The sequence below is a fragment of the Xenorhabdus vietnamensis genome (assembly GCF_002127535.1).
GTDB lineage: Bacteria > Pseudomonadota > Gammaproteobacteria > Enterobacterales > Enterobacteriaceae > Xenorhabdus > Xenorhabdus vietnamensis.
Genome location: NZ_MUBJ01000001.1, coordinates 57,672 through 173,014 on the forward strand (window position 1 = coordinate 57,672; position 115,343 = coordinate 173,014).

A 115,343-nucleotide genomic window follows, 5' to 3' on the forward strand; every position below is an offset into this window, starting at 1 on the left:
ATTTCCATGATATGACGATGGAAGAACGTGTCGCACTGACATTGGCGATGCGTGATTCTGGCACGGTTTTAGATTGGAAAAAATTGAATTTACCTGGCCCGGTTGTCGATAAACACTCGACGGGCGGTGTGGGGGACGTCACTTCCCTGATGCTTGGCCCAATGGTGGCGGCTTGCGGGGGATATGTACCGATGATATCGGGGCGTGGTTTAGGGCATACCGGAGGTACACTTGATAAATTGGAGTCTATTCCCGGTTTTGACATTTTCCCTGATGAGCATCGTTTCCGTGACATTATCCGCGATGTGGGCGTTGCCATTATTGGACAGACTAGTTCACTGGCACCTGCGGATAAACGTTTTTATGCGACGCGTGATATTACGGCAACAGTTGACTCTATCCCTTTGATTACAGCTTCTATCTTGGGTAAAAAACTGGCTGAAGGGCTGGATGCTTTAGTCATGGATGTGAAAGTGGGTTCCGGGGCATTTATGCCGACCTATGAGCAATCGGAACGGCTGGCTGAATCTATTGTTGAAGTCGCTAATGGTGCGGGGTGCAAAACCACAGCATTATTGACAGATATGAATCAAGTCTTGGCATCCAGCGCAGGTAATGCGTTGGAAGTGCGTGAAGCTGTCCAATTTTTGACGGGGGAATACCGTAATCCTCGGTTATTTGAAGTCACTATGGCGTTGTCTGCTGAAATGCTGGTTTCGGGCAATTTGGCCCTTGATCGTGATGATGCATACCATAAGTTACAAGCAGCATTGGATAGTGGCAAAGCAGTGGAAACATTTAGTCGCATGGTGGCCGCACAAAAAGGGCCAACCGATTTTGTCGAAAATTACGACCACTATCTACCGACCGCGGAATACGTCAAGCCAGTATTAGCCGGCCAGATGTTAGAAGGTCAGACGTTAGAAGGTCAAACTAGCATCGTTGCCGAAATGGATACCCGAGCTTTGGGAATGTCCGTTGTTACATTGGGTGGAGGGCGCCGTAAAGCGACTGATCCTATTAATTACAGTGTGGGGCTGAGTGATATCGTTGCACTGGGTACAAAAGTGAATGCGGATACACCGTTGGCAATGATTCATGCCAATAGTGAACATGCTTGGCATGAAGCCGCAGAAGCAGTTCGTAAGGCCTTTGTTTTTAAGGAAACAGTTTTTAAGGAAACAGTTCTTAAGGAACCCGGAAAACAAGCCACCACACCTATGGTTTATCGTCATATTCGTGGATAAATCAGACAAGAATTGAAATCGATTTTAATAGCTGGCAGTTTCCGCATTGATAGCGAGAATTGACGCAGGAGAAAATTATGAAACGTACATTCATCATGGTATTGGATTCCTTTGGTATCGGTGCAAGTGCTGATGCTGAAAAATTTGGTGACAAGGGATCTAACACTTTGGGGCACATTGCAGAACAATGCGCTCGTGGTGAGGCTGATATCGGCCGTAAAGGGCCACTGCATTTGCCAAACCTGAGTCGTCTGGGATTGGGCAAGGCAACGGAAGAGTCTTGTGGAACTTTCCCAATTGGTTTGGATAAGGATGCCGAAATTATTGGCGCTTATGGTTACGCGAGTGAACTTTCTTCTGGTAAAGATACGCCATCAGGCCATTGGGAAATTGCAGGTGTTCCGGTTCTGTTCGACTGGGGTTATTTCCATGACGAAGAAAACAGTTTCCCACAGGAACTTCTGGATAGACTGGTTGAGCGCGCTAACCTATCGGGTTATCTGGGGAATTGCCACTCTTCCGGTACAGTGATTCTGGATAAACTGGGTGAAGAACATATGAAAACCGGTAAGCCGATTTTCTATACTTCTGCGGATTCGGTTTTCCAGATCGCTTGCCATGAAGAGACATTTGGTCTGGATCGCCTGTATGAGCTGTGTGAAATTGCTCGTGAAGAATTGAATATTGGTGAATATAACATTGGCCGCGTGATTGCCCGTCCATTTGTGGGTGATAAAGTCGGGAATTTCCAGCGTACAGGCAACCGTCATGACTTGGCCGTTGAGCCACCAGCTCCAACTGTCCTGAAAAAATTGGTTGATGAGAAGCAAGGTGAAGTGGTTTCCATCGGTAAGATTGCAGATATCTATGCGAATGTAGGTATCACCAAGAAGATCAAGGCGACGGGAATTGATGCCCTGTTTGATGCTTCACTGATTGAAATGGAGCAGGCGGGAGATAACACCATCGTATTTACCAATTTTGTTGATTTTGACTCTTCTTATGGTCACCGCCGTGATGTTGCTGGTTATGCAGCAGCATTGGAGTTATTTGACCGTCGCTTGCCAGAAATGCTGAAATTGGTTAAAGAAGATGACATTCTGCTCTTCACTGCTGACCATGGTTGTGATCCAACTTGGGCGGGCTCTGATCACACTCGTGAACATATCCCAGTTCTGGTTTACGGACCTAAAGTTAAACCCGGTTCATTAGGGCATCGTGAAACGTTTGCCGACATTGGTCAGACAATCGCGCAATACTTCAATCTGACACCAATGGATTACGGTAAATCAATGTTTTAATTTTTTGTGGGGACCGATGGGGCTCCACATTTTCATCTATTTTGATACGTAATAAAAACAAGGAAATAAATATATGGCCACCCCACATATTAATGCTGAGATGGGCGATTTTGCTGATGTTGTTTTGATGCCCGGTGATCCACTGCGCGCAAAATACATTGCAGAAACTTTCTTGGAAGACGCTCACCAGGTTAACAATGTTCGCGGTATGCTGGGTTTCACCGGTACTTACAAAGGCCGCCGCATCTCTGTTATGGGCCATGGAATGGGTATTCCATCTTGCTCGATTTACGCCAAAGAACTGATCACTGAATTTGGTGTTAAAAAAATCATCCGTATTGGTTCCTGTGGTGCGGTCAGCGAAGACGTTAAAATCCGTGATATTGTCATTGGCATGGGTGCATGCACCGATTCCAAAGTAAACCGCCTGCGTTTTAAAGATCACGACTTTGCAGCGATTGCTGATTTTGATCTGGTCCGTAACGCTGTTGATGCGGCCAAGGCGAAGAATATCCACGCACGTGTTGGTAATATTTTCTCTGCTGATTTGTTCTATACGCCAGATCCTCAGATGTTCGACGTTATGGAAAAATACGGCATTTTGGGTGTTGAAATGGAGGCGGCGGGCATCTACGGTGTTGCTGCTGAATTTGGTGCAAAAGCACTGGCTATTTGTACTGTTTCTGACCATATTCGTACTGGCGAACAAACGACTGCTGAAGAACGTCAAAACACATTTAATGACATGATTGAGATTGCGCTTGAATCTATTCTGATGGGTGACAATTAAGAAAGCGTCAATAATTTTAGCATTTCATTAAAAAATCATAAGCCCTTTCCATCATTGGAAAGGGCTTTTTATTTATAAATCATATTTTCGCCTTTCATATTTTGTTAATGATAGGTGGGAACTATTTATTTAATAGTTATTTTATTCCTCAGTGAGTTGGTCAAAAAACGAATGAAAATAATAAATAAAACAAAATTAAAACGATATTTTTTAAGTGATGCTCAATGTGAATAATTAGCTTGATAATTATACTGATTAGATAAATATCTTGAATTTATTTTGACTTAATCAATAAGATTGATAATAAAATCCAAATGTTATGGTTATGTCGAGATAATAAAACATTCATTCTTTTTAGGAAGATAAAATAGAGCAATAAAGCAACGCCAATTAAGATACTAAATTACTAAACATCGCTCGATATAACTCAGGGTAATAATCCAAAATAAAAAAATTATTGGTAAAATATACTACTCATTACGCGTACTTTTTTATAAAAACTCATATTTCATATGATGTTAAGGTACATAGTCAGTTTTATCGGCTGAAATTTGACTTAAGATTTATTCTGTAGAATGATATTGCCGGTTTGGTTTATTTTGACTGGTTATGATTTCTGTCAAAAAACTAAATAATCATTCGCCTAAGTGTCAGAAATTAATTTCTGTGCTTCGGCTTCCCTTTGGCTATCAGTATTTATTTTACAATTAAAGGCATAAGTTAAATTATGAAACTTAACAAATTGGCGATGGTTTTAGGCTTGGGCGTGGCTTTAACTGCTGGTATGGCAAATGCAGCACCTACTCAAGGTAACGGCACAGTTAAATTCACTGGTTCTATTATTAATTCCGTTTGTTCAATCAAAAACAATAATGTTGAAGTTGATCTGGGGCAAGTAACCAACATTGCCTTGCAAAAGGGTGGTGAATCATCTTCTAAGCCTTTCAAAATTGAATTACAAGACTGCGTTCTTGATACTATGAAAGGTGTAACAACAACTTTCACTGGGCCAGAAGCTGATGGCTCTGTGAAAGGCCTGTTGGCTCTTGAAGGTAAATCGCAAGGTGCTGGAATCATGATCACTAATCATGGTAACAAGCACATTCCTCTGGGCAAAGCATCAGAATTGATGTCTCTGCATGATGGCGATAACACACTGAACTTCGCTGCTCGCCTGAAAGGCCTGCAAGGCGTTGAAGGTGAAAGTATGGATGTGAAAACCGGTAGCTTCACTGCTATTGCAAACTTCACTTTGAACTACCTGTAATATTACGAGCTGACAGCTAATTTTTAATAGCTGAATATCAGGAAACCTAGTGCAATTTATATTTGAGTTTCCTGATGATACTTTCAGGGTATTTCTTGAACATCATGTGTTAGCAGAATGGTACTACAGTATTCTGTAGCGAGAATAGTGTTATTGATCTAAATCAATATTACTGATAATTAGGTAAACAGAATGCGCCATTAACGGAATGATACCTATAGAGGTAAATTGAAATACCCTTTTTTATTTATTTGAACTACGGTGTTCTCTATTGGCTGTATTAGGAAAATAAAATTTTTTTGCCATTTAAGAGTAATTTCTAATGGCATACCGATGGTGACATGTTTTCTCTATTCCCCGCAGTACGGTAAAGCCAGTAAAGCATAAAACAGAGAACGTAACTATTACGGATAAACGCAGGACATGTGGCTACCTCTGCAACCCCAGTATCAGTCAAAGTTCTCAATTTAGAACGATGAATTTTAATGATGCCATGTATTTGGTGATAACTCCTACACACTTACAAACTTGGCAGTATCAAACAGCGGTTAAATTCAAATTGGATTATTAACGATTCATTGTTTAGAGGATGCTATGGCTTTGTTTTCAGGTTCTATGAATCATGATCTTTTATCTATTAATAAAAAATCGAACAGTAATAAAAAATCGAACAATAATAGAAAAAACACCTTTAATAAAAACAGAGTGATTAATAAAAAAAAGATAGCTGATAAGACAAAAACAGATCACCTAATTTACGGAATTAAACCTCTTTCTGCTTTGGTACTGTTTGCAGTATCTGGTATTCAGGCAGCTTATTCTAAGCCACCAATTGAATTTAATACTGATGCTCTGGATATCAGTGAGCGTGCCAATATTGATTTGGATAAGTTCGCCCGCACAGGTTATATCATGCCGGGTAACTATATAATGGGTGTCAGGGTGAATCAAAATGAGTTTCCGGATATGCATTCTATCGATTTCATTGCTCCACCTGATGATCCAAAAGGTAGTGAAGCCTGTATATCCCCCGAATTAGTGAAGCAAATAACACTGAAACAGGAATGGATAGAAAAATTGAGTTGGCAGAATGAAGGGAAGTGCCTTGATTTCAATGCATTGCCTGGTATATCAGCAAGAGGCGATCTGGCGACTTATACACTTTATTTAATCGTACCTAAAATCTATCTGGAATATGATTTGCCAAACTGGGACCCGCCTTCTCGCTGGGATAATGGGCTTCCCGGATTGCTGTTTGACTATAACTTCAATGCCCAAACCACTAAACCCACTCATGGCAGTAGTAACCAGCAGATAAGTGCTAACGGAACAGCGGGGATGAATGCTGGAGCATGGCGCTTTCGGGCTGACTGGCAGGCCAGATATAACCATTTGAAAAATCAGCAGGATGATAAATCGGTTCATTCTAGCGGAAGAGATCGTACTAATGGAAAAGATCGTGAGTGGGAGTGGAGCCGTTACTATATGTATCGTGCTCTCCCTCGTCTGGAATCAAAACTGACATTGGGTGAGGATTATCTCAATTCCAATATATTCGATAGCTTTCGTTATACAGGCATCAGTTTGGTCACTGATGAAAATATGTTACCTCCTAATTTACGTGGGTATGCACCTGAAGTTACAGGTGTAGCGCGGACTAATGCCAAGGTGACGGTTAGGCAACAGGGAAGAGTACTATATGAAACTCAGGTCGCTTCTGGCCCATTCCGTATTCAGGATCTCAGTGATGCCGTGTCAGGAACACTGGATGTCAGAGTTGAAGAGCAAGACGGTGGTATACAGGAATTTCAGGTCAACACGGCGACTATTCCTTATCTGACACGCCCCGGGCGCGTGCAGTACAAAATTGTGGGTGGTCAATCTACTAATGACAAACACCGTCGTGAAGGGCCAGCGTTTGGTATGGGAGAGTTTTCCTGGGGGATCAACAACGGTTGGTCATTGTATGGCGGTCTTTTGGCGGCAGGGAACTATAACGCCTTGTCACTGGGGGTCGGCCGTGATTTGATGATGTTTGGTGCGCTGTCATTTGATGTAACAGAATCAAGAGCAAGATTACCGGGAGAGAATACGACTCTTACGGGCGGATCTTATCGTCTCAGTTATTCGAAACGTTTTGATCAATACAATAGCCAAGTGACATTTGCCGGATATCGCTTTTCTGAACGCGATTTCATGAATATGGGGCAATATATTGATCGCCGTTATCGCAACGTTTCTTCCGATAGTGGTAAAGAACTGTATACCTTTATTTTCAATAAACAATTTACAGATATCGGTCTGAGTGCCCACCTTAACTATAGCCATCAAACTTACTGGAACCGACCAACAAATGATCGCTATAACATTTCATTATCCAAATACTTAGATATTGGGCGTTATAAAAATATCAGCGTTAATCTCTCTGCCTACCGCAATAATTTTGACAACAAAAAAGATGATGGCATGTACCTGAATATTTCTATTCCGTGGGGAGATTCAGGCACGTTCAGTTATAACGGCATGGCTAATCGTCAGGGTAACTCTCATATGGCGGGTTACTACGGTCGCATTGATGATCGTAATAACTATCGTATTTCAGCAGGAACCGGTATTGGTGGCAAAGTATTGGCAGATGGTTATTACACTCATTATGGCGATAGGGCGTTGTTGACTGCCAGCGCCAGTTATCAGGATGGTGGCAATACGACCGCTGCGCTTGGTCTGCAAGGTGGGGTGACTGTAACAGCAAATGGAGCCGCGCTACACCGCATTAACATGATTGGTGCTACTCGTTTGATGGTAGATACGGAAGGGGTCAGCAACGTACCTATTCGAGGATTCGGTTCGGCAGTGCATACCAACTACTTTGGCAAGGCTGTGCTGGTTGATGTGAACAATTACTTCCGTAATACGGCAAATGTTGACTTAGATAACTTACCAGATGATATAGAGGCATTGCGTTCTGTCCAGCAGGCAACATTGACGGAAGGCGCGATTGGTTATCGTAAATTCCAAGTTATGTCAGGGATCAAGGCGATGACTATTATCCGTCTGCCTGACGGTTCATTCCCACCGTTTGGTGCCTCTGTCGTGAATGCATCTCAACGTGAAATCGGGATTGTCAGTGATGATGGATATGCTTATCTGAGCGGAATGAAACAGGGTGAAAAGATACAAGTGCATTGGGATGGAAGTGCCCAGTGTGAGATTACAGTACCAGATAATATTGCAGCGGAATCTTTAACTGCATTTTTGATGCCCTGTCAGTTTTTAAAAGGCGAAGATAAATAAAATGTAATAAAACAGTCCGTAGAGTCTGTTTTAAATAGCGTATTATATTGCTTTTTCGGGCGCGAAATTTTGACATGAAAGTGCTGCCATTAGTCAGCAAAGCAATATAAACCTGAGCTTCTTTTGAGTATGAGCAAATAACACTATGAAACTGAGAAAAATTCTAATGATAACTGCCATGACGGTAACTGGATTGATGTCAGTTCATCAGGCAATGGCAGCGATAACGTTGGATCGTACCAGAGTGATTTTTAATGAGGATATGAAATCCGTTAGTCTGAATATTGAAAATCAACATCTTGATTTACCTTATTTGGCACAGTCATGGGTTGAGGATGAAAAGGGAAATAAGATCAATGGCCCACTTGTAGTTGTTCCTCCGGTACAGCGTGTTGAAGCCGGAGCAAAAAGTCAGGTCAAGATTCAAACACTGCCGACAATTGCTCAATTACCACAAGATAGAGAGAGTTTGTTCTATTTCAACATTCGTGAAATTCCACCACGCAGTGAGAAGCCTAATGTATTGCAACTTGCCTTGCAGACACGTATCAAATTGTTTTATCGCCCGAAAGCTGTCATTGCAAACCGCATTGATCTTGATAATCCATGGCAGGAAAAACTCACCCTAACCCGTCAGGGAAATCAATATATGGTGAATAATCCAACACCTTATTACATCACCATTTCAGAAGCATCAAACAAGACAGATGGTAAGGGTGTAGAAGGCTTCCAGCCTCTCATGCTGGCTCCCAGAAGCAGTGAAAAACTTGGTGGAACAGTTAATTCACTGGGTAACACACCGGTACTGACCTATGTCAATGATTATGGTGGGCATCCGCAGTTAACATTTAACTGTGGTGGTGATACTTGTACGGTGGCAAAAAGCGTAACTGAAAAAGCAGGTTGAGTTATGTAGGTGGTATCCCACCAATAATGATATTGGCGGGATATTAACGCAGAATCAGTCGGAATGTGGTGAGCTTCTTTCGGTAACTGATTGGATAAATGTAGGTAAATGATAATGGGTCCGTTAAGCATCAAATTATCCAAATATGTATTGCCAGCGCTGTTTCTTTTTGGCATTAGCAGCCAGCAAAGTGCATATGCAAAAGATAACTTGCGTCAAGATGTCAGGATTACGCTAACTGTACTTGCTCCTGCTTGCTCGATTAAGACGAAAGATAAAAAAATGGAAGTGGATTTGGGAAACATTCTTGATCGTGATCTTTATGCAAAACATCGCACAGAAGGCAAGCCATTTTATCTGAATTTAGAGGACTGCGATCCTCGTATAACAAAACGACTAAAAATTAAGTTCTTGGGAGAGCCGAGTCATGAGCTACCAGGGTTATTGGCATTTAGCTCTGGCAGTCGTGCTTATGGTGCTGCTATTGGTATGGAGAAAACCGATGGTACACCAATGCCATTTAATAAAACCAGTGAATTCCCGTTATTAGCCAATAGCAGAAATAATGTAATTTCATTCAGAGCGTATGTACAAGCTGAACCTCGTGCTCTCCAACGGAAAAAAATTGGTTCTGGTGAATTCAGTGCAATTGCGACTTTTGAAGTTAATTACGACTAGTCATGCTGACTGGTTTTTCATCCACGATATTTAGTCAGAATCTGATGCTATTTGGAAAATAAATTATGCGCCATATTAAGAAATCGTTGTTGAAGCTAGCAGCCTTATTGTTTTTAGTCAGTGCCACACATACTTATGGTGGGGCTTATGTTATGCCAGTTAATACCATTCAACAGGGTAATCAAACCATAACAACTATGGAAATCATTGCATGGACAGAGGAAGAGGGTATTCCTAATCCTTGTTATGGAAAACGTGAATGCTACGTTGGCCCTGATGTTCAATATAGAAATGGTAGAAAACCCGGCATGTACGGCTCTTGTAGGGATGCAGGGGCATGCTTGCTAGATGCCCAGAGATATCAGACAACCGCCGATGTAATGAGAGCTTATAAAAGACAGATTGGTATCCCTATACGGGTTACATTTCCGATTATTAGTGCAGAAGCGGATTGCGTAGGGTTATTTTATTCACCTAGCATAAATATAAGCTATGGTGAAGGGGAAACATTCCCTAACTCTACTTGCAACAAAATGCCTCCTCCGAATCAAAGTTGTAAAATCGAGTTGCCTTCTGAAATTGCCTACGGGGAATTAACTGCACCAGAAGTGAATAATGCGACCCGCTCAATTAACGGCCGATTTGAATGTGCTATTTATAGCAACAAAGTAATGTTGCATGCCAGATCAATTAATGATGAGCCGAAAGTGTACCTTGATTCTAATAAACAAATGTATTCAACGTTACAAATTAATGGAAGAAACGTAACAGATGGCGTGAATGTTACTGCTCAAGGAAAGAATATACCTACTAATTTCACACTAACATCAATACTGCACACTATAACTCCACCAAAAGCCGGTAAATATGAAGGTACTGCAATAGTTTTTTTAACTTATTTATAAATTGAGAGTAGAGATATCATGCAAGTCAGTATGCTGGTAGGAAAAAGAATCCAAATCAAAAGAAGAGAAATTGGAGTGACAGCAGTAGAGCTGGCAGACAAAATTGGAGTGAGCCATCAGCAATTGTCACGTTACGAACGAGGTACTAATAAAATCAGTCTGGAGCATTTGGTCGCTATTTCTATTGCCTTGAAGACTCCCGCAGACTGGTTTTTGGAGGACTGTTTTACTCCTCCAAAAGTTCATATGAATAATCAATATGCCTGTGTAGCAGAAACAGTATTAGGTTTGTAATACTGGGCTTATATTGATAAAAAATGATATTGGATAATAAATGGCACTGGATAATAAATAACATTGATACTAAATAGTACGGACATTAAATAGAAAAAATTTAAGGTATCAAAAAATCAAAGCCATTCCTGTTCAGGAATGGCTTTTTTGTAATCCAAATTACACCGAAAAACATAAAAAATAATATGTCAAATGGTTAACAATTAGTACCAAACTGTTAACACAAGATGATTAGGCTTATTTTTAACATAATGCTGGTTTATTATTTTGGCATAATTGATTGTGTTAAATTATACCGCTTTCGATGTCGAGCAATTTTAATTTTTATTCAACGTGATGAAAAAAGAGGAAAGTCATGATGGGGAAGGTGTGAAAGAAGGTTTTTAAATGGGTTATAATTTTTTAATTATAAATCAAATGGTTGCTTTGGTTTTTGTAGGTTGGGAGAAAGTAAGTGGAGTTGAAAAAATGAGTCAATTTATTGGTTAACAGTTTGGTACTAATTGTCGACAATTTTCGTTTTCCTCTTTCCAGCCATATCGTTTCGAAGCGGCCCGCATTACTCGCGGTATAGCGAACGGTGTGACGAATGTTCCGATGGCCTAAATAGTCTTGAATCAAACGGGTATCCACGCCATTGTCCGCCAAAGCATAGCCGCAAGAATGTCGTAACATGTGCGGATTCGCGCAAACCGCTAAATTGGCCTTTAAACTCGTTTGCCGGATGATTTTATAAAACTGCTGGCGAGACATGCGCGCACCTGTTCTGGACAAGAATAGCCAGTCACTCTGAGCACTGTTTTTATAGCGCTGACGTAGGGAAAGCCATTTCCGTATTAGTTGAATTTCTCTCGCCACCATTGGGTGGATAGTAGAAAAGCCATTTTTCAGCCTCTGTACACGCAGCTTTTTCCCTTCTAAATCCACATCTGCCAACTGTAACCCAAGCAATTCGGATACACGAAAACCATGAATAAATCCCATAAATATCATGCAGATATTGCGGTCTGCATGTGGATGCTTTTCCAATTCCTTCAGCAACACTTCAATTTCTGAGTGGGTTAGATATTTACGCTTCAATATGATGTTTGACACAGTATTAGACTCCCCATGATTATCAAATATACCTATTATGATTGTTGCTGATTATTTGCAGACTTCAATATTAAGTATCATTAATAAACAAAACATTAAATAAAACGGCCTCCTGACTTGTTGGATTTCCAACTTTGGGGAAGCCGTTTTTGGGAGGATATCGCCAAAAGTGACGATATCTTATTCGATAGAGTTATTGCTGTTTGGCAATTTTGGCATGCATTTCTTGTACAGAGGTAACCTGCTCAGTAGGATCGGCGCTGAGTGCCATAGTGGTTGCAAAGCCGCCATTCAGGGTTGTGTCATAGTGCACTTTATATTGCAGTGCGCTGCGACGCAGCAGTTTTGAATCTTCAATCGCCTGACGGCCTGCGGTGGTATTGACGATATAGTCATATTCACCATTTTTGATTCTATCCTGAATGTGCGGGCGTCCTTCATGCACTTTATTTACTAAGCGTGGATTGATTCCTGCTTCACCCAATACAATCGCAGTACCGTGTGTTGCATCCAGCTCAAAACCATGTTTAAGCAATTTCGCTGCCAAATCGACAACCCGCTCTTTATCCCCTTCGCGTACAGACAGTAGCGCCCGGCCTTTTTTACGCATGGTGGAGTTACTGCCCAGCATTGCTTTTGAAAAAGCTTCGGCAAAAGTACGGCCAACACCCATCACTTCACCGGTAGAACGCATTTCTGGCCCCAGAATTGGGTCAACACCAGGGAATTTATTGAATGGCAGTACCACTTCTTTTACAGAGTAGTAAGGTGGGATAATCTCTTCAATTGCACCTTGCTCAAGCAGAGACTGACCTGCCATCACGCGTGCGGCTATTTTTGCCAGTGGCAGACCAGTTGCTTTGGAAACAAAAGGCACAGTACGTGCTGCGCGTGGGTTTACTTCAATCAGGTAAACTTCGTTGTTTTTCACCGCAAACTGGACATTCATCAGGCCACGAACGCGTAGTTCGAAGGCCAGTTTCTCAACTTGCTGGCGCATGACATTTTGAATCTCTTTGCTCAAGGTGTAAGCAGGCAAAGAACAGGCCGAATCACCGGAGTGAACACCCGCTTGTTCGATATGCTCCATGATGCCGCCAATCAGGACCCGCTCACCATCACAAATGGCATCCACGTCTACTTCAATGGCATCATCAAGGAAGCGATCCAGCAGGACTGGCGCATCGTTGGATACGCTAACCGCATTCTGGAAATAACGGCGCAAGTCAGGTTCGTCATATACGATTTCCATTGCGCGTCCACCCAGTACATAAGATGGACGAACAACCAGCGGATAGCCAATCTCATTACCTTTTTCAACGGCCTGTTCGATAGCGGTAACGGTAACATTTGCTGGTTGTTTCAGGCCAAGGCGATTAACGGCTTGCTGGAAACGTTCACGGTCTTCTGCACGGTCAATGGCATCAGGGCTGGTACCGATAATAGGTACACCGGCTGCTTCCAGTTCACGGGCCAGTTTCAGTGGAGTCTGACCACCATACTGAACGATAACGCCTTTTGGTTGTTCAACACGCACAATTTCCAGTACGTCTTCCAGTGTAACTGGTTCAAAGTAAAGACGATCGGAAGTGTCATAATCGGTAGAAACAGTTTCTGGGTTACAGTTCACCATGATGGTCTCAAAGCCATCTTCACGCAGAGCCAGAGAGGCATGTACGCAGCAGTAATCGAATTCAATGCCTTGCCCGATGCGGTTCGGACCACCACCCAATACCATGATTTTCGGTTTGTCATTGTTCGGGTTGGCTTCACATTCGTCTTCGTATGTGGAGTACATGTAAGCGGTATCGGTAGCAAATTCTGCCGCACAGGTATCAACACGCTTATAAACCGGATACAGGTTGTAATCATGGCGTAGTTTGCGGATCTCTTTACCAGAGATTCCCACTAGTTTCGCCAGACGTGCATCAGCAAAACCTTTACGCTTGAGGTGACGCAGAAAATCAGAGGTCAGGCTGTTAACGCCTTGTTCTGCGACTTGTTCTTCCAGACGAATCAATTCTTCAATTTGTACCAGGAACCAGCGATCAATGTTGGTCAGGTTGAAGAGTCCATCAACGGACATGCCAGCGCGGAAAGCATCAGCGATATACCAAATACGTTCAGCACCTGCATTTTTCAATTCACTGCGGATTTTGGTCAGGGATTGTGGATCATCCAGATTGACTTTAGGATCAAACCCGATCGCGCCGACTTCCAGACCGCGCAGGGCTTTCTGCATGGATTCTTGGAAAGTACGGCCAATTGCCATCACTTCACCGACAGATTTCATCTGTGTGGTCAGACGATCATTGCTGCCTGCAAATTTCTCGAAGTTGAAGCGAGGAATTTTTGTCACAACATAATCAATGGAAGGCTCGAAAGACGCAGGAGTACGCCCGCCCGTGATGTCATTCATCAATTCATCAAGGGTATAACCGACTGCCAGTTTTGCCGCGATTTTTGCAATCGGAAAACCTGTTGCTTTGGAAGCCAGTGCCGATGAACGGGACACCCGTGGATTCATTTCGATGACAATCAGGCGACCATTTTTCGGGTTCACAGCAAACTGAACGTTTGAACCACCCGTTTCCACACCGATTTCACGCAATACCGCCATCGAAGCGTTACGCATGATTTGATATTCTTTGTCGGTCAGCGTCTGTGCTGGTGCTACGGTAATGGAGTCACCGGTATGGATGCCCATCGGGTCGAAGTTTTCAATGGCGCAAACGATGATGCAGTTGTCATTTTTATCCCGCACCACTTCCATTTCATACTCTTTCCAGCCAATCAGTGATTCATCGATCAGCAATTCATTGGTTGGGGAGAGATCCAAACCGCGTTCGCAGATTTCTTCAAATTCTTCGCGGTTATAGGCAATACCACCACCGGTTCCGCCCATAGTAAAAGAAGGGCGAATGATACAAGGAAAGCCAACGTCTTCTGCTACTGCCAGCGCTTCTTCCATAGTGTGGGCGATACCCGAACGTGCAGTACCCAAACCGATTTTCTTCATCGCCTTGTCAAAACGTTGGCGATCTTCGGCTTTATCAATTGCATCAGCCGTCGCACCAATCATGGTTACGCCAAATTCTTCCAGTACGCCTTGACGTTCCAGCTCCAGCGCACAGTTTAGTGCTGTTTGCCCGCCCATTGTAGGTAAGACTGCATCTGGGCGTTCTTTTTCAATGATCTTACGTACAACTTCCCAATGAATTGGCTCGATATAGGTTGCATCAGCCATTTCAGGATCGGTCATTATCGTTGCTGGGTTCGAGTTGACCAGAATAACGCGATAACCTTCTTCCCGCAGCGCCTTACAAGCTTGTGCACCGGAGTAGTCAAATTCACAAGCCTGACCGATAACAATTGGGCCAGCACCTAAAATCAGGATACTTTTAATATCAGTACGTTTTGCCATTTTTCTTTTTCTCCTGATTATTTGGTGTTCTGGGCGTTTGTCTGGCGATGTTCTTCAATAAGTTCAATAAAGTGATCGAACAAAGAAGCGGCGTCATGTGGGCCGGGGCTGGCTTCAGGATGCCCCTGAAAACTGAATGCAGGTTTATCAGTGCGATGAATGCCTTGCAATGTGCCATCAAAGAGTGACTTGTGCGTGATGCGCAGATTGGCTGGCAGTGAGCTTTCATCAACCGCAAAGCCGTGGTTTTGTGCCGTGATCATGACGACATCGCGATCTAAGTCTTTAACAGGATGGTTGCCACCGTGATGACCAAATTTCATTTTCACGGTTTTTGCACCACTGGCCAGTGCCAGTAATTGGTGTCCCAAACAGATACCAAAGACAGGGATTTCGATATTCAGGAAAGTTTTAATTGCTTCGATAGCATAGTCGCATGGTTCTGGGTCACCAGGCCCGTTGGACAGGAAAATGCCGTCCGGTGCCATTTTCAGTACTTCGTCTGCCGGAGTTTTTGCCGGAACAACAGTAACGCGGCAGCCGCGATCCACCAGCATGCGCAGGATATTGCGCTTAATCCCAAAATCATAGGCTACAATATGGTAAGGTAATTCTTGTTCTTTACAGGCTTCTGGTAGCTCATTCTCTAATGTCCAGCTTCCTTGTACCCATTGGTAAGGCTGTGTTGTCGTGACTTCTTTTGCTAAATCCATGCCTTTCAAGCCAGGGAATGCTTTTGCTTTTTCCAGTGCAACTTGGGTATCGGCTTCGTTACCCGCAATAATACAGCCATTCTGTGCCCCTTTTTCTCTTAATAGACGGGTCAGTTTGCGTGTATCGATATCTGCGATGGCGACAATATTGTGACGTTTCAGGTAATCAGACAGATTTTCTTCACTGCGGAAGTTACTGGTTACTAGGGGTAAATCACGGATAACTAAGCCTTGGGCTTGAATAATGGGGGATTCTTCATCAGCAGCATTGATGCCGACATTACCAATATGGGGATAAGTAAGAGTAACAATTTGGCGGGAATAGGAAGGGTCGGTAAGTATTTCTTGATATCCGGTCATTGAGGTATTGAAGACCACTTCTCCAACAGCCACACCTTCTGCACCAATGGCGCGACCGTGAAATTGGGTTCCATCTTCGAGAACCAATATAGCTGACTTAATCAAAACGCCCTCCGGAGTGAATAATAAATCGAATTAAATGCATATTAATTCAGAATTAATCCTTAAAATCAATGCCAATTATGATTTTTGTCAAAATTTTGGCAAATTGCGCGCATTCTAATGATGAGATGGGGGGTTGTCTACAAAAAATGGCATTTTTATTGGCTTTTTCGCAACTCTTGGTCTTGTATTGAGTAAATGCAGCTGAAAAACATAAGAAAAGTAGGAGCAGATAATCGATTACTGTAAGAGAAAACTTAAAAATAGGAAAAAAATATGGTTTTTTTAGTGCTCATGGATAAAAGGCACCAAAAAGACTGAATATTATTATGAAAATTGTAATTAATTTGAATTTGTATATTAATATCAGTTTTATATTAAAATTACGCAATTATTAATAAAATAAATGCGTAATTACATATTGTTACGATTTTTTGTTGTTAAATTTTTTCAAGATTTAACACATCTTTCATGTTATAAAGGCCGTTATTTTTTCCTGTTAACCATAATGCGGCCTTAATTGCGCCATTAGCAAAGGTCATTCGGCTTGAAGCCTTGTGGCTTATCTCTACACGCTCACCGATATCCGCAAAAATAGCGGTATGCTCTCCAACGATATCTCCCGCTCGTATGGTGGCAAATCCAATGCTTTTAGGATCTCGTTCTCCGGTATGGCCTTCACGGGTATACACTGCACTGGTTTTGAGATCACGACCTAATGCATTAGCGATGGATTCACCCATTGCCAGTGCTGTTCCTGATGGAGCATCCACTTTATGGCGATGGTGTGCTTCAACAATTTCGATATCTGTATATTCCCCCATAATGGTGGCGGCTTTTTCCAGCAATTTTAGTACCAGATTGACGCCGACACTAAAATTCGCTGCAAAAACAATGGGGATCTCACGGGAGGCTTCTACAATGGCTTGTTTGCCGGCTTCATCAAAACCTGTTGTGCCGATGACCATTGATTTGTGATGTTGCCGACAAATGGAGAGGTAAGCCAATGTGCCTTCTGGACGAGTAAAATCGACCAGTACATCAAAGTGTTCAATAACCTGATGCAGATCATCATTGATAATCACTCCATTGTTACCAATTCCTGCCAGCTCTCCAGCATCGGTTCCCACCAATGAAGAGCCGGAACGTTCCAATGCGGCACCAAGGGTGACACCATCCAGCAGCTGGACAGCTTGAATAAGATTACGTCCCATACGCCCGCCAGCGCCCACAATAGCAACGCGAATATCTGTATCAGCCATAAGGCCCTCTCTGTAAATCATTTTTAATTGAGGTGACAAAGGAAATTTTTAAAAGAAATTGTTTTACAGCTTAACTGCCAAGAACTGGCTGCGCCAGATTTATAGCCTGCCAATAAGAAAAACAGGGATCAGGCGGGAAGTTATAAAAAAAACTAAACTGCGAAAATGTATAAAGTTACTTTGTTGATTACCCGCTCTCACTGTTGCATAGATAACAAAGCAGCGACGTAAAAAGTGAAGGACATAAGATGAGTCATTAAGATTTAATGGAAGATATTATTATATGTATCGTTAAATTATAGAGTTAGAAAATAAATAATATAATACTTCTACTCAAACTGGAGTAGCAATTTTATACAAAAATAGGAAACTGTTCTATCAAGCTCCACGAAATCATCAATGAAATTTATTTCTCTTTGTAATTAGGTGGTTATTTATGGCTAAGAAGGAAAATGTAAAAGAGAGTACTCAGTTTTTTCATCTGAAAGAATTCGATGGATTGGAGATGCTTAAGGCGAGATATCATAAGCAAGTATTTTCTCGTCATGTGCATGAAGCTTTTTGCATCGGTGTAATAGAAGAAGGGGCGCAGCGCTTCTACCGTACAGGAATAGAACACATTGCCTCTAAAGGAGATATTATTCTGGTCAACGCTGATGAAATTCATACAGGCTCTTCAGCAGTAAAGACAGGTTGGTCGTATCAAGCTATATATCCATCTCCTGATTTATTGTGTTCATTATCACGGGATTTCAAATATGGAGGAGGTTCAGTTCCTTGGTTTCCTACAGCGGTTGTACATGATTCGGGTTTATCTGAACAATTGCGTATGACATTTCATCTCTTGATTCAGAATGAAAATACTTTATTTAAAGAAACTATGCTGCTTTCTTCATTGGCTTGGTTGATAATGAAATATGGGCAAACACATATTACCGCACAGGAATTGCCCGCTGCTGAAAAGCAGATCTTTCTGGCGAAAGAATATATTGACACTTATGCAGATAATAATATTTCTCTCAATCAGTTAGCTGAAATGGTACAACTGAGTCCGTGGCATTTTTTGCGGCAATTCAAGAAATCCATAGGTGTTACCCCGCATATTTACCTGATTTCAGCTCGTTTACGCATGGCACGAAGGTTATTGATCGAAGGGAACTCTATATTGAATGTTGCCATCCGCTGTGGTTTCTCTGATCAAAGTCACTTCAATCGCCATTTTAAAAATGCCTTGGGTATTACTCCCGGTATGTTTGTACGCTCTCTGCAAAAAGCTGGTTAGATTCCTTTGAAATATATGCGTACCAAATACTTTTATCAGTAAATTAACAAATTATTCTACCGCAATTTTATTCAATACTCCTGCATGAGCTATTCGTAAGCTAATTTCTAATGATTGTCTTTCACTGTGTTGATGTAGATTGCGTTATGGAAAAATCATTCTCTGATTCGAAGACTAATATTCAGCCGATGGCTTCTCCCTGGAAAGGGTTTTGGTCTGGTATGTATAATATGCTGCCACTTTGTTTATCAGTTATTCCTTGGGGAATATTGGCTGGTTCTGTCGCTGTACAATCAGGTTTAACTCTGGGCCAAAGTATTGGTATGTCAGCAATACTATTTGCCGGGGCTGCACAATTAGTGACTCTGGGATTGTTAGCATCAGGTGCCAGTATATTCACCATTATTATTTCGGTTTTTTTTATCACAGCTCAGCATTTTCTATATGGATTAACTTTACGTGAATATGTGGCAGTGTTAAAAACTCGTTATCGCCTACCAATTGGTTTCTTACTGACAGATGAGTTATTTGCACTCAGTTGTGCGCAGAAAAACAAACAATCTTTAACCCCCGGTTATTTGATTGGTGCTGGCTTGTGCTTTTATTTATGTTGGAATTTATTTAGTTTGCTGGGGATCTTTATGGCATCTTCGATTCCTGACCTTGAAAAATATCATCTGGATTTTTCTATTGTCGCCACTTTCATTACTATTGTTGTGCCAATGATTAAAAAGATTAGTGTACTTTGTGGCGTTATTTTTTCATTGTTTTTTTCTATGTTGTTATCTTATTTACATGTTGAGGGGGCCGTCATTATTGCTGGCGTCAGTGGAATGTTTTTTTCGGTTTTTGTAGCCAGATTGGCCAAGGAGTCAACATGAGTTGGGTATTGATTTTTTTCTTAGCCTGTATTGTATTCTTTAATCGATATGTTTTTTTGGAACCAAAAATGCCGGTGAAATTACCAAAGATATTAAATGAATCACTGAAATATTCCGCACCGTGCTTACTTATTGCAATATGTGGGCCTATTATATTAATGGAACAAGGAGAACTAAGATCATTACCTAATAATCCATATTTATGGGGAGCATTAACAACGACTATTTTTGCTTTTTTCATTAGAAATATTGTTGTTTGTGTTATTGTAAGTCTAATAATGTTTTATATTTTATCCGCTATCTTATAGGTAAGAGGTAATTATGAAAACAGGAAATGATGCTTATAAGGAATCTACAGAAATTAGAGATACATACAGAATTTTACCTTTTCAAGGTATATGGACTTGGCTAACGGGAAAGGATATAATTAATAGGAAGCCATTATGGAAATCAAATTCAATTGAAATGATTTTTTGGTCGATTAGCTGGGTTGTTGTTGGAACATCATTTATTTACTTAGCACTTACTAGTCAAATGTCACTGTTATCGGCTATTATTACCTATTCCATAGGTGTGTTATTTTCTGCTTCAGGTGCCAGATATATCGTTGCTACCATTATCCATCAAGGCGTTCATGGTAATTTACTCTCAAATCAAACTAGTAATAAAATACTCTGTGAGATTTTCTCTACGATATTAATTACTCAACCTTATGATTCATATCGCAGATTTCATATCTATGAGCACCATGGAAAGGATTTCTCAACGATGGAAGACAAAGATCTTGCTGCAATTTATAAATTAGGATTTGTACCTGGAAAATCTAAAAAACAACTCTATATTAATTTATTTTTAACATTGTTAAGCCCATATTTTCATATATCATATTTTTTCGGTAGAATTAAATCAAACTTAATAGGCGTTCCAAAGTATCGATTTGTTATGACGATTATCCAACTATTAATATTAAGTTATCTGGCTTGGCATATAGGGATAGTCTATTTTATCCTATTTATTATCGTCCCTTATATAATAGTTTACCAAATTGCATCATTGCTACATTTAATGACTGAGCATGTCTGGTTATTACGTAAAGAAAAAGAGACCATTCGTGATAGTCATATCAATAATTCTGTTGGGCGCTTTTGTGGCTCACCTTGTCCAAATAGCTTTGCCTTAAAATATTGGCCTCAATGGATAGTTTGGGCTATCGTACATCTATTCTATCATCTACCTGTTAGGATGCTGATAGTACAAGGTTCACTCGTGTGCCACGACTGGCATCATCGGGTAAGTAGCATAAAAGAGTGGTATAATTATGCAGCCTTGAGGGAAGCTAATGCTAAAAAATTGGCTAAAGAAGGTCAATATGATTACACTGAATTTTGGGGATTTCACAACTGCTTAGATTATGTATTAACAATGATAAGCCATGGTGAACCAGTAGAAATTGGTGACTTAAAATATAGACTTAATTAGAAAATGGCTAAGCATAGATAATGTCGTTAAAAATTATTATAAACATGATGGGATTAAATTTTATCTTTATTTTAGGAGTAAGGATATTATTTAGTGATCAGATTATTAGGTCTACCATATAATATATCAAGTGATTATGGTAGACCTATTTAAGTTGTGAAGTAATTAGATAAAATAATTTCAATTAATCTCTTTTACTTCAACCCGTAATTCTTTTGGTACTTCAAAAACAATGTTTTCTTCTCGGCCATGCAGTTCGTTAACTGTTTCTGCGCCGAAAGTTTTCAGGCGTTCAATAACCTGCTGTACCAAGATATCAGGTGCAGATGCACCTGCCGTCACGCCCACTGCGCTTACACCAGTAATCCATTCTTCTTTGATATCTTCAGCGGAATCAATCAAATAAGCAGGTTTCCCTACGCGTTGCGCAAGTTCAGCCAGACGATTTGAATTTGATGAGTTTTTGGAACCAACAACTAAAACGATATCAGCTCCTGAAGCCAGATCACGAACCGCTTCTTGGCGGTTAGTTGTGGCATAACAGATATCATCTTTACGTGGGCCGATAATATTGGGGAATCTTTCATTAAGTGCATCAATCACTTCTGAAGTGTCATCAACAGAAAGTGTTGTCTGTGTCATAAAACAGAGGTTATTTTCATCCTTGACTTGCAGTTTCCACACATCTTCTGGTGACTCTACCAGATACATGCCGCCGTTAGGGTTATTGTACTGCCCCATTGTGCCTTCCACTTCTGGATGGCCGGCATGCCCGATCAAAATCGCTTCTTTACCTTTGCGACTCGCCCTCGCTACTTCCATATGTACTTTGGTGACTAATGGGCAGGTGGCGTCAAACAGCATGGTTAAATCACGGGAGCGGGCTTCTGCACGTATGGCTTGGGAAACACCATGTGCAGAGAAGATCAGAATAGCGCCATCAGGCACGTCTGAAATTTCTTCAATGAAAATAGCCCCACGATTTCTGAGATCGTCAACCACATAGCGGTTATGTACCACTTCATGACGGACATAAATAGGAGCGCCGTACAACTCCAGCGCTCGTTCTACGATGCTGATAGCGCGATCAACACCAGCACAAAAACCACGGGGGTTAGCCAGCAATATTTGCATGGGTTTCCTCCAACTGAGGGTCAATTTCCAACACTTCAATCTCAAAAGTGATGTTTTGGTCAGCCAGTGGATGGTTAAAATCAACAGTAATGGAACCTTCAGCCACTTCTTTGACAAGCCCCGGCATTTCACTGCCGTTCATGGCTGTAAATAACATGATGGTTCCTACTTCTGGCACTCCGGCGTCAGAAAAATCACGAGGGGCGAAGTATTGGACTAAATCAGGGTTATGTTTGCCAAAAATGGTTTCTCCAGCCAGAGTAAACTGGTGTTTATCACCGACGTTCAAACCAAGAAGTTGTTGTTCCAGTGGAGCAGAGAGGCTTCCATCACCAAGGCGGAATAAAGCGGGCTTGCCCTGACCGTAAGTCGAGTCTGCTGTAGAGCCATCATCCAGTTTTAATGTGAAATGTAATAAAACTGCACTGTGCGCTTGCACCTGCTTTGACATGTTGCTCAAACCTTTTACTTAAAAATGATTGCAAGTATACCTTTCATCTTTCAATTTTCTGTTTTATTGCCTGCGCTACAGCTTGAAATTTATTGGGTATAGATGAAGTTATCAGCCCCAGTGAATAATGCTGGGGCTGGTTTATTATCATTCTTTCAATGACTATTTCTTTCCATGAATTATGCTTTCGAGGCTGCTTTCTTGTCTTTATCATCAGAGTTGATAAAGCTCTCTATAATAATGAGAGCGGCTCCGATGCAAATTGCAGAATCTGCAATATTAAAGGTAGGCCAGTGCCATTCCCCGACGTAAAAATCGATGAAATCGACAACAAAGCCATGTACCAGCCTATCAAACAAATTCCCCAATGCCCCACCAATCACTAAGGCGTAGGCAATATTACTCAGTTTCTGCTTGGCATTGGAACGATACATCATCACCAGCAAGACAACCGTAATGACAATTGCCACCAATGCAAAGAACCAGCGCTGCCAGCCGCCTTTATCGGCCAGAAAACTGAAGGCTGCCCCTAAATTCTGGGCATACGTCAGGTTGAAATAAGGTATCATTGGAATGGATTCATACAGCGTGAAATGCTGCAACACTAAGTGTTTACTTCCCAAATCCAGTATTAATACCACAACAACCAGCCAAAGCCAGCGAAGTCCGGTGGAACAAATGGGTTTATTCATCAGGCAAATTTACGCTCTTCACCGTTACCGGCAACGTTAGTCACACAGCGGCCGCAAAGTTCTGCATGTTCCGCCACCAGGCCCACATTTTTAGCATAGTGCCAGCAACGTGGACATTTCTCTCCGTCTGCTTTGCGGAAGGCAACTTTCAGGCCTGTAAGTTCGCTTTGCTGAGCATTCTCGCCGGCAGTTGCGTAAGCAGCAACTTCCGCCTGAGAGGTCAGCAGAACAAAACGCAGTTCATCTGACAGTTTGTTGAGTTTTTCTGCCAGAGCTTCATCTGCATAGAGTGTGACAGCCGCTTCCAGAGAACTACGGATATGTTTGTCAGCACGAGCCTGTTCCAGAACTTTGTTCACTTCGCCACGTACTGCCAGCAGATCAGCCCAGAAAGTATCGTTCATATCTTCGTCACCTGCCAGACCAAACAGCCCGTCATACCACTCTTCGGTAAAGACATATTGGGCACGTTTGCCCGGTAGTTCATTCCAAATTTCATCAGCAGTAAACGACAGAATCGGTGTCATCCAACGAACCAGCGCTTCTGCGATATGGAACAATGCTGTTTGGCAGCTACGGCGAGCAAGGCTGTCATTTTTCGCGGTGTACTGGCGATCTTTGATGATGTCCAGATAGAACGAACCCATTTCTACGGAACAGAATTGCATCAGGCGTTGAACTACAGAGTGGAAATCATACTCGTCATAGTATTTGAGGATATCTGCCTGTGCGGCCTGAGCGCGGCCTACTGCCCAGCGATCCAGAACGACCATATCGTCTGCTTTTACCATGTGCTCTTCTGGGTTGAAGCCATTCAGGTTTGCCAGCAGGAAGCGTGCGGTGTTGCGGATACGGCGATAAGCATCAGCAGAACGCTTCAGGATCTCGTCGGAAACAGCGATTTCACCGCTGTAATCGGTGGATGCTACCCATAAACGCAGGATATCTGCGCCCAGTTTATTCATCACATCCTGCGGGCTGACGGTATTGCCGATGGATTTGGACATCTTACGTCCTTGCTCATCAACGGTGAAGCCATGAGTCAGAACCTGGCGGTAAGGGGCTTTGCCTTTGATCGCAGTGGACAGCATCAGTGAGGACATGAACCAGCCACGGTGCTGATCAGAACCTTCCAGATAGATATCGGCTGAATTGCCGTGGAATTCTGGTCGTGCATCCACAACGGAAGAGTGGGTGCTTCCTGAATCAAACCAGACGTCCAGCGTATCCGGCGCTTTGGTGTAATCAGCGGCCTCATCACCCAACAGTTCTGCTGCGTCCAAGTCCCACCAAGCCTGAATACCATCGACTTCAACGCGTTTGGCGACTTCTTCAATCAATTCAACGGTGCGTGGATGTGGTTCTTGTGTCTCTTTATGAATAAACAGAGACATTGGCACACCCCATGTACGCTGGCGGGAGATACACCAATCCGGACGGTTTTCTACCATGGATTCGATACGTGCCTGTCCCCAGCCCGGGATCCACTGAACATCTTTGATCTCTTTCAGAGATTGTTCACGCAAACCATTTTTGTCCATGCTGATGAACCATTGAGGTGTTGCACGGAATATGATTGGTTTTTTGTGGCGCCAGCAGCAAGGGTAACTGTGTTGGATTTTAGCCAGATTCAGCAGGGCGCCTTTCTCTTTCAGTAACTCAACGATGATATCGTTAGCTTTGAAGACGAATTGCCCATCCAGTGAAGGATAAGTGCCAGAAATGTAGCAACCGTTCGGGCCGACTGGGTTCGCGATTTCAAGGCCATATTTCAGGCTGATAGAATAGTCATCCGGGCCATGGCCACCCGCAGTATGTACCGCACCGGTGCCTGCTTCGAGGGTAACGTGCTCACCCAGAATGGCAGGAACGTCATAACCCATGAATGGATGATTGAAACGCATTAATTCCAAATCTGCGCCAGTACAATCGCTCACGACTTCCCATGAAGTGATACCCGCTCGCTGCATGACGGATTCAACCAATTCTGCCGCTAGAATCAGGCATTCGTCTTCAACTTTAACCAACTGATACGTAATTTCAGCATTCAGCGAAATAGCTCGGTTAGCCGGTAATGTCCACGGGGTGGTTGTCCAGATAACCAGAGAAACCGGCAGGCTGAGGTGCTGTACGTCAAATTTGGCGTACACGGCGTCAGCATCAACGGCAGTGAAGCGCACATCAATGGAAGGGGAGGTTTTGTCGTAGTATTCGACTTCCGCTTCTGCGAGAGAGGAACCACAGTCAGTACACCAGTGAACGGGTTTTACGCCTTTCAGCAAATGCCCATTTTTGATAATGCGACCCAGTGCCCGAATGATGTCTGCTTCAGTTTTGAAGTCCATGGTCAGGTAAGGTTTATCCCAATCGCCCAGTACGCCCAGACGCTTGAAGCCCGCTTTCTGTGTTTCGACCTGAGTCATGGCATATTTGCGGCACTCGGCACGGAATTCAGCAGCGGAAAATTTTTCTCCCGGTTTGCCGATAATTTGCTCAACCTTGAGCTCAATGGGCAAACCGTGGCAGTCCCAACCTGGAATATAAGGCGAATCGAAGCCTGATAGCCCTTTGGACTTAATAACAATATCTTTGAGAATTTTATTAACTGAGTGACCAATATGAATATCGCCATTTGCATATGGAGGTCCATCATGCAAAATAAACGTTTTCTTGCCAGATTTTGCTTTTCTAATTGCCTGATACAAACCTTCTTTGTACCAACGTTTCAACATATCTGGTTCGCGCTTGGCTAAATCCCCGCGCATAGGGAACCCTGTTTCCGGTAAATTCAGGGTGTCTTTGTAGTCACTCATTATAGATTCTCAGTTCCAATTTTCCGCTATACCCTTCGTCTTCCAAGCTGCTGTTTTGTTGGCTGCGTTTTTTACTCCAGTCACCAGTCACATAGCAGGCTATGCTCCTGGAGATTCGTTCACTTGCCGTCGCGCTGCAACTTGAAATCTATTGGATATTAGATATATGACTCGGATTGCTGCAAGAGATAGTCTCTCGCAGCAATCACATCATTTGCGATTTGCTGTTTAAGCGCATCAAGTGAAGCAAATCGCTGCTCGTTACGCAATTTTTTGCGTAATACCACATCGATATGACGCCCATACAGATCCATTTGGGTATCAATCAAATGCACTTCAAGTTGCTGACCCTGGCCAGCAACTGTGGGGCGATTGCCTATATTTGCAACGCCCGGTAGGGGATTATTGCCCAATCCATGGACTTCAACAGCATAAACGCCCTTAACAGCCGTAACTAAACGTTTCAACGGTAAGTTAGCAGTGGGAAAGCCGATAGTGCGCCCTAATTGTTTACCGTGAACGACTCTGCCACTTATGCTGTAAGGATGCCCCAGTAATATTTCGGCCAAGGCCAGGTCATCATTTTGCAGTGCCTGACGAATGGCTGTACTGCTGATCCTAAGACCGCTGTCACAAAAACTGTCTGTGCTGGCGACATCAAAATTGTATTGTTTACCTGCTTGTTGCAAATAGTGAAAATCTCCGAGGCGATTTTTGCCAAAACGGAAATCATCCCCTATTGCCAGAAACTTAACACCCAGTTTTTTAACGAGCAACTGTGAAACAAAAGCTTCAGGTGAGTTGGCTGCAAAATGTTTGTCAAATTTCACACATAACAAATAATCAACGCCATTTTGGGCTAGATACTTTATTTTATCTCTCAGCCTTGTCAGACGAGCTGGCGCTTTATCTGCCACAAAAACTTCCAGCGGCTGCGGTTCGAAAATCATGACTATTGTCGGTAATCCGAAACGCTGCCCTTCTTGCTTCAAGTGTTTTAATAAAGCCTGATGCCCGCGATGGACACCATCAAAATTACCAATCGTCAGCACGCAACCATGGTGACGCGCCCGGATATTGTGTATACCGCGAATTAGCTCCATAGCTGGCTCAATACCGTGGAAATTGACGGATTATACCTTGTACAAAGCTCAAGGTTAACCCACGATCACAAAGGGTTTTAATTAATAACCTGATTCATACAATAAAAATAGGCCAGACGCCCGAAAAATATTTAATTTATTGCATTTCTCTGTGATTCATTCAGTTTTTTATTGCGAAGGACTGTATTCCCTTTCAGTAAGCTGATAAAATCCTGCCCCATCACAACGTAAGCAGCGTCGTCGTACAACGACGTTTATTTGCACAAATCCATTGACAAAAGAAGGCTGAACAGGCATATTCCTCGGCCTTTGAATTGTCCTCGATAGAATATATTTGGGAGTTGGACCTTGGCTAATATCAAATCAGCTAAGAAACGCGCCGTACAGTCTGAGAAACGCCGTCAGCACAACGCAAGCCGTCGTTCTATGGTGCGTACTTTTATCAAGAAAGTATACGCGGCTATCGCTACTGGCGATAAAGAAGCTGCACAGAAAGCATTCAATGATATGCAACCAATTGTTGATCGTCACGCCTGTAAAGGTCTGATCCACAAAAATAAAGCAGCACGTCATAAATCTGCTCTGGCAGCGCAAATCAAAGCAATGTAGTCATTCGTTTTGATGATGCTAAAAAAACCGGCTTAAAGCCGGTTTTTTTGTACCTATCAGTTTTAATATGCTGATTTTAAGATGATCGTTTTATGTCATAACCTTGAAATAATTTCTCAGGGCGACTTTTGGGTGGAGAACTGAATAAAGCAGAAAAGTCTTTGTTACACACTCGCTGGACTGCCGGATGTTGAATCATGCGTTCTGCAAAGATGACATAATATTCTTCCTGTACAGCATCCAATCGACCTATCTCAACAATATCGCTATCTGCGAAAATATCATTGGCATAGAAAGAGGGTGCAATGAAAATGGCGTTATGATACATGCCAAATGCTTTCATCAAAGCGGCATCATCAAATTCGCCCAGCACTTCAACTTGAAGGTTTTTATTACGTATCCATGTCAGGAGCTTTCTGCCCAGCATGGAGCGGCGACCCGGAATTAATAAGCGGCGCTCTTCCAAACATTCTGGAAAGGACTTTTGCGGGATCGGCTGGCGGCAATAAAAACTAATATTGCACTCTCCCAATTTCACAGAGAATAATCCTTCCTGTTGAGAAGAATCCACTGGACAATCCGAGAGGATCATATCCAGTTTGTGCTGGCTAAGTTGCTCAAGCAGCATCTCATGTGTTGATTCAAAACAACGCAAGTGGATTTTTTCATGCTCCACAACGGTAGTTTCCAGTACTTTGCTGACCAAACGCTTGGATAACGCATCAGCGACTCCTACATCAAACAACAGATTTGATTCTCGGCTGTAGGTAACGATATCCAGCATTTCTTGACTGAGCGTAAACATTTTATCCGCATAGCGGAAAATCAATTGCCCCAGTTCTGAGGGCACTAAGCCTCTTCCTTGACGCTTGAATAATTTCCCATCCAGACGCTCTTCCAGCGCTTTTATCTGCCCTGTAATGGTTTGCGGTGTCAGGTACAGAGCGTCTGCTGCACCCACAACAGAGCCTTCCCTGCAAACATGCCAAAAATAATAGAGGTGGTTAAAATTTAAATGTGAAACCCGCATATATTTATCCTTGTGTATAGCCTCACATCTGTACAACAGCCGTGAGTCTATACATTTCAGGTCGCCAGATTATGGCGTTCTCCTAATTTTTTATTGATATAAAAGATTCGCAGCATAGCAATGATAAATGTTTTGCCGTGAATATAAAAAGGGTGAATTACTTCGGAAATTCTTTCTAATTTTGTGCCTAAATTAGTCTATTCATTTGTTTTTGGCTACGTTTTTTCTTTGGTATTTTTCTTCGGTAAGAATATCTTTAGTAATCCATAACCAGCAACAGCCGCAGTTGTAGAACCAATCAATATTCCTAAGCGAGAGTAGGTGCTGAAGTCGTCATTTAGACCTTCAAATGCCAGACCTGAAATAAAGATAGACATGGTAAAACCGATCCCACACAGTACCGAAACAGCGAAGATTTGTCTCATGCCAATTTTTTCCGGCAATTTAGCTATTCCCAGTTTTACTGAGATCCAGCTAAACAGGAAAATACCCAGTGGTTTGCCAATAAACAGGCCAAGTGCAACGCCCACTGGCAGCATATTTGTTAAGCCATTTAGTGTGACGCCCTGCAATGAAATGCCAGCATTGGCAAAGGCAAACAGTGGCAGAATTAAATAAGCTACCCATGGATGCAGCTCATGTTCCAGTGTTTCAGAGGGTGAATCACCTTTTTTGTCGCGAAGCGGAATCAAGAACCCAACGATAACGCCAGCCAACGTGGCATGAATGCCCGATTTCAAGATACACACCCATAAAATAATACCGACAACCAGATAAGCAGACGTTTTCGTTATCCCTTTCCAATTCATCCAGACTAACAGTCCAATCATCGCAGCAGCCAGACCTAATGCTCCCAGAGAGACTGTTTTGGTATAGAACAAAGCGATAATGATAATTACACCTAGATCATCAATGATCGCCAGCGCAAGCAAAAATACTTTCAATGCGGTGGGAACGCATTTTCCCAGCAAGGCCATGATCCCAAGTGCAAAAGCAATATCTGTTGCTGCGGGAATTGCCCAACCTTGTCGTGTGATCTCATCACTGCCATTAAACAGCAGGTAGATCAAAGCAGGAGCCAACATTCCCCCAAGTGCTGCAATGGCTGGAAAAATTGCCTTGTCACGGCCAGCAAGCGAGCCTTCCATGAGTTCTCGTTTTACTTCCAGTCCGACAATCAGGAAAAACACTGCCATTAATCCATCATTTACCCATAGTAATAATGGCTTGTTAATTTCCAATGCTGCGAATTGTATGGCAACAGGAAGGTTAAGAAATTGATGATAAATACCCTGCAATGGCGTATTTGCCATAACCAGCGCAATAATGGCCGCAAAGATGAGAAGGATTCCTCCTGCTGCTTCTAGCTTCAAGAATTGGCGAATGATTGCAGTCATGGATAAATGAGCCTATGAAATTGATTGAAGTAATCATGTTATGATAGTTGTGATATCGGAAAAAACAGATTATTCATGCGAAATTAATCGTTATATACGAATTATAATACAATGAAAGTAATATTTTCTGGGAATGGGTACACTGTAATCAAAATTAAATGTAATGGTTGCGGCATTGCGTGAAACCAGCGTGCTGTTTGCGATGCTGTTGTCGGTTTTTATTTTGCGGGAACCGTTTAGTAAAATGAGATTATTGGCTTGTATGGTGATTGTGGTTGGAGTAATTGGGGCGAAATTTGGGGAATGATTGTGTTACTTGAAAGAATAAAAATGGAAGGTAATGCAACAAATCATAAATCCCACCTGATTATCAATAAATTAGAAAGATAATCAGGAGGAACTATTATCAATAATCTTACAAAGACATTAAATTACTTTGTCAAATCATCAAAAAATTTCTTCACGCCATCGAGGAAGCTTTTGGAGCGAGGGCTATTGGTTTCACCGCTTTTTCCGCCAAAAGATTCACCCAGTTTACGCATCAGCTCTTTTTGCTCTTCATTCAGTTTAACCGGTGTTTCTACCACGACACGGCACATTAAGTCGCCTTGAACGCCGCCACGGACGGATTTAACACCCTTACCTTTCATGCGGAATAGTTTGCCTGTTTGGGTTTCCGCAGGAATTTTCAGGCTGACGCGACCATCAAGGGTCGGAACTTCAATTTCGCCACCCAATGCCGCAGTTGCGAAGTTGATTGGAACTTCACAGTAAAGGTTGCTGCCATCGCGTTCGAAGATATGGTGAGTCTTGACTTGAACCTGAACATATAAATCACCCGCTGGTGCACCGTGTTCACCTGCTTCACCTTCACCACTTAAGCGAATGCGATCACCGGTATCGACGCCAGCCGGAATTTTGACAGACAGAGTTTTGTATTTTTCAACACGACCATGTCCGTGGCATTTGCCACAAGGCTCTTTGATGATTTTTCCGCGCCCATGACATTGAGGACAAGGCTGCTGAACGGCAAAGAACCCTTGGCGCATCTGTACCTGGCCTGCGCCGTGACAAGTCGGGCAAGTTTCTGGACTGGTGCCCGATTTGGCTCCGCTGCCATGACAGCTATCACAAGATTCCAGTGTTGGAATACGGATCTCTTTGGTCACACCACGGACAGCTTCTTCCAGGGTTAATTCCATGCTGTAACGCAGGTCTGAGCCACGGCTAGGGCGCTGTTGACGACGGCCACCACCGAAAATATCTCCGAAAACGTCACCAAAGATATCGCTAAAGTCAGCTCCGCCACCGAAACCACCTGCGCCACCACCCATGCCACCATGTTCAAAGGCAGCGTGACCATATTGGTCATAAGCGGCACGTTTTTGAGAATCCGTCAGGATCTCGTACGCTTCTTTAATTTCTTTGAATTTACTTTCTGCATCTTTATCGCCCTGATTACGATCAGGATGATATTTCATTGCCAGCCGTTTATAGGCTTTTTTAATCTCTTTTTCATCTGCGGTTTTGGAGACACCCAAAACTTCGTAATAATCTTTTTTTGCCATTGTATTGTTTACCCTTAACACGCACGCACGGGCGTAGAGTTACCTCAACGCCCGTGCAGTTAATAAGTAACAGGCGCCCTGTTACTTTGCCCGCTAAGGGCTATTATTTTTTGTCCTTAACTTCTTCGAATTCTGCGTCTACAACGTCGTCTTCTTTCTTAGCGTTGCTTGCGCCAGCAGCGTCAGCACCCGCACCCGCTTGAGCTTGCTGCTGTGCGATTTCCAGCAGTTTCTTGGATGCTTCAACCAGAGCTTGGATTTTCGCTTCGATTTCAGCTTTGTCTTCGCTCTTCGCAGCAGTTTCCAGCTCAGAAGTTGCTTTCTCGATTGCCGCTTTATCGTCTGCATTCAGTTTGTCACCGGCTTCTTCAACTTGCTTGCGAGTGCCGTGAATCAGTTGGTCAGCTTGGTTACGGATCTGAACCAGTTCTTCAAACTTACGGTCAGCTTCTGCATTTGCTTCAGCATCGCGTACCATCTGCTGGATTTCTTCTTCGTTCAGACCAGAAGATGCCTTGATGGTGATGTTCTGCTCACGGCCAGAGTTTTTGTCTTTTGCAGAAACATGCAGGATACCGTCAGCATCGATGTCGAAAGTCACTTCGATCTGTGGAGTTCCACGCATTGCTGGCTGAATACCATCCAAGTTGAACTGGCCCAGAGATTTGTTATCGCTGGAACGCTTACGCTCACCTTGCAGTACATGGATAGTTACCGCAGATTGGTTGTCTTCCGCTGTAGAGAACACTTGGCTATGCTTGGTTGGAATGGTGGTGTTCTTAGTAATCAGGGAAGTCATCACGCCGCCCATGGTTTCGATACCCAAAGACAGTGGAGTTACGTCCAGCAGCAGAACATCTTTTACGTCACCTGCCAGTACACCGCCCTGAACTGCTGCACCCATTGCAACTGCTTCGTCTGGGTTCACGTCTTTACGTGGTTCTTTGCCGAAGAAGTCTGCAACTGCTTTCTGCACCATTGGCATACGAGTCTGACCACCAACCAGAATAACGTCCTGAATGTCAGATACAGACAGACCGGCGTCATTCAGTGCGACTTTCAGCGGCTCGATAGAACGTTTAACCAGATCTTCAACCAGAGATTCCAGTTTTGCACGAGTCACTTTAATGTTCATGTGCTTAGGACCGGTTGCATCTGCAGTGATGTATGGCAGGTTCACGTCAGTCTGTTGTGCAGAAGAAAGTTCGATTTTCGCTTTTTCTGCCGCTTCTTTCAGACGCTGCATTGCCAGTGGATCATTGCGCAGGTCGATGCCTTGCTCTTTTTTGAACTCATCAACCAGATAGTTGATCATGCGGCTGTCGAAGTCTTCACCACCCAAGTGAGTATCACCGTTGGTTGCCAGAACTTCATAAGTTTTTTCGCCATCAACTTCATCGATTTCGATGATAGAGATATCGAAAGTACCGCCACCCAGGTCATAAACCGCGATGGTACGGTTGCCCACTTCTTTGTCCAGACCGTAAGCTAGAGCAGCAGCGGTTGGTTCGTTGATGATACGCTTAACTTCCAGACCTGCGATACGACCGGCGTCTTTAGTTGCCTGACGCTGTGCATCGTTGAAGTATGCAGGAACGGTGATAACCGCTTCGGTTATTGGTTCACCCAGATAGTCTTCTGCTGTTTTCTTCATTTTTTTCAGAACTTCAGCAGAGATCTGAGGTGGTGCCATTTTCTGGCCTTTCACTTCCAGCCATGCATCGCCATTATCCGCCGCCATGATTTTGTATGGCATGATGGATTCGTCACGCTGTACTTCTTCGTCCTGAAAACGACGGCCGATCAAACGTTTGATGGCGAACAGAGTATTTTGCGGGTTAGTAACAGCCTGACGTTTAGCTGGTTGACCAACCAGAGTTTCACCATCCTGAGTATATGCGATGATGGAAGGTGTGGTACGGTCGCCTTCGCTGTTTTCAAGCACACGAGCAGTTGTGCCGTCCATAATTGCTACACAAGAGTTGGTAGTTCCCAAGTCGATACCAATAATTTTACCCATCTAAACGCCTCCACAAAGAATTCATATATTCGGTCAAGTTACTAAGCTATATGAGGACGAATGTTTTCTTTTCAATGGCTCTGTTTGCCAGAAATTCCTCATTTTATTTTTCAGCTAATGCTGAAATATTCCGTAGTAACTGTAGTTGAGACTTAGATGGGGTCATTCATCTCATCATCAAGGGGTTGATTGAAAAAAAATTGAGATTTAATAAAAAAATTATTCCAAGGCCATTGTGTAGTTGATGCCATCACATTATGATTCGCCGCCTTTTATGGTTTCTTGGTGCGGGAAAGTGCCATGATAACTTTTTAATATTTTGTATTATCTGTATTTTCTAGGGGAAGTATGCACTCTAATAAGTTGGCGAACCCAGGCCCATTGGGTTTAATGGGTTTTGGCATGACAACCATTTTGTTGAATTTGCACAACGCAGGTTTTTTCCCATTGGCATCAGTTATTTTAAGCATGGGAATTTTTTATGGTGGTTTGGCTCAGGTGCTGGCCGGTATCTTTGAGTACAAAAAAGGGAATACTTTTGCTGCAACTGCATTTACCTCTTACGGTATGTTTTGGTTGAGCTTGATTGCCTTATTGTTCCTGCCAATGATGGATTTGGCCGAAGAAACCAGTCATGAGTTCCTTGGTGTTTATCTCGCCCTGTGGGGAATTTTCACTCTGTTCATGTTCTTTGGTACGTTGAAAGCCAACCGTGTCCTGCAATTTGTATTTGGCAGCCTGACGCTGCTGTTTGCATTGCTGGCAATTGGCAATATCACAGGTAATGCCAGCATTTTAACCTTTGCGGGTTTTGAAGGCATTGTCTGTGGTGCAAGTGCCTTCTATCTGGCAATGGCTGAGGTACTGAATGAACAATATGGTCGTACTGTTCTGCCAATTGGTGAAGTGAAACAGGCTTAACCATTTTTAGACAGGATGAGTGTGATTTATACTCATCCTGTACTTTATTATGTGGGCATTAATTATGCTTATTTAATTCCTCATCAATTATCCATCTGCTTTTTCACATAGATTTTTTCCGCAAGTAAAACCCCAATAAAAGACCAATAGCTGATAAAGCCATAATATAGTAAGCGGGAGCCAGTGGGGTATATCTCAGCAGTAAGGTGACGGAGATCGGTGTCAGTCCACCAAAAATGGCATAAGCCACATTATATGAAAATGAAATGCCACTGAACCTGACTTCTGGCGGATAGCTATTTACCATGACAAACGGGGTTGCGCCAATCACGCCTACAGTCAGACCGAGGAGGGAATAGGCACTGAATAGTTTGAGCGGTTCATGGCTAATGTTGTGATAGAAAAACCATGTAGTGGAGGCCAATAAAATACAGCCGATAATCAGCACGATACCAGCCCCCCATTTATCGCATAAATATCCCACAGAAATACAACCAACCGCCAAGGAAATGATTGCCAGACTGTTTGCTTTCAACGTCAGCGATTGTTCCAGATGAAATACTGTCTGCATATAGCTTGGAGTCATCAAAATGACAACAACAATTCCTGCGGAAAGTAGCCATGTAAGCAGCATGGAAATAGAGATGGCGCGTTTGTGGTTAAAAATCACTGACTTCAGAGGTAACTCTTCTGCCAGTGCCTTACGTTCCTGCATTTCTTTGAAGATAGGAGTTTCATGCAGCCAACGGCGTAGGTACATGGCACACAGGCCGAAAATTCCTCCTAAGAAAAACGGCAGACGCCACGCCCAATCCAGGACGTCTTGCTTGGTATAAATGGAAGTAATGATGGTTGCAACGAGAGAACCAAATAAAATTCCCATGCTTAATCCTGCTGTCAGGACACCACAGGCAAACCCGATGCGTTTATGAGGAACATGCTCTGCTACAAAAACCCATGCCCCGGGCACTTCTCCACCAATCGCAGCCCCCTGCATGATTCGCATTAGTAAGAGTAGCATGGGAGCAGCCATGCCTATGGCATCATAGGTGGGCAACATTCCGATGGCCAGTGTTGGTACGGCCATCAATAATATGCTCAGTGAAAACATTTTTTTACGTCCAATGAGATCCCCAAAATGAGCCATGATGATCCCACCTAAAGGCCGGGCCAGATAACCCGCAGCAAAAATCCCGAATGTTTGTAGTTGCCTAAGCCATTCAGGTATATCCGTAGGAAAAAACAGCTCTCCAAGTGTAACGGCAAAAAAAACAAAGATAATGAAGTCGTAAAATTCCAGAGCACCGCCTAAAGCGGCTAAAGACAGAGTTTTATAATCCTGCTTGTTTAGTGTTCGATTATGGTGTTGTGACATAAGTTACCGATTTATAGTTATAAAATGGAATTATTGGTGATTATTCTCAAGGATCTTGCCAGACTTATGGTGTATTAAAATAAAACTTATGCCATATTAAAAGATATTTATTCTGCAATTTTTTAAATAAATCCATTGTAATCATATGTGTTTGGATTCGGACAGAGGGAGAATTGAGAATGGAAGAGTACCTAGCTCACATGTTAGGTAACTTAGTATTAATTAATGGATTAGTGCTCTTCCATAAGTATGCCAATCTCAGGAATCATTCTGGTAAGTGTTGTTTTAGCAGTGAAATGACCGTCCCAGTATCTGGTAATGAAGGGTGTCCGACTATTCGTTGTAGTGAAGCATCAAAATTTTCGTGCCATACAGGTTCGATAACGTGATAGCCATCATCACGTAATTGACTGATATTACGACGTGTTGCGTTTTTACCCCACATCACGCTTCCCATTACAGGAAAAAATAGCACAGGAAATGTGGAAGCCAGAATGACCGTTGTTAATCGGTTGGGAGCGCCACCACAGGCAACTGTCGCAATTGTGTGAGCTGTTGCAGGTAAGACAGCCATGAGATCATGATCCGCTACAATACGTGAAGGCTTGTCTGTTGGCCAATCTTGTGGCATCTCTCCGCTGATGACTCGGTCAGCATAGAGCGCAATGGTTGATGCAGGTAAAAAGGTGGTAGCATTGTTTGTCATCAGCACGGTCAATGTGCAGTCGATCGCTGCCTTAATTGCTGAAAGATATTTTGGAAGGAGAGAGATATCCACCGATCCAGTTGCCCCAATTAAGATCCGAGGTTTGATTTGTGCAGTTATTTCATCATTTTTCATCGGTAAGTTAGCCTCTTATTATAAAAATAGATGATTATCAATATTCGTTAGCATGTTCCAGTAAGCAGTCTAGTTGCACCAAGTAAGAACTCCTATCACGCTCTTGCCATTCCCTCGGATATCCCAAAGAAACCTCTAAATGGGCAACATTCTGAATATATTCGAGATTAGGAATGTGTAAGTGCCCGTATACCACCACACGAACTCCTTTTCTTGATGCCCATTGGTGGGTTTTTTCACTGCCACACCAAATGGAAAATTCGGTATTACGTAAAGATTCCAGCGGCTTACGGATAATGGGGAAATGGCTTATAAGCACGATATCTTCACCGTCTGGAATAGCGCTCAAGCGTTTTTCGGTATATTGGATACGTTCCCGACACCAATTGGTAATATTCCGGTGAGGGTAGGTTTTCAGGAAGAATTCGTCAGAGCTAATGACACCGCAACGACGGGCTCGTTCTATAGCCTGCTCCGCCGTATAGTCATAAGTATTTCTGAATGAATAATCGTATAACGTAAAAATAGGGGCAATGGTAACGGTTGTACCATTCCCCATGCGGTAATGACGAAACTCATCTTCAGGGGTGAGTACATTATGCTGTCGGCAGATATTGACCAAATGTTCATAACGTAATACGCCGGGCAGCTTTAATTTATCTTTTGGTGTACACCAGAGTTCATGATTTCCCGGTGTCCAGACCACTTGGGCAAACCGTTGGGAAAGCATACTGATGATCGATATAAAGTCTGATTCTTGCTCTGCAATATCGCCTGCTAGCAGAAGCCAATCGTCAGGTGTTGATGGCCTGAATGATTCTACTATAGCTCTATTTGTTGCATGAGATACATGTAAGTCACTAACGGCCAACAGCATAAGCTCACCTCTCTGTCTCTAAGTTTCTTCAAAAATCAAGGGGTTCCTGGAGGGGCTTCTCCCCATCCCCATTTGGGTACGGTTTCGCGACGTGAAGGGGCGGCATTGGGTTGAGAATTGGCTTCAGCTCTGCGCGAACCCCATTCGATATAACCTACAAATGCTGCACGAAATTCAGGATCCGGTGGTAAGCCGATTTCATCAGCAGATTCTATCAACAACTCTACCCATCTCTTTCTTTGTTCAGGCAGAATGCTTCTGCCTCTGTGGCGGCTCAGCATAACTTTGAAGCCACCACGTTCGTTGGTATAACGTTTTTCTCCACCAAGTACTTCTTCCAACCACATGGCTACATGACCTGGATGATCAGATTTCATATTTTTGAACAGTGGAGCAAGTAACTCATCTTTTTCAACCTTGGAATAAAAGACGGTCATGAGTTTCATTAGCACCTCACGGCCTCCCATCCATTCAAATAAGGTCGGTGTTTCATTTGCCATAACATAACCTCTCATATGAATATATTTATTAATGACGTTGCGATTCAGGCAATGATTACTTATTGATATCCATTACCCTAACTCCAAAGACGCAATGGCCTTGACCTTATCCAGCTGCCCTTTTGGTATGAGATTACCTTTGTACATTCTGTATGTGTGAAAGAGTCCCTTTAGCCCGTATTCGTTAGCCAGTTGGAGAAAGCCGTTGTTATCAGTTTCGGGAACATCGGCTGATACAGGTAAGCCATCAGGGATCTGTGCGAATGCGGCAAGAGCCAATATTTCAACTGCTTCAGCGTTATCGGCGAGGAAAGGGCCTATTCGGTAGCCATTTTGGGATCGCCTTAAGCCTATGACACCGGAAATTCCCGTTCTGGAATAAGTACAAAATCCATAACGTTCTTCTCCCCAGAACCAGTTAGCAAGCAATGCCCCACGATAAATGCCATTGCATTCAGCATCATACTTAATGACTTCATCAATATTGGCTGGTGTGATCAGAACGGCACCTGCTGGTGGTGTGATTTTTTGCTTGATGACTCCAGAAAGCCGGACATTACGATAATGGATGTCAAACCCTCTTTTTTCGTAGAGCTGCGTTTTATCCCAGTTACCATCACAGCCAATTGTGCGATGTCCTGCATAATTCATAGACCATTGCCATATTTTTCCTGCACAAACATGATTGCGGGATTCTGGCCGTATAATGAAATTGCCACCGAACGAATAAGAATCTGAATAATTGACCATCGATACTGACGCAATAGGTTGAATACCACGGTAGGCAATAAAAAAAGCTTCCGGATCTACCTCAAAGAAACAGGCTGCATCATTCTCATTCATATCCCAGTTTTCGGCATTTGCCCAATTGAGAATAATAGGGTTCCATTGACTGATATTTACTGATTGGATGAGACACGATGTATTACTTTTCTTATTCATAACCATAACCAATATACCCTCTCCAACGGTAGTCGCTGTGCCTTAAAGTCCAATTGATTTGCTGATGATTTCTTGCAGTACTTCGCTGGTTCCACCGTAAATGGTCTGGGCGCGACTATTCAGCCAATTCTTGCCGGCAATGGAATCACGCATGTAACCGAGGCCGCCGTGCAATTGCAGGCAACGATCTGCCACTTTCATTTGAAGTTCGGTCGTCCACCACTTGATGCGGGCTGCATCCACTAAACTGAAAAGCCCCTGATTAAAGAGATCAACGGAGTTATCAAGGTAGATTCGGGCAATTTTTACTTCGGTATCTAATTGCGCGAGAATAAAACGGTTGTATTGAAAGGAGCCGATCGTTTGATTGAAGGCTGTTCTTTCTTTCACATATTCCAGCGTGTTCTGCAATATATGTTCTGCACTGGCAACGGCTACCGCTGAGATGCTGAGGCGTTCGCGGGGCATCGCTGACATGAAGTAATAGTTACCGAGATTTTCACGACCAATCAGGTTTGTAATAGGAACTTTGCAATCATCGAAAAAGAGTTCAGCCGTGTCGCTGCCATTCCAGCCAATTTTCTTTAATGGCTCTCCTCTGGTGAATCCGGGCATACCCCGTTCTATTGCCAGCAAGCTGATCCCCTGGCCTTGTTGCCCTTCTTTTGTTTTTACAGCTATAACGATCAGATCTGCATTGATGCCATTGGTAATGTAAGTTTTGCCACCATTGACCAGATAGTAATCGCCTTGCCGTTTAGCTACGGTTTTGATGTCTGCTGTATTGGAACCCCCGCTCGGTTCCGTCATGGCAATGGCTGCGACCCGTTTTCCGCTACACAATTCCGGCAGCCACCTTTTTTTCTGCTCCTTATTACCGAGGGCAAAAATGTAGCTGGCGACAATATCATTATGGGCAACGATCCCTGGTACAGTGACACTTGCTTTGATCAGTTCTTCCGTCAGAATGACTGCGAACCGGTAATCGTTTTTGCCCAGTCCCCCAAACTCAGGGCTGACACTTATGCCTAATAACCCTGACTGACCTAATTTCTCCCAAAAGGAGCGCTCAACCAGCCCGTTCTCTTCCCATTTTTGATGTTCAGGTACTATTTCACGCTGAAGAAATTCACGGCAAGATTTTCGGTAATTATCAAAATTATCAAAATTATCAAAATTATCAATCTCAATACGCATATTCACTCCAGATTCTTTGTTAGCCCATTACTTTACTCAGCAGTATTTGTTTGATGACATCCCAGTGTCGGTACACAGCAAAGTGATCCCCCTCAATATGGATGAGTGAAATATCGTTAGAGGTGTAGTTTTTCCAATCTTCCATGTCTGTCAAAGTGACGTAAATGTCGTAGGTGGCGGAAATCAGCACCAGTGGGTAATTCACCTGTATATTGTCAAGTTGGGGAAATTGGCTGCGTATCAGATAATCATTGCGCAATTGGCGGATTATGGGTTTTATCAGCGCAGGTTCGTTCAAAATTGCTTCAGGCGTCCCTTGATCCTCTTTGGTTTTCTGAATCAATTGTTCATCTGTCCATTCATGCCGTTCATCTTTTGGTTGGCGATGGGGAGGAACAGAACTGGATACCACGCCAAATAAGGGAGAAGTACCATAGTTTTTCATTAACTCCTGACCGACCGCGATGCTCAGCACACCACCAAAACTATGGCCAAAGGTGACCCACTCAGTGATACCTTGTGCCTGTTTCAACTGGAAATCGGCCCAGATATCTGACGCTAATCGCTTAACTAGTAAATCGAGGTCGTGAATTTCAGGCTCTTTAGCCAAATGACCACGACCGGGTATCGCGACAGAGTGTAAGATCGCAGACTTGGTAGTCATTAGATCATTCAGCCAGGGGCGATAAATCGCTGTTGTTGCTCCCGCATGTGGAAAGGCATAAATTACCCGTCTGCAATTAGTGTCCATGTGTCATCTTCTCGTCGATGATTTCTCGTTTTACCAAGAAACTGACAATGCGCTCAGCGGTCATGATGGTCGTCAGATTGGTTGGCATGGAGGGAATGGTGGGGAATAGGGATGCATCAGCGACTGTTACACCTGTAATGCCATGCACCCGACCATCTTCATGTGTGGCGCTATTAGGATCACCACTGATACCCATTCTGAGTGTTCCAGACGCATGCCAACCTGGATTGACAAGGTTCTTTATTGCACTACTCATGATTTCATCGTTATAAATCATTGAGTCAGACCAAAATTGTATACCATCAAGGAAGGCATCCACTTCTGGATGTCGTAAAACTTCCCAAATCTTACGCACCCCTCCGATAAGACGAGCAATATCTGATGGGGTACGGGTTAATGGAAGATCAATCTGGGGCAATACTGTGGGGATCGTGGAACGGATGAAGACCTGTCCTTGAATCTCCGGACGCATCAACATCACGGAAGCTCCAACCAACATTGGATAAGTCACCCGATCTTTGAACCCCGGTACGGTGTCACTGGCAACATTGTTTAGCAAGCCAATTTGTACATCGACTTTTTCGTCGTAACCGCTGCTGATGCGAGCAGCTATTTGCCGCCATGGTAGGCCTGTTGTACAAACACCGGCTTTGGGGAGTGCCCAAAGTACCACTGATGCATGGTCAGTTAGATTTCTGCCAACGGCTGGCACTTGGGCAACAACAGGGATACCTAATTTGTTCAGATGTTCTGGATCACCAACACCTGAACGCTGCAATAATGTTGCTGAGCCAATTGCACCAGCACAAAGAACGATTTGTTCAGCTCGATAAACCCGTTCTTGCCCCGACTGAATGATTTTTACCCCTGAGGCTATCGTGCCATTAAAGATTATCTGTGTGACTAATGCATCAGTCATCACATGCAGGTTTTCTCTATTCAGGAATGGTTCAAGGTATGAACGATAAACATCTACTCTTTCTGCGCTATTAATAACATTGGCGGGTACAGGACCAACGGCTGGCTTTTCACCGACATTGAGATCATCAACGTAAGGCACACCAAACTGTTCGCAAGCACGGGCAAACGCCTTATCAAGTGGATGGATCTCGCTATTCTGGGGCCTGCGCAGACACATTGGCCCTTGTGAACCGTGGTTATCATCATTGCTACGATCGGTGTCATTCTCCAGATGCTTAAACCACGGTAGTACTTGTTCCCAAGACCAGTTGGGGCAACCCATTTGAGTCCATTTATCGAAATCGCTCGGAAATCCCCTCAAAGCAATGGCACCGTTGACTGCGGAAGAACCACCAAGCACTTTCCCCACACGATAATTGAACGGATTACGTTCCCTATGCTTGCGAGCCTGTTGTTTGCTATTTTGGGGGTGAATGAGATCGGTGAACCGCTCGTCATTTCGCACGTTGGCTTCGTAATCCCAGTTATACCCTTCCAACACCAGTCTTGACGCATCTCTGAGTGGGCTGGTGGGGTTATTTACATCAGATTCGTGGCCTGCTTCAATCAACAGTATGGATTTCGTGCTATTTTCAGACAGGCGTGATGCCACTACACACCCCGCTGAACCACCACCTATCACTATATAATCGTATGATTTGCTCATAAATCATTCACCGCTTGAGATTGAACGAGTGTTTCGATAATGCGAGAGAAGGACTGAATATTGGAATTCATGAACAAGCCTTCGATAATATCTTGTTCGCCAATGGGAGTAATATGAAACTCCTGCCGCAGAGCACTAAGTAAACCAACGGCATGCAGTGAATCACCACCAATATCAAAAAATCCATCGGTGACATCAAAATCATCATGCTGGAGCTGGGCTTGCCAGAGTTTTAGGATCTTTGCTTCTATCTCATTAGCGGGTTTAACAGGGGCATCAGAGTGTTCTTCGGTATCAGACCAAGGAATAGGTAGTGCTTTACGGTCAATTTTTCCATTGCTGGTTAATGGCATATGAGGCAATAAGACGTAATAATTAGGCACCATATAAGAGGGTAAAGTTTTTCGGGCTATTTCCCTCAATTGTTCCTGAAAATGGGTCGGAGCGTTCAATGTTTCAGCATCCTCAGGTACAACATAGGAGACGATGTGCCGTTGCCCGGTTTTGGTATGCACAGGGGCATCAATAATGACATGGCTGGCATTTTCATGGGTCAGGAGGCAAGCTTCAATTTCACCCAATTCAATGCGGTATCCATTGATTTTTACTTGATTATCTTCGCGCCCTAAAATTTCTATCAAGCCATCGTCAATATATCGTCCCAAATCGCCTGTTTTGTACAGTCGTTCACCTGTGACTGGATGAGTAAAAAAGCGCAGTGCGGTTTTTTCTATGTCGCCCAAATAACCCTGGGTCACGCCGTCGCCACCGATATAGAGTTCTCCGGTTACCCATTTGGGGCAAGGGAGGAGCCAATTATTCAAAACATGGAAAGTCTGATTTGCCAAAGGCTTGCCATAAGGAATGCTTTTCCAGTTTTTATCAATTTTCTCAATTGGATAATGTATTGACCAGATCGAGCCTTCGGTAGCGCCACCAAGACTGATTATCGCAGCATTTGGCAGGGTTTCCCGAATGCGTTCTGGTAAATCGACAGGTATCCAGTCTCCGCTCATGAGGATGAGCCTTAATTTGCTCTCAGCCAGCGCAGAACCATTTCTGTCTACCAATATTTTCACGGGAGCCGGGACACTATCCCAGATAGTAATTTGATGTTTGACGAGTGTTTCCAGCCAGATTTTCGGATCATTGGCTACCTCTGGCGTGGAAAAAATAACTTTTCCTCCCACCCCCAATAGTCCGAAATAGTCATACACGGACAAATCGAAGCCAGCAGGCGCAACAGATAATACAGCGTCTTTTTCTGTTACATGGAATTTATGGTTAATATCAAACACAGTATTTGCTGCATTGCGGTGGGAAGCCATAACACCTTTTGGTTCCCCAGTTGAACCGGATGTAAATATGACATATGCCAGATCATCTAATCCCTGCACTGAAGGCATGGAAAACCAATGTGCTGTACCCATTGCACTGTGCATAGGGAGTTTATCCAGATTTATTCGAGGCAAACTCGTAAATTCATCATGCTCAAAAATCGTGCTGTCAGTGACAATCCCTTTGGCTGAACAGCGGTTGAGTAAATTCATCCGGCGTTCGGCAGGAAGCAGGGGATCGATTGCCACGTAGGCAGCACCCGACATAAGAACACCCAGTAACCCGATGACCAACTCAGGGCCTTGTGGCAAGGATACAGCAACAATATCATTGGGATGAATTTGAGCAGAAGTTCGAAGTTGCTGTGTTATTGCGCTGGCTTTATTGATCATTTCTGCATAAGTAACTTGTTTTTCTCCCTGAATAAGAGCTATTTCATCAGGGAATTTTGCTGCTGCCTGCAAAACCATTTCATGTAGCAGTTTAAGATCGAACTCTGTATCTGTTGCATTGGATTTTGTTCGTTCTGCCAGATCTGGCGCAGGTAATTTCACCAATGATGCATTTTTATCCCAGGCGGAATCATCTTCTGCACAAGTCTCAATCAGTGTCAGATATGCATCTAACATGGCTTCTACCATGCCATCAGGGAACAATTCACTGACAGTGTTCCAGTTAACTTGAACAAGATCACCAACACGAACAATTTGGTTCTCTAACCAGATTTGTGGGGTTTGATTACTGCTATAAATTTGGATCGTGTCCGCCCAACCGATATCGGTCACTACGTCGTCCAAATTGGCCGTCAGGGTATTGCTGAATACTACGGGCGCGGTTGCTGCCCGGTTACTATGATTTCGGCGGGTCAGCTCTCTCAGAACCTGAACACCATTGTAGGAACAATGCCAGCGATTCATCATTAAATCAGTCTGAATCTGCACCAAACGATCACTGAGGCTTCTTTCTCTTGTTTCCTGTACTCCCAGTAACATGGGTTGAAGAAAATTGCCGACAACATTTTCTATGCCATCAAAATAGGGACGCCGCCCAAATTGAGTGATAGTCAGTGTAAAAATTTGATGTTTCGACCACTGGCGAAGGACTTCTGCATATATGCCAAGAAGCACTGTTTCCAGAGTTAGCTTGCGTGATTCCGCTTTTTGCCTGAGAGCCAGTAATGTCCCAGCCGCAATTTTTCTACTGTAACGCTTGAATACAGGAGAGGAAATTAGCTCAGGAATAGTCTTCAATGGTAGCTCTGGCGGTTGTGGCAAAGTATCTAACTGTTGTTCCCAATAGGCTTTATCACGTAGTCCTTGTAATTGCCCTTGCAGATAACGCTCTGAGTTTATATAAGTATGAAAATTCATATTATCAGCTAATATGGGTAATTCGTGGCCTTGATAAACTCTCCACCAATCACGCAATATCAAATAGGTACTATGAAGATCCACAAACATCAGATCAAAATAAACATGCAAGCGAGTAATATCGTCATTAATTATTGTTGCTCGTATATCGAATGTAGGCGCTTTATCAAGAGGTAATAATTGATTTTCCATTTCCTGACGAATATTTGCCAGAACTTTGTCTTTTTCTGGCCATTCCCTACTATCCTGAAGAGGAATGGTGTAATTCAATGGAGTGGGTAAAATCCGCTGTTGTCCGTCTAAAGATAATGTTGCCCTTAACATGGGATGATATTCAATAATTTTGTTTAATGCAGTATTTAATGAATTGATATCTAATGATTTAATATCTATCTCCGTATATAAACAACTAGTTAACCCCCCTAATTCTAATCTAGGGTTTCGCCCAATTAAATAAGCATATTGAATATCTGTTAATGGAAAATCTTTTGTCTCAATAGTGTCTTTTTGTAGAGTTATAGGAATAGTAATATCTAATGGTAAACTATTTTTAAGCATTCCATTAACCTGTCTTTTCAGTTGAGATAACTCGATTTCTGAATTTTTATTTTCTGATTTAGATAATTCAGAAGAAATAGAAGTTCTTAACCCGGATTCTTGTAATGCCTTGAGAAAATTCCGCATGCACTATCCCCTATATTTGATTAACAAATTTTTATTTTTTTTGAAGCTATTTTCTATTTCTGAAATAAAATATTGCTGGGAATACGGTAAAGTTTTTAACAAATAATCTATTTGAATTTCATTAAGTTATTCTGGTGAAAATAAACTTTGTTTACTATCAATATAATATACTGATTTACACATTTAGAATAAACGAAAAACAATGCATTTTTATAAGACTAATTAATTTTAGTAAGAAATTAAATGCTATTTGTTATTCCTATTTTACATAAAGATAACATTTCCATAACGCTATGCATCATCAAATAATGGTAAAAAATTAATAATTATTGTTATATAAAATATATATACTAACTCTTAATAATTGAGCTTCTTAAACAAAATATACAACTTATTGTTTTTAAATTATTTTCTTTAGTGTGTCTTTTTGGGGGATGGCATAAATACTCTTTTGCTTCTTTCGGTAAAAACGGGGTTTTTAATCAGATTCTTTGAATGTAGGTTATTTGAATGGTAGTTCTATCCGCTAATGGCGGCAATAAATGTCTATAATGTCATTGGTGGTAAATTCTTCCACTAACAAATAACAGAATAAATACACCTAATATATATTGATATTGTTGATCAGGGTTCCATTCAGTCAGTGATAGAGTTTGATGTAAGTATTTACTTTAACTGCTGACAAACCCCGTTAAAAACAATGGGGTTTGTTTCAGTATTTACAATTCACTGTTTTTATTGAGGTCGTATATAGTTAACGCTTTTGCACTGTAAATAAAAGCATTCTCACCCTTCATTAATATTACCACGCCAATTCCCTCAACTAATTCTTCTCGTGTTAGCCCACGTTCTATGCCTGAGCGAATGTGATTTCTAAGTGATTCATCAGAACCTGAGGCTATTGCAATTGTAATGGCAATTAGTTCTTTGAACTTATGAGGAAGTTCTCCATCACTTAGTGCTGTGGTATAAAATTTTTCAAATGCGGATGCGATATCAGGTGATGCATGAGTTATAGTGCAGATTGCGTCAGAAAAAGTATTAATTTGTTCATTCACAGTTTGTGTCTTACTCATGTTTTCCTTCCTTAATCTTGTATTAACAGTGTTTTTATTGAAGCTAGTGATTGATCATCTCATTACAATATTTATTCAATTATTTTATTGAATTCATAAATCAGGTCAATGGTTACTGTTCTGGAAAACTAAATCTCGTGAAAAAGTGCGACTCAATCTCAGGAGAATAATACCTATTAAAATTGTGTTGTTATTGTGTTATTTTTTGTCTTTTGAATAGTTTTTATATGTAAATATTACATTTATGATTGATTTTATGCTGGTTGAACTATCATTCAGCAGTTGATTGGTCTATTTTTAAGCATTGCTTTTATCCTGAATTCTTAGATATTTTTTATGTGATTTGTCTTAAAGTATTTTGTAAGTATTTGTTATTAATGAATAATATATTCTATTTTCTGATGATAAAAGAGCTATTGATTTAATTTTAATATTAAATATAATAATTGAATGATAGGTGTCGAACAGACTGTGTTAGCGATCACCTTGAGCATTGATTTATAAAAATGATGGGCGTAATACCGAGTAGAAACAAAGGGAATATTTTACAGGCTCAATGCTTTTACTCAAACTTACGTTTCAATATTAAACTTAACAAGTTTAAATTAGCATACTTCACATTTTGTTCATAAGCCGTGATTAATTGACTTAAAAATTTTTGCTAAGGATTCAATATGAGTACATTAATTGAATTAACCGAAGAGAATTTTGATAGTGTAGTTGGCATTGAAGGGCTCTGTGTTGTCAGATTCTGGGCACCATGGTGTGGTCCGTGTCGTACGGTAGCACCAACGTTTAATCAGTTATCAATTGATATGAAAGATAGTGCGACTTTCGGGGAAGTCAATATTGATGAAGTCCAGGCTATAGCTATGAAATATGGTATTCGCAGTATACCAACGACATTAGTATACAAAAATGGACAACCTGTAGATTCTCTTATTGGGATCGCTTCATTATCTCAATTTAAGAATATGGTTTCTCAAAATTTGTAATTCAGGTTGAGTTAAGTTTAAATTTTGAGGGGTCTGCCTTACCTAACAGTCTAAACTAATATCATCATTTGCTGTTAATTGGTAAAACAAGGAGTACCTAATGTCTGTTTATACGAAAGTATTAATTATAGGAACAGGCCCTGCTGGGTATACTGCGGCGATATATGCGGCTAGGGCTGGCCTTTATCCTATTATTGTCTCCGGTTTGGAAGTGGGTGGACAATTAATGAATACGGTTGAAGTTGAAAACTGGCCGGGAGAGCAGGGAGGAACAACAGGCCCTGAACTTATGCTAAGGATGGATAAACATACGAAAGAATTTGTTCCAGAAATCACTAATGATCACATCGTTTCAATCGATTTTGACTCTAAACCTTTCTTGGTTTCAGGGGAGAAAAATGAATATCAAGCAGAAAGTATCATTATTGCAACAGGATCAACTGCACGTTATTTGAATTTACCTGATGAAAATAAATTACGTGGCAGGGGGCTTTCTGCCTGTGCAACTTGTGATGGTTTTTTCTTTAAAAGGCAGGATGTTGCGGTAATAGGTGGTGGTAATACTGCTGTCGAAGAGGCATTATATCTTTCCAATATAGCAAGGCGAGTTTTTCTTATTCATAGGCGAGATCAACTAAGGGCTGAAAAAATCCTGCAAGATAGACTGATGGCTAAAGTTAGGGAAGGTAAGATCGATATACTCTGGAATACAGAAGTGAAAAACTATATAGAATATCAAGGGGCATTCAAGGGGCTCGCATTAATCAATAAAGCTGATGATATATTATTTGATCTTCCTATCAGTGGTTGTTTTATGGCTATAGGTCATACTCCGAACACAGAATTTTTACAAAATAGATTAAAGCTGAATGGCGGATATATTATTGTTAATGGTAAGTATCAAAATTTTGAAACAATGACATCAATCCCAGGGATATTTGCAGCAGGGGATGTTGCTGATAACAAGTATCGCCAGGCAATAACATCTGCAGGTTCAGGGTGTATGGCTGCTCTTGATGCAGAGAAATGGCTACAGCTTAACAATATATAATATGATTTACTCATTAAGGCCATTCAAAAATGTACTGGATGGCCAATTTTTAAATGAAGTTGTAAGCATACTGACTTGGATTCCAAACACGTTTGAAATTTCCTGTTTTTTATTTTCCATTCGATATTCTTCCGTTGTGCCAGATTACATTGAGACTAATTCATACTAGCTATGCGCTTGGCGTTGTGGCCTTGATGCCTATGCGAATCTGCCTAAGTTTGTTGAAAGAGAGAATTTGAAATGTTATCAGACCAATTATTGGCCTAATAATGACAACCTAAGATTTTACTTCAATATTCATCCCTGCGTCTTTCCAGCCTGAAAACCCTTTTTTAAAGTGGCGAGCACGAATACCTTTGGCACGCAGTAATTCAAGAGCATTGGCAGAAAGAACACAATATTGTCCCCGGCAATAAGCGATAAGATCTGAGCTGGAAGCAAGCTCATCTAATCTACTCTCTAGTTCATCAATAGGAATATTAATGGCATTCGGCAAGTGGCCTTGTTCAAATTCCTCTTTTGGCCTTACATCCAGTAATGTCGTGCTCTTTTCCTTGATTCTGTCTAACAACTCATCCCATGAAATGGCTTCCTGATTGTTCATATCATCAATTAATCTGCGCATTTCCCCTCGATTAAATTCAGTATATTTTTGGATCGCTGTAATGATATCCATTACAGGACCGTCTCCCAGACGATAAAGGACATGCTTACCGACCTTACGGGATTGAAGGAGTCCTGAACGCTTTAAGTGTTGCAAATGCTGGGAGGTGTTGGCAATGGACAAACCAGAAAGCTCTGACAGGCATTCTACGGATTGCTCAGAATCGGCCAGGCATTCAAGCAGGGTCAGACGATGGACATTTCCCAGTACTTTGGCTATTTCTGCGATCTCAACGAGAATTTGTTTATCAAACATTGACATTTGGTTTCCAATAACATTACATTCAATTAATTCATTGAGTATGATGATATCAAAGTTTTTAAGGTGTTTCGAGTGTCAGCTAAATGATTTAATAAACTAATAGGCAATCTGGGACGTTTAAATTTGGAGAGTAGCAGCAAATGAATGAAGGATTGGAGTTTATTGTTCGTTCGATATTGATTGGAGCTGGTGCGACAGTAGTGATGGATCTTTGGGCGCTTTTCATGAAACGCAGTTTTGGAATACCGCCGTTGAATTATGCTATGGTTGGTCGTTGGCTTGGGCACATTCCGAAAGGTCGGTATTGTCATAAAAGCATTGTCCAAGCTGAACCAGTGAAAAGTGAAGTATGGCTTGGTTGGTTTGCCCATTACCTGATTGGTGTTATCTTTGCTGGGCTTTTGCTATTCATTTTGGGTCTGTCTTGGGCAAAAAATCCGACTTTTCTTCCCGCATTGTTTATGGGTATTGTTACTGTAGTAGCACCTTTTTTCATCATGCAGCCCGGCATGGGAATGGGAGTGGCTGCATCTAAAATGCCTGCACCTAATACATTAAGGCTGAGAAGTTTAATGGCACATACTTCTTATGGAGTAGGCCTCTATTTATCTGCACTATTTTTTACATTATTTTCTTAATTTCATTGCTAAATATCCGTCGATAAATTTGCACTATTTATCGACGGGAAATACATTTCACTCGTATATATTTTCTTAAGTTGAATATGAATAATATAAATTAATTTACCTTATTTATCATCTGATACATTGAACACTATTATATTATGTACATACAAAAACCCTTGTTCATCTATATTATTAGCGAAAGCAATTATATCCAATCATCGCGCTGTTCAAATTTCCATCATAAAGCACCGCCAGACTCTACTCATTGAGTTTTATAAACCGACCGTGATTTGATCAGAGCCCAAGCTATCGGGCATTCTTGTTCAAGTTGATATTCAATCTTGCGAATCGTTAGTGTCCTGATTTAGTGAGCTACTACAGCTAGTTAGCATAATGAATATCATTACTTTCATCATGATTGCTCAACGTCTGTGCGTTATTCATCTATAAAAGACAGGATAAAAATACCAAGGGCTTTTAACCGTTGACGAAAATTTAAAGTCATATTAATCTAATATTCAATCATTGTATTGAGTATTTTAATGATATTGCCGTGTTTCATGTCACTCTTTATCGATCAGGAGATCTCATAATGTCGTCTACGAATATATCTTCTAAAGACAACGATAAATCACAGGTAGAATTGCCCCCAAATACTCAACATCTGGCGTTCATAATACTAGCAATTGTTCAATCCACTTTGATCTTCACTATTGCACTAATCACAGTTCCACTTCCAAAAATTGCGATAGAATTCAACCTCACGTCTGCTGATCTGCTCCTTGTTCTTGCTGCCTATGGACTCCCATTCAGCGGCCTGCTGCTCTTTGGTGGACGGCTGGCTGACAGGTTTCAGGGGCGACGAATGTTCGCAGTTGGTTTACTCATCTTTGGTATATCTTCTGTTATTGCTGGTTTCGCTCCTACTTTCAAGGTGCTTGTTGCTATGCGCTTTGCTCAAGGAATTGGTGGGGCCTTGATAGCACCAGCTGCAATGGCTGTGTTACGTTCAGTGTTCCCGGAGCACGGTGCTTTTGCCCGGGCAATGACCACATGGGGAAGTGTTTCTGTTCTTGGCGCTGTTTTAGGGTTTATTATCTCAGGTGTAGCAACAACGTGGGTTTCCTGGCGATGGATGTTTGTTGTTCCTGTCCTTGTTTCACTCATAGGCTTGATCAGTACCCGTAGTTTACTTCCGGCTGGTATTGACGAGACTTATCAGCATAGACCTAAATTAGACCTAATTGGTGCAATTTTCGCTACATTGGGTATTTCCTTAAGTAGTTACGGTTTGATATTAACTGGCGATCATCCGTGGGCATCGCCAGTTGTACTGCTCCCTCTGCTGAGTGGTCTTTGCTTATTAGTTGCCTTTACAGTGGTCGAACTTTTCGTCCGTGACCCACTTCTTCCCCCCAGATTTATTTTCGAACGGTATCGACTCACTGGGCTATTTGGTATGTTTCTTGCTGCCGCAGGATCGGGGATTGTCAACTTTGTTTTATCCCTCTACTTGCAACAAGAGTTGGGGTGGACACCACTCATGACAGCGTTCTCATTCCTACCATTCGCTATCGCTCTTATCGTGGCCGGAAAAATGGCAGCCCCTTTAGTTGGTCGCATGGGCGCAGCACGGGTAACAAGTTTAGGGCTATTTATCGCTGCAATAGGGCTTGGGTTGTTGGTCGCTATTGACAGAGATACGACTTACACCGTGGTGTTGTTACCCAGTCTGGTTCTTGTAGCAATAGGCACTTCACTGGCTTTTTCAGGTTCTGCCGTACTTTCTACAATGAATGTTCCACAGCATCAGGCAGGTTTGGCTGGCGGAGTCATGAACACCGCTATGGAACTCGGTCCGACTATAGGTCTCTCTTCATTGATGGCTGTGGCCGCAACACAAGCAGATACGATTGATGGCTATGTATGGGCGTTCGGAACTGCTTCCGTTATTTATATCATTGCAGCACTGTTGGCGATGTTGTTCACACACCGAAATTCTGTTGCATTAGGTAAACCTCATCATGAATAAAATTCAATCAGAGAGAATGGGCTTGAAAGTCCCATCAAAAATAGAAGCACCAACGCAAAAGCAGCGTGATATACCTGTTTACATTTATTTGCTTGGACTGACTATATTCACTCTTACTACCTCTGAGTTTATGGTTGTAGGTATGATGCCATCATTAGCTGGGGTGTTTGGGGTCACTATCGCAGATATTGGCTATCTAATCTCACTCTATGCTATTGGTATGGTCGTCGGTGGGCCAATATTGACAGCGTTATTTGTTGCACTGAGAGTTCCCAACAAACAGGCACTACTTTGGTTACTGGCGCTCTATAGTATAGGGGGACTTATAGCCGCAACTGCTGGAAATTATCTGACTATGGCTATTGCCCGTGTTATCACTGGTGTTGCGGGCTCTGCGTGTATCGGTATCTCTTTGGCAATCTGTGGTGAAGTAGTCAGAACTGAAATGCGGGGAAGAGCCTCATCAATTATACTCAGTGGAATGATGTTGGCGACAGTTTTGGGTGTACCCGCAGCAACCGTAGTCGATCAGTACCTTGGTTGGCGTTTGAGTTTTTGGTTGGTTGTCATATTCACCATCACTTGCTCCTTGATCGTTTGGGGGCTGGTGCCTGCTTCGCGTAATACCTCAGAGATCCGTATTGGAGATCAACTTACATCATTTCGAAATGGGAAACTCTGGGCTGCTTATGGTACAAGCGCCCTTATCATCGGGGCATCTTACGCAGCTTTCAGTTATATTTCTGCAATCTTGACTGAAGTTACAGGTTTACAGCTTGCGGTCGTGCCTATTTTACTCGGCCTCTATGGTGCAGCGAATGTTATTGGCAACACAATTACCGGCCGTTTTGCTGATAAACATACTTTCGCAGTACTAACCATCGGGCTTAGTATATTGGCTATATCGTTGCTGATATTCGCGCTTTTCCCAGAAAATCGATATGTAAGCGTGATTGCTTTTTTAGTGATCGGTCTTGTCGGTGTGCCCATGAGCCCAGCAATGATTACACGTGTTATGCGGGTAGCAAATGCAGGCCCACTGGTCAATAGTGTCCATGTATCTATCATTAACAGCGGCTTGGCATTCATCGCGTGGGCTGGAGGATTAAGCATTGGTGCAGGATATGGACTAATATCTCCATTATGGATAGGGTTACTTCTGGCTATCTTTGCCTTGCTTTCACTCACACCCCGTAGGGTTAGAATTTCAATAAAGTCACCTTAAAGTGAGTTTGAAATGGACAATAAATGAACATTTATAATTTTTGGTAATAGCGCTGGCACTTACTCAGTGCAGCGCTATTTGTCAAAAAATTTCAATTTTTATTGCATAAGATCAGAAGATTACAACAAATATAACTATCTGCCATCCTTCCAAACTTTCAGAAGAATAGTGTTACTGTGCGATCCAACACTGGCGAATGAATCATCGGGGAGATCAGTCCATTTGGCATTCAAGCTCTTCATTAGAGTTCTAAATTCTTTTGATTTCGTTCGATTACGAAATTCAGTGCCTGGGGACATAATAGAAACAAGCAAACCGTCGTTCTTAAGGAATTTTAACGCATGTACAATATGGTCGATATCTCGCTCTCCCTCAAAGGGAGGATTCATGATTATGCGATCATATAATGCCCCTTGGGTAGGTTCAACTGTGATAAAATCCGCATTTATAACGTGCCGGAAAAGCTGGGTATTCTCCAGTTCTATACATCTTTCAGCATGTACCTCAATGCAATCAACAATACCACCAGCATCTACAGCCAACTTGGCAAGATTTCCCAGCCCTGCGCTTGGTTCAAGTACAGTTAAACAATGAGAGCCTTGTGTATGGATAATTTCGGCTTCTGCAATAACCAGATGTGCAACTTCGATTGGGGTTGGGAAAAAACCGTAATCAGTGGCAAGAGATAATGTTGGTTCATGCAACCCACGATTTTCATTTATGCTAGTGCTTTCGAAATCAGGGGCACCATAGTAATCACCTAAAAGACAAATAACTTCTTTAACCAAATCTTCTCGCTTGAACCAAAGCTTGCACCTTCTTTTCTCATCAATATATCCAGAAAGGTACTCTGAATCGATTGTTTTCCTTGTATTTATCTGCTCATTATTCAACGCCTTAATCAAAGCATCGATAATGTTAAAACGGTTCTTCTCGGATAGATTCTTTCCGTCTAAAAGTAAAAAGATTGCTTCAATATCTTCCAATACCTGTTTAAGGTCCGATGCAATTTTTTCTTCATTTCTAATTCCGGAGAGATTTTTTATGTCAATATTATCCCCTAAAACCCAGCCATCATGTGTTCTAAACCGTCTATCTAAAAGCGAAAAACAGTGAGCCACTACTTTTTTGAAAGCCATCTCATGTTCTTCGGTGAGACATTTAAGGCTTGCATCAGAAAAAAATTTATTCATAAATCTTCCCCTATCTTAATGTATTAGCAAAAAAGTATCCTTTACCTCACTAAATATTATTCAATAAATAAATTTAATAATTTGTTAATTTTCGTCTGCCACTTCATCAGTCAACACATAGAATATATGATGTTTTAAAAAATATTTATTTGTTTTTTTAATTAGTTAATGGAATTCAAATGCAATGCACACATATAAAAATATCAAGTTGACAGAAACTTGCATACATACATATTATTCAATTTTTAAATTGAATAATTTATAAAAGTAAATCTATAAAAATATCTATCAAAAAGTAAGTTATTCAAAAAGTAACTCATTGCCGTTGCTATACAAAACACATAAACAGTCGGCTTTTTCAAACCCTCAGGGGGGAATTTATAAAAGGAGCAATACCATGAAATACGATGTAATCGTTGTAGGCTCAGGTGCAATCTCCGGTTCTATTGCCTACGAATTAGCCAGTCAAAAGCGTAAGGTTTGTCGCATCGGTAGCCTCGATAGAAGCAATGCTGCTTCCAATGCAGCAGGAGCCATGAATGGTTGCTTTGGTGAAGTAACAACAGGTTTAGTCGCAAGCCAACATGGAAAATTGAAGATAAGCATGGACTTCAATGCCAAAAATCGATGGCCACAATGGGCTGAAAGACTCGCAGCTTCATCTGGAAACCATCAGTCACTTTTTACGGCACAAGGGACGTATGTTATTCTCAACACTGCGGGAACTGACGAAATAGATAGTGCTAATTATGATGCAATCGAAGAGGCACTAATCTCCTATGACGAACCATACGAAGCAATTGCTCCTAAGCAGATTTCTTGGTTGAACTCTAACGAACTTGTTCGACCGTTAGTGAGTCTGTACATTCCCAATGAACACGCTATAAATTCCCATCGACTACTTGAAGTATTAGATTCTGCTTTTCTGGCTGAAGGTGGAACTATTATTTCGAAAAACGTTAAACGTGTTATATCAAAAGATGAAAGTGTTACCGGTGTTGAGCTTGAGAATGGAGAAACAATTTCGGCTGATAAAGTCGTTATAGCGGCTGGTGTTCACTCATTAGATATCCTTGCTGACATGCCAGATATCACAGAAAGAATTCCACCACTATTTGCCGGTAACGGCATTTCCATATTACTTAAGCTTCCAGAAGGAATGGCATTACCAAAGTCGGTTATTCGAACGCCTAATCGAGCTTTCGCATGTGGCTTGCATTGTGTGCCAAGAAACGATGGTATTCTGTATATTGGAGCAACTAATATTCTAAAAAATGATCCTCGAACTCAAGCAACTGTATCAGATGTTCAATTCCTGCTTGATTGCGCTGTAGAACAGCTCAATATGGATTTGTATTCTTCTGAAATTATCTCAATTCAAGTGGGAAATAGACCTATATCAGCTGATGGATTTCCTCTTATTGGAGAATGTGGAATGAACGGGCTTTGGCTGGTTACTGGCACGTATCGAGATGGTCTGCATCAATCCCCTTTATTAGCTGACTACGTTGCCAACGCTATCTATGGGAAAACGAATGTGGATATCGATCTTGGCGATTTTGCTCCTATCCGTGCACCCTTAACGGGTCTTTCCCGTGACATGACAGCAAAGGAAACCGTGTCACAAATGCTGGGTGTGGGATATGAATGTCTTTGGGACATCAAGCCGAATTGGACACCTATAATTCAAGAAGGATTGTTGCACCGTTACGAAAGTTTAATTCATTCTCTTCATCCTCATTTTACACCTCCTCCGGAGATTATCGCTTTTTCCTTCTACAACGACAGGATAAAAGAACGCTTACTGGCATACTATGACGCTTGGTCATCATAGATAATGTGTCAGAGGTAAACAACAGTGCCGGAAGAGGAGGATGGAGACTCGCAAATTTCCGGCTTTAGGGGATTAATAAATATCTGGCGATCGTAATCACGTTTATGTCGTTCAAAAATTAAGCTTCCACAAAAAATAAATAAAATTAAATATTGATTGTTACGGCCTAGACAGGAAAAACCTGACATCGGCTCTTTCTACAATATGAAGAGCGGGCGTTGTCAGGTTTTTTATCTGAAATCCAATAGATTTTTGAAGCATAAACAATGTGTAAAGCGAGGGAGGTAGCATGGAATACCAGATACTGGCCCAAGAAATTATTGCAGGCATTGGCGGTAAAGAAAATATTGTCAGTCTCGTTCATTGTGCGACTCGATTACGTTTTAAATTACGTGATTGCACACTCACCGATATCAATAAACTAAAAGCCCATCCCGATATCATGGCGGTTATCGAGAGTGGGGGACAATTTCAGGTTGTGATTGGTAATGAAGTCAAAGAGGTATATCAGGCTATTCAACCAATGTTGGCACTTTTTGATGAAAAATCCTCAATAACATATCCAACTGGCAAAAGGGATAATTTATTTAACCATTTTATCGATATCATTTCGGGTATTTTTATTCCGTTTTTAGGGGTCATGGCGGCTTCCGGAATCTTAAAAGGCTTGCTTGCAGTTGCCATAGCATTTCATTGGTTAACGCTTGATAGCGGTACTTATCGTGTCTGGTATGCGGCCAGTGACTCATTGTTTTATTTTTTCCCTTTATTGCTTGGGTATACCGCAGGTAAAAAATTCGGAGGTAACCCATTTATTTCAATGGGAATTGGTGGGGCATTGGTACATCCCCTGATTATCTCTGCTTTCGATGCATCAATTGTTGCTGGCAGCCCAACTGAATACTTTATGGGGCTCCCACTCTCACTCTTGAATTATAGTTCTTCAGTGCTCCCAATTATCTTTGCTTCTTGGGTAAGCTGTAAAATAGAAAAAAAATTGGATGTCCTCCTACCTGCTACTATCAAAACTTTCGTGACTCCTCTTATCTGCCTGATGTTGATCGTGCCGCTTGTATTTATTGTTATTGGGCCTGCAGCAACATGGCTAAGCCAATTATTAGCTAATGGCTATCAAACTATATATGGATTTGCTCCGGTTTTGGCAGGGGCGGTTATGGGCGCAATCTGGCAAGTCTGTGTCATTTTCGGTTTGCATTGGGGATTAGTGCCTATCGTATTCAATAACTTAACCGTTTTGGGGCATGACACGCTAATTCCTCTGCTGTTGCCTGCCGTCATAGGGCAAACAGGAGCTGCATTGGGCGTTTTCCTGCGCACTCGCGATGCTAAATTGAAAATGCTGTCTGGCTCTGCGGTTACTGCGGGTATGTTTGGTATCACTGAGCCTGCGGTTTATGGTGTCACCCTGCCTTACCGTCGGCCATTTTTCTTTGGCTGTATTGCCGGCTCAATTGGTGGTGCTGTCATTGGTTATTACCAAAGTGCCGTCTATTCAATAGGTTTGTCCAATATTTTTACCTTTACTCAAATGATCCCTCCAACAGGGATCGATAATACAGTATGGGGAGCAATTATTGGTACGTTGCTGGCGTTTGGCATTGCTACCATTTTGACATGGATGTTTGGGCTGCCTGCTATTACTGATCAGCCCACGGAAGACAAAATCAATAAGCATCAATCTGATTTCTCGCATAAGCCTTAAGTGTCCATGAAAGGAGATTTGAATGAAACAGTTTCCAACGCATTTTCTATGGGGGGGCGCGATTGCCGCCAATCAAGTTGAAGGTGCTTATTTGACGGATGGAAAAGGTCTTTCTACATCAGATGTTTTGCCACAAGGGATTACTGGCCCTGTTGTTGAGCGTGATTCTTCGGATGAAACTCTCTATCTCAAAGATATTGCCATCGATTTTTATCACCGTTACCCCGAAGATATCGCTTTATTTGCAGAAATGGGTTTTAAATGCCTACGCACTTCTATTGCCTGGAGCCGGATTTTTCCTCATGGAGATGAAAATCAACCCAATGAAGCGGGATTGGCATTTTATGACAGGCTGTTCGACGAAATGGCCAAATATGGCATTCAACCTTTGATCACACTATCTCACTATGAAATGCCGTGGATGTTGGTCGAAAAATATGGGGGGTGGGGAAATCGTAAGCTGATCGCGTTTTTTGAACATTACGCAAGCACGGTATTTACCCGCTACAAAAGTAAGGTGAAGTTATGGCTGACATTTAATGAAATTAATATGTCGTTGCATGAACCTCTGACAGGTGTTGGATTGTCGAGAAACAGCAATCAATCAGAGATCTATCAGGCCATTCATCATCAATTGGTTGCCAGCGCCAGAGTGGTGAAACTGTGTCGGGAAATTATTCCCGATGCTCGGATTGGCAATATGTTGCTTGGTGATTTGATGTATCCATTGACCTGTAAACCAGAAGATGTACTGGCAACTCTTCAGCAAAATCAAAAGTGGCTGTTTTTTGGTGATGTTCAATGTCGAGGGTATTATCCCGGCTATATGCTGCGTTATTTTCACGAGAATGGTATTGAATTTACTATTACAGAGCAGGACAAGCATGACCTGAAAAATACAGTCGATTTTATCTCATTCAGTTACTACATGAGTGGCTGCACAACAGCAGATGAAGCGGAATACCAGAAACAACAGGGTAATATCCTGCATAGGGTGACCAATCCTCATTTGCCCAGCACAGAATGGGGTTGGCAGATAGATCCCCTTGGTTTACGCACTATATTGAATTCGCTCTGGGATCGTTATCAGAAACCCTTGTTCATTGTTGAGAATGGCTTGGGTGCGAAAGATACGCCAGAAGCTGATGGTACTATTCAGGACGACTATCGTATTCAATACCTTAAAGATCACCTTATCCAAGTCAGGGAAGCGATTGAAGATGGTGTGGATGTTATGGGATATACCAGTTGGGGACCAATTGATTTGGTCAGTGCCTCAAAAGGTGAAATAACTAAACGCTATGGTTATATCTATGTTGATCAAAATGAGCAGGGGACAGGTACGTTAGAGAGACGTCGTAAGAAGAGTTTTTATTGGTACCAGCAGGTGATTGAAACTAATGGCTGTAGCTTGAGTGAATAGCTATCCATAAGATCTCTTATCCATAAGGTTCTGAATCTGAACAAGCTCAGAACCTTTATGGCACTCATTTATTTATGCATTTATGGCATTCAATTCTTGATAATAAAAAATTATTGATAACAAAAAGCAAAATGCGGGCTTTTAACGACGTGCGCTTTTCGGTCTGAATGCGGCCACAACAGTGTCATCCGTTTCAATATAAGGACCGTCCAGCAGTTGGATGCAGTAGGGAATACTGGCAAAAATTCCCGCTACCAGCACTTTGCCGTTTTCGTCTTTCAATCCTTCCAGAGTTTCTGCGATGGCTTTAGGTTGCCCGGGAAGATTCAGAATCAGAGCTTGGTTGCGTATCACCCCCACCTGTCGGGATAGAATTGCTGTTGGCACAAATTGGAGGCTGATTTGACGCATCTGTTCGCCAAATCCTGGCATTTCTCGATCAGCAATTGCCAGAGTTGCATCCGGTGTGACATCGCGGCGTGCTGGCCCTGTTCCACCAGTGGTTAGTACCAGATGGCAACCGAGTTCGTCGACCAATTCACACAATGTTTGTTCAATCAGGATTTGCTCATCAGGAATCAGACGGGTTTCTACTTTAAAAGGTGTGGTAATTGCTTTTGCGAGCCATGTTTCCAGTGCAGGAAGCCCCTTGTCCTGATAAATTCCGTTGGAAGCCCGATCAGAAACAGACACGAGGCCAATGCGCAATACGTTCATACAAACCTCAATTAACGACAAAAATAGAGAAAATGTTATTGATGGTGAAATGAAAAAACAAAAGGCGACTTATTATGTCGCCTTTATATAAGAAAAAATAGCGTGCCGCCTAAGATTACAGCAGATCAGCGATCATGCTCTCAAGTTTGCCTTGGTCTACTGCAAACTTACGGATGCCTTCCGCCAGTTTTTCAGTTGCCATTGCATCTTGGTGATGGTTCCAGTAGAACTCAGCTTCAGTCATTGGTGTTGGGCATGCTTTGATTTCGCCTTCATAACCCAGCTTGCACTCAATTTCACCTTCTGCTTCAGACAGCTCTTTCAGCAGTGCCGGAGAGATGGTCAGGCGGTCACAGCCAGCCAGTTCCAGAATTTCACCAGAGTTACGGAAACTTGCACCCATAACAACAGTGTTGTAACCGTGTTCTTTGTAGTATTGATAAATTTCAGAAACGGAAATCACACCTGGATCTTCATGTGGCGCGAATTCTTTTTTGTCACTATTTGCTTTGTACCAATCGAGGATACGGCCAACAAATGGAGAAATCAGATAAACACCAGCTTCTGCACAAGCACGGGCTTGGGCAAAGGAGAACAGCAGGGTCAGGTTACAGTTGATGCCTTCTTTTTCCAGCTGTTCCGCAGCACGGATGCCCTGCCATGTGGAAGCCAGTTTGATCAGAATGCGATCGTTGCTGATGCCCGCTTCGTTGTACAGTTTGATCAGGCGTTTTGCTTTCGCTACGCTGGCTTCGGTGTCATAAGACAGGCGAGCATCGACTTCAGTGGAAATACGGCCAGGGATCAGTTTCAGAATTTCCAGACCAATATTGACAGCCAATTTATCGCCGGCATTAATAATTTGCTGTTCACGGGAATCACTTTGTCCACGTGCCCATTCAACGGCTTCATCAATCAGTTGGCGATATTCTGGAATTTGAGCTGCATTCAAAATCAGGGAAGGGTTGGTGGTTGCATCTTGCGGCTGATACAGTTTCATCGCCGCGATATCCCCGGTATCTGCTACTACTGTTGTCAGTTTACGCAGGGAAGTCAGTTTATCGGTCATGTTTAATGTCTCATCGTTATACGTAAAATCTTTGGCAACGTTGCCTCGCCATCCCGTGATAATAACATGGTCAAGCGCGGCTGTAAGGTAGGAAAATCCTATCGCTGAGATTCTCCCCTTTTTGTTCTTTTTTGCTAAAGTGGGGAAAGTCTGGATTATTAGGAAAAAATAATGCTTATTACCATTTCACCTGCAAAAACACTCGATTATGAAAGCCCACTGGTGACAGAAAAATTTAGCCAGCCGCTATTATTGGCGGAATCTCAACAGCTGATTGATGTTTGCCGGACTTTAACACCTGCGCAAATCGGCAGTTTGATGAGTATTAGTGATAAATTGGCGGGGCTGAATGCTGCTCGTTTTGGTGAGTGGCAGCCAAATTTCACACCAGAAAATGCACGTCAGGCGATTTTGGCATTTAAAGGTGATGTTTATACCGGTATGCAGGCAGAAACTTTCTCTGCTGGTGATTTTGAGTTTGCCCAAATGCATTTGAGAATTTTATCTGGCTTGTATGGAGTTTTGCGTCCTCTTGACTTGATGCAGCCTTACCGGTTGGAAATGGGAATCAAGTTGGAAAACCCGCGCGGTAAAGATCTGTATAAGTTCTGGGATGATCACATTACTGAAAACTTAAATACAGCTCTGGAACAGCAGGGCGACGATGTTCTGGTCAATCTGGCATCAGACGAGTATTTCAAATCGGTAAATACAAAAAAGCTGGTGGCCAGGATTATCAAACCTGTTTTTCTGGATGAGAAAAATGGTAAATACAAAGTTATTAGTTTCTATGCTAAAAAAGCGCGTGGATTGATGAGCCGCTTTATCATTCAGAACCAACTGACTGATCCAGAACGGCTGGTGGAGTTCAATCTGGAAGGGTATGCCTTTGATGAGGCTCTCTCTAAAGGAAATCAGCTGGTGTTTAAGCGTCCTGAGCAGGACTAATTTCTCCAATCAATACAGCCATTACTCCTTCTAAAAGGAGGAGTAATGGCTGGGTCAAGCCAATAAAGAGGAAATTCGAAAGGCATAAGCATTGTGACTATTCTGTTTAGAGAAAATTTTTTATTTATTTTGATGTAGTTTTTTGGATTCGGCGTCAATTCTATCTCGATAGAAGCAGACTGCGGCTGAATTGCAATGAGTATAATCAGAGTTACCATTCATTACCCCAATTAAAATATTACTTTTTGAAAACACAGAACTTCCAGAATCACCAGCATTTCCCACTTTACGGGATAGATAAGCATATCCATTTGCCAGCTCTGATTTAGCAAAAGTTTCAAAATAAGTTGTGGTTGTTTGGTAATCTGTAAGGGGTAAACTCTTGCCATCATCATCCATCCTTTGATAGAAAATAGCACGAAGGGGATACTTTACTTTAGGACCTGATGGACATGGGGCGTCAAGTTTTGCCACGATAGCGCCACTATTGGGATCAATTTTTCTATCCAATTGAATAATTGCGAGATCTACTTCGGGATCAAATTGCACCCAACTCTTACCAGAATGAAGTCCAGCATACATAATGAATTCTTTTCCATAATAAATTGATAGCTCTTTGCTGTTGGCGTTTATCCATTGTTGATTAAGGCAATGGGATGCTGTGAGGACTAGATCATCAGCAATAAGTGTTCCGCCACATCGATTGGTAAACTTCTGTTTAGACAAATTATACGAAAAGTCAAGTTTTACATATGATAATGCATTTGCTGAATTTGGGGGATTATCAGCCGCAATTACCTTTCCTGATATAGTAGCTAAAAGAATTATAATAAGTATGTTTATTGGATTTTTCATCTTTAATTCCTATGAGACTTTCTAACTTTCAGACTGTTTTGCTGTTGGGAATTTAATCTACTCCTTAAATGCAATAATTGTTATTGAATTGTTTCTGTTTGTTTCTTGTTTGTTTGGGCTGGATGTTTTTCTGTTCTTGTCGGTTTTTCGGGCTGGGGCCAATTATGAAGAAACAATAAAATGAGTGTGTGGAAATAATCAATCCTGTAATCTACTGTTTTATTTAATAAATTAAATTTAATTCAGATTTGCTTAAGACAGCAATGAGGCACAATCAATGTTTTTGTTAAAGAAAACGTTAATCATGCCTCCTCAGATAGTTAGTTCTTATCTTAAATAAAGTTCAGGCTACTGTTTATTTCGGCGCTTTTTTCATCAGGAATTCACGCAACGTTGGGAAATCAGCAGGTAAGAAGTGAGATAATAAGGCTAGATCAGCTCGGTCTGCCAACTCTACAGGTAATGGCAACGGCTGGCTGAGGGTTGCTTCAACACTCTCTTTGAATTTAGCTGGATGAGCCGTACCTAAGAATAAGCCATATTCCCCTTCCTGTAACTGATCACGCAAGACACGATAAGCAACGGCAGCATGTGGTTCAGAAATATAGCCTTTTGCCGCCAGCTCGCGCATGGTGTTTTGGGTGTTCGTGTCATCGACGGCTCCGTGTGCGAGTTCACTCAGTGCCCAATCTTTGCGTTTGAACAGTTCTTCAATACGCGGCCAATTGTTGGGTTGGCTGACGTCCATTGCATTCGATAGTGTGGCAACGGTCTGATTTGGTTGCCATGCTCCTTCTGCCAAATAACGGGGAACGGTGTCATTAACGTTAGTCGCCACGATAAAACGTTTTACTGGTAGTCCCAGCGATTTTGCCAGTAGCCCCGCGGTCAAATTACCAAAATTGCCACTTGGAACGGAAATAACCAACTGCTCATGTTTTTCTACAGGAATCTGTGCAACTGCTTCAAAGTAATAACAGATTTGTGCCAGCAGGCGGCTGATATTAATTGAGTTGGCTGAGTTGAGATGCAAGGCTTGTTTCAGCTCTTCATCATCAAAAGCCTGTTTGACCAATGCCTGACAAGCATCGAAATCTCCCTTGATAGCAACTGTATGGATATTACGACCCAGAGTACAAAAGAGTTTTTCCTGCAACGGGCTGATCTTGCCTTCAGGATAAAGGATCACAACCTGTACGTTATCCAAACCATAGAAGGCATGGGCAACTGCGGCACCGGTATCACCGGATGTTGCTGTCAAAATAGTAACGGGGTTTTCGCCCGCGATCTGCGCAAGAATTTGTGCCATGAAACGGCCACCAAAGTCTTTGAAAGCCAGCGTTGGGCCATGATAAAGCTCCAGTGAAGCGATATCGTCTTCAACCGCGGTTACGGGGGCAGGGAAGGCAAATGCGTTTTTAACGCGGGTTGCCAGTTGCTCTGCGGGAATTTCATCGCCAATAAAGGCAGATAGAATGCGTTGGCTACGGCTGGCAAAATCCAGTTTTAGTAAGTCGTCAATCTCATCACGGCTGAATTCTGGCAAATCCTGCGGAAAAAAGAGGCCTTGTTGCTTGCCCAACCCTTGTTTTACTGCTTGTGAAAAACTGACCTGCTCGCTGCTGTCTTTTAAGTTATATAATTTCATGGTTACTTTACCTGTCGTGCGCCTGCGAGATCCAGACGGCAAATATGTACAAAGCCTTCGTCATTCTGTACGTAATGTTGTTGCAGCCATTGTGAAACTTCTTCTGCTACAGCCATTTCATTACAAATGGCAAAAAGGGTTGGGCCTGAGCCGGAAATACTGCATGCCAGTGCCCCTAATTTTTTGACTGCATCACGTGCGTTGGCAAATCCTGGTAAGAGTTGTGTGCGATAAGGTTCTGCTACAACATCTTTCATTAATTTGGCAGCAAGTTCTGGTTGTTGGGTATGACAGGCGTGAATAAAACCAGCAAAATGACGTCCATGCTCAATGATGTCCTTGCGGGCATAGTGTTTTGGCAGAATCGCACGGGCTTCTGATGTTGATACTTTGATGCCGGGATAAGCCATTACCCACAACCAATCATCAAACGCGGGGACAGGCAGACAGGTCGTCTCTTCCTGAGATAATATCAATTGTAAGCCTCCCAAATAGCAGGGGGCGACATTATCATAATGAACGCCACCGGAAATGCGTCCTTCTAATTCTCCCATCATGTCCAGCAACTGGTTTTGGTTAAATGGATGGCCTGCATACTCATTCAATGCCACCAGACCAGCGACAACAGAACAAGCGCTGGAGCCTAATCCCGAACCAATTGGCATATTTTTCTCTAATGTCATGAGCACGGGTAATTTTTTACCCAGTCGTTGACAAAAAAGCTGCCAGCATTGGTAGACAATATTTTGTTTGGGATCAGCAGGTAATTTGTCAACAAACCGCCCTTTATTATTCAGGCTAAAGCTTTCAGCTTCACTTACGGAGACACAATCTCCAAGCAACGAACCATCAACGGGAGAAACCGCTGCGCCGAGCACATCAAATCCGACGCCAACGTTCCCGATAGAGGCAGGCGCATAAACCCTGACAACCATTAAACCCCCAATTTCCATGATAGAGTGCGTAATATATCAGCAAAAACCCCTGCTGCCGTTACATCATTTCCTGCGCCATAACCACGCAATACCAGCGGGATGGGTTGATAATAACGGGTATAGAAAGCCAGCGCATTTTCGCCATTCTTGACTTTATAAAGTGGATCGTTGCCATCAACAGAGACAATTTTCACTGTACAACGGCCATGTTCAATCAAACCAACATAACGCAAAACTTTTCCTTGTTCTGCGGCATTTTTAACGTGTCGGCTGAATTCTTTATCCAGCTGTGGCAAACGTTGCAGGAAGCTACCGACATCGCCATTGGAATCGAACGTTATTGGTAAAACTGGCTCAACATGGATATCTTCCAATTCCAGTTCATAGCCAGCCTCTCGCGCCAAGATCAGCAATTTTCGCGCAACATCCATGCCTGAGAGATCATCCCGTGGATCGGGTTCAGTAAAGCCTTTCTCTTTTGCCTGCATGGTTGCTTGTGAAAGCGTCATGCCTTCATCCAGCATACCGAAGATATAGGACAGAGAGCCAGACAGGATGCCACTGAATTGCACTAATTCATCACCAGCATTAAGCAGATTCTGCAAATTTTCGATAACAGGCAATCCCGCCCCTACGTTAGTGTCATACAGGAATTTGCGTTTTGATTTTTCTGCTGCCTGACGGATTTGGCGGTAATAAGCCATTGACAAAGTATTGGCTTTTTTGTTCGGTGTAACAACGTTAAAACCGTCACCGAGGAAGCTGGCATATTGTTCCGCAATTGACTGATTAGAAGTACAGTCCACAATAACTGGATTCAGGAGATGGTACTCTTTTTCAAGGCGGATCAGACGACTCAGGCTAAAAGGCTCGGTTGCTTCTGATAGTGCCTGCTGCCAGTTATCCAGATTGATACCTTGCATGTCCGTTAACAAAGCTCTGGAATTGGCAATACCACAAACGCGCAGTTCAATGTGTTTTTGTTTGAGCCATGCTTGTTGGCGACGGATTTGTTCAATTAAGGCACTGCCTACACCACCGACGCCTACAACGAAGACTTCAACGACCTGAGCGGTGTTGAATAACATCTGGTGACAAAGCCGAACAGCGGTGGTTGCCGCATCATTTTCGATGACAGCAGAAATGGAACGCTCAGAAGAACCCTGTGCGATAGCAATGATATTGATATTGGCTCGTGTCAATGCGGAGAAAAAGCGGGCAGAAATTCCACGTTGGGTACGCATGCCATCTCCAACAACAGAGATAATGGCAAGATTATCTATCACGTCGATGGGATCAAGTGCGCCATCTTTCAACTCCAGATAAAATTCTTCTGTCAGCGCTTTTTGCGCTTTCAGCAATTCTTTTTGCGGCACGCAGAAACTGATGCTGTATTCTGACGAAGACTGTGTAATCAACACAACGGAAATGCCTTCACGCGACATCACGGAAAATATCCGTGCGGCCATGCCGACCATGCCTTTCATTCCGGGACCGGAGACATTGATCATTGCCATATGATTCAGGTTGGTAATGCCTTTGATCGGTATATTCCCATCATTTTTTCCATTACCAATGAAAGTGCCGGGAGCATCGGGGTTAGCGGTGTTTTTTATCAGACAAGGGATTTGAAATTGGGCAATAGGAGCAATGGTACGGGGGTGAAGGACTTTTGCACCGAAATAGGATAATTCCATTGCTTCCTGGTATGAAAGGCTTTTCAGCAAGCGTGCATCTTTAACCGCCCTTGGATCACAAGTATAAACACCATCCACGTCAGTCCAGATTTCGCAACAATCAGCTCGCAGGCATGCTGCCAGTACTGCGGCTGAATAGTCAGAACCATTGCGTCCCAGCACGACTAATTCGCCATTTTCATTACCCGCAGTGAAACCCGCCATCAGGATAATATGATCTGAAGGAATGTTCAGTTCAGCAATTCGTTTGGAAGATTCATGGATATCGACAGTTGATTCGAGACAATGTCCATGTGCCAAAAGATTTTTAACGGGATCAATGACAGTGACTTTATGGCCACGAGCCTGTAGAACTGCTTCCATGATGGCAATCGACAGTTTTTCACCACGACAGATCAGGGATGCATTAATGCTATCTGGGCATTGTCTTAATAAGGAAATGCCGTGCAGAGCTTGTTTAAGACTGCCCAGTTCACGTTCTACTATCCCTTTCAGTCGTTCATAATCAAACCCTGATTGTTGCTCTTTTAAGCCTGACAGCAAATCAGCAAAGATTTGGGTAGCATTGCTCATATTGGAAACAATATCTTGCCCTGCCACCGTTTTTTCAATCATCGACACCAGATGGTTGGTGATCTTTGCCGGTGCAGAGAGTACCAAAGCAACTTGGCCGAGGGATAGCTCATTCTCGGCGATATCTGCGACTCTCAGTACACACTGGTGATTCGCAACTGAGGTTCCCCCAAATTTCAATACTCGCATTAACATTCCTCTCCTGATTTCTGTCCAAAAAAAAGCCCGTATCTTGTGGGATACGGGCTTATTGTTATTTTATGTGTATGTGTCAGCCCGCACCGCAACTCATGGTTTCGGTGGTAATCGTAGTGGTGGTTGTAGTGATGTTTGCTAGAACCATTTTTTTCGGGCTGATGTGGTACATAGTTTCCTGTCTGTCTTTTTGATTCGTTCGACCCTCTATTGGTTAAATTAAACTGTGGTCAATGTCAAATATTTTTTGTGGGGAAAGACGAAGAAAACGTCATTTTTCGTATCATAATTATTCAAAATATAACAAAATGGACAAATCATTATCTGGTTAATTGCGTTTTTTACTAGCATTTAATTTTATAAAAAACATATTTTGTAATTATTTAATCTTTATGATAAAAACACGTTTTCTGGATGTTTTAATGCTGAGTCAATTTCTTCAAGCACCTACGATATCTCAACATTAATTAACATATTTTAATCAAATTAATAACAAATGGTCTAAATTAAAATTAACAATTACAATTAATGTTAACGTGCTACAATTGGTTTTGATATGTATCAACAAAAGTTAGATTTTTTAGAAAGCAAAGGCATTACTAGCTGTTATATTGCTGTTAATAGATTAATATAGTGCCTTGTATAAATCGGGTTCTTTCAGATATGTATCCCATAAAAGCGACGCTGGCTTTTAGCATAAAACATATCAAAACGTTTATTTTGGGCATAAGCTGGTTTTCTGTGAATCAGAACAAGATTAGCATATTTTCTTTTAATAATAACAGTTTGTGTCATATAGATTCTGTTTTTTAGCGATTTTAGGTAGCAACCATGCAAACCCCGCACATTTTGATTGTTGAAGACGAAATTGTCACACGCAATACCCTTAAAAGCATTTTTGAAGCTGAAGGGTATGTCGTTTATGAAGCCACTGACGGTTCAGAAATGCATAACATTCTGTCAGATAACGGTATCAATTTAGTGATTATGGATATCAATCTGCCAGGTAAAAACGGGTTACTGCTTGCTCGTGAATTACGTGAGCAGGCAAATATTGCCTTGATGTTTTTAACAGGCCGTGACAATGAAGTGGACAAAATACTTGGTCTCGAAATCGGTGCTGACGACTACATAACCAAGCCATTCAACCCACGTGAGTTAACCATTCGTGCGCGGAATTTGCTTTCGCGGACAATGAATCTGAGCCATTCAGGTGAAGAACGTCGTCAGGTTGAAAGTTATAAGTTCAATGGATGGGAGCTGGATATCAATAGCCGCTCTTTGGTTAGCCCGATGGGAGATCAGTATAAACTGCCTCGCAGCGAATTCCGCGCGATGCTTCATTTTTGTGAGAACCCGGGAAAAATCCAGACTCGTGCGGAATTGTTGAAAAAAATGACTGGCCGTGAACTGAAGCCCCACGATCGTACTGTTGATGTTACTATTCGCCGGATTCGTAAACATTTTGAATCGATATTAGATACCCCGGAAATCATTGCGACCATCCATGGTGAAGGTTACCGTTTCTGTGGCGATTTAGAAGACTAAACTAATTAATGCCTTTTAGAGGTATGACTTTTTATAGATGCTAGCCTTATGAGTATATAGCTTGATGAACATATACTTTATAGCGATAGTACATCTGTCAAAAAGCCCTGATGTCATAAGACATACGGGGCTTTTTGGGTAGTGTTTGTTTAGTGAGTTATTCAGTTTTTCCACGGCATAATCGGCACAGCACTTAGTGCATTTTTAGGAGAACCATCAATTAATTTGTCAGAGTAAGTTAAGTAAATCAGTGAATTGCGTTTTGGGTCATAGAAGCGTACAACCTGTAATTTTTTGAACACCAAAGAAGTACGTTTCTGGAAGACGACTTGCCCTTTCTTGTTCTTGCTAGATTCCTTTACCTTATCTGCCAACTCAATCGGGCCAACTTGCTGGCAGGATATGGCTGCATCAGATGTATCTTCTGCCAATCCTATTCCTCCCTTGAATCCCCCGGTCTTAGCTCTGCTCAAATAACAGGTGACATTTTTAACGTCAGGATCATCAAAGGCTTCTACCACTATTTTGTTATCTGGGCCAAGAAGTTTGAACGCAGTGTCGACAGAACCGATCTCTTCAGCATGTAAAATCACAGGAGAAAAGAGTAAAGCCGCCGCTACCGCTACTTTCTTTATCGTTACCATATTTAGTCCATTATAATCAAATAAATACAGTGAAAATATCTATCATTTACATATAATGTAAATTAATAATTTCAATCAAGCCATTTTCACCGTGGATACATCTGTGGTGAAAGGCCATGGCATTATAGCTGAATATGCACTCAAGACGAGTGATTAATGATTTTTAAATCGATTTCGTTGACGATAAATTTAATTTAATACGCTAAAAAATAGACGATATTTCAAGCAAAAAGCTGTGGCATTGGTGCCAGATCGACACTCAACATGTCAGTAGTGATTTTCTATTATATTTCATGCTATTGACTTATTCACCAAGACAATGCTTGACATATTAGCAAGTCTACTATTAATTTATTCCAAGTCTAAACTTGGTTAATTTCACTGTTGTTTGTTTATAATATGAATGTCACGATCATCATGTCGAATGAAATCATTTCGGCATTCGTTAAATAAATATTAATTAGTGAATGTTATTAATCAATGAATTGAATAAGTATGCTGTCATAATACTCAGGAAAAAATGATGCTAAAGGATAAAAGTTGTACTAAGAGAATGGATGTCACAGCCAAAAATTAAGGAGAGTACTTTGAATATAAAACACGTAGAGTGCCTGAATGATAGGTAATCAGTAGCCTTGAAATCTATGTTTATTTTGGGGAAAAGTATAGGTATTGATTATCATTCAAACTACAATAGGTTTTTAGGGAAAAACTTTTTGTTTTTAAACTAATAAGTTGTTTTACATTTATATGATTTTCTTTTTGTCTTAATGACTTAGGGATATGTATGGATCAAACCAACATCATTCGAGACTTGCTGCATTGGGTAGATAATAATCTGGATCGTCCATTGTCCCTTGATAATGTTGCAGCAAAAGCAGGTTACTCTAAATGGCACTTACAGCGCATGTTCAAGGATGTAACAAATCAGGCAATAGGTTCTTATATCCGTGCGAGAAGATTATCCAGAGCCGCCGTTGCATTACGTTTAACCAGTCGTCCTATTTTGGACATTGCCTTGCAATATCGTTTTGATTCTCAGCAGACTTTTACCAGAGCTTTCAAAAAACAATTTGATCGCACGCCAGCGTCCTATCGCCGAAGTGAAGAGTGGTGTGCAAAGGGAATATGTCCTCCTATTTCGCTGGATAATAAACCCTTGCCAGAGCATAAATATGTCACATTGGAAGAGAGGCAGCTTATCGGTACTGAGCACACTTGTAGCTATATGCTCGAACAGTGGTCAGAAGCTTGCAAGAATATGCGCTATGGTTTTTGGATTAACTACTTACAGGATGCTGAGGTATTACCTCCGAGACTTTATGGATTACACCATACTGAGAGTAGTATGGTGCATGAAGATGAACAGACCGTGTTCTATACCACGGCCATAGAGCCAGAATATGCTACCTTTGATACTAAGGATAGTCATCCGGTTGTTTTGCCAGGGGGAGATTATATTTCATTCAGTTATTTCGGTGATAAAGAACAGTTACAAGAATTCCTCTTTACCGTTTATGGTGTCTGTCTACCTACACTAAATATCACTCGCAGAAAAGGATACGATGTCGAGCGATATTACCTCACTAACCTTGAATGGAAAAATCTTGGGGATGAGTCCCAAAATCATGTTGTTGAATTTGAGTATCTCATCCCAATTGAGCGTTAACCTTGTAATTCATCCAGAGCGGGTATATCCAGATGTGTGATATCGCCCGCAGTTTCAACTATCCAGCCTGAAGCAAGCCATGGGCTATCCTGATAGTCGACGCGTGAGATGGAGCAGTTCCTTAACCGCAAGCGGCGTTCGGAATTGGGAGGAAGGCCCAGAATAGAACAGATCAAACTGACGAGAGCCATTCCATGGCTTACCAACAGTGGGCGGCTGCCAGCAGGCAGATTGAGGCAATTTTCCAATGCGGCGCGCATACGGGCAGATACTTCATACATTGATTCACCTTCTGGGATCCGTCCATTTGGTGTACCATCGACAAGACTTTTACGCCAAGACTCTTCTTCTGGTGTGAGGGAGTTTAGTTCGCGATTTTCCAGAATGCCCATATGTAACTCTCGCAGGCGTGGTTCCAGTATGATGTCGCAGCCACAGGCTTTAGCGATGATCTCTGCTGTTTGGCGTGTCCGACCAAGGTCACTGGTGATAACATGGGTAATGTTTTCTGATTTGACTCTTTGCGCGACCAGGTGAGCTTGGCGCCGACCAATTTCAGTCAAAGGACTGTCAGATTGACCCTGAATACGACGAGCCACGTTCCATTCGGTTTCGCCATGACGAACAAGATAGACCTGTAACATAGTTATTTTCCGTTATACTGCATCATGAAATAATTCAAAGGATAATTTATTTATATGTACCACGTTATTGCAGCAACAACTAACCCTGCGAAGATAAAAGCGATTAGCCTTGCATTCGATGATGTTTTTGGTCCAGGCACTTACCACATAGAAGATGTTAATGTAGACAGCAGCGTACCGCAGCAACCTATTGGTAATACTGAAACCCGTACAGGTGCTCGTCATCGAGTTATGGCTGCTCGTCAAGTACGGCCAGAAGCTGACTTCTGGGTTGGGGTTGAAGCAGGCATCGAAGATGATATGACATTTGCCTGGATGGTCGTTGAGCATAAACAAATTCGGGGCGAATCGCGTTCCGCCAGCCTGATGTTGCCTGAAAAAGTCTTGGAAGGCATTCGTGAAGGACGCGAACTTGGTCATGAAATGGCAGGCGTAGCTGGCATCGATAATATTAAGCAGAAAGGTGGCGCGATCGGCTTTTTTACCAATGGTATTCTGACTCGTACCAGCGTTTATCAGCAAGCTCTGATACTGGCTCTTGTGCCTATCCATCATGAAATTTACAAAGAGTTGAATAACCAATCTTAACGGTACATCTACTTAACGATAACGGTATATGTAATACAATAAACGGTTGTTTGGGGGCACAATTCAATGGCCCCCCTGAGTGACTTCCACCGCTATTTTAAGTGGTTATTTTCAATCAGTTAATAACTGTGTTTCCAGCCATTTCTTAACATGAGCTGGTGCATTCTTTAAACTGTTGGAGCCACGCGTAATTGTTGCAATACCTACACCTAACTCATTTTTCAGTTCGCGTTGGCTCATTTGCCCACGCATCAACTCCTGAATGATTTTCACCCGAGTTGATAAAGCAGTTCGTTCATCAGGAGTCAATAATAACTGCAAAATAGAATGTTGCAAATTTTGTTCAAATGCTGTTTGTAACAGCTCGACAAAAGTGAGCCAGTCATCACCATCTTCTGGAGAAAGAGCCGGATCAATCAAATGATTTGGTGCCATAATTAATTGCCATACTATTTAACTAGTACGGCAGCATATCACATTTATTTGCTAAGTTAATAAAGTCTTTGCCATTCGTTATCAGTCAGCACGTTAGTCTCTTTGCCCATGCTCATAAAATGATGGTAGAACATATCATAGGCAAGAATGTTTTTGACGTAATTGCGTGTTTCTTTAAAAGGAATACTTTCAATAAAGGCGATTGGATCAATATTCCCAGAGGTATTAGCTAACCAGCGCTCAACATTTGTAGGACCAGCATTGTAAGCAGCACTGGCAAGAATGCGGTTATGACCAAAACGCTGATAGAGTGAGTCCAGGTAAGCCGTACCAATTTTAATGTTCGTAATAGGGTTCATTAATTGACTGCTGCTGACATAATCCTGAATTTTATTACTCTTTACCGTATGTTCGGCGGTTTTTGGCATGATCTGCATTAACCCGCTGGCTCCTTTGGCAGAACGGGCTTGTGGATTCCATGCACTTTCCTGACGGGCAATTGCCATTGCATAACTCTGTGAAATACTTTTATCTGATGTGAAGTGTGCAAATTCATTTTTCCACGCCAGCGGAAAACGTTCTTCGAGGTGATTCCACATTTTTCCCGTAGTAATAGTTGCTTGTACACTGAGTGCAGGCCAGTGATGTTCAAGTGCATAGCGAGCTAATTGTTCTTGTTTTACGGGATGTTGTGAAGAAACCAAGCGAATCCATTCTGAACTAGCCAAATTATCCATCTTCCAATACAGTAACTCTCGGATGCGTTTAATTTCCGGCATATTGGCAATCGAGCTATCGGGTTTCTCTGCTTTATTAATGTGTAGAGGATAGAAGATCTTTAGTTTCTGGGCTGCTGCCATAGGGTAAAAACCACGTTGCTCGATTAAATTATGTAATATGGTATTGCATTCCATGATTTTCCCTTGACTAAGCAGAATCATGGCACTCCAATATTGCCACTCGTCTTTTTGCAATGCTGTTTGAGGGAGCAAAGCCAGCCACCGTTCAAGCTCAGGATAATTTGTATACAGTAATGTCAAACGAACACGTCGCTCAAGTAATGCAATAGAATCTGAATTTCGAATAGTATCATCCCGCCATTTTGCCTGCTCTTGCGTGACGTTTCCCATCAATTGCCATGCGACGATATCTTTTAATTGCTGTTGCTGGGCATTATTCATTTTTTGCGAGTGGACAAGTTTTGGAATACTTTCTATAGCACTCTCAGTATTTATACGGGCAAATCGGGGAAAGATTAACATGATAACCGAGAGGGTAAAGTCGGTTGGTTTTGTAGTCGTGGCGAATTGTTCAATAAATGCGGGGTTATGTTGCAGCTTTATCAAATTTACACCCAGCCCCTGATAACTCAATGGCAAGCGCTTGGCAAGATAGGTAACCTGTGTGGTGTTATTGTTGTTCATTGCGAACTGGATACGTTGCAAAATTAAATTTGCAGAGAGCTGTCCCGCTTGTTCCCAAGCACTGAATAATTTATTGCAGCTATCAGGCAATGTCTTGCTGTCCAGCCAAATTTTTTGGGCTCCTTTCCAAGCGACTTGTTGGTGTCCTGTTGCCCATTGTGCAAAATAATAATTACAGCGTTCTGTAACTGCATTTGGAGGATTGGGACTGAATGCCAAAATTCCGCTCCAGTCACCATTGTTGGCCAGTCTATTAATAAATTGAGAGGACAATAAATTCACTGATGGTAGAGTGGGGTGAGTATTAATAAACAGCTGTACTTGCTGGGGAGTCGCGGTTGCCAAATCCCGAGAAAATTGACGATATTCGAGATAAGGATACAGAGGATAATCTTTCAGTGTTGGCATCAAGCGTTCCACTTCCTCCATATTTTTTGTATCCCATGCCCGTTTTATTTCTTGATACCGCTGACGTTGGGCATCCAGAGAATCAGCATGTGCCACTCCGGCGAAAATAGAAACCGTACTTACAGCCATTACATAATGCTGCCACTTACTCATTGCCACATATTCCTCCAGAAGATGACTATCAACGCCGAATGTACAGCGCACAGATGTATTGGATCAGTGTATTGTCAAAATGTAATGTAATTATAACCAGATTATTGATGTACGTTATTACAATTAGAGAGCACTAATCGGAAAACATCGGCAAGATGTTATTTGATAAGAGAAACGGCAATCCTGTTTGTTTTCCATTCTGGAGTGAATACAATCAACACGCTGGAACGGTGATACTGTCCATAACGATACTGTCTACGACGGTGCTATCTATCAACAGACGTTCCACTCAGATGATCTTTACCGTTTGCGGCCACGGAATGCTTAAATTTAACTCTAATTAGATGGCGATATGATACGTAAAAACACGATACGTAAAATTTAGGGTAAAATACGCTATTCAAGTCCTATAAACGCAAACGATTTTGAAAATTTCCTGATTAATTAAAAGGTAAAATACATTGGCTCAATATGTTTATAGTATGCATCGGGTGGGTAAAATTGTGCCCCCGAAAAGGCATATTCTGAAAAATATTTCTCTGAGTTTTTTCCCTGGAGCAAAAATTGGTGTTCTCGGCCTGAATGGTGCGGGTAAATCTACCTTACTGCGCATTATGGCGGGTATTGATAAAGATATTGAGGGAGAAGCTCGCCCACAACCGGGCATTAAAATCGGTTATCTACCGCAGGAACCTAAACTCAACCCTGAACATACTGTTCGCGAAGCAGTGGAAGAAGCTGTCAGCGAAGTCAAAAATGCCCTGACTCGCCTTGATGAAGTCTATGCTGCTTATGCTGATCCGGATGCGGATTTCGATAAACTCGCAAAGGAGCAAGGAGAACTGGAAGCGATCATCCAGTCTCATGACGGACACAATCTGGAAAACCAGCTTGAGCGAGCGGCTGATGCTCTGCGTCTGCCAGCATGGGATGCCAAGATTGAAAACCTGTCCGGTGGTGAACGTCGTCGTGTAGCAATTTGTCGTCTGTTGCTGGAAAAACCAGACATGCTGTTGCTCGATGAACCGACTAACCACCTTGACGCTGAATCTGTCGCATGGTTGGAGCGCTTCCTGCACGATTATGAAGGTACTGTGGTTGCGATTACCCACGACCGCTATTTCCTTGATAACGTTGCTGGTTGGATCTTGGAGCTTGACCGTGGTGAAGGTATTCCATGGGAAGGTAACTACTCCTCATGGCTGGAACAAAAAGATGCTCGTCTGGCTCAGGAAGCTGCATCAGAAGCGGCTCGTCGTAAATCGATTGAGAAAGAGCTCGAGTGGGTTCGCCAAAATCCGAAAGGCCGGCAGGCAAAAGGCAAGGCACGTCTTGCTCGCTTTGAAGAACTTAATAACGTTGAGTACCAGAAGCGTAATGAAACTAGTGAATTGTTCATTCCACCTGGTCCTCGTTTGGGTGACAAGGTGTTGGAAGTCACCAATCTGACCAAGTCTTACGGTGATCGTGTTCTGATCGACAATTTGAGCTTCTCTCTGCCGAAAGGAGCGATCGTTGGGATCATCGGCCCGAACGGTGCGGGTAAATCAACTCTGTTCCGTATGTTATCCGGTCAAGAACAAGCGGATACTGGTTCGATTACCTTGGGTGAAACGGTTAAATTGGCGTCGGTTGATCAGTTCCGCGATAGCATGGATGACAGTAAAACTGTTTGGGAAGAAGTTTCTGGCGGACAAGACATCATGCGCATTGGTAACTTTGAAATTCCAAGCCGTGCCTATGTTGGTCGCTTTAACTTCAAAGGCGTAGATCAAGGCAAGCGTGTTGGCGAATTGTCTGGTGGTGAGCGTGGTCGTTTGCATTTGTCCAAACTGCTGCAAGTTGGTGGCAATATGCTGCTGCTTGACGAACCAACCAACGATTTGGACATTGAAACTCTGCGTGCCTTGGAAAATGCCCTATTGGAGTTCCCAGGTTGTGCGATGGTTATTTCCCATGACCGTTGGTTCCTTGACCGTATCGCAACACACATCATTGATTATCAGGATGAAGGTAAAGTCTCCTTCTTTGAAGGTAACTTTAGCGAATACGAAGATTACAAGAAGCGAACTATGGGTGCTGAAGCTCTGGAGCCTCACCGCATTAAATATAAAAAGATTAGCAAGTAAATTGATGCATAGAAAAAACGGCCTGAAATCAGGCCGTTTTTTATTGATAGTCAGTAACTTATGATAGTTACTAACTAATTTATCGCCATTACTGCACTAAAACTCGTTGTTGCATAACAGACTCATAAGTCTTAACTGCCTTTCCCCTTGCTAAAGTGATAACGCTATCTGCGTGTTGCATAAGGCGTTTATCTTGGGTGGCGATGACAACTGTACCTTTTTGTTCATGTGCAATAAATTTACAGATATTAATGAACGTCTGAAATGCCTGATGATCTAAATTGCATGTTGGGTCATCTGCAAATAAATATTCAGGTCTTCTGACGATGGCTTTTGCCATTGCAGCCAACTGTTTCTCGTTTTCAGACAGTTCTCCTGGATAATAACGGCTTTTATCGCCTAATTTCACAACATCTAACGATTTCTGCGCAATTTTTTCTGCTCGTTCGCGAGAAAGAGATAATCCATAAGACGTTGATAATAACAAGTTATCTAATAGCGTTAGTTCACTAAATAAGTTGAAATCTTGGAAAATAAATCCACTATTTTCATTATGAAACTTTCCTAATTCTACATCATTCATTAGTTTCAGTTTGTTATTATTAATTAATACATCTCCTTGATCTGGTTGTAACATACCCGATGCAATCGACAATATTGTACGATTAGTCGATGCCTTCGGCCCTGTTATCAAAGTAATTTCACCTGGTATAATAGAAAATGTGATATCTGAAATCATTTCATGATTAACTGTAGCACCAGTTGAACCATATGAAATATTGATAACCTCAATCGATTTAAATTGATTTAAGTTCATATTCTCAACACAATTAGGTTAAAAGATTAAAGCTTTTTCCTTAACATATGCTGTCTAGATTTATTCATAATAGTAATAACACTAATGTCCTTGTGGTATTGTACGAATAAAAATAGTCTATATGTGAAACATCTTCACCAAGGATATACTCATCTTATGTCAATTATTATTTACAATGACTATCTAATAAATGAGATGTTTCTTAGTCTTAGAATAAAAAAATCAAGAATATTAATCAATTATGATTAATGTAATGATTAAACCAAATAAAAATAGCATAAATACTTCTATTTTTATTCCTCTTTGATAATAAGGAAAAAAGTTATTTTATATTTCGTTAATGTTTTAATGTTTCCTTGCATTACCTCCATTATTGATAAAAACACTTAGGGTATTTGTGGGATTGTTAATAACTAATAAATTTTATATAAATAAATCAATAGGTCTGTTCATTAAATGACTTATTTCCCTGTAATTCAAGTCAAAACAGTAAAATTAAAGTATCAAAAAATATTATTATCACAATTTATTTTATTACCATTGTAAAAATAACTAAAGTTAACATTTGATTTAGTGTTAAAATGGAACTAATACAAGGTGATAAAGGTTACAGTGAATAATAAGTCACTATCAATTCATTGTGATAATAATATAAGTGTAATCTATTTTATATATAAAAGTTAGTTACTCCATTAACATTTGTTGAACTAGTTCAACACAGCGTAGAAAACGTTGATCATAATCCGGTGAGTTGACACAGACATACTCGATATTATTTTTTTTCAACAAACTCTCAAGTAAATGTTGAAATTCTTTGCGATCACGGTCACTGCCTAAACTTCTTAAACCATCTGCAATCCAAGGTGTATTGTTTTCTAAAAAAATAACTAAATCAAAGCGATACTCATCAATCATCGCTTGAACAAAAGGGTGCTCTTTTCCTTCATAGCGCTTGCAAAACGCCTGTGTTGTCACGAAATCAGTGTCAATAAAAGCAACTTTATTAGCATATTTAACTGAAAAATCAATATATTGAGCATGACCTAATGCAATTTTATCGTAATCTGAGTATTGCAAGGCCATTTCGTCTCCCCCTAAATGGGAAAATACGTATTCTCGACCGTATTCCCATGCGCTGGTCGTGTTAAACATATTGGCTAGTTTATTGACTAAGGTTGATTTTCCGCTTGATTCACCGCCAAGAATGGCCACTGTGCGTACAAAGAATGGCTTTACTTCTGTAGGGATATATTCCCAATAACGGAAAGGAGCCTGGCGAATTTGGCTGCCGCTAATATTCATGAATGAGCGTTGTGGGTCGATAAGCACGGTTTCAATGCCGAAATATTCTTTATATAGAGGAACATCCTGTAATTCGCTGGAATAGATATATTCAGGATTGACGCCTTTTGCAGCCAGAAACGACTTAACGCCTTTGCTCCATGATTCCCAGCCATTTGGATAAGGCTCCATTCCTTGCTCATCAAATGCATGAATATGAATATTCTTCTGATACTTGAATGTTTGCAGTAACCATCTCAGACGGTCACTTACCGTAGGCTGCTGAGACATCGAGCTGTTCATGAATAACTCATGATCACGCACTTCGTCGTAACAAAGAACAACATGTAATTCATCAACTTGACTGGATGCTCTTTGAATCAAATAAATGTGTCCGGTATGTAATGGGTAAAATTTACCAAACACAACTCCGATTGTTTTCTTTTCCATGGGATACGCCAATCCTAGATATTGATGAAGAGACGCCAGTTTCTGTGCGCTAGGGCTCTTTATCTTGTCGTTAATAAGTTGACTTAAGTAACCTTTTGTCATGCCGCTGGCATCAGCAACTTTCTGTAATGTGTAACCTGCCTGTTTGATCGCTTCTTTTAAGTAGTCAAATTGTCCCATAAAACCCCCTTTGTGTTTAGTATATTAAACAAAATAGCATGCTTTTGTGAAAGGTAAAAAGAAAAATGGTTGTTTATTGATGCTTTGGGATTAAATACTGTGATCTTAAATACAGTAAGTATTTAAAATCGTATAATCAAATATATACGTAAAATAAGATAACTGAATGCTAAATTTGTAGTTTAATTATAAAATAAATGGCAATGGATTTTGTTCAATTTTTATTGAATATATTGATTTTACTTTATTCGTTGTATAAATATTTTCATAACCATTCTTGTTTTAAATTCCACCAATATTTTGTGGCCACTACATAACAGCATATGGTAATAATAGATAAAATTTAAATAATATGCTGGTTAACTAATTGATTTTTTATTTAAGGCGAACGAATAAAAATACTTTTACAAAATTTCATTGGACTATTTCCTGTGTTTAGGAAAATTCTTATTTTATATTTTATAAAAACATCTTTTAAAATTCAAACAGGAAAAATGGGGGAATTAATTTAGTTATATTCTTCATTTGATATGTGATATTAGGCAGGGAATATTCACACTAATTAGGAAAAACACCTAAATTTCTATCCAATAGATTTCAAGTGTTAACTTGAAGTCTATTGGATATGTAGATCTAAAAGGAATAAAAAAATATTTTCTTAATCTAGATCATCCAGAACAGATAAAGCGTCGGCCAGTTTTTTGACTCCAAATACTTTCATATCAGGTAATGATTTTTTCGGCATGTTGGCATGAGGAACAATAGCCCGTTTAAAACCGTGTTTGGCAGCTTCTGAAATGCGTTCTTGTCCACTGGGAACCGGGCGTATTTCACCAGCTAACCCAACTTCACCAAAGACCACCAGATCACGGGGCAGAGGCCGATCACGGAAACTGGAAACTAAAGAGAGCAATAATGCAAGGTCAGCACTTGTTTCCGTGACTTTTACCCCGCCTACGACGTTCACAAAAACATCTTGATCAGCCATTTGTAAGCCGCCGTGTCGGTGCAGAACCGCGAGTAGAATAGCTAGCCTGTTTTGTTCAAGCCCTACTGCTACTCGGCGTGGGTTTGACATCATGGAATGATCTACTAGTGCCTGAATTTCAACAAGTAAAGGACGAGTACCTTCCCAGACAATCATGACTGAACTGCCAGAGGTAATTTCATCACCACGACTCAGGAAAATGGCAGAAGGATTATTTATTTCCCTTAATCCCTGTTCAGTCATCGCGAACACGCCCAGCTCATTAACAGCACCGAAACGGTTTTTATGACTGCGTAAGGTACGGAAACGGGAATCAGCTTCACCATCCAACATGACGGAACAATCTATGCAGTGTTCGAGAACTTTGGGACCAGCCAAAGAGCCATCTTTTGTTACATGTCCAACCATGATAATGGCAACACCACGGGTTTTGGCAAACCGTGTCAGGTAAGCTGCGGTTTCCCTTACCTGAGCAACACTGCCTGGTGATGATTGAATATCTGCCATGTGCATGACCTGAATTGAATCAATCACCATGAGTTTAGGTTGTTCTTGTTCTGCAATCAGACAAATCTGTTCAATGCTGGTTTCCGACAGCATGTTCAATTGCTCTGTCGGCAAACCCAGTCGATGTGCTCGCATCGCTACCTGCTGCAATGATTCTTCCCCAGTGACATAAAGGGTTTTCATCTGGGTTGATAACTGACACATGGTTTGTAAAAGCAGGGTACTCTTCCCCGCTCCAGGATTACCACCAATCAAAATGGCACTACCGGGAACTACGCCACCGCCGAGAACACGGTCAAACTCTTTAAATCCTGTAGAAAAACGGGGCAGTTCTTCCAGACTGATGTCAGATAGTTTCTGTACCTTACTGATACCTGTATCCCCGGCATAGCCGCTGAAACGCTCGTTTCTGGATGATGAAGCTGCGGCCAAACGTATTTCTGTAATCGTATTCCACGCGTGACATGCGGTACATTGCCCCTGCCAGCGGGGATAATCCGCGCCACACTCGTTACAGACAAATGCCCGCTTTGCTGCTTTTGCCACTTTATTCTTCCTCAATATAATGACTTTTGCCTATTGGCATTAGCGTTCTTCGTGTTTCAAACCACCGCTCAAGACACACAGAACACCCATTAAATCTGCATGACGGATAGCAACTTTGGCTTGGGCATATACTTTGGGTTTGGCATGATAGGCTATCCCCAATCCTGCTTTGCGGATCATTTTCAGATCATTAGCGCCATCGCCAATGGCGACGGTTTGACTCATAGGAATATCCAGGGTTTTTGCCAATCTTATCAACGTGGTTGCCTTGTATTTTGCATCGACAATCGGCCCTTTGACCTTACCGGTCAGCTTGCCGTCTTTTATCTCCAATTGATTGGCGATTGCGTCAAAAAGACGTAGTTGTTGGCGAAGACTATCGGCAAAGAAAGTGAACCCACCAGAGGCAATTGCGACATGCCAATCTAATGATTGTAACTTGCGAACAAGGCTGGTTAACCCAGGCATAAGAGGAAGAGTTTCCATCACTTGTTGCAAGATTGATGCGTCAGAACCTGCCAACTGGGCAACTCGCTCGCGTAGACTTTCTGAAAAATCCAGTTCGCCTTGCATCGCTCGTTCGGTAATTTCAGCCACCTTATCACCAACACCTGCCAGTCGGGCAATCTCATCAATGCATTCAATCTGGATAGCGGTAGAATCCATATCCATTACTAATAAACCGGGTGAACGAAGACGTGGAATTTGTCCCAATGGAACGACATCCAGACGGCACTCATCAGCCAGTCGTTTAATACGAGGCGAAAGGCTGCCAGCAATGCGGACAACCTGATAATCATCAATCCGCCATGAAGAAACCACCACAATGGCTGCTCCCAATCTGTGCTGAAAATCACTGATACGCTGTTTATCCAAACCACGCCCATACAGTAACCAGCCACTATCTCCTGCTCTGTAATCCAGTGGCATGACTTCATCACCGCTGAGGGATAAGGGTAACCCGGGCCATTTATGAATCTCATCCGGTAAGTAGCGATAGGCCAGATTATTAGACATGAACATAGACTCCTGTAATTCCATATAATGTGGTGCAGGCAAAAAACGCTTTTCAAACTATCCTATCAGTACTACATCTGGCAACATGTGCTTTATGAGCATGGAAAGAGATAACTATGATAAAAGCAAAGCTAAAACTTAGACTGCACAAAACGGCGATTATATTAATATGTATAGCATTGTTAGTACTGCTGATGCAGGGGGTTTCCTATTTCAGCCGTTCTCAACAATTGGTTCAGATGGATCAGTTTGAAGATTTGGCGAAAACCTTGGCAAAACAGGTCGCATTCAGCTTGTCTGATTATATGGGTAATGATAACCAAGATCTTAATAATAAAAAGATTGTAGCTAGTTTAGATTACCTGACCAGTCACAGCCGTATTTTGGATGCCGCTGTTTATCTGGAGGATGGAACACAGATAGCACAAAGTGGTGAACCGATTTCTGTTAGTGAACGATTATCGTTGAAAGGTAAAAAATCCAGTAGTTATTTCAACCAACAACTCGTAATACCCATACAGGGAAAAAATCACCCAAAAGGTTTTCTGCGCCTGACTCTGGATATTCACCGATTGGCAACTGAAGCTAAGCAGGTCGATAACACGACCAACTTACTTAGGATAATGCTTCTGCTATCTTTGGCGATTGGATTTATTCTGGCCCATACCTTACTGAAATTGTCTCCTAGCCGTTGGCAGCAGTCACCTTATCTATTGACCGCCAATGCTAAACCTTCCGATGAAGAAACAAAAAATAAAGATAACGATAACGATGATAATCTCCGGCGGTAACATCAAAATTATTGTTGGTTATTATGCGGGTTACCTTTCTTATTACCAGCATTGTTGGCTTGTGATCAGGCTTACTATCGAGAAAAGTAGTCCGCACCTCTTATTTCCCATAATACCGCTTGAAACAAAAGGAATAGAGCATACCGTGTAGAAGTGCAAGCACAACTGCGCTATAAAACACAACCGGCTTGTGAGAAATATCAATGTGCACAATTGGTATATTGTCAAAACGGAAGATATACATATGAAAGGCCATAGCTGCTATTGCGAGCATGATCCCCGCAGCATTGTGGTGGATTTGGTGTGACAATAAGAGCCATTTTAAGGTGAAGAAAAAAGGAATAAGCATCAATAAAGAAATAACTATGTAAACCATTATCATTTCCTTAAGTTTTTGTTTGAGATCTTAATGTAAGTAGATGGGTTAATTACTGCCATAGACACACAAAGCATTTCGGTTATCTGTTTAATCTAACCGTCATTTGTTGTCGTAAAATAAGTCTAGATTATCAATCATACATAAATAGTAAACATGGTTATTATTAATGTTTTTGATTTTATTTATGAATTATAGTGTTTTAAAGATAAGGCTCTGTTTAGGTACATGACCTGAACCCTGTTGAAGAACAGAATTCAGGTCTGTAGGAATGGATTGAATAAAGTGTATGGGTGCATAGTGAGTTATGCTTTTGGGAACCTGTTCTTTTGCTGTTGCGTGATTTATTATTTTTTAATGTTCATTATTACTAAAATTGATTGTAAGTATCAGGATCTGGCCCTATCCGCTTCCCAATATCCAATTCAGCCATGGCTGTTAGATCTTCTTTTTCCAGCCTGAAGTCAAATACATCAAAATTTTCTTTAATACGGGAAGGAGTAACCGATTTAGGAATGGCAATCATTCCACATTCAAGATGCCAGCGAATCACAATTTGCGCTGGGGTCTTACCGTATTTAAGCGCTAGACGTTCAACCAATGGAGAATTAAAAACACCTTTCCCACCTCGTGATAACGGGCTCCAGGACTCGGTTGTAATATGATGGGTGGCATTCCATGAGTGAAGTTGCCGTTGTTGAAATAAGGGATGCAATTCAATTTGATTGATTGCGGGGATCACGCCGGTTTCTAACATGATTTTTTGCAAATGTTCGATATGAAAATTACACACACCAATACTGCGAGTTAGACCAGCTTCTTTCAGTTCAATCAGTTGTTTCCAGGCATCAACATAATGATTTTGTTCGGGCACCGGCCACTGTATGAGATAGAGATCAACATAATCTAACTGTAATTTGTCCAGGCTTTCTTGCAATGCCGCACTAGCATCCAGATGGCGATCATTCCAAAGTTTAGTGGTAATGAAGATTTCTTCGCGTGGGATATCAGTTTCTTTCAAGGCTTTTCCCACACCTTCTTCGTTATGAAAAATCGCTGCTGTATCAATGGAGCGATAACCGACTTCTAACGCGGTATGGATAGACTTAACGACCTGCTCATTACTCGCTTTCCAAAGACCAAGCCCCAATTGTGGCATATGATTCTCATCAACGAGTTTAATAATTGTCTGCTGACCCATTCTGACCTCCTCCAGGTTTGGAATTTTAGATGGACGCTTCATAAATCCGTTTACTGATATCAAGTGTAATATCTTGGAGTTCACCGAAGGCAACCAAACCTTGCTGTTCTAACTTTTTGATCATTGCTGGAATAGAACTGCCACCAAGTTGGTAATCAGAAAGATGGGTTTTTACACCCAGACTTTCGGGAAACTAACGTGTGGCGTCAATAGCATGATTAATTTGTTCGTCTTCTGCCTCCTCCGTAAAGCCCTAAATACGTCGAGCATATTGCAGAAGTTTGTCATGTTTCGCCTTCCGTTTTTCCTGCAAAAGGTATGGCAAAATCATTGCCAATGTTTGGGCATGATCTAAGCAGTGGAAGGCTGTTAATTGGTAAACCAGCGCACGTGTTGCCCAATTCTGGGGTACGCCGACCCCTAATAACAGAATCATGTAAGTTTTTGGCTATACCAGCGAATCTATTTTTATACATCGTAATGATAAATATGTTAAAGCGGTAAATAGATTACTTGTTTTTCTTTGATGCCCCTTTCTTATGACGCCAATACATCAACAGAGAAGCGGACAACCCACTTATCAATAGAATGACGGGCAAGATCATCAAAATATTCATGACCAGATCCTGATGTGCTTTAATGAAAGGGATTTGGTTCAAAATATAGCCAAAACCCACGATAATAATGACCCATAAGAAGCCACTTAACCAGTTAAAAAATTGAAAGCGTTTATTATTTAGACCGGAAATACCGGCAAACGTTGGCAGGAGAGTTCGAACAAATGCTAAAAAGCGCCCGATAAGCAGGGCAGACAAACCGTGTTTGGAGAATAACACATCGGCACGTTGGCGATATTGAAGGGGAAGCTGAGCCAGCCAATTTTTGACCGTGTGAGTGTGGCCGAGCCATCGTCCTTGTAAATAACTTAGCCAACAACCCAGACTGGCCGCGATGGTCAGCAGAACTACTGTGGGGATGAAACTCATGACACCTTTGGCAATTAAGGCACCGGAAAGCATCAGCAAAGTATCACCGGGTAAAAAAGCGGCTGGCAGCAGTCCGTTTTCCAACACTAGCGTGACAAAGAGGATGCCATAAATAATCCAGATGACATCCGGATTGGCAAGTTGGTGAAAATCATGATGCCAGAGTGCATGCACAATCTCGCTTAACGTTTCCATTGTTTATCCTGTGATTTTTACGAGTAAAATAATTAACGAACAGAGCTATCCCAGTGTACCGTAAAATGATGGGATGAGTGGGATTTGATTCGGTCTCGTTAAGGACTGGTATTGCAGAAGAAAAATAGTGACGATCAAATAAGGAGGGTCATCATTTCATCAAGTGCAGGGGAAGATTGCCTATGATGTTTGAGTAACCCATTTTCAATTAATTGCTACCGCCAGAGGGGCATAAGTTGTTGACAAAAACGTTAATCATTCCCCTTAGGTACTTTTATTCTTTTCCTTAAGTAGAGTTCACATTATCTACGATACGCAATGACGGCAATACCCAGCGATAGCAATATTCAGTGACAACAAGGCGCAATAAATAGATAGCCATGATTTTAATTGTTTTTGGCTGTTGAAAGCCTTCATTAAGGTACTCTTGATGTTAACTAATCGCCAGACGAGCAAAACCCGCTTCCAGATCATCAATCAAATCCTGTGGATCTTCCAGCCCAATATGGAGACGGAATAAGGTGCCGGTTTTCTGCGGCGAGTGGTACTGGCGCAGTTGCTTAAGCATTTCCGGCTGAATTCCCAAAATCAATGACTCAAAACCTCCCCACGAAAAGGCCATCTTAAAATGGTTCAGATGATCGAGATAATCAGCAAATTGTTGAGGAGTCAGCTGTGTATTCAAGATAAAAGAAAACAGGCCACAGGAACCCGTGAAATCGCGCTGAAAGTACTGATGCCCTGGGCAAGAAGGTAGAGCAGGATGATAAACTTCGGCGACTTCCGACCGTTGTGCGAGCCACTTGGCAATTTTGATACTGTTTTTTTCGTGTTGTTTTAAGCGAACCGCTAACGTGCGTAATCCCCGGTTTGCCATGTACACCGTATCGGGATCGGCAATTTGCCCCAGCAAATAAGATCTTTCTCTGAGCTGCTCCCAACATCGTGCATTGGCGACCGCAGTGCCGAGCATTCCGTCTGAATGACCAATAATGTATTTTGTAGCGGATTGAACGGAAATATCGATGCCAAACTCCAGCGCTTTAAACAGTACGCCTGCCGCCCATGTATTATCGATGATAATCACAATCTCAGGATTGATTTGCCGAACAGTACGCACGATGGCGGGAATATCTTGGACTTCCATCGTCAGGGAACCGGGTGACTCAAGAAAGAGAACTTTGGTATTGGGTTGAATCAGCGAAGCAATATTTTCTCCGATCATTGGATCAAAATAATCGGTGGAGATCCCCATTTTTTTCAGAAAGTGATCGCAAAATTCCTGCGTGGGTTCATAAGCAGTGCCTGTCATTAGAACATGATCACCTGTTTCTACGAATGCCAGAATCGAATGGGTAATTGCGGCCGCACCGGAAGGGTATAGGGCACAGCCTGCACCGCCTTCCAGCTCTGCCATTGCAGATTGAAAGGCAAAATGTGTCAGTGTGCCACGGCGTCCATAAAATAATTCGCCTTTGGTACGGTTCTTCAAGGCTTGCTTTAAGTCTTCAACAGTATCGAAAATGACAGATGAAGTGCGTTGAAGAATAGGGTTGACGGCACTTTGCGTAAATTTTTTTTGTCTCCCGGCACCGACCAATAAGGTTTCCAGCTTTTTTTCTGTCATGACATTGTTCCCCAAATTAATTTCCTGCTTATGATCGCAATAAAATTATTCAAATAATGATTAGAAAGTTAAAAGATTTGGCGTTGTTTTGCCAAAGGGATTCGCACAACTTGAGGAAAATTCAAGGTGAGTTGCTGAAGGTAAATCAGAATAGATTAACGAAGGAACATCATTAATTTGTACTTTTTTATTAAATAGTAATGATAATTACTATCAAATCGCACAATGTCTGATATCATTTGCAGCGGACTTTTTTCCCTTTGCGGTAAGAAGTATGAATCAGGGTTCAGATGTGGCTTGTATCCCCGCAGTGTAGAACCAAACTGCAAGATGAGGGAGATACAAGTTGAAAAAGAGAACCCTGACTCAGGAAATATTAGGATTAGCAAGATGAGTAAATGTGATTCACTGCTAAGTAACAGAATCTATAAGAAAGAGAGTAAGGCTAACTGATGCGTAATTTGACAGCTTCTATTCTATTGGCACTTGGATTAACAAGTTCAGCATGGGCTGATACAGCGCCAGCCGCACCAGAAAATCAGGCTGCTGCTCAGGTAGCCGCTCCAGCAACACCAGTATCTTCTGTAGCTCCACAGGCGGCTGAGCCAACAGTTAATACGCCGAAAACTGATACGCAAAAAACTGACGTACCATCAACCACAGAAGCGCAAACCGTGGCGGCTGATGCAACTAAAAATGCTGCTGCTACTGAAACTACAACCACTGAAACAATTGTGGCACCAATCCAGGAAAATTCTGAAAACCAGTCCAGTGGCTTTGCAGCAGATCTGTCTATTTGGGGTATGTACCAAAATGCGGATGCAGTAGTCAAAACTGTCATGGTGGGGCTGGTGATTGCTTCTGTTATTACGTGGGCACTGTTTTTCTCCAAAGGTGTTGAACTCTTAATGGCTCGCCGCCGTTTACGTAAAGAGCAATTGGCTTTGGTTGATGTCGCCAATCTGGATACGGCAGTGAAAATCGCAGCAGACTTTGGCAATCGCAGCATCAGCCGTTTGTTGTTGAGTGAAGCACAATCAGAGCGCGCTCTGTCTGCTGACAGCATTGACAAGGTTGGAACCAAAGAGCGAACGTCATTCCGCATGGAACGTACCGTCGCAGCAATCAGCCGCCATATGGGGCGTGGTAACGGTTATCTGGCGACCATTGGCGCAATTTCGCCATTCGTGGGGCTGTTTGGTACTGTTTGGGGGATCATGAACAGCTTTATCGGTATCGCTCACTCACAAACAACTAATTTGGCCGTTGTTGCTCCCGGTATTGCGGAAGCACTGTTGGCAACAGCATTGGGTCTGGTGGCAGCGATCCCTGCGGTAGTAATTTATAACGTCTTTGCCCGTGTTATTGCATCATACCGTGGTCAGGTGGGAGATATGGCTGCTCAGGCAATTCTATTGCTGGGGCGTGATCTTGATCTGGCTGAAAGCAAAGCAGAAAAAGCAGAAGCAAGGTAATAAATTATGGCAATACGTCTTAATGAAGATTTGGACGATAGCGGTGAATTGCATGAAATTAACGTCACGCCATTTATTGACGTGATGTTGGTGCTGCTGATTATTTTCATGGTAGCAGCGCCATTGGCAACCGTAGATATTAAAGTTGATTTGCCTGCATCGTCCGCCAAACCGCAACCCCGACCAGAAAAACCTGTATTTTTGACGGTGAAAGCAGATAAACAGCTGTATGTGGGGGATCAGGTCGTTGAGCGTGATAATTTATCTTTGGTATTGGATCAAACCACGCAATCCAACAAAGACACAACGATTTTCTTCCAGGCAGATAAAACCGTGGATTATGAAACCCTGATGAGTGTAATGGATTCTCTGCGCAAAGCGGGTTACCTCAAAGTGGGATTAGTAGGAATGGAATCCGTTTCTGCCCAATAGCGCTTCTTGATTATCTGCCAATATAAATAGTCTGAATAATCAACTGCTCAAATAAAAAACTGCCCGAATAGTAAAATCGGGCAGTTTTGACTATGAAACCATTTTGTAATTTTATTATTTGTTTCTCTTTTAGTTTCTGACTATTACTTTATCTTTAGGTGAAAATCCTATTATGAAATCACCAATGCCGTTTTTTCCAGTCAATGTTTCTTCCAGTCAAAAGGTAATAGTTCATTGAGAGATAAAATCTTTTCTTTAGTGACTTTCACTTCAGCGTGAATATTCTCTGGGTTTATTTGGCTGATAAATTCCCGACAGCGGCCACAGGGAGGGATGATATCACCATGCCGATTGACAGCAATAAGCCTGATTATCCGTGTTTCTCCTTGTTTTATCATCTCCGCAATTGCGCCGTGTTCTGCACAAAATCCCATAGAGCAGGCAGTATCAATATTAATTCCAGTATAAATATGACCTGATTCGCTTTGAATAACAGCACTGACATGACCATATTTAATATATTTATTTAATTGTGTTGGGGATATTAGCTGATGTGCCATATGCTCCATTTCGTCAAAAGAAATCACAAAACGCTCCTTACTCATGATTGAACGGCGAACGGCTAAATAAAACCAGTGGCTCAGTCTTTTATATTACGGATAAATGCAATAACCGACTGCGCCATTTCCTCCTCATTGTCTCCTTCTACCCGAATCATCACTTCCATACCGTTTTTGATTCCCATCGACATAACTTTGAACATGCTTTTCAGGTTGGCACTTTTATTTCCTCTGATAATTTCAATCTTTCCACTATAATTTTTGACAAAATTACAGAGTTGGGCGCAAGGTCGGGTATGCAGCCCTGAAGGTGCAGTAACTACCACCGAATATTCAACCATAAAATTTACCTGCCAATAAAAAATAAGATTAGCATTTTGTTAATGCTTTACCCTGAGTTTGAATAACATCCTGATACCAATAAAATGAGTCTTTCTTATAACGGGAGAGATCCTTAATGTCTTTATCTGTTCTATTTACATAGACAAAACCATATCTTTTTTTATATCCATTGCTGGTGGAAAGCACATCAATAAAACTCCATGGATTATAGGAAATAACCTCAACCCCATAATTCATCGCTTGTTTAATGGCATTAAGATGTTGTTGAATATAATGAATACGATAATCATCATGAATAGAGCCATCAGATTCCAGCTTATCATCAGCACCAAAACCATTTTCCGTGATCATCAAGGGTTTTTGATAACGGCTATATAAATCACGCAAAAGATATTCCAACCCGATGGGATCGATTGCCCAATCCCAGTCAGTTGTCTCAAGGTGTGGATTTTTATGAATTTGGTAGAAATCCGGTTGAATTTCATATCCGTCTATCTGCCCTTTAACACCTGTTGGATTAAAGCCGTCCATTCGCCGTTGAGCATTTTTGGAGGCTGCGGCGGCGGCATGACTGCAATAGTAATTAATTGCCAGAAAATCAGAATAACCCTCCTTGATTAACGCCATATCACCTACTTCGATGCGCGGTGCCAGGCCATGATTTTTTAAGTAGATTAATGCCGATTGATTGTAGTGCCCTTTCAAATAAATATCGGTGAAGTAGTAATTACGTAGATCATTGGCATTCTGGGCGGCTAAATTATCTTCCGGTCTGCTGGTCAGCGGATAAATGGCGGAATATCCTAATGCTGCTCCAACCAAACCATTGGGTACCCATTGATGAACCAGCTTGCAGGCGATGGCATGGGCGAGATTCATATGATGATTAATTTGATATTTGATCTGTTCATCATGAAGATAATGATTTGGAATTAAACATTTTTTCGTCCAGAATTGCACAATAATGCTTTGTTCATTGATCGTTAGCCAATATTTGACTTTCTTACCATATTCTTTGATTACAAACTCTGCGTAATGAGCAAAATCCTCTACACTTTGCCGATCGATCCAGCCATGATATTTTTCGACCAGCGCCATTGGCATATCATAATGATAAAGAGTAGGAATCGGCGTTATGTCATTTTTCAACAACTCATCAATAAGATTATGATAAAATTCGACTCCTTTATCATTTACCTTCCCAATTCCTTCTGGAAAAATACGCGACCATGCTATGGAAAAACGATAAGATTTTAAACCAAGCTCTTTCATTAAAGCGACATCTTCTTTATAGCGATGGTAATGATCACTGGTGATATGTGTATCTGCAAAATCTGGATTGTTATTGAGAATATCTTGCTGTGAAAGTCTTTTACCATATTTTTCCGCGGCACCTTCAACCTGATAAGCACTGGTTGATGCTCCCCAAAGAAAATTCTCTGGAAATAAATCGTTATTATTTTTCATGATATTTTCCTTTATTGATTTTTATTAGTCATTTTGTGAATAAGTTCATAAAGACTAATTATTTCTTTTCTCAAATTAAGTTCACTGCGTATTGTCATCAATGTATCTTGAGCATGAATAAACAGTAAGTCTAAATAAAAGCTTTCACCCTGAGTTTCTTTTTGAATAACATCAGTTTGTGCATGATGAGCAGATAACATCATTTTTCTGGCCTTATCCAAATATAAATGAGCGTTTTTAAAATCACCAATATGGGCATATTTAATGGCTTCTTCACTTTTTTCTCTGGCATTACCCGCATTGAGAATAATTTCCAGAGCAACGGGAGTTAAAACATTGTCCTCTCGGTTCATTTTTTAATTTCCTGATAAAATTACACAATTTAATCTAATTCTGCTGACTTACACTGGCACTTTCTTCCTCAATACGTTTCTTTTCATAAACCTTAAAGAAGGGATACCAAGTAATGAGGAAAACAGCCATGAGTACCATATAGCAAATGATGGCCCGCCAGTCTTCTGTGATAAGGACACTGGAAAACGGGGCTGGTATCTGGCCAACTTGAATCATTTTCGCGGGAATATTCAGCCAATCTGAGCGCATGAAAATCCATACGATAATTGGGCTGGTGATTGCATTGATCCACATTGGCAGCATTAATAGTGGATTGAGAACGATTGGCGTCCCGAACACCAATGGTTCGTTGATATTGAAGCAAGAAGGGCCGATACAGATATAACCTGTTGTTTTCAGTTCCTTGGATTTTGAAAACAGCATTAAAAGATTCAGGGCAAGAGTTGCACCAGTCCCTCCCATCGTGATCAAAGCTGCGGTGAACATGGTTTCATAAGTCACAATATTGGTCGGGGGTTGTCCGGCAGCAACTTGTGCAATATTGGCAGAGATCCCAAGCATGAAGATTGGCATTTGCAAGCCAGTAAATGTCCAGACCGAAATACCCATGGACATGGCTATTGCAGGAATTAGCGCCATGAGGATAAACCCGGGCAGGGTTTGCCCAAACACAGCAATAGGTGAAAAAAATGACAGTAACTTGGAAAAAACATCAATATTAAAGGTGAAGACCAGTAAAGTCCCGGAACTGATGGAAATCAGTATGGGGATAATCGAATGTATCCAGCTGACAACAAAATCAGGCAAAGAGCTCTCTTTCAAAAATCCTGTCTTGGTATATAAGTGAAAGAGGTAAGAAACAAACAATCCCGTGATAATCCCCAATAAAATTCCTGCAGGGCCAAAGCGATCAAAACTCACGATCATATTGCCATCAGCAAATTCTGGTTTGATGAACATCATGTAGACACAAATTGAAGTGAGTCCGGCAATGAGCGTATATCGAAAATGATGTAGTTTCTCCATCATTTGGTTAGCAATCATAAAAGCAGTAATCAAGCCGAGCATTCCGAAGGAATAATTAGCTATTTTTCCAAGATCAGGCAAGAATAAAAAATAAGAACGAAATACATTATAAAAAAATATAAGTGAACCGGCTAAAATAAAAGGAATATTTTTCTGCATTGCACCAGAAATAGCTGCTACCCAAGGTCGTTTGGTAAAGTTTTGCATAGCAGGTGCAAATGAATCAGATAGCCAAGACATAAATGCTTTCATTTTGCATCTCTCTTTAGTTATTTTTCTTTAAAATTCCCTGGTGAAGTTAATTTAGATGATTAGGTTAATTTTTCATGGAGTTAATTGTATTTATGGCTAATTCAAGTAACGCTTCACCGTCTAATCTTCCATAGATTTCCTGTGGTACAACAATGACGGGGATATGATAGCGTTCGGCGTGTTTCTGAAATTCTTTTTGTTGTGAAGCATAATGTGGCCCAAGGAATAGAATATCGATAACGGAAAAGTATTCTGCAACCTCACTTTCACTTCTGGCCTCAACTGTGACAGGAATTGCTTTATCCTTTGCCGCATTTCTGGTTCTGGTTGCCAGCATTCCACTGGAAATACCGGCACCGCAGCATAACATAATAAATATTTTCTTCATGTAGCCCTCTTGTTATTTTGTTGATGTGTTTTATTAAGGTGTTAAATTAATTTGTTCTGTTTAATGATGGGTTTTTATTCTTGGATGCAGCCTATACTTTCTATCATTTCCATTTAATATGCAAATACCTATTTGCACTCATAGAGTGAAAGTTTTTATTTTTAAATAAAAATATTAACAGTACCATAAATTGGTTTTTTTTAAATTTCATAGGTGTTCTTATGCTAAGGACTAAACAGAAAGAGTTATTAGATTATCTATTAACTAAAAACACTCCCGTATCAGCATTGAAATTATCTCAAACATTACAGGTCTCAATAAGATCTATAAAAAATTATGTCGCAGAGATTAATGGAGAGAATGAACAAAAAATTATTACTTCCAGTCGGCAGGGATACTGCTTATCACACAATTTATTATCACAAAATAAAATAAGGCAATTACATTATAATAAAAACAATTTCCCTAAAACGTATCAAGATAGAGCGCACTTTGTTATAAAAGCGATCTTATTATTTAAGAGAAGCAATAATATTTATGATCTCAGTAATGATTTGTGCATAAGTGATTCTACATTAAGAACTTTGATATATAAAATGAACTCATCATTCCAGCGCTTCAACGTGAAATTTTTATGCAAGAACAACCATGTTGAAATATTGGGTTATGAACATGATTTGAGAAAATTAGTATCTTACTCAATCTTTGAACAAACAAATTATCGTTTCATCGATTTAAACGTTTTAGAAAAGACATTTGAAAGTAAACAAGTTAAATATGTTGTTGAAATAATTAAAAATATTTTTGATAAGGCGGAGCTGTATCTTAGTGATTTTTCATATACTAATCTTGTCTTGCACTTTCTGATACTTATTGAGCGATTGAAAAAGGGCAGACATCTGGAGAACCAGACATTACATATAGAAAATAGTGGCCTAAAACTGATCTCAGATGAATTATGCGACAAACTTCAACTTTGTTTTGGGATCTTTGTTCCCGAAAATGAAAGAAGATCTTGCTACTTTTTTTTGAAAACCAACACGAACTTTGATAAAACGGACAATGAAGTCATCAATTTAGTTGGCGCTGAACTTTATCAATTCACTCAGCAGATTGCTGAATCCGTACAAGAGCATTATCTGATTAACTTAATTTCTGATGATTTTATTTCTTTGTTGGCTTTACATTTGTCGGGATTGCAAACGAGGCTGAAACACAATATCTATACTAAAAACCCAATGTTGGAGATAATCAAAAAAGAATGTAGGGTTATTTTTGATATCGCTATATTTATTTCTCTTAAATTAAATAAATTTTTCAGTAGTAAATTAAGTGAAGATGAAATTTCTTTCATTGCATTACATGTTGGAGCGGAATTCGAACGGCAGAAAAGAAATGTCACTAAAGTTCAAACTGTGCTTTTGTGTCCGGATTATCGGGGAATTGAAAATAAAATCTTTCATCAGTTATTGCGTGATTTTGGTGATGAAATCAATATTATTAAGGTAATTTCCCGGCCGTCTGAATTGGAAGGCATAGAGTTTGAATTATTGATTACCACAATAAATTTTTCTGCGGCACGCGGCTATGAAACAATTTATATTTCTCCCTTCCACTTGAGAGATAAACGCTCAGAGTTGATTGGTAAAATTGACATCGCCAATGCAAATCGGAAATGGGCAACATTAAAACGAAATGTAGATTTATTCTTTGATCCTGAGCTTTTTTTGTTTAATCCCGCTTTTCGCAATCGGGATGAACTACTCGAAGTGGTTTGTCACAAAATGTTCACAAGGGGGTATGTTGAAGCTGATTTCATCAATTATGTCTATGAACGTGAGAATACATCATCGACGGCATTTGGCATTTTAGCGTTACCTCACTCGATAAAGATGGATGCAGTGAAGACTTGTATTGCCGTAATAATAAGCCCTAAAGGCATCCGATGGGGAAAAGATGAACGCGTCCATGTGGTTTTTTTGATCGCAATAAATCGGGTAGATAGAACATATTTTGCAGAAAGTTATGATGCATTGTTAGATATTTTCAATCGCGATGATGTCAGCGGCATGCTTGATAAAATCACCGATTTTGAAAAGTTTCGTGATCTTTTAATTAAATATAGGTACCAGTAGCAATGGATTCACATAATTAACTATGTGATTGGGAGGATTGGGTATAGCCAGTAAAATTGCAATTTGAAATATGATGATGATGTAACAGGAAATGAAATACTTTACACCCTCATTAGGATTTAAATATTTTGGGATAATGCCATTTGTAATGGCATTATTTTTTTTGTTTATTATTATGGTGTTAAGTGCGAAATTATGTATTAAAAAAAGTAAGGATTAGATTGTTTTTGTTATGTTTTTATATCTATCTCATTGTTATTTGGTCTTAACTTTAGCTATTCTTCTGATATTTTGTTTTCTGATGGGGATATCTTCTGACGTAGTTTTCTATAAATAGTAAAAATATATAATATGATATATTGTCAATAAATATTGATGATGGTTTATAAAGTTTATTATTTTAGTTAGTGAAGTGATAAATAAATGAAATTTCGATTTTATTAAAATCCTTGCTTAATTGAAATAAACGAAACAAATTAGATAAATTAAAATAAATATTAAGATGTAAATATTTATTTTTTACATTAGGTTTAATGCAATCATACATATTTAAATTGTATCTAAATAAAAAGGTTTTCAGATGAAAAAATACAAAGTCTAATTAATATAAATTAAGCCGATAACACCAATGGAGAACGATATGAGATTAAGTCAATCTGTAGCAGAAAATAAAATACCCGTATCAGAAGTTCCTACAGTTACCTTAAAAATATTGACCAGTCAGGTAGAAGGAGCAGCTCGTCCAGGAGGTATCTTTACTAAACAAGATCTCATTAGTATCAAATTATATGTTAAGCATGGTTTGGAACTTCCTACTAGTTTGCAGGGAGTAAAGGAATATATCGGTTATAACGATATTGATATCGATGGCTTAAAACCCGCCAATATTACCACCTTATTTAAAGACATTCACGATCATGCGACTAGCTGGAGTGATGTGGAAAGTAAAGTTCAACAGCAAAGTATTGATCTGGAAAATTCGGGCAGACAAATTACCGAAACGGGCGGGGAAATAATCAGCGTTATTGACCAAATGCCGATTATTGAACGCGTTAGGACAAAGCTAGGCGATTTAACTGATAAGCAATTAGCTGAAATAAGTTATACCAATGATGATAAAGAAATCGCTGTCGAATTGGGTAATATTCTTGAAAGTATGAAAAAAGATATTACAAAACAGCAAGAAAATACCCTGCGAGTTAAAAATGCGGTAACCGATTTTAAAATTACACTGATTGGCGGGACATTATCAGATGGAAATCCTGCACAGGGGCTACAGCCACAGGTCAATAGTAAGAAAAAACTGATGGATGACAATCATCTTTCTTCTACCATCAAAGAGTTGCAAGATAAAATTGATAGGAAGAACGAAGAGATTGAACAACTCAAAAAAGACTATGATAAATACGTAGGTCTGGCATTTTCTGGAGTGGCTGGAGGAATTATTGGTTGGGCGATTACCGGCGGTATTTTTGGTGACAAAGCAGAAAAAGCTCGTAAACGGAAAAATGAATTGATTGGTGAAGTCAAAGGCTTACAAGATCAAGTGAAAGATAAAGGTGCATTACAAAAGGCGATTCAAAATTTATCCCTGAATTTTTATGGCATTCATACTTGTATGCTGGATGCAGAAGTTGCCCTAAACCACTTGGATTTCATGTGGAGCACAATGCTAACGCAAATTACTACATCTAAAGAAAAGTTTGCGGAAATTAATAATGCATTGAAACTGACCTCTTTTATGGCAACGTTTAAGCAAGTTATTAGTCCTTGGAAAGAAGTACAAGGTTCTGCTTCACAATTAGTAAAAACTTTTGATGAAGCATTGGCAGAATATAAAAAACTCTATAGCTAATCTCTGCTTAAAATAATTTATAAGATAAAAGGAATATTAAAATGTCTGAGAATATTATCTCACAACAAGAAATCTTGTATCCAGAAATCAATATCAAAGCCCTGAATCAGGCAGTAAATACTATTTGGCTTTTGGCACAACGACAAACTTCAGGTATTGAAGTTATTGGTGGAAAAGCCAAACAGGTTGGTATGTATAGCCGCGACCTCAATGAAATGATACGCGATTCTTTATCACAATTAACGCCAATACTGAGCCAACTCACTGCGGGAAGTACTTTCGAAACTATCCGCCAAATCGATGAAGCTTTGGCAGACTCCGATCTGGGCGACGATGATCGCAAGGCTTTACTGGAAGAACGCGAGCAATTGATCCTGAAATTATCGAAAGATATTGATCATGTGATTGTTAATTTCAGCAGTAGAGCCACTCAACTGACTGGAAAAACCGGAGATATTAGTAACATTGTGATTGCGGAACGCTTGGAAGATATTTTAGCGCAAACGGAAGCACAAACAGTAGAATTACAAAGTGATATCGAAAAGAAAGCCGAGAAAAGAAATAAATTAGATTCTGAACGCGAGAAGATCATCGAAAGCCAGGATGTCATTCGTGCAAATAATATTGCAGACATGTTTAAGGATTTTATCCCAAGCGCCAGTGACATTGATAGTTTGGATCTGACACAACCTAAAAAAGAAGCCATTAAACAGGCAATTAAACAAGGTGCTGAGATCGCCAGAAAAATATTAGGTAAAGTTTCTGAAGGATTGAAATATATCGATTTGGCAGATGCCAGAATGAAACTCAGTGATCAAATTGATCAACTGATGCAAGAAACTGACGCTCTGAAAACTACATTACAGGAAACCGAACAGCGCCTTTCTGGTTTAAAAGATGTGATGCAAATAGATACAGAACGCACCACTATGCTTTCTGAGGCGGTTAAGATTGAGCAAGCGTGGAGTTCATTTGCCAATCAATTACACAAATTATCAGGTAAAGAAATTAATCAGGCCAATCTAACCAATCTGATAAAAGGCCAATTAGATTTCTTGGATAATTTAGCCTTGCAATATAATAAGCTGAAATAAAGATATTAGTAATAGAAAAGGCTGGGAATATTCTTCTCAGCCTTATTACTCAAAATCTTATTATGATGAAATACTCAGCTTTTTTAATCAGCCTGCTTATCCAAATGATCAAGCATCCGCTCCAATGGATATACCGCTCGTATTACCACTTCATCACGCATTTGCGCGCCCCGTAACAATAGTTTCTGTGCATCTTGCCGTTGTTGCGGAGCAAGGGAGCTTCCGGCTTTTAGGTGATCCAGCATGACTAAACCGAGTTCAGCAATCTCACCAACGTCATCGGCAACGGGCGCAAGGTCACGCATCATATAATTCGCTTTGACGATTTTCATCAGGGAATCATTATTATCCCGCCAGCGTATCAGCCGATCACGTAATGCCTGTTCTGCTTGCCAATCCTGCTTATTTCTCAATAACCGATTAACTAAAGTATCCATTTCCCTGACAATATGACTTTCTGGCCCTATCGCGTCAGCAAAGCGGTAAAGCGGTTCATATTGATGGTAATTACCGGCTTGATATTTAGCATGATGACGAGAGTAATATTGGGCGGGCTCCACTGCCTCAGCCAAGATCTGTAATGGCTCAATATTAGTACTGTTTGCCAGCCGGGTCATCAAGCGCTGACTACTGGCCTGCTGTTGTAAACCGACAGATACCGTTGTCCATGTATCCATTGCTTGCAGACGCTGGTACATGTGCTTCTCGTTTGTCACATCTTTGGCAGACCAAAGCCGCTCGGAGATAGCAAAAGTGCGTGGCCAGAGTTTAATATCCAACATTTCTGCAGTGACATTCTCTGACCATAACGCAGCTTCGGCCCCAAGAATATTTTGTTGATGATCACTTGCTGGCACGGCAGGCTGTTTGCCTGCGGGAACCCCTGCCAATTTTTCTCCTGTTATCGGATAACGTACATTACCCAATAAAATATAACCGCCAGCAGTTTTCTGTTTTTGATCGAGTGTCACAACAGGCGTGGTTTCTCCCATCCAGCTATCCACCGTAAACCTGACTGTATCTCCTTGCCAGACAATCTGATCAACGGCACGACGTGATTTTCCTGCGAAATCAATAAAACCACGCCATTTACCCTTGCTGTCTTGAATCAGGGTAAAACTGCCCATCACGGGGCTGCCCTTTAAACGTGGCATCTTAAATGACCAGCTTTGTACTGCCTCATCTGTTTTCACATTGTCATCAATATTGAGTGGTTGTGGTAATACTTCATTACGATAGTGATAGGCGGCACTTTGAGGCTGATCGAGGTAAAATCCCGTGGATAAAATTCCTTGATAGCCATCGTTAGCAGTTTTGCCCAATGAATCTTGTCCTTGCCATGATTGAATGACGATTGAATGAGGCAATGAAGGATGGTAGATCTCATCCCAACCCACCATTTTGCGTCCATGTTTCCCAAGGAGCTTTTCCAGTTCCTGATTGAACCATGCATGCAGGGCATGTGTATCTTTCAAACTTTTTTCCTGCATAAATGCCTGTATTTTCTTGGAAGCCAGCCATTGGGAAGCATCGACTTCATCACCGCCAATGTGAATATAGGGATCAGGGAAAATTTCAGCGACTTCACCAATCAGAGTATCGGCAAATTGATGCACTTTAGGATTGCTCGGATCAAGTGTTGGTTTATGAACTCCCCATTCTCGTTGCATAGCATAAGTCCCACGTGCACTGATCAGTTCAGGGTAAGCAACGGCAATCGCGGAAGCATGGCCCGGTAAATCAATTTCAGGTACAACACGAATACCCAAACTACTTGCATAAGCAACCACATCTTTTAGTTGCTCTTTGCTGTAAAACTGCCCGTCGCTGGCGAGTTGTTGCAGTTTCGGGTAATGCTCAGAAGCAAAGCGCCAACCTTGGTCATCGGTTAAATGCCAGTGAAAGACATTCATCTTGGCAGCAGCCATACCATCCAGTTGGCGTTTTATCGCTTCAACAGGCAGGAAATGGCGGGCTGAGTCAAGCATTACACCACGCCATGAAAACCGTGGATTATCGTTGATATTGACCAGTGGAAAATAAGTACCTTTGGCATCATTTTGGAGTAACTGTAGTAAGGTTTCCATGCCACGCATGGCACCAAAGCGAGTCGCTGCTTTTAATGTGACCCCCTTTGGATTAATGACCAACTGATAACTTTCATCGCTATTGGGCTGGGGAACTGAAGCTGTTTTTCTGGCGATATTAATCCTGATTGTCGGGGCAGAAGAAACAGTCGCTTCGGGTGATGTTAATATCCAGCCAGTTTGTGCTTCAACGCGTTTTCGCCAGCGGGATATTGCATCTTGCATATTATCCCCCGTGATGATGATATTTAATTGCCGATCGATATTATAAAGGCGTCCTGGCTGCACTGAAACCTGTTGTGGCCATGGCATAAGGGGCAGTTGATCAACGGAATCTGCAATGGATGAAAAACTGCAACTTAAGGCAGTAGCTAATAATAAAGGACGAAAGGGAAATTTCATGGTCTTGCTTCTCTTGTCTTATTTTTTATAACGTGAGTTTTCTGATTAGAGAGGGCGCTGATGGGAGAATTGTTTCAGCGCCGATTATATTTTTGTGAAAATGAAATAACGGGTAATTAACTTAATCAATAATGGTTATTTCTCTACAACTCCATTCTTGAGCAAAGTAATTGTTGCGTTAATGCGAGGCGTAATGTCCGTTTCTGGCATCGGTGGAAGAAGCCCCAGTGCCATTTGCCTGAGTGGTTCTGCAATGACCATTGAGATTATAAGTTCACTGGTGACATGAAAATCCATTTTTTTCAGTAATCCTTGCTGATATTGGCGCTCCAGCCAATCGGCCAAAATATTTTTGCTTTGTTCAATACTACTTTGTTGATATTTATCCAATAACATTTCACGATAAGGAAAATCAGATTGCAATAATTTAAATAATCCTACTGCTTCCATAGATAACGATTTCTTTGCCAGTTCAGTTAAATATTTTTTCAATAATTTTATGAACTTCTGAGCATTATTGGTTTTTTCGTCAAAGGCAGGAATAGAACTGTCTTTCCAACCCACAACAATTTGTTCGAGTAAATCTTCCCGATTTTTGACAAAACGGTAGAGAGTTTTTTTGGCAATACCCGCTTTTTTGGCAACCACATCCATGGTTGTTTTGCTATAACCTTGATGAATAAGAAGAAGAAGGGTGACGTCGTAGATTTTTTGGCGTATTTCTTGCTCTGGAATTGTGGGGCGGCCTCGTGGGCGTGAATGATTTTCTGCCATTTTAGCACCTTATAAGTTGTGAATATTTGTACCGCACTGGCGTGATCCCATTAATAAACAGAACAGACTGATTTAAGTTTAAATGGAAGAGATAAATCACATTTCACCAAATACAGAACTCGCAGGTACTTGTCAACAATATTGAATAATGACTATCACGTAATCTATTATAAATATTCGCGAAAAGTACAAATTCAAATAACCAAACCACTTATTCTTATGGAAGAACTCATTTTTATCACTTCACTCATTATTTATAACTTACTGTTTTAAATAAGTTATTGTCATAATTAATGCTATTGAGTTATTGGTTTTATACCTATGATGTGACTATCTTCACAGGATGGCATTTTTTGCCAATTTTTGTTAGCAAAAGGTTTCGTTAAATCTTAGTATCGTCATTGCTTGTTACAAATTTAACATTAAAGTAACTAAAGCGTGTAAAAAACATTCCGCTCACCTGATTATTGATTCCAGAAAAAAATGTTTATTAGAGTATGGTTTTTTGCGGTGGCGAAATAATAACAAGCCTAATGAGGACATGATAATGATAAAACGCAACACAATAGCAATGGCAATTCCGGTGCTTCTTATAGCAGGGGCAGCAAATGCTGCTGAAATTTATAATAAGAATGGTAATAAAATAGATTTATATGGAAAGGCCGAGGTCCAGAGAACATTCTCTAAATCAAATAAAGAGGCTGGTGACGGTTCTGTTGGTCGTATAGGTATTAGAGGTTCAACCCAAGTTACGGATAAATTGATTGGATTTGGGCGTTGGGAATTCAATATGGGTGCCAATGGAACAGAAGTGGAAAGTGGCAAAAATACCAGAACACGTTACGCTTTTGCTGGTTTTAAATTTGGTGAATATGGTTCGCTGGATTACGGTCGTAATATGGGCATCGTCTATGATGCTAACGCATGGACGGATGAACTGCCAGTATTTGGTGGTGACTCCATGGTAGCGACCGATAATTTCTTGATGGGGCGTTCGACAGGGTTGTTAACATATCGTAATACTGACTTTTTTGGTTTGGTGAATGGTTTGAATTTTGCTTTGCAGTATCAAGCTAAAAATGACAGTGGCACCAGAAATAGCCGTAGTGATATTGCAAGACAGAATGGGGATGGCTTTGGGCTTTCTAGTTCCTATGATTTTGGTAGTGGTTTCAGTGTTGGGGCTGCATACGGCAATTCTAACCGCACTTCGGCACAAAAGCTGGGTACTAATGAAGCTAAGGTTCTGGCTAAAGGGAATAAAGCTGAAGCATGGATCGTCTCTGCCAAGTATGACAAAAATAATGTGTATCTGGCGGCCATGTATGGTGAAGCTCGTAACTTGACTAGATTTGGTAGCTCTGTGGACAACCACACTATGTTTGCCAATAAAACTCAAAATATTGAGCTGACGGCTCAGTATCAGTTTGATTCGGGTTTGCGCCCATCTGTTGGTTTTGTTTATTCCAAAGGTAAAGATTTGGGCAATGACTTGGCTGATAAGAGCATATTGACAGACAAGGGATCTGAAGATTTGGTGAAATATGTTGCAGTTGGCGCTTCCTACAACTTCAATAAGAATATGCGTACTTACGCCGAATACCAGTTTAACTTGCTGAAAGATAATGATTTCTCTAAAAAGACTCAGATTAACACTGATGATGTGTTTGGTATCGGATTGGTTTATCAGTTCTAATTGAAGTTAGCGCCAAGGAATTAATTATTTGGCACTAAAACCTGGAAAAAATCACACGGTGCTGTTTCGAACTGCCTCAATGGATATGATTGTTGCAGGCAGTTCATTAAGTCAGCTTAATCTCTGAAAGACTATTTTTCTGCCTCGCCACCCAGTGCATCAATAGTGCTTTTGAACAGTGCACTTAACTCGCCGGTCATTAAGGTAAAATCTGCGTCAAATCGTTGGGCAACATCTTCGCGATCGATATCATCGTTTTGCTCACGTAAGGTTTCGCTGAATTTGATACGTTTGAAAGCGCCATCATCTGACAGCATAAACTGAATGCGTTCTTCCCAATCCAAGGCCAACTTAGTGACATATTTACCGGATTCAATATGTGCCGCAATTTCGTCTGATACCAAATTCTGTTTTTTACAGCGGATAACCCCGCCTTCTTCCAGAATGGCTTTCAGCTCTGCTTCATCCATCAGGGCATAGCCTGTAGGAAGATTACCTGAACGTACCCATTCAGTTAACGTCAGTTCAATGGGGTCGGTAAAGGTAAGAGGAACAACGGGCAAAGATCCCAATGTTTTTCTCAGCAGTGCCAGATTGTCTTCAGCACGTTTTGCGCTGGCAGCATCAACGATGATCAAATGGTTGACGGTATCGATCCAAATATAGGTTTGGCTGAAACGGCTGAATGCTCTCGGCAGCAGAGTGTGGATCACTTCATCTTTCAGTGAGTCTTTTTCGGTTTTTTTCAGCTTGCGGTGTTGTTCACCTTCCAGGCGCGTTATTTTGGCCTGTAATTCCTGTTTAATTACAGGAGAAGGCAGCATCTTTTCTTCCTTACGTGCGCAGATAAGAATTTGATTGCCGGAAGCATGGGTCAATGCTTCACCATGGGAACCCATTGGTGAAACCCAGCCAGTTTTCATCATATCTTGGCTACCACATGGGGTGAATGCCAATGGGCTTAATTGTTTTTCCAGTTCATCCGCCGAAAGGGAGATCTCTCGGTTTAAACGGTAAATCATTAAATTTTTGAACCATAACATGCAGTTACCCCATATTGTTGCGCATCGTGACAAAAGTCATCTTAAAATATAAGGGTGCATAATAACGAATCATGTGACGAAGCCCTAGAACTTCATCAGTTTCATATAATAACTTCCTCAGTTTTATATAATAAAAAACGTCGTCCTGCTAAATAGGAAAGGTAAATTATGCGTATAGGCATTGATCTCGGTGGAACCAAGATTGAAGTGATTGCATTAGGCGATCAGGGGGAAGAATTATTTCGCAAACGGGTGGATACTCCCCGCAATGACTACCAGAAGACACTGAAAGCTATTGTTGGGTTGATTATCGATGCGGAGCAGGTAACCGGACAGCAAGGAACGGTGGGGATTGGAATTCCTGGCGCAATTTCGCCTTTTACCGGAAAAGTAAAAAATGCCAACTCAGTTTGGATGAATGGACAAATATTGGATAAGGATATAGCCGCTTTATTGGGGCGTGAAGTGCGTATCGCCAACGATGCAAATTGTCTGGCGGTATCGGAAGCTATTGATGGTGCAGGTGAAGGAATGCCCATGGTTTTTGCCGTTATTATTGGAACGGGCTGTGGTTCTGGGATTGCATTTGAGGGGCGTGTCCATGCTGGTGGTAATGGGCTGGCAGGGGAATGGGGACATAACCCATTACCGTGGATGGATGAAACAGATCGGGTATATCAGGATGAAGTTCGTTGCTTTTGCGGCAAGCCGGGATGCACTGAAACCTTTGTGTCGGGTACAGGATTTATGACGGATTACTTCCGTTTGAGTGGGGTTCAGAAAAAAGGTCATGAAATCATAGAGGCTTTGGCACAAAGAGATAAATTTGCAGAATTGGCGATGAATCGCTATGAAAGGCGTTTGGCACGGGCACTGGCACAAGTGATTAATCTACTGGATCCGGATGTGATTGTACTCGGTGGTGGAATGAGCAATGTCGAGCGTCTTTACCAAACGTTGCCGGATTTAGTCAAAGAGTGGGTTTTTGGTGGAGAGTGTGCCACACCAATCAGAAAAGCTGTGCATGGTGATTCCAGTGGTGTGCGTGGTGCGGCTTGGTTGTGGTCTCAGCAATAATACTGTATTCCTGCCAACGATAACGGGCATACCTTAGATATACTTCAATCTAACCTATCCAAGAAATTTCAAGTTGCGTGTTATGGTGAAGAAAGCCACTAAAAACCGCAGCTTGAAAGATGAGTGATTATGATAATTAAATTCTATTTTGGATTATCCTATTTACCTTATCTGTAAAAATCATGATTTATTAAAGATTGACTTAAGTTAAATCTTTAACTTAATCAGTTAATTTCATTCCTATGTTACGCGTAATAATGAGGATAATAAATCAATATATTTATTATAGATAGTTATGAGGTTTTTTTTCACATTAATAAAAATATATTTATTTGTTAATAATTAAATGTCATATATGGCTTTTGATTCATTAACTCTTAGGTGATAAAAAATACGAGATATTAAATAAAAAACACAGATAAAAATAATTTAATCAATAAGGTTTTATCAATATCATAATAAATAAAGATTATTTCTAATGCGTGGAGATTCAAGATTAGAATGATAACTGATGATGTTTTGTGATTTAAGTCACATATCATTGTAATAATTTATCTATATATTTGTGTTAATGTGGATTTCTTCACGAAAAATACTGTTTTTTTAGGTTACTATTAACGTATGCAATAAACTAGAGCTGGGACTGTCAGGAGAGTTTTGTTGAATTCTTCAAGCACTATTCTTGCTTAAAAATAAAACGAAATATCGTTACTCCTCATTTTGATTACTTACTTCATATTGGTGTTTATAAAACTCTCAACGGGAATATGTAATAGAGATTAGATAACTTTAAATAGCATTCAAAATTTGTCATTTTTTGAGCGATTTTCTTTTGATGAAAAAATCGTGACGGGAATTTATTGTCCTAAATATATTGCAGTCTGTTCTGCGATAGAGCGATCTTTTGCCTGAAAGAAAATCAAATTATTAAATTTAGTATTTTATGGGTGTCTTATTATGAGAAGCATGAAACCGTTAGCTGCTTTAATTGGGTTATTGGTAATGTCTGGTAGTGCCAATGCGGTTACAGTATACAACGACAAAGGAAGCAAGGTAGATCTGACCGGCCAAGTTCGCATGAAAACGACAGTGACCAGTGATGATCGTGATATTCGAATTAAAGATGACGGTAGCCGCTTCGGGGTTAACGCCAGCCATGAATTGACTAAAGATATTAAAGTATTCGGTAAAATGGAGTGGGGTTCTGATACCCAAAGAACTAACAGCGAAAATGTCAAAACAGGCTTTGATATGTATAACCGTGTTGGTTATATCGGGGCCTCTCATCGTGATATTGGTGAAATGCGACTTGGCCGCACTTATATTCCCATCGATTGGGTGAAAAAATCCAGTTATGGCTATGGTAACACGGGAGTATTTTATTTCAGCGACGTATTGGGCCGTGCAACGGGTTATGACAGCAAGGGTGTTGGTAACAATAACTTCCTTACCCGCTTGCCCCAGACTATTTTCGTGCAAACTAAACCTTATGAAGGTTTTAACCTTGCAGCAACCTACAGTGGTAAATCTGGCTCGGATAATGAACGCAATCATGGGGATATTCGCCATGCTTATTCAGTAGTCGGTTTTTATAAATCAGACTTCGGCTTGGAAGCCAGCGCTGGTTATTCTCAAGCAACGGGAGAGCGCCAAAAACCGATAACTGTAGAGAAGACACTGCCAGACGGAAGTAAAGGAAAAAGCACCGAAGATGCAGGATTCGCCTCGCCACAAGATAGTCTGTTGGCTTTTGGTATGGAGTATTATTTCCCCGGTCGTGAATTCTCCATTGGTTTGGATTATGGGATAGCGCGTTCCAAAAACTCAGGGTTAGTGTACAAAGAAGGTGCAGGAACAAGCCTACAAAGCAAATCTGTCAAAGGAGATTGGAAAGCAAACTTGTATGGCGTGGGTATGAAATGGCACTGGGATAAGATTGAAAGCGGCATGTATGCAGGATATTACCTACGTGACGGTGATTCCAATACATTCAACTATAAAAAACAAACTTACACCGTCGGTTTAGATAAACGTTTTGTTGTTTCTCAGTACAATAACCTGATCCTGTTTGTCGAAACGGCATACGATGACGTCCGTAGTGACAATCCGGCTTTCAAAAATAAAAAACAAACCATTCTGGGAACAGGAGCACGTTTGTCTTTTTAAGCAAAATTTCATGGGGAGAATCTGATTCGGGTTCTCCCGTATCATTCTATAAAGGGGCATAGCATGATGAAGAAAGTGTTGAAAGTGTCAACATTGGCAATGTTGGTAGCATTCAATGTGAACGCGGCAACCGTAGATCTACGGGTGATGGAAACCTCGGATATTCACAGCAACCTGATTGATTTCGATTACTTTAAAGATAAATCCACTGAGCAATTTGGTTTGGTTCGTACAGCAAACCTAATCAAAGCAGCCAAAACTGAAGCAACCAATGCGATCTTGATAGATAACGGTGATCTGATTCAAGGCAGCCCGCTGGCGGATTATATGGCGGCAAAAGGGTTGAATAAAGGGGACGTTCACCCGGCTCATAAATTGATGAACACCATGGGCTATACCGTGGGTAACTTTGGGAACCATGAATTCAACTTTGGATTGGATTATCTGAAAAAGGCCATTGCTGGAGCTAAATTCCCTTATATCAACGCCAATATCATGGATGCCAAAACCGGTAAAAACTATTTTACGCCTTATATTATCGTTGATACCCCAGTTAAAGATCGTGAAGGCAAAGAACACACCATTAAGGTCGGTTATATCGGTTTTGTTCCACCGCAAATCAGCATTTGGGACAAAGCAAATCTGGATGGCAAAGTTGTTGTTAATGACATCACTGAAACCGCGAAAAAGTTTGTTCCTCAAATGAAAAAAGAGGGTGCAGACCTGATTATCGCCATTCCGCATTCGGGTTTTTCTCAAGAACCTTATAAAGCAATGGCAGAAAACTCCGTTTACTATCTGAGCGAAGTTCCCGGCATTAATGCCATCATGTTTGGTCATGCTCACGGCGTATTCCCAAGCAAAGAATATGCAGGTATCAGAGGAGTTGATATTGCTAATGGAACAGTTAACGGTATTCCTGCCGTAATGCCGGGACAGTGGGGTGATCATCTGGGCGTTGTTGATATGGTGATCAATAACGACAATGGCAAGTGGAAAGTCGAATCAGCTAAAGCAGAAGCCCGTCCTATCTATGATAAAGTGCATAAAAAAGCATTGGTTGAACGTGATAGTAAACTGGCCTCCATCATCGCAAAAGATCATCAGGGAACCCGCGATTTCGTTGGTAAATTCATCGGTAAAGCTTCTGCCAACATGTACAGCTATCTGGCTCTGATCCAAAGCGATCCAACCGTGCAGATTGTCAATGACGCACAAGTGGATTACACCAAACGCTTTATTCAAGGTGATCCAAATCTGGACGGGCTTCCTGTTCTGGCGGCGGCTGCACCTTTCAAAGCGGGCGGACGTAAAAATGCACCGGCTGACTTTGTGGAAGTGGAGAAAGGTGATCTGACTTTCCGTAACGCTGCTGATTTGTATCTCTACCCGAATACTTTGGTAGTAGTGAAAGCAACAGGTGCGGATGTGGTCGAGTGGCTGGAATGTTCAGCGGGCATGTTTAACCGGATCGATCCAACTTCTACTAAACCACAAGAGTTGCTGAACTGGGATGGTTTCCGCACTTATAACTTCGATACCATCACAGGGGTTAACTATAAAGTAGATCTGACCCAACCCGCCAAATACGACACCGATTGCCAGTTTATCAATAAAGGTGCGAACCGTATCAAAGACGTGACCTATCAGGGCAAGCCGATTAATCCGAAAGCCACTTTCCTGATCGCTACCAATAACTACCGTGGTTATGGCGGCAAATTCGCAGGAACCGGAGAAGATCATATTGCGTTTGCATCACCGGATGAAAACCGTACTATTCTGGCCTCTTACATTTCCAGAATTACCAAAGAAAAGGGCGTGGTATCAACACAGGCTGAGAACAATTGGTCATTCCTGCCAATCAAAACAGATAAAAAGTTAGATATTCGCTTCGAAACTTCACCATCAGAAAAAGCAGCAAAATTCATTAAAGAACATGCTCAATATCCAGTGAAGTACTTGAAAAATGATGATACCGGTTTTGCGATCTATCAAATTGATCTGACAGAGAAGAAATAAACCGTAATTAATCTGTGCTGAAATCGTACTGATGCCTGCTTGACGGCTTTCCAGTGGAGCCGAAGAACAGGCAGATTATTTATCTGCTGATGGGATTTATTACTATGCGTTTTTTGAAGCTCTTATTTGTCTCAAAACCATTATCTGTTCTAAAGTCAGTATCTCTCGTTTTGGCATTAATGGCGGCGGGATGCGCTACTTCTCCTGAAACCAATGAATCCTTGAAGGCACAAGCCAATCTGGTGGAAGGGGTGGCCTGCATTGTGCCAGAACAACCGACGGCCAATTACGACTATGATGCTAAAACCGATCATTATGGTCATAATGACGAGGCTTCAACCGATTATTTTAAGTTGGCAATCAATTACTCACCTACATTTTGTGACTATGAAAAGGACAAAATAAAACGCCTGAAACGCGAGAATGAAAATGCTAAGGCACAGCGCGAATATGAAAAGTTCAAGCTGCAATGTTTCTCTGACAATAAATTTGGCTGGATACTGCATGGCTTGTGGGCGGAAACCTGCGATGGAAAATCTATGGAAGAATGCCGCGACTGGTCAGACATTCGCAAACACCCTCGCTTATGTAAGGGGGATTTGCCAGCGCTGGATTATCAGACTATTAAGCCTTACTTGTGTACCTCTCCCGGTATAGATTTGCTGCAAGCTGAGTGGGAAAAACACGGTGCTTGTGCCTTTGATTCCGCCGGGAATTATTTCAGCAAACAGCAGGAACTTTTTAATAACTTAGTGTTGCCAGAAGATCGTCCCTCCAATAAGAAATTGCTTCAATTCCTGCGAAAACATAATCCAGAATTGCAAGGTAAATACATCCAGATTAATCGTGACGAATTCTATATCTGCTATAGCAAAAATTTTGAATTGATTGATTGTCCCAAGCCTGAACATTAAGAGATAACAATATGAATTATAAATATAAATTAATTCCGATTGCAATTGGTGCTGCATTATTGGCAGGGTGTGTAACCAAGCCAGCTTATGATCCTACAAATGTCGTGGATGTGCGGGTTCTGGGCCTGAATGATTTTCATGGTGCATTGAAAGCCCCCGGCCCTAACCAACCGGGTGGCATTGAACATATGGCAACCTTGATCAAGGCGCTGAAACAAGAGAATCCGAATAATATCGTCGTTGCTGCAGGGGATATGATCGGCGCCAGCCCACTGCTTTCCTCCATGTTTCATGATGAACCGAGCATCGAAGCGCTGTCTCTGGCTGGCTTGGAAGCGACTTCGGTCGGTAACCATGAATTTGACAAAGGCAAGAGTGAATTGCTGCGCAAGCAAAATGGGGGTTGCCATCCGGTGACTGGTTGTCAGGGGCCAAAACCGTTTAAAGGTGCAGGGTTCCAATATCTGTCAGCCAACGTTACGGTTAATGAAACGGGGAAAACGTTGTTCCCTGAGTATGTCATCAAAGAATTTGATGGTGTTCCGGTTGCCTTTATCGGTCTGACGCTGGAAGGAACCCCTGCTATTGTGACTCCGCAAGGTACAGAAGGACTGACTTTTTCCAATGAAGTCAAAACCATTAATGCCTTAGTGCCGGAATTGCAGAAAAAAGGGGTGAAAGCGATAGGGGTTTTGATCCACGAAGGTGCTGCACAGAAACGTAACGGAGGGCACATTGATGTCAACGCCTGTAATGATGTGACGGGCAAAGTATTGGAAATCGTCAATCATCTGGATAAAGAAGTGGATTTTGTAATCAGCGGTCATACCCATCAGGCTTATAACTGCGTGATTAATGGTAAATCCGTGACTTCTGCTCAATCCAATGGAGCACTGCTTACTCAGTTAGATCTGAAATTGGATAAAACCACAAAAGATGTGGTGGACTTCAAGGCTAAAAATATCTGGGTTGATAACCGTAAATACGGCAAAGATCCAAAAATCACTGAACTACTGTCTTCCTACGAAAAAATAGCCACACCACTGGCGAGCCGCGTTGTTGGCAAGTTGGAAAGCAATCTGACCAAGGAAACCAGCGCTGGCGGGGAATCTGCATTGGGTAAAGTTATCGCGGATGCCCATTTATACGCGACAACCGCCAGAGAAAATGGTGGAGCACAGATTGCGTTTGTAAACAGCGGCGGTATCCGGGCACCTATGGATGCAGGAGATGTAACTTATAACGCGATTTATACCGTTCAGCCATTCTCCAATGTGATGGTGACCAAGACACTGACTGGTGAGCAGATAAAACGATTACTGGAGCAGCAATGGGATCGTTCACGTCCACAGGTTCTGGCGGTGTCCCATAGTCTCCAATATTCTTGGGACAGCACCAAACCCGTGGGCGATCGCTTAATTGTCGATTCGATCAAAATCAATGGGAAACCGATTGATCTGAAAGCAAAATATCGCGTAGCAGCTAATGAATATCTGGCGACTGGCGGAAGTAGCTTCTCCGTATTTAAAGAGGGTACCGATCCTGTATATAACGTGCCGGATATCGATGCGGTAGTGAAATACTTCTCGGAAAAATCTCCGATCCATTACCCGAAACAAGATCGCATTATTGATCTAGGGGTAAAATAATGTGACAGTGGTAAAAGATAACGCAACTTGCTGTAGATAAAACAGATAGATCAAAGATACTGTAACGGTTGTTTGATCCGGATTGGAAGTGCAACGCTAATTATTATGCGTTGCACTTCTGCATTGGAATATATTTTAAGTTTGAATCGAGTTCCAATTACTCGAAGATATAACTGAATGTAGTAATTTTCATATCAGTAATGGTTATAGGGCAATAGCTATAAGGTAATAGTGATATATGTAAAGATTATTTAATAATAAAAACAGTTAT

The 115,343-nt window shown here is 41.5% G+C and carries 92 protein-coding genes, 2 pseudogenes and 1 other annotated feature (1 of these 95 only partly in view); of the genes and pseudogenes, 41 read left to right on the forward strand and 53 right to left on the reverse strand.

The genetic code is table 11. From position 1 onward, the window contains the following. The 9 genes from deoA to Xvie_RS00315 all read left to right on the forward strand — a co-directional run. Positions 1 to 1,247, forward strand: partial view of a thymidine phosphorylase gene (gene deoA / locus Xvie_RS00275; protein ID WP_086107413.1) — the 3' portion only. Its footprint begins 139 nt before the window's first position; 1,247 of the gene's 1,386 nt are visible here — the last part of the coding sequence; its start codon lies off the left edge, out of view; its stop codon occupies positions 1,245 to 1,247. Positions 1,248 to 1,324: 77 nt separating this feature from the next. Further along, positions 1,325 to 2,548, forward strand: a complete 1,224-nt coding sequence (deoB, locus tag Xvie_RS00280) for a phosphopentomutase (RefSeq protein WP_086107414.1) — start codon at positions 1,325 to 1,327, stop codon at positions 2,546 to 2,548. A 73-nt stretch (positions 2,549 to 2,621) separates the two neighbouring features. After that, on the forward strand, positions 2,622 to 3,338 hold the full coding sequence (gene deoD, locus Xvie_RS00285) for a purine-nucleoside phosphorylase (protein WP_086107415.1): 717 nt from the start codon (positions 2,622 to 2,624) through the stop codon (positions 3,336 to 3,338). Positions 3,339 to 4,065: 727 nt separating this feature from the next. Beyond that, a complete protein-coding gene (locus tag Xvie_RS00290) occupies positions 4,066 to 4,605 on the forward strand; it encodes a fimbrial protein (RefSeq protein WP_086107416.1) in 540 nt (179 codons plus the stop codon). 552 nt (positions 4,606 to 5,157) lie between these two features. Beyond that, entirely contained in the window at positions 5,158 to 7,899 is a 2,742-nt protein-coding gene (locus tag Xvie_RS00295; protein WP_086107417.1) for an outer membrane usher protein, read from the forward strand. 145 nt (positions 7,900 to 8,044) lie between these two features. Then, on the forward strand, positions 8,045 to 8,806 hold the full coding sequence (locus Xvie_RS00300) for a fimbria/pilus periplasmic chaperone (RefSeq protein ID WP_086107418.1): 762 nt from the start codon (positions 8,045 to 8,047) through the stop codon (positions 8,804 to 8,806). Between the two features lie 114 nt (positions 8,807 to 8,920). Continuing rightward, on the forward strand, positions 8,921 to 9,484 hold the full coding sequence (locus tag Xvie_RS00305) for a fimbrial protein (RefSeq protein ID WP_086107419.1): 564 nt from the start codon (positions 8,921 to 8,923) through the stop codon (positions 9,482 to 9,484). Positions 9,485 to 9,549: 65 nt separating this feature from the next. Continuing rightward, on the forward strand, positions 9,550 to 10,389 hold the full coding sequence (locus Xvie_RS00310; protein ID WP_086107420.1) for an MrpH family fimbial adhesin: 840 nt from the start codon (positions 9,550 to 9,552) through the stop codon (positions 10,387 to 10,389). Positions 10,390 to 10,407: 18 nt separating this feature from the next. Further along, on the forward strand, positions 10,408 to 10,683 hold the full coding sequence (locus Xvie_RS00315) for a helix-turn-helix domain-containing protein (RefSeq protein ID WP_086107421.1): 276 nt from the start codon (positions 10,408 to 10,410) through the stop codon (positions 10,681 to 10,683). A 402-nt stretch (positions 10,684 to 11,085) separates the two neighbouring features. Here the strand turns inward: Xvie_RS00315 and Xvie_RS00320 are convergent, their stop codons facing one another. The 4 genes from Xvie_RS00320 to dapB all read right to left on the reverse strand — a co-directional run bounded on the left by Xvie_RS00320 (position 11,086) and on the right by dapB (position 17,639). Continuing rightward, entirely contained in the window at positions 11,086 to 11,763 is a 678-nt protein-coding gene (locus Xvie_RS00320) for a tyrosine-type DNA invertase (RefSeq protein ID WP_279625667.1), read from the reverse strand. Positions 11,764 to 11,971: 208 nt separating this feature from the next. Next, the gene (carB, locus tag Xvie_RS00325; RefSeq protein ID WP_086107422.1) at positions 11,972 to 15,202 is read right to left on the reverse strand and encodes a carbamoyl-phosphate synthase large subunit; all 3,231 of its coding nucleotides are present in this window, start codon (positions 15,200 to 15,202) and stop codon (positions 11,972 to 11,974) included. A gap of 17 nt (positions 15,203 to 15,219) precedes the next feature. After that, entirely contained in the window at positions 15,220 to 16,380 is a 1,161-nt protein-coding gene (gene carA / locus Xvie_RS00330) for a glutamine-hydrolyzing carbamoyl-phosphate synthase small subunit (RefSeq protein ID WP_086107423.1), read from the reverse strand. A 437-nt stretch (positions 16,381 to 16,817) separates the two neighbouring features. Beyond that, the gene (gene dapB, locus Xvie_RS00335) at positions 16,818 to 17,639 is read right to left on the reverse strand and encodes a 4-hydroxy-tetrahydrodipicolinate reductase (protein ID WP_086107424.1); all 822 of its coding nucleotides are present in this window, start codon (positions 17,637 to 17,639) and stop codon (positions 16,818 to 16,820) included. 436 nt (positions 17,640 to 18,075) lie between these two features. Here dapB and Xvie_RS00340 point away from each other — a divergent pair, with 436 nt between their 5' ends. From Xvie_RS00340 to Xvie_RS00355, 4 genes are all read left to right on the forward strand, one after another. After that, positions 18,076 to 18,921, forward strand: a complete 846-nt coding sequence (locus tag Xvie_RS00340) for a helix-turn-helix transcriptional regulator (protein ID WP_086107425.1) — start codon at positions 18,076 to 18,078, stop codon at positions 18,919 to 18,921. A 188-nt stretch (positions 18,922 to 19,109) separates the two neighbouring features. Then, positions 19,110 to 19,802, forward strand: coding sequence for an AzlC family ABC transporter permease (locus Xvie_RS00345; RefSeq protein WP_086107723.1), 693 nt, complete (start codon positions 19,110 to 19,112; stop codon positions 19,800 to 19,802). Next, the gene (locus Xvie_RS00350; protein ID WP_086107426.1) at positions 19,799 to 20,110 is read left to right on the forward strand and encodes an AzlD domain-containing protein; all 312 of its coding nucleotides are present in this window, start codon (positions 19,799 to 19,801) and stop codon (positions 20,108 to 20,110) included. The genes Xvie_RS00345 and Xvie_RS00350 overlap by 4 nt, the downstream gene beginning before the upstream one ends. 13 nt (positions 20,111 to 20,123) lie before the next feature. Continuing rightward, positions 20,124 to 21,281, forward strand: a complete 1,158-nt coding sequence (locus tag Xvie_RS00355; protein WP_208612486.1) for a hypothetical protein — start codon at positions 20,124 to 20,126, stop codon at positions 21,279 to 21,281. Positions 21,282 to 21,461: 180 nt separating this feature from the next. Here Xvie_RS00355 and ispH read toward each other — a convergent pair whose 3' ends face one another. From ispH to ribF, 5 genes are all read right to left on the reverse strand, one after another. Further along, positions 21,462 to 22,415 carry a 4-hydroxy-3-methylbut-2-enyl diphosphate reductase gene (gene ispH / locus Xvie_RS00360; protein WP_086107427.1) on the reverse strand — a complete coding sequence of 318 codons (954 nt, stop codon included), beginning with the start codon at positions 22,413 to 22,415 and terminating at the stop codon, positions 21,462 to 21,464. Continuing rightward, complete coding sequence (gene fkpB / locus Xvie_RS00365; RefSeq protein ID WP_086107428.1) at positions 22,396 to 22,866, reverse strand: FKBP-type peptidyl-prolyl cis-trans isomerase; 471 nt, start codon at positions 22,864 to 22,866, stop codon at positions 22,396 to 22,398. Before fkpB ends, ispH begins: the two co-directional genes overlap by 20 nt. 179 nt (positions 22,867 to 23,045) lie before the next feature. Beyond that, positions 23,046 to 23,558, reverse strand: a complete 513-nt coding sequence (gene lspA, locus Xvie_RS00370) for a signal peptidase II (protein ID WP_086107429.1) — start codon at positions 23,556 to 23,558, stop codon at positions 23,046 to 23,048. Continuing rightward, complete coding sequence (ileS, locus tag Xvie_RS00375) at positions 23,558 to 26,371, reverse strand: isoleucine--tRNA ligase (protein ID WP_086107430.1); 2,814 nt, start codon at positions 26,369 to 26,371, stop codon at positions 23,558 to 23,560. Before ileS ends, lspA begins: the two co-directional genes overlap by 1 nt. A gap of 158 nt (positions 26,372 to 26,529) precedes the next feature. Further along, positions 26,530 to 27,474 carry a bifunctional riboflavin kinase/FAD synthetase gene (ribF, locus tag Xvie_RS00380; protein ID WP_086107431.1) on the reverse strand — a complete coding sequence of 315 codons (945 nt, stop codon included), beginning with the start codon at positions 27,472 to 27,474 and terminating at the stop codon, positions 26,530 to 26,532. A 348-nt stretch (positions 27,475 to 27,822) separates the two neighbouring features. On the opposite strand from ribF, the gene rpsT reads away from it, so the two are divergent. Continuing rightward, complete coding sequence (gene rpsT / locus Xvie_RS00385; RefSeq protein ID WP_038269713.1) at positions 27,823 to 28,083, forward strand: 30S ribosomal protein S20; 261 nt, start codon at positions 27,823 to 27,825, stop codon at positions 28,081 to 28,083. A gap of 76 nt (positions 28,084 to 28,159) precedes the next feature. Here the strand turns inward: rpsT and nhaR are convergent, their stop codons facing one another. Both nhaR and nhaA read right to left on the reverse strand, forming a co-directional pair. Then, positions 28,160 to 29,113, reverse strand: a complete 954-nt coding sequence (gene nhaR, locus Xvie_RS00390; RefSeq protein WP_086107432.1) for a transcriptional activator NhaR — start codon at positions 29,111 to 29,113, stop codon at positions 28,160 to 28,162. Positions 29,114 to 29,328: 215 nt separating this feature from the next. After that, entirely contained in the window at positions 29,329 to 30,510 is a 1,182-nt protein-coding gene (nhaA, locus tag Xvie_RS00395) for a Na+/H+ antiporter NhaA (RefSeq protein WP_086107433.1), read from the reverse strand. A gap of 163 nt (positions 30,511 to 30,673) precedes the next feature. Here nhaA and Xvie_RS00400 point away from each other — a divergent pair, with 163 nt between their 5' ends. Then, positions 30,674 to 30,817, forward strand: coding sequence for an EamA family transporter (locus Xvie_RS00400; RefSeq protein WP_422645922.1), 144 nt, complete (start codon positions 30,674 to 30,676; stop codon positions 30,815 to 30,817). Between the two features lie 124 nt (positions 30,818 to 30,941). Here Xvie_RS00400 and dnaJ read toward each other — a convergent pair whose 3' ends face one another. Then, positions 30,942 to 32,078: a molecular chaperone DnaJ gene (gene dnaJ / locus Xvie_RS00405; RefSeq protein ID WP_086107434.1), complete on the reverse strand. Its 1,137-nt coding sequence runs from the start codon at positions 32,076 to 32,078 to the stop codon at positions 30,942 to 30,944. A 103-nt stretch (positions 32,079 to 32,181) separates the two neighbouring features. Then, positions 32,182 to 34,098 (reverse strand): molecular chaperone DnaK, encoded by a 1,917-nt coding sequence (gene dnaK, locus Xvie_RS00410; protein ID WP_086107435.1) that lies wholly within the window; start codon positions 34,096 to 34,098, stop codon positions 32,182 to 32,184. A gap of 348 nt (positions 34,099 to 34,446) precedes the next feature. Here dnaK and satP point away from each other — a divergent pair, with 348 nt between their 5' ends. After that, positions 34,447 to 35,019 carry an acetate uptake transporter gene (gene satP / locus Xvie_RS00415; protein WP_086107436.1) on the forward strand — a complete coding sequence of 191 codons (573 nt, stop codon included), beginning with the start codon at positions 34,447 to 34,449 and terminating at the stop codon, positions 35,017 to 35,019. A gap of 103 nt (positions 35,020 to 35,122) precedes the next feature. Here the strand turns inward: satP and Xvie_RS00420 are convergent, their stop codons facing one another. The 10 genes from Xvie_RS00420 to Xvie_RS00465 form a co-directional block, all read right to left on the reverse strand. Further along, a complete protein-coding gene (locus tag Xvie_RS00420) occupies positions 35,123 to 36,394 on the reverse strand; it encodes an MFS transporter (protein ID WP_086107437.1) in 1,272 nt (423 codons plus the stop codon). Positions 36,395 to 36,659: 265 nt separating this feature from the next. Beyond that, complete coding sequence (locus Xvie_RS00425; RefSeq protein WP_086107438.1) at positions 36,660 to 37,235, reverse strand: flavoprotein; 576 nt, start codon at positions 37,233 to 37,235, stop codon at positions 36,660 to 36,662. Positions 37,236 to 37,272: 37 nt separating this feature from the next. Continuing rightward, entirely contained in the window at positions 37,273 to 38,112 is an 840-nt protein-coding gene (locus Xvie_RS00430; RefSeq protein WP_086107439.1) for a metallophosphoesterase family protein, read from the reverse strand. 35 nt (positions 38,113 to 38,147) lie between these two features. After that, positions 38,148 to 38,612, reverse strand: coding sequence for a group II truncated hemoglobin (locus Xvie_RS00435; protein ID WP_086107440.1), 465 nt, complete (start codon positions 38,610 to 38,612; stop codon positions 38,148 to 38,150). Between the two features lie 72 nt (positions 38,613 to 38,684). Beyond that, complete coding sequence (locus Xvie_RS00440; protein ID WP_139838782.1) at positions 38,685 to 39,554, reverse strand: GNAT family N-acetyltransferase; 870 nt, start codon at positions 39,552 to 39,554, stop codon at positions 38,685 to 38,687. A 42-nt stretch (positions 39,555 to 39,596) separates the two neighbouring features. Then, positions 39,597 to 40,751, reverse strand: coding sequence for an acyl-CoA dehydrogenase family protein (locus Xvie_RS00445; RefSeq protein ID WP_086107442.1), 1,155 nt, complete (start codon positions 40,749 to 40,751; stop codon positions 39,597 to 39,599). A gap of 19 nt (positions 40,752 to 40,770) precedes the next feature. Continuing rightward, positions 40,771 to 41,502 carry a thioesterase II family protein gene (locus Xvie_RS00450; RefSeq protein WP_086107443.1) on the reverse strand — a complete coding sequence of 244 codons (732 nt, stop codon included), beginning with the start codon at positions 41,500 to 41,502 and terminating at the stop codon, positions 40,771 to 40,773. After that, entirely contained in the window at positions 41,492 to 43,129 is a 1,638-nt protein-coding gene (locus tag Xvie_RS00455) for a GMC family oxidoreductase (RefSeq protein WP_086107444.1), read from the reverse strand. Before Xvie_RS00455 ends, Xvie_RS00450 begins: the two co-directional genes overlap by 11 nt. Continuing rightward, on the reverse strand, positions 43,126 to 46,521 hold the full coding sequence (locus Xvie_RS00460; RefSeq protein ID WP_086107445.1) for a non-ribosomal peptide synthetase: 3,396 nt from the start codon (positions 46,519 to 46,521) through the stop codon (positions 43,126 to 43,128). Before Xvie_RS00460 ends, Xvie_RS00455 begins: the two co-directional genes overlap by 4 nt. Before the next feature lie 719 nt (positions 46,522 to 47,240). Further along, entirely contained in the window at positions 47,241 to 47,597 is a 357-nt protein-coding gene (locus tag Xvie_RS00465; protein ID WP_086107446.1) for a carboxymuconolactone decarboxylase family protein, read from the reverse strand. Positions 47,598 to 48,271: 674 nt separating this feature from the next. Between Xvie_RS00465 and trxA the strand changes: the two genes are divergently transcribed. Both trxA and trxB read left to right on the forward strand, forming a co-directional pair. Next, positions 48,272 to 48,592 carry a thioredoxin gene (trxA, locus tag Xvie_RS00470; RefSeq protein ID WP_086107447.1) on the forward strand — a complete coding sequence of 107 codons (321 nt, stop codon included), beginning with the start codon at positions 48,272 to 48,274 and terminating at the stop codon, positions 48,590 to 48,592. Between the two features lie 100 nt (positions 48,593 to 48,692). Next, complete coding sequence (gene trxB, locus Xvie_RS00475; RefSeq protein WP_086107448.1) at positions 48,693 to 49,643, forward strand: thioredoxin-disulfide reductase; 951 nt, start codon at positions 48,693 to 48,695, stop codon at positions 49,641 to 49,643. Positions 49,644 to 49,920: 277 nt separating this feature from the next. Here trxB and Xvie_RS00480 read toward each other — a convergent pair whose 3' ends face one another. After that, complete coding sequence (locus tag Xvie_RS00480; RefSeq protein WP_244175394.1) at positions 49,921 to 50,568, reverse strand: ArsR/SmtB family transcription factor; 648 nt, start codon at positions 50,566 to 50,568, stop codon at positions 49,921 to 49,923. A 140-nt stretch (positions 50,569 to 50,708) separates the two neighbouring features. On the opposite strand from Xvie_RS00480, the gene Xvie_RS00485 reads away from it, so the two are divergent. The 3 genes from Xvie_RS00485 to Xvie_RS00495 all read left to right on the forward strand — a co-directional run bounded on the left by Xvie_RS00485 (position 50,709) and on the right by Xvie_RS00495 (position 54,451). Next, positions 50,709 to 51,206 carry a DUF2938 domain-containing protein gene (locus tag Xvie_RS00485; protein ID WP_086107449.1) on the forward strand — a complete coding sequence of 166 codons (498 nt, stop codon included), beginning with the start codon at positions 50,709 to 50,711 and terminating at the stop codon, positions 51,204 to 51,206. A gap of 580 nt (positions 51,207 to 51,786) precedes the next feature. Then, on the forward strand, positions 51,787 to 53,226 hold the full coding sequence (locus Xvie_RS00490) for an MFS transporter (RefSeq protein WP_086107450.1): 1,440 nt from the start codon (positions 51,787 to 51,789) through the stop codon (positions 53,224 to 53,226). Continuing rightward, a complete protein-coding gene (locus Xvie_RS00495) occupies positions 53,219 to 54,451 on the forward strand; it encodes an MFS transporter (RefSeq protein ID WP_244175395.1) in 1,233 nt (410 codons plus the stop codon). The genes Xvie_RS00490 and Xvie_RS00495 overlap by 8 nt, the downstream gene beginning before the upstream one ends. Before the next feature lie 134 nt (positions 54,452 to 54,585). On the opposite strand, the gene Xvie_RS00500 is transcribed toward Xvie_RS00495, so the two are convergent. Continuing rightward, positions 54,586 to 55,644: a DUF4942 domain-containing protein gene (locus Xvie_RS00500; RefSeq protein WP_086107451.1), complete on the reverse strand. Its 1,059-nt coding sequence runs from the start codon at positions 55,642 to 55,644 to the stop codon at positions 54,586 to 54,588. Between the two features lie 397 nt (positions 55,645 to 56,041). Here Xvie_RS00500 and Xvie_RS00505 point away from each other — a divergent pair, with 397 nt between their 5' ends. The 3 genes and pseudogenes from Xvie_RS00505 (at position 56,042) to Xvie_RS00515 (ending at position 60,624) form a co-directional block, all read left to right on the forward strand. Continuing rightward, positions 56,042 to 57,478 (forward strand): NAD(P)/FAD-dependent oxidoreductase, encoded by a 1,437-nt coding sequence (locus Xvie_RS00505; protein WP_086107452.1) that lies wholly within the window; start codon positions 56,042 to 56,044, stop codon positions 57,476 to 57,478. A 289-nt stretch (positions 57,479 to 57,767) separates the two neighbouring features. Further along, positions 57,768 to 59,141: pseudogene (locus Xvie_RS00510) on the forward strand (PTS transporter subunit EIIC); the annotation flags it as partial. Between the two features lie 82 nt (positions 59,142 to 59,223). Further along, complete coding sequence (locus Xvie_RS00515; RefSeq protein WP_086107454.1) at positions 59,224 to 60,624, forward strand: glycoside hydrolase family 1 protein; 1,401 nt, start codon at positions 59,224 to 59,226, stop codon at positions 60,622 to 60,624. Between the two features lie 141 nt (positions 60,625 to 60,765). Here the strand turns inward: Xvie_RS00515 and mog are convergent, their stop codons facing one another. Together mog and tal are read right to left on the reverse strand one after the other, a co-directional pair. Beyond that, the gene (gene mog / locus Xvie_RS00520) at positions 60,766 to 61,341 is read right to left on the reverse strand and encodes a molybdopterin adenylyltransferase (protein ID WP_086107455.1); all 576 of its coding nucleotides are present in this window, start codon (positions 61,339 to 61,341) and stop codon (positions 60,766 to 60,768) included. Positions 61,342 to 61,456: 115 nt separating this feature from the next. Further along, positions 61,457 to 62,410, reverse strand: coding sequence for a transaldolase (tal, locus tag Xvie_RS00525; protein WP_086107456.1), 954 nt, complete (start codon positions 62,408 to 62,410; stop codon positions 61,457 to 61,459). Positions 62,411 to 62,581: 171 nt separating this feature from the next. On the opposite strand from tal, the gene yaaA reads away from it, so the two are divergent. Next, complete coding sequence (yaaA, locus tag Xvie_RS00530) at positions 62,582 to 63,358, forward strand: peroxide stress protein YaaA (RefSeq protein ID WP_086107457.1); 777 nt, start codon at positions 62,582 to 62,584, stop codon at positions 63,356 to 63,358. Between the two features lie 120 nt (positions 63,359 to 63,478). Here yaaA and Xvie_RS00535 read toward each other — a convergent pair whose 3' ends face one another. The 4 genes from Xvie_RS00535 to thrA all read right to left on the reverse strand — a co-directional run bounded on the left by Xvie_RS00535 (position 63,479) and on the right by thrA (position 69,255). Further along, positions 63,479 to 64,213, reverse strand: coding sequence for a trypsin-like serine peptidase (locus tag Xvie_RS00535; protein WP_086107458.1), 735 nt, complete (start codon positions 64,211 to 64,213; stop codon positions 63,479 to 63,481). Positions 64,214 to 64,568: 355 nt separating this feature from the next. Then, positions 64,569 to 65,861 (reverse strand): threonine synthase, encoded by a 1,293-nt coding sequence (thrC, locus tag Xvie_RS00540; protein ID WP_086107459.1) that lies wholly within the window; start codon positions 65,859 to 65,861, stop codon positions 64,569 to 64,571. Between the two features lie 2 nt (positions 65,862 to 65,863). Beyond that, positions 65,864 to 66,814, reverse strand: coding sequence for a homoserine kinase (thrB, locus tag Xvie_RS00545; RefSeq protein WP_086107460.1), 951 nt, complete (start codon positions 66,812 to 66,814; stop codon positions 65,864 to 65,866). Beyond that, positions 66,796 to 69,255, reverse strand: coding sequence for a bifunctional aspartate kinase/homoserine dehydrogenase I (thrA, locus tag Xvie_RS00550; RefSeq protein ID WP_086107727.1), 2,460 nt, complete (start codon positions 69,253 to 69,255; stop codon positions 66,796 to 66,798). The genes thrB and thrA overlap by 19 nt, the downstream gene beginning before the upstream one ends. 25 nt (positions 69,256 to 69,280) lie before the next feature. Next, positions 69,281 to 69,396: a sequence feature (Thr leader region), on the reverse strand. A 696-nt stretch (positions 69,397 to 70,092) separates the two neighbouring features. On the opposite strand from thrA, the gene arcA reads away from it, so the two are divergent. Then, positions 70,093 to 70,809: a two-component system response regulator ArcA gene (gene arcA / locus Xvie_RS00555; protein WP_086107461.1), complete on the forward strand. Its 717-nt coding sequence runs from the start codon at positions 70,093 to 70,095 to the stop codon at positions 70,807 to 70,809. Positions 70,810 to 70,970: 161 nt separating this feature from the next. On the opposite strand, the gene creA is transcribed toward arcA, so the two are convergent. After that, the gene (gene creA / locus Xvie_RS00560) at positions 70,971 to 71,453 is read right to left on the reverse strand and encodes a protein CreA (protein WP_086107462.1); all 483 of its coding nucleotides are present in this window, start codon (positions 71,451 to 71,453) and stop codon (positions 70,971 to 70,973) included. 787 nt (positions 71,454 to 72,240) lie between these two features. Between creA and robA the strand changes: the two genes are divergently transcribed. Beyond that, entirely contained in the window at positions 72,241 to 73,122 is an 882-nt protein-coding gene (robA, locus tag Xvie_RS00565) for an MDR efflux pump AcrAB transcriptional activator RobA (protein ID WP_086107463.1), read from the forward strand. On the opposite strand, the gene gpmB is transcribed toward robA, so the two are convergent. Then, positions 73,119 to 73,766, reverse strand: coding sequence for a 2,3-diphosphoglycerate-dependent phosphoglycerate mutase GpmB (gpmB, locus tag Xvie_RS00570; protein ID WP_086107464.1), 648 nt, complete (start codon positions 73,764 to 73,766; stop codon positions 73,119 to 73,121). The two genes, robA and gpmB, sit on opposite strands and share 4 nt — an antisense overlap. A 54-nt stretch (positions 73,767 to 73,820) precedes the next feature. Between gpmB and yjjX the strand changes: the two genes are divergently transcribed. Beyond that, entirely contained in the window at positions 73,821 to 74,354 is a 534-nt protein-coding gene (gene yjjX, locus Xvie_RS00575) for an inosine/xanthosine triphosphatase (RefSeq protein WP_086107465.1), read from the forward strand. A 111-nt stretch (positions 74,355 to 74,465) separates the two neighbouring features. Here the strand turns inward: yjjX and trpR are convergent, their stop codons facing one another. Further along, positions 74,466 to 74,789 carry a trp operon repressor gene (trpR, locus tag Xvie_RS00580; RefSeq protein WP_086107466.1) on the reverse strand — a complete coding sequence of 108 codons (324 nt, stop codon included), beginning with the start codon at positions 74,787 to 74,789 and terminating at the stop codon, positions 74,466 to 74,468. A gap of 56 nt (positions 74,790 to 74,845) precedes the next feature. Then, a complete protein-coding gene (gene sltY, locus Xvie_RS00585; protein WP_086107467.1) occupies positions 74,846 to 76,774 on the reverse strand; it encodes a murein transglycosylase in 1,929 nt (642 codons plus the stop codon). 461 nt (positions 76,775 to 77,235) lie between these two features. On the opposite strand from sltY, the gene ettA reads away from it, so the two are divergent. Beyond that, complete coding sequence (ettA, locus tag Xvie_RS00590) at positions 77,236 to 78,903, forward strand: energy-dependent translational throttle protein EttA (protein ID WP_086107468.1); 1,668 nt, start codon at positions 77,236 to 77,238, stop codon at positions 78,901 to 78,903. A gap of 88 nt (positions 78,904 to 78,991) precedes the next feature. Here ettA and Xvie_RS00595 read toward each other — a convergent pair whose 3' ends face one another. The 4 genes from Xvie_RS00595 to serB all read right to left on the reverse strand — a co-directional run bounded on the left by Xvie_RS00595 (position 78,992) and on the right by serB (position 84,689). Continuing rightward, a complete protein-coding gene (locus tag Xvie_RS00595) occupies positions 78,992 to 79,720 on the reverse strand; it encodes an ATP-binding cassette domain-containing protein (protein WP_086107469.1) in 729 nt (242 codons plus the stop codon). 684 nt (positions 79,721 to 80,404) lie between these two features. Beyond that, positions 80,405 to 81,631, reverse strand: coding sequence for a multifunctional transcriptional regulator/nicotinamide-nucleotide adenylyltransferase/ribosylnicotinamide kinase NadR (nadR, locus tag Xvie_RS00600; RefSeq protein ID WP_086107470.1), 1,227 nt, complete (start codon positions 81,629 to 81,631; stop codon positions 80,405 to 80,407). A gap of 658 nt (positions 81,632 to 82,289) precedes the next feature. Beyond that, positions 82,290 to 83,672, reverse strand: coding sequence for a DNA repair protein RadA (gene radA, locus Xvie_RS00605; RefSeq protein WP_086107471.1), 1,383 nt, complete (start codon positions 83,670 to 83,672; stop codon positions 82,290 to 82,292). Positions 83,673 to 83,711: 39 nt separating this feature from the next. Continuing rightward, the gene (gene serB / locus Xvie_RS00610) at positions 83,712 to 84,689 is read right to left on the reverse strand and encodes a phosphoserine phosphatase (protein ID WP_086107472.1); all 978 of its coding nucleotides are present in this window, start codon (positions 84,687 to 84,689) and stop codon (positions 83,712 to 83,714) included. A 116-nt stretch (positions 84,690 to 84,805) separates the two neighbouring features. Here serB and Xvie_RS00615 point away from each other — a divergent pair, with 116 nt between their 5' ends. Further along, positions 84,806 to 85,480 (forward strand): YtjB family periplasmic protein, encoded by a 675-nt coding sequence (locus Xvie_RS00615; RefSeq protein WP_086107473.1) that lies wholly within the window; start codon positions 84,806 to 84,808, stop codon positions 85,478 to 85,480. Between the two features lie 100 nt (positions 85,481 to 85,580). Here Xvie_RS00615 and Xvie_RS00620 read toward each other — a convergent pair whose 3' ends face one another. From Xvie_RS00620 to metC, 5 genes and pseudogenes are all read right to left on the reverse strand, one after another. Next, positions 85,581 to 85,856: a hypothetical protein gene (locus Xvie_RS00620; protein ID WP_086107474.1), complete on the reverse strand. Its 276-nt coding sequence runs from the start codon at positions 85,854 to 85,856 to the stop codon at positions 85,581 to 85,583. A 370-nt stretch (positions 85,857 to 86,226) separates the two neighbouring features. Continuing rightward, entirely contained in the window at positions 86,227 to 87,057 is an 831-nt protein-coding gene (gene dkgA / locus Xvie_RS00625; protein WP_086107475.1) for a 2,5-didehydrogluconate reductase DkgA, read from the reverse strand. A gap of 25 nt (positions 87,058 to 87,082) precedes the next feature. Then, positions 87,083 to 87,484, reverse strand: a pseudogene (locus Xvie_RS22425) (NADH-dependent alcohol dehydrogenase); the annotation flags it as partial. Positions 87,485 to 87,566: 82 nt separating this feature from the next. Next, the gene (locus tag Xvie_RS00635) at positions 87,567 to 88,238 is read right to left on the reverse strand and encodes a DedA family protein (RefSeq protein ID WP_086107477.1); all 672 of its coding nucleotides are present in this window, start codon (positions 88,236 to 88,238) and stop codon (positions 87,567 to 87,569) included. Between the two features lie 433 nt (positions 88,239 to 88,671). After that, positions 88,672 to 89,865, reverse strand: a complete 1,194-nt coding sequence (gene metC / locus Xvie_RS00640) for a cystathionine beta-lyase (RefSeq protein WP_086107478.1) — start codon at positions 89,863 to 89,865, stop codon at positions 88,672 to 88,674. A 452-nt stretch (positions 89,866 to 90,317) separates the two neighbouring features. Between metC and exbB the strand changes: the two genes are divergently transcribed. Both exbB and exbD read left to right on the forward strand, forming a co-directional pair. Continuing rightward, the gene (exbB, locus tag Xvie_RS00645; protein WP_086107479.1) at positions 90,318 to 91,340 is read left to right on the forward strand and encodes a tonB-system energizer ExbB; all 1,023 of its coding nucleotides are present in this window, start codon (positions 90,318 to 90,320) and stop codon (positions 91,338 to 91,340) included. 6 nt (positions 91,341 to 91,346) lie between these two features. Next, positions 91,347 to 91,772, forward strand: coding sequence for a TonB system transport protein ExbD (exbD, locus tag Xvie_RS00650; protein WP_086107480.1), 426 nt, complete (start codon positions 91,347 to 91,349; stop codon positions 91,770 to 91,772). A gap of 200 nt (positions 91,773 to 91,972) precedes the next feature. On the opposite strand, the gene Xvie_RS00655 is transcribed toward exbD, so the two are convergent. From Xvie_RS00655 to Xvie_RS00680, 6 genes are all read right to left on the reverse strand, one after another. Beyond that, on the reverse strand, positions 91,973 to 92,359 hold the full coding sequence (locus Xvie_RS00655) for a cytidine deaminase family protein (protein WP_208612487.1): 387 nt from the start codon (positions 92,357 to 92,359) through the stop codon (positions 91,973 to 91,975). Between the two features lie 53 nt (positions 92,360 to 92,412). Further along, a complete protein-coding gene (locus tag Xvie_RS00660) occupies positions 92,413 to 92,673 on the reverse strand; it encodes an HPr family phosphocarrier protein (RefSeq protein ID WP_086107481.1) in 261 nt (86 codons plus the stop codon). Positions 92,674 to 92,701: 28 nt separating this feature from the next. Then, positions 92,702 to 94,141, reverse strand: a complete 1,440-nt coding sequence (locus tag Xvie_RS00665) for a glycoside hydrolase family 1 protein (RefSeq protein WP_086107482.1) — start codon at positions 94,139 to 94,141, stop codon at positions 92,702 to 92,704. An 11-nt stretch (positions 94,142 to 94,152) separates the two neighbouring features. Beyond that, positions 94,153 to 94,494 carry a PTS sugar transporter subunit IIA gene (locus tag Xvie_RS00670; RefSeq protein ID WP_086107483.1) on the reverse strand — a complete coding sequence of 114 codons (342 nt, stop codon included), beginning with the start codon at positions 94,492 to 94,494 and terminating at the stop codon, positions 94,153 to 94,155. 34 nt (positions 94,495 to 94,528) lie between these two features. Beyond that, positions 94,529 to 95,773, reverse strand: coding sequence for a PTS transporter subunit EIIC (locus tag Xvie_RS00675; protein ID WP_086107484.1), 1,245 nt, complete (start codon positions 95,771 to 95,773; stop codon positions 94,529 to 94,531). A 64-nt stretch (positions 95,774 to 95,837) separates the two neighbouring features. Then, on the reverse strand, positions 95,838 to 96,161 hold the full coding sequence (locus tag Xvie_RS00680; protein WP_086107485.1) for a PTS sugar transporter subunit IIB: 324 nt from the start codon (positions 96,159 to 96,161) through the stop codon (positions 95,838 to 95,840). A gap of 221 nt (positions 96,162 to 96,382) precedes the next feature. Between Xvie_RS00680 and Xvie_RS00685 the strand changes: the two genes are divergently transcribed. The 3 genes from Xvie_RS00685 (at position 96,383) to Xvie_RS00695 (ending at position 101,245) form a co-directional block, all read left to right on the forward strand. After that, positions 96,383 to 98,296, forward strand: a complete 1,914-nt coding sequence (locus Xvie_RS00685) for a BglG family transcription antiterminator (RefSeq protein ID WP_086107486.1) — start codon at positions 96,383 to 96,385, stop codon at positions 98,294 to 98,296. A gap of 640 nt (positions 98,297 to 98,936) precedes the next feature. Then, a complete protein-coding gene (locus tag Xvie_RS00690) occupies positions 98,937 to 100,151 on the forward strand; it encodes an alpha-xenorhabdolysin family binary toxin subunit A (protein WP_086107487.1) in 1,215 nt (404 codons plus the stop codon). Positions 100,152 to 100,192: 41 nt separating this feature from the next. After that, the gene (locus Xvie_RS00695) at positions 100,193 to 101,245 is read left to right on the forward strand and encodes an alpha-xenorhabdolysin family binary toxin subunit B (protein WP_086107488.1); all 1,053 of its coding nucleotides are present in this window, start codon (positions 100,193 to 100,195) and stop codon (positions 101,243 to 101,245) included. An 83-nt stretch (positions 101,246 to 101,328) separates the two neighbouring features. Here the strand turns inward: Xvie_RS00695 and Xvie_RS00700 are convergent, their stop codons facing one another. Both Xvie_RS00700 and Xvie_RS00705 read right to left on the reverse strand, forming a co-directional pair. Beyond that, positions 101,329 to 103,734 (reverse strand): beta-N-acetylhexosaminidase, encoded by a 2,406-nt coding sequence (locus Xvie_RS00700; RefSeq protein WP_086107489.1) that lies wholly within the window; start codon positions 103,732 to 103,734, stop codon positions 101,329 to 101,331. A gap of 135 nt (positions 103,735 to 103,869) precedes the next feature. Next, positions 103,870 to 104,508 (reverse strand): TetR/AcrR family transcriptional regulator, encoded by a 639-nt coding sequence (locus Xvie_RS00705; protein ID WP_086107490.1) that lies wholly within the window; start codon positions 104,506 to 104,508, stop codon positions 103,870 to 103,872. Between the two features lie 547 nt (positions 104,509 to 105,055). On the opposite strand from Xvie_RS00705, the gene Xvie_RS00710 reads away from it, so the two are divergent. Next, positions 105,056 to 106,204, forward strand: coding sequence for a porin (locus Xvie_RS00710; protein ID WP_086107491.1), 1,149 nt, complete (start codon positions 105,056 to 105,058; stop codon positions 106,202 to 106,204). A gap of 131 nt (positions 106,205 to 106,335) precedes the next feature. Here the strand turns inward: Xvie_RS00710 and rdgC are convergent, their stop codons facing one another. Next, entirely contained in the window at positions 106,336 to 107,247 is a 912-nt protein-coding gene (gene rdgC / locus Xvie_RS00715; RefSeq protein ID WP_086107492.1) for a recombination-associated protein RdgC, read from the reverse strand. A gap of 168 nt (positions 107,248 to 107,415) precedes the next feature. Here rdgC and mak point away from each other — a divergent pair, with 168 nt between their 5' ends. From mak to Xvie_RS00740, 5 genes are all read left to right on the forward strand, one after another. Beyond that, positions 107,416 to 108,324: a fructokinase gene (mak, locus tag Xvie_RS00720; RefSeq protein ID WP_086107493.1), complete on the forward strand. Its 909-nt coding sequence runs from the start codon at positions 107,416 to 107,418 to the stop codon at positions 108,322 to 108,324. A gap of 957 nt (positions 108,325 to 109,281) precedes the next feature. After that, positions 109,282 to 110,490 (forward strand): porin, encoded by a 1,209-nt coding sequence (locus tag Xvie_RS00725; RefSeq protein ID WP_086107494.1) that lies wholly within the window; start codon positions 109,282 to 109,284, stop codon positions 110,488 to 110,490. Between the two features lie 63 nt (positions 110,491 to 110,553). After that, a complete protein-coding gene (locus Xvie_RS00730; protein ID WP_086107495.1) occupies positions 110,554 to 112,509 on the forward strand; it encodes a bifunctional 2',3'-cyclic-nucleotide 2'-phosphodiesterase/3'-nucleotidase in 1,956 nt (651 codons plus the stop codon). 104 nt (positions 112,510 to 112,613) lie between these two features. Next, on the forward strand, positions 112,614 to 113,423 hold the full coding sequence (locus Xvie_RS00735; RefSeq protein WP_086107496.1) for a ribonuclease T2 family protein: 810 nt from the start codon (positions 112,614 to 112,616) through the stop codon (positions 113,421 to 113,423). Between the two features lie 11 nt (positions 113,424 to 113,434). Further along, complete coding sequence (locus Xvie_RS00740; protein ID WP_086107497.1) at positions 113,435 to 115,072, forward strand: bifunctional metallophosphatase/5'-nucleotidase; 1,638 nt, start codon at positions 113,435 to 113,437, stop codon at positions 115,070 to 115,072. Positions 115,073 to 115,343 lie beyond the last annotated feature (271 nt).

Coding starts and splice junctions, on each gene's coding strand:
- Xvie_RS00465 (WP_086107446.1), bottom strand. CDS start 47,597: ATGAGTAAGACACAAACTGTGAATGAACAAATTAATACTTTTTCTGAC.
- Xvie_RS00595 (WP_086107469.1), bottom strand. CDS start 79,720: ATGAACTTAAATCAATTTAAATCGATTGAGGTTATCAATATTTCATAT.
- Xvie_RS00515 (WP_086107454.1), top strand. CDS start 59,224: ATGAAACAGTTTCCAACGCATTTTCTATGGGGGGGCGCGATTGCCGCC.
- Xvie_RS00735 (WP_086107496.1), top strand. CDS start 112,614: ATGCGTTTTTTGAAGCTCTTATTTGTCTCAAAACCATTATCTGTTCTA.
- Xvie_RS00500 (WP_086107451.1), bottom strand. CDS start 55,644: ATGAATAAATTTTTTTCTGATGCAAGCCTTAAATGTCTCACCGAAGAA.
- Xvie_RS00435 (WP_086107440.1), bottom strand. CDS start 38,612: ATGGCAAATGAAACACCGACCTTATTTGAATGGATGGGAGGCCGTGAG.
- Xvie_RS00710 (WP_086107491.1), top strand. CDS start 105,056: ATGATAAAACGCAACACAATAGCAATGGCAATTCCGGTGCTTCTTATA.
- ribF (WP_086107431.1), bottom strand. CDS start 27,474: ATGGAGCTAATTCGCGGTATACACAATATCCGGGCGCGTCACCATGGT.
- exbB (WP_086107479.1), top strand. CDS start 90,318: ATGCGTAATTTGACAGCTTCTATTCTATTGGCACTTGGATTAACAAGT.
- Xvie_RS00695 (WP_086107488.1), top strand. CDS start 100,193: ATGTCTGAGAATATTATCTCACAACAAGAAATCTTGTATCCAGAAATC.
- dapB (WP_086107424.1), bottom strand. CDS start 17,639: ATGGCTGATACAGATATTCGCGTTGCTATTGTGGGCGCTGGCGGGCGT.
- arcA (WP_086107461.1), top strand. CDS start 70,093: ATGCAAACCCCGCACATTTTGATTGTTGAAGACGAAATTGTCACACGC.
- Xvie_RS00440 (WP_139838782.1), bottom strand. CDS start 39,554: ATGAATAAGAAAAGTAATACATCGTGTCTCATCCAATCAGTAAATATC.
- rdgC (WP_086107492.1), bottom strand. CDS start 107,247: ATGTTATGGTTCAAAAATTTAATGATTTACCGTTTAAACCGAGAGATC.
- metC (WP_086107478.1), bottom strand. CDS start 89,865: ATGACAGAAAAAAAGCTGGAAACCTTATTGGTCGGTGCCGGGAGACAA.
- Xvie_RS00310 (WP_086107420.1), top strand. CDS start 9,550: ATGCGCCATATTAAGAAATCGTTGTTGAAGCTAGCAGCCTTATTGTTT.
- Xvie_RS00300 (WP_086107418.1), top strand. CDS start 8,045: ATGAAACTGAGAAAAATTCTAATGATAACTGCCATGACGGTAACTGGA.
- Xvie_RS00430 (WP_086107439.1), bottom strand. CDS start 38,112: ATGCTGTTGGCCGTTAGTGACTTACATGTATCTCATGCAACAAATAGA.
- robA (WP_086107463.1), top strand. CDS start 72,241: ATGGATCAAACCAACATCATTCGAGACTTGCTGCATTGGGTAGATAAT.
- Xvie_RS00730 (WP_086107495.1), top strand. CDS start 110,554: ATGATGAAGAAAGTGTTGAAAGTGTCAACATTGGCAATGTTGGTAGCA.
- Xvie_RS00660 (WP_086107481.1), bottom strand. CDS start 92,673: ATGGTTGAATATTCGGTGGTAGTTACTGCACCTTCAGGGCTGCATACC.
- yjjX (WP_086107465.1), top strand. CDS start 73,821: ATGTACCACGTTATTGCAGCAACAACTAACCCTGCGAAGATAAAAGCG.
- Xvie_RS00290 (WP_086107416.1), top strand. CDS start 4,066: ATGAAACTTAACAAATTGGCGATGGTTTTAGGCTTGGGCGTGGCTTTA.
- Xvie_RS00490 (WP_086107450.1), top strand. CDS start 51,787: ATGTCGTCTACGAATATATCTTCTAAAGACAACGATAAATCACAGGTA.
- thrA (WP_086107727.1), bottom strand. CDS start 69,255: ATGCGAGTATTGAAATTTGGGGGAACCTCAGTTGCGAATCACCAGTGT.
- mog (WP_086107455.1), bottom strand. CDS start 61,341: ATGAACGTATTGCGCATTGGCCTCGTGTCTGTTTCTGATCGGGCTTCC.
- Xvie_RS00305 (WP_086107419.1), top strand. CDS start 8,921: ATGGGTCCGTTAAGCATCAAATTATCCAAATATGTATTGCCAGCGCTG.
- Xvie_RS00725 (WP_086107494.1), top strand. CDS start 109,282: ATGAGAAGCATGAAACCGTTAGCTGCTTTAATTGGGTTATTGGTAATG.
- serB (WP_086107472.1), bottom strand. CDS start 84,689: ATGTCTAATAATCTGGCCTATCGCTACTTACCGGATGAGATTCATAAA.
- Xvie_RS00495 (WP_244175395.1), top strand. CDS start 53,219: ATGAATAAAATTCAATCAGAGAGAATGGGCTTGAAAGTCCCATCAAAA.
- nhaA (WP_086107433.1), bottom strand. CDS start 30,510: ATGACTGCAATCATTCGCCAATTCTTGAAGCTAGAAGCAGCAGGAGGA.
- thrC (WP_086107459.1), bottom strand. CDS start 65,861: ATGAAATTATATAACTTAAAAGACAGCAGCGAGCAGGTCAGTTTTTCA.
- dkgA (WP_086107475.1), bottom strand. CDS start 87,057: ATGGGTCAGCAGACAATTATTAAACTCGTTGATGAGAATCATATGCCA.
- trxB (WP_086107448.1), top strand. CDS start 48,693: ATGTCTGTTTATACGAAAGTATTAATTATAGGAACAGGCCCTGCTGGG.
- Xvie_RS00675 (WP_086107484.1), bottom strand. CDS start 95,773: ATGAAAGCATTTATGTCTTGGCTATCTGATTCATTTGCACCTGCTATG.
- dnaJ (WP_086107434.1), bottom strand. CDS start 32,078: ATGGCAAAAAAAGATTATTACGAAGTTTTGGGTGTCTCCAAAACCGCA.
- Xvie_RS00400 (WP_422645922.1), top strand. CDS start 30,674: ATGGTTGCGGCATTGCGTGAAACCAGCGTGCTGTTTGCGATGCTGTTG.
- tal (WP_086107456.1), bottom strand. CDS start 62,410: ATGACCGATAAACTGACTTCCCTGCGTAAACTGACAACAGTAGTAGCA.
- Xvie_RS00355 (WP_208612486.1), top strand. CDS start 20,124: ATGAAAACAGGAAATGATGCTTATAAGGAATCTACAGAAATTAGAGAT.
- Xvie_RS00425 (WP_086107438.1), bottom strand. CDS start 37,235: ATGAAAAATGATGAAATAACTGCACAAATCAAACCTCGGATCTTAATT.
- Xvie_RS00445 (WP_086107442.1), bottom strand. CDS start 40,751: ATGCGTATTGAGATTGATAATTTTGATAATTTTGATAATTTTGATAAT.
- trpR (WP_086107466.1), bottom strand. CDS start 74,789: ATGGCACCAAATCATTTGATTGATCCGGCTCTTTCTCCAGAAGATGGT.
- Xvie_RS00705 (WP_086107490.1), bottom strand. CDS start 104,508: ATGGCAGAAAATCATTCACGCCCACGAGGCCGCCCCACAATTCCAGAG.
- Xvie_RS00620 (WP_086107474.1), bottom strand. CDS start 85,856: ATGGTTTACATAGTTATTTCTTTATTGATGCTTATTCCTTTTTTCTTC.
- nadR (WP_086107470.1), bottom strand. CDS start 81,631: ATGGGACAATTTGACTACTTAAAAGAAGCGATCAAACAGGCAGGTTAC.
- Xvie_RS00315 (WP_086107421.1), top strand. CDS start 10,408: ATGCAAGTCAGTATGCTGGTAGGAAAAAGAATCCAAATCAAAAGAAGA.
- Xvie_RS00460 (WP_086107445.1), bottom strand. CDS start 46,521: ATGCGGAATTTTCTCAAGGCATTACAAGAATCCGGGTTAAGAACTTCT.
- Xvie_RS00340 (WP_086107425.1), top strand. CDS start 18,076: ATGGCTAAGAAGGAAAATGTAAAAGAGAGTACTCAGTTTTTTCATCTG.
- Xvie_RS00420 (WP_086107437.1), bottom strand. CDS start 36,394: ATGTCACAACACCATAATCGAACACTAAACAAGCAGGATTATAAAACT.
- Xvie_RS00350 (WP_086107426.1), top strand. CDS start 19,799: ATGAGTTGGGTATTGATTTTTTTCTTAGCCTGTATTGTATTCTTTAAT.
- Xvie_RS00635 (WP_086107477.1), bottom strand. CDS start 88,238: ATGGAAACGTTAAGCGAGATTGTGCATGCACTCTGGCATCATGATTTT.
- Xvie_RS00700 (WP_086107489.1), bottom strand. CDS start 103,734: ATGAAATTTCCCTTTCGTCCTTTATTATTAGCTACTGCCTTAAGTTGC.
- ileS (WP_086107430.1), bottom strand. CDS start 26,371: ATGAGTGACTACAAAGACACCCTGAATTTACCGGAAACAGGGTTCCCT.
- carB (WP_086107422.1), bottom strand. CDS start 15,202: ATGGCAAAACGTACTGATATTAAAAGTATCCTGATTTTAGGTGCTGGC.
- Xvie_RS00740 (WP_086107497.1), top strand. CDS start 113,435: ATGAATTATAAATATAAATTAATTCCGATTGCAATTGGTGCTGCATTA.
- fkpB (WP_086107428.1), bottom strand. CDS start 22,866: ATGTCAAAGCAGGTGCAAGCGCACAGTGCAGTTTTATTACATTTCACA.
- thrB (WP_086107460.1), bottom strand. CDS start 66,814: ATGGAAATTGGGGGTTTAATGGTTGTCAGGGTTTATGCGCCTGCCTCT.
- nhaR (WP_086107432.1), bottom strand. CDS start 29,113: ATGCGGGTTTCACATTTAAATTTTAACCACCTCTATTATTTTTGGCAT.
- Xvie_RS00480 (WP_244175394.1), bottom strand. CDS start 50,568: ATGTCAATGTTTGATAAACAAATTCTCGTTGAGATCGCAGAAATAGCC.
- trxA (WP_086107447.1), top strand. CDS start 48,272: ATGAGTACATTAATTGAATTAACCGAAGAGAATTTTGATAGTGTAGTT.
- Xvie_RS00345 (WP_086107723.1), top strand. CDS start 19,110: ATGGCTTCTCCCTGGAAAGGGTTTTGGTCTGGTATGTATAATATGCTG.
- mak (WP_086107493.1), top strand. CDS start 107,416: ATGCGTATAGGCATTGATCTCGGTGGAACCAAGATTGAAGTGATTGCA.
- lspA (WP_086107429.1), bottom strand. CDS start 23,558: ATGAATAAACCCATTTGTTCCACCGGACTTCGCTGGCTTTGGCTGGTT.
- dnaK (WP_086107435.1), bottom strand. CDS start 34,098: ATGGGTAAAATTATTGGTATCGACTTGGGAACTACCAACTCTTGTGTA.
- sltY (WP_086107467.1), bottom strand. CDS start 76,774: ATGAGTAAGTGGCAGCATTATGTAATGGCTGTAAGTACGGTTTCTATT.
- gpmB (WP_086107464.1), bottom strand. CDS start 73,766: ATGTTACAGGTCTATCTTGTTCGTCATGGCGAAACCGAATGGAACGTG.
- Xvie_RS00455 (WP_086107444.1), bottom strand. CDS start 43,129: ATGAGCAAATCATACGATTATATAGTGATAGGTGGTGGTTCAGCGGGG.
- deoD (WP_086107415.1), top strand. CDS start 2,622: ATGGCCACCCCACATATTAATGCTGAGATGGGCGATTTTGCTGATGTT.
- Xvie_RS00670 (WP_086107483.1), bottom strand. CDS start 94,494: ATGAACCGAGAGGACAATGTTTTAACTCCCGTTGCTCTGGAAATTATT.
- deoB (WP_086107414.1), top strand. CDS start 1,325: ATGAAACGTACATTCATCATGGTATTGGATTCCTTTGGTATCGGTGCA.
- Xvie_RS00690 (WP_086107487.1), top strand. CDS start 98,937: ATGAGATTAAGTCAATCTGTAGCAGAAAATAAAATACCCGTATCAGAA.
- ispH (WP_086107427.1), bottom strand. CDS start 22,415: ATGCAAATATTGCTGGCTAACCCCCGTGGTTTTTGTGCTGGTGTTGAT.
- Xvie_RS00685 (WP_086107486.1), top strand. CDS start 96,383: ATGCTAAGGACTAAACAGAAAGAGTTATTAGATTATCTATTAACTAAA.
- Xvie_RS00615 (WP_086107473.1), top strand. CDS start 84,806: ATGATAAAAGCAAAGCTAAAACTTAGACTGCACAAAACGGCGATTATA.
- Xvie_RS00665 (WP_086107482.1), bottom strand. CDS start 94,141: ATGAAAAATAATAACGATTTATTTCCAGAGAATTTTCTTTGGGGAGCA.
- Xvie_RS00485 (WP_086107449.1), top strand. CDS start 50,709: ATGAATGAAGGATTGGAGTTTATTGTTCGTTCGATATTGATTGGAGCT.
- exbD (WP_086107480.1), top strand. CDS start 91,347: ATGGCAATACGTCTTAATGAAGATTTGGACGATAGCGGTGAATTGCAT.
- Xvie_RS00450 (WP_086107443.1), bottom strand. CDS start 41,502: ATGGACACTAATTGCAGACGGGTAATTTATGCCTTTCCACATGCGGGA.
- Xvie_RS00535 (WP_086107458.1), bottom strand. CDS start 64,213: ATGAAAAATCCAATAAACATACTTATTATAATTCTTTTAGCTACTATA.
- satP (WP_086107436.1), top strand. CDS start 34,447: ATGCACTCTAATAAGTTGGCGAACCCAGGCCCATTGGGTTTAATGGGT.
- Xvie_RS00505 (WP_086107452.1), top strand. CDS start 56,042: ATGAAATACGATGTAATCGTTGTAGGCTCAGGTGCAATCTCCGGTTCT.
- yaaA (WP_086107457.1), top strand. CDS start 62,582: ATGCTTATTACCATTTCACCTGCAAAAACACTCGATTATGAAAGCCCA.
- Xvie_RS00680 (WP_086107485.1), bottom strand. CDS start 96,161: ATGAAGAAAATATTTATTATGTTATGCTGCGGTGCCGGTATTTCCAGT.
- creA (WP_086107462.1), bottom strand. CDS start 71,453: ATGGTAACGATAAAGAAAGTAGCGGTAGCGGCGGCTTTACTCTTTTCT.